Source organism: Salegentibacter chungangensis, from assembly GCF_042678405.1.
GTDB lineage: Bacteria > Bacteroidota > Bacteroidia > Flavobacteriales > Flavobacteriaceae > Salegentibacter_A > Salegentibacter_A chungangensis.
Genome location: NZ_JBHTLI010000002.1, coordinates 173,014 through 288,356 on the forward strand (window position 1 = coordinate 173,014; position 115,343 = coordinate 288,356).

A 115,343-nucleotide genomic window follows, 5' to 3' on the forward strand; every position below is an offset into this window, starting at 1 on the left:
TCCTTTTTCACCTGTTCAGCGCTATCTCCTTCGTGTTCAATCCTGGATTTAATAAGCACCTGGTCCGGCACCACCTTAACTATGCCTTCTCCGGTAACGGTAACCACGGGGGAAGGCTTTGCATCCTGGGCCTGTATGGCTGCAGCACTCAGGAAGATCAATGCAAAAAGTAATTTTTTCATAGGTATTAGTTTTAAGTTCAGATATTGCTGAAATCAATAAAGATACCAAACTATATCTTGCCCAGTTTTTGCAGGACAAACAGCACTATAATCGGGATCGCAAGAAGGATCACCATTAAAAGCTCTGTCTGGAATAAGGACGGTGCCAGCAATAAAGTTAAAATATAGCCACCTACAGCCCCTCCAAAATGAGCATCGTGACCAATATTCCCTACTCGTCGCTTCATCCCGTAAATGGTATACAGTAAATAGCCTATTCCGAAGATATAAGCAGGAACCGGAATTATAAAGAACAGACCAAGCATCATATCCGGCCGTAAAAGAATTGCCGAGTACAACACGCCCATTACAGCCCCACTGGCTCCAACCGCGGTATATTCATATTCATTTCTGTGAAAGAAAAAAGAGAGTAAATTTCCTAAAATAAGACTGGCAATATAAACCAGGATGAATCCGGTGGTTCCCAGACCGTAAATCACCACATTCGCAAAGAAATAAAGGGTAAGCATATTCACGAAAAGATGCGTGTGGTCTACGTGTAAAAATCCAGATGAGAAGATCTGGTATTTCGCTCCCCTTTTAATATCACCAACATTAAATTTATACTTTTGAAAAAATGCTATATCATTAAATCCTTTAAACGACACGATCACATTTATGGCGATTACAATAATTGTCACCAGCCCTAATTCTCCCATAGATACATAAGTTTAGTTTCAAATATACCATATATTTGCTGAAAGTTTTTTTATGCAAGGATTAGTTTTTTGGTTGGCCTATCCCCTGTTATGGCTGATTTCCATCCTCCCTTTCCGGCTTTTTTATATAGTTTCTGATATTACTTACGTGCTGGTATACCATATAATTGGTTACAGAAAAAAAACAGTGACCGATAATCTGAAACTCGTATTTCCTGAAAAACCCGATGCCGAGATCAGGGCCATTCGAAAAAAGTTCTACGCCCATATGTGTGATATGTTCCTGGAAATGATAAAAAGTATGAGCATTTCAGGAAAGGAACTGAAACGCCGCTTTGTATTCACCAATCCTGAAGAACTCCACCGTTTAGAAAAAAAACATAAAGGTATTATCCTTATGTGCGGCCATTATGCCAGTTACGAATGGATGATAGCCCTGCAGTTATATGATGTTACCTATAAGGCTTTTGGGATCTACAAAAGGATCAGGAACAGGTATTTTGATAAACTCGTAAAAAATATACGAGGAAAATTTAACGGAGAGCTCATCCCCACCGCGGAAGCAACGCGCAAAATTGAAATCAACGAAAAAAATGGCGTCCTGGGGATCTACGCAATGATCTCTGATCAGTCTCCAAAATGGAACAGGGCCAAGTACTGGGCAGATTTTATGGATATAAAAGTTCCTGTCTTTACCGGTTCTGAAAAAATGGCAAGAGAGTTCGATATGGCCGTAACCTACCTAAACGTTGAAAAAACAGGCAGAGGCTATTACGAAGCGACACTTATAAATATTACCGATAAACCGGCGAACGAAGACCCCTATTATATCACAAAGAGCTTTATCGAATTGCTGGAAAAACAGATCAATAAAGCTCCTGAATATTATTTGTGGACCCATAAAAGATGGAAACACCGCCATGAGGCCCTTCCCAAAAACGGGGTGATAATAGATTAAGCGATAATCCCCTTAATCTCTTCTATCATCTTTTGAGCAAGCTCATCAGCTTCTTTTTGCGATTTTGCTTCAGTATAAATCCTGATGATCGGTTCCGTATTGGATTTTCTAAGATGAACCCAGTTTTCGGGAAAATCGATCTTCACCCCGTCTACGGTTGAGATCTCTTCATTTTTATGTTTTTCTTCAACGGCCTTTAAAATACCATCCACATCAATCTCCGGGGTTAACTGAATTTTGTTCTTACTCATATAGTAAGCTGGGTATTCCTGCCTTAATTCGGAAACACTTTTCTTTACTTCAGCTAAATGAGTCAAGAACAAAGCTACCCCCACCAGACTGTCACGCCCATAATGAGCTTCTGGATAAATGATACCGCCGTTCCCTTCTCCGCCAATCACAGCCTTCGAATCTTTCATCAACTTAACCACATTCACTTCTCCAACAGCACTGGCATTATATTCCCCATTATGCTTTTTGGTCACATCACTTAAAGCACGGGAAGAAGACAGGTTACTTACCGTATTACCGGGTGTCTTTCCAAGCACGTAATCTGCACAGGCTACCAGGGTATACTCCTCTCCGAACATTTCTCCATTTTCATCTATAAAAGCAAGACGGTCAACATCAGGATCTACAACAACTCCAAGATCGGCCTTCTCCTTTTTTACAAGTCCGCATATATCGGTAAGATGCTCTTTTAGCGGTTCAGGGTTGTGTGGAAAGTGTCCGTTAGGCTCACAATACAACTCAACCACCTCAACTCCGAGCTTTTTCAGAAGCTTCGGAATGGCTATCCCTCCTGTAGAGTTCACGCCATCCACCACAACCTTAAACCCGGCCATTTTAATTGCTTCTGCATCTACCAGCTTAAGCTTAAGAACTTCTTCAATATGGCGGTCTATATAATCGTTCTTTACAATGGTTTCACCAAGGTCATCAACTTCGGCGAAATCGAAGCCTTCTTTTTCAGCGATATCAAGGATCTTAGCACCTTCTTTCCCGTCAAGAAACTCGCCTTTATTATTAAGAAGTTTCAGCGCATTCCATTGTTTTGGGTTATGGCTCGCCGTCAGAATTATCCCGCCATCGGCCTTTTCAAGTGGCACGGCAACTTCAACGGTTGGAGTAGTAGAAAGACCAAGGTCAATTACATCTATCCCCAATCCAGTTAGGGTGTTCATTGTTAATTCCTGGATCATTTTACCTGAAATTCTTGCGTCTCTTCCAACAACAACTTTTAATCTTTTGTTTTCAGAACTGCTTTTAAGCCAGGTACCATAAGCAGCAGCAAATTTTACTGTATCTATAGGGGTCAGGTTTTCTGCCGGTGCTCCTCCAATGGTTCCGCGAATACCTGAAATTGATTTTATTAAACTCATTTTTCTTTGATTTTTAATTGAGGCCCGGATATTTTTTAGGGCAGCCCGACAAATATACAAGGCCGTTATACTAAATGCCAAAACTTAACAGAATTTAAACAGGCTCATTAATTAAATCCGTAACTTTCTATTATGAATTATCTGGCCCATATATACCTCTCGGGTGAGGACGATGAACTCAAGATCGGTAATTTCATAGCAGATTCTGTGAAAGGCAAAGAGTATCTTGATTTTCCGGAACGCATTGCGCAGGGAATCGTTCTTCACAGGGCTATAGACGACTTTACAGATTCTCATCCGGTATTTAAAAAAAGTACAGGGCGATTATTCAACAAGTATGGGCATTACAGCAGAGTGATCGTAGATATTCTTTACGACCATTTTCTGGCAGCTAATTGGGATAAATATTCAGAAACGCCTCTCGAAGTATATAGTGAAGAATTTTACGATCTACTCAATGAAAATTCTGAAATACTCCCTGAAAGGGTTCAGTATTTTTTGCCTTTTATGGTAAGGGATAACTGGCTTTTAAGTTATGCAAGCATTGAAGGCATTGGAAGAATTCTGAATCAAATGAGCCGAAGAACGGAATTCAAATCCAGAATGAATTTGGCTACTGAAGACCTTAAATTATACTACTCCGAATTCGAAGATGACTTTTTTAGATTCTTCGGTGAGCTCCAGGACTTTTGTGAACAGGAAATCGGGAAACTGTAAAAATAATCGACAAAATATTTAAACTTAATCTTCGCCTGTTAAAGGAAACCAAATAACTGTGTATTTAATCTACAAAGATTTTGTGAAATCATCACTTCTTACCCAAGGTGAAAAATAAAAAAAGGCCCGGCTTTTAGAAGCCGGGCCTTTTTTTACAGCATTTATAGAGTGATTACAGAAAGTACCAATATCCATTGTTACTTAATCTAACCTGTTTCCATCTGCTTAGGTTTTCCGAAAAATAATACCACCTGTCATTCGACCTTAACACGGTTAAACCTTCTATAGTATAGTATTCTCCGTTAATGTAGTTAGGCTCTGTAGTCCCCCCATCTCCGGAGTACATACTGTTGATACCGGCAACATCACCGTTGGACAGTTTACTTCTCTGAATTTGATATAGACTCCCGTCAGCTCTGGTAATAGTAGGCTGACCGTTGCTCGAGAACGAATAAGGCCCATACATCATTATGGAATTGAAGTCCAGATTCGAAGTAAACTCATTACCATCAAGACCGTTTTCTGCGTAAGTATCGAAGTTATGCTCTCGACCACTCTGAATATTCTCATAATGAACGGTAATATGGCTGTCACGATCTACCCTGCTCTGTTCGTGCCAGAGCCCAACTGCGTGACCAATCTCGTGAATTGTATTCCCTGTTGTACAGGCGCTGGCGAGGGTTACAGGCTGCTTACTACCAGTCATCCCAACATAAGAAGAACATCCGGATCCCGGGGTGAAATATATGTAGTTAGACTGACTTGTTCTTTGAACGAATTTTAAAGAAGTTTTGGACTCCCAGTGGGCAATGGCATCCTCAACTCGGTATTTATCGGGCAAGTTACTGTCTATGGCATAATATACTGTATTATTGGGCCACATCCCTGATGTACGCCCTACACTTCTTTGCTCAGGAGGGGTCTCCCCTTCCTCGAATACCATTTGTACCGGCTCTGAGGTCACCATATCCTTATCAAATATGATATCTCCCTGATAGACATATTTTCCTTTTACATCTTCTACAGGTATTCGTTTACCTGCATAATATACCTCGGAAACACTCCCAAACTTTGTAGGGAATGCTGCCTCCACATTCATTTTCTCTTCTTTTGTTCCTGATTTTAACTGTTCTGTTTCTTCGGTTTGATTAATAGAGTCTTTACTACAAGACAAAACAGCTAAAGCCGGCAGTAAAAACATTAAATTTCTTTTTCTCATAAGTAGGGTTAATTTCTTTTAATGAAAAATTTGTTAATTGTTTTTAATTCAATGGTTCAGATTTTTGCAAAGTATATGCCACAATAAGAGACCTTGAAACCTCACAAATCATTAATAGTCAGTTTCCTACAAACACCAGAGATTAATTCATCCCTGATATTTCCGGGGGCCGCACAGCGATTCAATTTTAACTCCTAATTAACACAGGTTGAGTTCCTTAGATTTTATTAAGTTTAAATCTCTTTTTTTAAGATCCCGACTTCTAAAAGCTAACTTATATAAATACCTGCCTTAGAAAAACATATGGTTAATTTTAACAAAAAAAAGCTGTTTGGAAAAATCCAAACAGCCTCTTTTATTCTCACCGTGGTTTAAGATACCAGGCAAAGAATAAAAACTAACCCAATAAATTAGTCACCCCCCGGTTAATTAATTCCATTGGGTTAATCTTAAAATCAATTTTGACAAAATGTCCCTGAAACTTTAATGTAATATGGTAAACTATAATTCAGCGAACCAAATACGATTTCAGCTTCTGGCGAAGCGTCCGGGTCAGCATTAACCACCTGACAGTGAACTTCTCCATCTAATGTTTGAGCAACCTCAACTTTTATTTGATCAGGATCTGCCGCTTCAACTATAACCACCGGATTACCGTCAATTAAACTGATTGTAATGGCTCCATCATAACCCGAAACAGTAAATAAATCGGAATTACTGGTTATTTCAAGAAAATCCTGTCCTCCGTTCGTACCATCAAGATAAACAGTATCACATCCGGCATCCGGAGCGTCAAGAGTACAGTCTGAAGTTTCTCCACAATTTGGATCAGGATCATTAACACAGCCTTCATTTTCATTGATATCTGCAATTCCATCATCATCTGTATCTTCACAACCATCAGCATTTACATTAACACCTTCTGCTGTATCTTCACAAAGGTCGTTGTTATCATATACTCCGTCTCCATCTGAATCTGGACAGCCCACTTCATTTACATCAGTATCTGCCGGAGTGTTAGGACACTCATCAATATCATCAGTAACACCATCATTATCGGCATCTGTATCTCCTCCGTTACCATTACCACCGTCATCTCCACAATTGATGAATACGTGTTCATATTCTACTGAAGTACCGTCATCGCCAAGTAACATATCTACCTCGTTCCAGCTTAATGAACCACTCATCATATGATCTCCGGCTGTACCGTAGCTTCCGGGCCAGTCTGCAAGAGTCAGTTCATAATATAAGTATGGCGTATCTGCTCCTTCTCCATCCTGTGGTCCCGGAACAGCTATACATAATGGATCGGCATACCAGTCTCCGGAGTCATCATCTTCGGTGTTTCCGGTTGCAGGCATCAATCCCTCATAGATCAAAGTACCTCCGTTATCAGGATCACCATACCAAACATTCAGGTTGTAGTTAGCCGTATAGTGTCTTCCGCTGTCACTGCAGTAGTTCGCAAAGAAGCAAAGCTCGTAAAGCACTTCCGGAATGATATCGAAGAACTGGTATCCATAAAGGTTTACTTCCCTGTCATCAAAACAGATCACCTCTACATCTACATACTTCTTGGTTCCCGCACGCAGGTCCCAGGTCATATCTAAAGGATCTTCAACAAATTGTGCATATTCACTGCCTTCTTTTGGTGCTGCCCAGATCACGCTTCCCGGAGAACCGTTATCGTCATCCCAGACCAAAAAGTCGGTGAGGGTCACTGCTACTGAGGTTTCTCCTGAAGGTATCGGGATCTCAAGCGCTTCATCATAAGCCGTAAAAAGCCCGTCATCATCAGACAAAATTTCAACAACCACATCTACCGGAGTATTCGATGCCCCGTAGGTAAGGGAGATCTGTGCATAGGCCGGTGCATTCTCTGAACAGGCAGGCGCATCCTGTCTTACCTGGGCCCTGTTCAGCATATCGTTTAAAACAGGTCCAAAGGTCAGCACCGCTACCTCATCAGACACAGGATTGTCTACCATCTGGGTCTCATCCTTACTACAGGAAGTCAGCAATAAGGCAAATACAGCCGTAAAGGCTAAATAATACTTCAAAGTTTTCATAATTAGTTTTTTAGGGTTAATATTTCGAATGGTTAAAAATTTATTTTTGGTACGGCCACTTTCTCAAGAGCCGTCAAATTTTAAAAGAAGAGCTATTCGGGATTTGCCCGAATAGCTCCCTTTAATTAATCATCATCACTACCGCACACCTCTGCATGTACAATTAAGTAGAAGTCACCGCTTTCGGTTCTGTCAAAATTGTATTCTTTTCCAGAAGCAGGGTCATCATCGGTATTACCGTATTGTCCCGGCGCCGATTTTGTTGGCTCATATTCACTGTAATAAATGTGAGATTCATCTATCGAAACGCCATTTGCAAGATCAATAACCACCTTAACATTATCATCAGTAACAGTTACGGTAACAGTTCCCGCAAGGAATCCATTAGTTATATCTTCCTGTCCGGCTCCGGCATAGAAGTCTTCAGTGAAAGTTCCGTTAGAACCGTCGAAGTAATCTGCCCAACCCCAGCGGTTATTATTGAAACCAAGGTCATTGATAAAGGATATACTTCCGAATCTAAATGCCGTTTCGCATCCTTGTAATGGCGGAGCATCCTGATCACAGGCATCACCAATTCCATCATTATCCCTGTCTTCCTGATAAGGATTAGAAATATTAGGACAGTTATCACAAACATCTCCTACTCCATCATCATCTCCGTCAGACTGGTTTTCATTAGAATCCATAGGGCAATTATCACAGGCGTCTCCGTGGCTATCTCCATCGCTATTGGTTTGATCATTAGCATCTTCAGGACAGTTATCACAAACATCTCCGTAAGCATCATCATCCTGATTGGCCTGATCCTGGTTATCTACCATAGGGCAGTTATCACAGGCATCACCAAGCTCATCACCATCACTATTAGTCTGATCTTCATTGTCTACTTCAGGACAGTTATCACAGGCATCACCCCAACGATCACCGTCACTGTTCTCCTGATTAGGATTATATATCGTAGGACAGTTATCCGTAGGATCATCCTGACCATCACAATCAGGATCAAGTACCGGATCACACTCTTCTACATCACAGTTGAAGAAGATATGCCAGTAATCTATGTTACTATCCCCATCGAAAAACTCCTGAACCTGATTCCAGCTAAGATCTGCTGTAATAGGATCTGCAGGATCTGCAGTTCCGTAGTTTCCTGGCCAGTCCTGTAAAGTAGCTGTTACTCTTATATAAGGTTCATCTGCTCCCTCGCCAAAATGAGGCGCAGGAATAGCCAAACATAATGGGTCTGCATACCAGTCACCGGAATCATCATCTTCAGTGTTTCCTGTAGTTGGCATCTCTCCTGCATGTATTGGAATAGTATTTCCATCGCCTATATAGGTGATATCCAATGAATAATTTGCAACATAGTCTCTGCCTGACTCCACACAATAGTTGGCAAACACACAGAATTCGTAGAGTTTCACAGGAATCACATCAAAGAACTGGTAGCCATACTCATTGACCTCACGATCATCGAAACATAGCACCTCCACATCTACATAGTTCTTACTTCCTGCTCTAAGGTCGAAAGTCATTGCCAAAGGTGATTCTACAAATTGCGCATATTCACTACCGCTTTTTGGTGCCAGCCAGATGACCTCTCCGGGTGCACCGTCAACTTCATTCCACACCTTAAAATCATTTAAGGTAACAGAAACCGAGGTTTCTCCGGCCGGAATAGGAATCTCCAGTTCATCGGCATATTCTGTAAATAAGCCGTTTTCGTCAGAAAGGATTCCAACCACCACATCTACAGCTGTATTATCAGCTCCGTATACCAGAGAAATTTCAGCAAATGCCGGTGCATCTTCAGTACAATCAGGCACATCCTGCCTCATTGCATTTCGGTTCAACATATCATTCAAAACAGGTCCAAAAGTAAGCGTAGCTTTCTCTGTAGCCTGTGTTCCGGGATCTGTTGTTTCATCTTTACTACAAGAAGTAAGCAGCAGAGAGAATATGGCTATAAAAGCCAGGTAATATTTAATTGATTTCATAATGTTATTTTTATTGATAAAGTGAAGGACCGATTTAAGGTTTGCCTAAAATCGGCCCTATGCCTTTAATAAGTTAAGATTGAGAATTCTCCACAAGCTACAGGTTGTCCTGCCTCGTAGTTTCCATTTACAGTCTTTCCGTGAAGAACAACTGTACGATCGGCGAAGTTAGCATTGGCCGCTTGCTGCGCAGTCAAAGCAAATGTTCTTTGATAGGTCAGTATTCCATCTGCATCTGCAGTTGGGAAACCTCCGCCTTCCAGTTCAAGAGGCCAGAATACACCACCATAATCATCACAACTTGCATTTTGATGAATATGCTGAGGATGCATCTTATTCGCTTCTAGATTCGCTGCAAGAACGGTAGTTTTCAGTTCGGTACCTTTCAGCATCAGGTACGCAAAACCTACTGCATAAGTATCATCCAGAGATTTAATACAAGCTTTGTAGTGTTTGGCTTCTACTGTAGGATCATTAAATGGCGGAGGCCCATCATCACCACATCCAAACTGGAAGTGATAGTAATCCAGATTATCTCCGTTATAGAAGGTTTTAATCTCATCGTCCGTAATCACACCGCTTAAGATCACTCTGTCAGGACCATCGTATTGACCTTCAGCATCCAGCAGGAAGATCTCTACATAATATTCATCCTGTCCTTCACGATCTGGTAAAGCAAAGCATAAAGGATCGGCATAGTATTCTCCGTTTTCCATCTGCAACTCACTTACAAGGTCCTCATAGATCTGGTCTCCTACTTCACCATCAGCGTACTCCCATACACTTACGCTGTAAGATGCAGGATAGTGTCTTCCGCTTGGCGGACAATAATTTCCGAACATACAGAATTCAATAAGCGGAACAGGAGTTATGGTAAAGAACTGATATCCATACAGGTTTGCATCCCTATTATCAAAACATATTACCTCTACATCTGTATAGGTCTTTGTTCCTGCACGCAGTTCCCATGTTTTATCCAATGGTTCATCTACAAACTGGGCATATTCGCTCCCTTCTTTAGGTGCCACCCAGATCACATTACCAGGTGAACCATTATCATCATCCCACACCACAAAATCTGTAAGGGACACTGAAACTGTGGTTTCTCCCGAAGCAACTGGTATTTCTAAAGCCTCATCATAGGCTGTAAAGAGACCGTTTTCATCAGATAGTATGTCCACAACTATATCTACCGGCGTATTTGAGTCTCCATAAACAAAGGAGATTTGCGCGTGAGCAGGAGCAGCTTCAGAACAGTCCGGTACAGACTGCTGTCTTAGAGCATTACGATTAAGCACGTCATTTAGAACAGGGCCTAAAGTTAGTACCGCAACCTGATCGGATACAGGTTCCTCCGCAATAGAGGTCTCATCCTTACTACAGGAAGTAAATAGCATAGTAGCTATTACTAACGCAGAAAGGGACTTTTTAAGTTTTTTCATAATTAGAAAATTTAGGTTAATACTTAGAATGGTTAATAAAAATTATAAATAGCTCCCGTCCTTTAGTTCAAAGGCAGAGATATCATGCTCAACAATAGGTATTGAAAGATTTGGGGGAACATCAGTAAATAAGAAGGAAGTGGGGTGACTCTCTTATTTCCTTATAAAAATAGAAAGTTTATCAGCTATTACGTTATGGGGGGAAACCCGTATATAATGAGTTTAACTTATTTCTCAGGACGGGTTTAGGTCAATAAGATTGTGATTGATTGCATAAATGATACTCTCCAGAATAGTATCTGAATTGGTCCTTTTTATGATATTAGACCGGTGCTTTTCGATTGTTTTTGGAGATATAAATAGGGTGGATGAGATCTCCTTGGTCTTATAGCCTTTGCAAAGGAGCTCAATGATCTCTTTTTCACGTTTGGTAAAACTAAAATCACAGAGTTTGCTGTTCTCCCTGAAGCATCTTTCCACACTTTCAGAATTAGAACCAATATTTGGAGTGACCAGGGTTTCCTCTCCTGAAAAGTCGATGATCATAATAAACTGATCGCCCTGATTCTTGTTCAGTTTTGAGAAACTGATCTTAGCATTCCGTTCCTTATCATTTTTAAGCAGTAATGATGTACGGGTACTGGCCTTCATATGTTTTCCCCGGGCAAAATTCCGCAAACTGGCTTTCACCTTGATCTTATTTTCACAATTCACAAAATCCGTAAGCTTTAGTCCCTCAGACTTTTTAACCCTGAAAGTTTGCTTAAAAGCATCATTTATGGCAATAACATCATCCTGTTTGAGCAACAGTACGGGCTTTGGAATTAAGTTAAAAAGACCCATAAATGAATCTTTCCAGTAATTTGAAAGCGAGAAATTGGAATAAACCTTCTTAACAAGAATTCCGCAAAGACTTTTGGCAGATATTATATTATAATAAAACTCATCTACTACATTCTTAAAAGACTTTTCCAGTTCAGGTTTTTGATCCTCATCAGCATACATAATCAGCCAGCATCTGTTGAGAAAGTGTGTAGATTTAAAATTGCTTAGATTCTTAAGGTTCCTTGGGGTCCTCATAGAAGTCTGGTCCAGCAATATAATATCGGGTAGTAAATTCAATGCCACATTATATCCGGTATGGATGGAATTGGCAATATTGATTTCAAAATGAAGGCTTAACCCCTCTTTCAATGTCTTGATTAGCTCAGGCTTGGTGCTAATCACCAGCAATTGTTTTTTCTCTGCAATCATTCCGCACGTTTTTTATCCTCTCAGGATCAATAATTAATAAACCTCACAATACAAAGGGGCGCAATTACCAGTTACAGATCTGTAACCGGGATTCCGGGGGGAATAAAATCGAAATGATTTGGGGGAATTAATGTTATACCAAATATAAGGGATATTCTGTATACCTGGTAATTTATTTCAGTAATATTATCCTGACATCCAAGAGATTAAACCAAGGTCAAGAGGGTGATTTTTTAGTCAAAAATGCCTGCTCCATTTTCCGCCTTATAATTTCGTAATTCCTTTGGCCTGCTTAAAACATATAGTCTTAATATTTTAAAATCCAGGATTGACAAATGCTCTTATTTTAAAGCATAATTAACACTTGCAGGAATAAGCTTCCTTTTTAGTTAGCAACACTTTAAGTAACTTTGCCACCTTGACAAAAAATATGACCAAAACCGAAGAAAATATAGAAGTACTGGGCGCAAGAGTCCACAACTTAAAAAATATAGACGTAAATATCCCGCGCGAAAGACTGGTTGTAATTACCGGTCTTTCGGGATCAGGAAAATCCTCTCTTGCTTTCGATACCATTTATGCGGAAGGCCAAAGGCGCTATATTGAAACTTTTTCGGCATACGCAAGGCAGTTCCTGGGAGGATTGGAACGTCCCGATGTTGATAAGATAGATGGGCTTTCTCCCGTAATCGCCATAGAGCAAAAGACCACCAGTAAAAATCCGCGAAGTACGGTAGGGACTATCACCGAGATCTATGACTTCCTGCGTTTACTGTTCGCCAGGGCCGGAGAAGCATATAGCTACAATACCGGTGAAAAGATGGTGAGTTATACCGATAGTCAGATCAAAGATCTCATCATAGAAGATTTTAAAGGGAAAAAGGTGAGTGTTTTAGCGCCTGTGGTCAGGTCCAGGAAAGGGCATTACAGGGAACTTTTTGAACAGGTGGCAAAGCAAGGCTTTGTAAAGGTAAGGACCGATGGTGAAGTAAGGGACATCATAAAAGGGATGAAACTTGACCGCTACAAGACCCACGAGATCGAGATCGTAATAGACCGGCTGAAAATTGACGAAAACACCGATGCTCAAAAGCGTCTTGATGAAAGTATCAAGACCGCTATGTATCACGGGGATGATGTCTTAATGATAATGGAACAGGAAACAGGGAATATCAGGTATTTCAGCAGGAATCTGATGTGCCCAACCACGGGAATCTCCTACCCTAACCCAGAACCCAACACCTTTTCTTTCAATTCTCCCAAAGGGGCCTGCCCCAAATGCAACGGGATAGGGACTATTCACCAGGTGAATGTAGACAAGATAATTCCAGATTATTCAAAATCCATAAAGAACGGCGGCCTTGCACCACAGGGACCTCAAAAGAAGAACTGGATCTTCTCCCAGCTGGAATTGATCGCCGAACGTTTCGATTTTAAGCTGAGTGATCCTATTTCTGAAATCCCTAAGGAGGGCCTTGAAATGATCCTTCACGGCGGAAAGGAAAAGTTCTCTAAAGAATCAAAATCGCTTGGAATCACCAGGGACTATAAAATAGACTTTGAAGGGGTGGCTACATTCATTGAAACCACCTACAGAAATAACGACTCCACATCCCTGCGCCGCTGGGCAAAGGAATATATGGATAAGATAGAGTGCCCGGCCTGCGATGGCAGCCGGCTTAAAAAGGAGTCCTTATACTTCAGGATCAATAATAAGAATATAGCTGAACTGGCCGGGAAAGACATCAGTGATCTGGCCGACTGGTTTTCAGACCTTGAATCGCATCTTAGCGAAAAGCAAAACAAGATCGCTTCAGAAGTAGTGAAAGAGATCAAAACCCGAATCCAGTTTCTGGTAGATGTGGGACTAACTTATCTTTCGCTTAACCGTAGTTCAAAATCCCTTTCAGGAGGAGAGGCCCAGCGAATCAGGCTGGCCACCCAGATAGGGTCACAACTGGTAGGTGTGCTTTATATACTGGACGAGCCCAGCATCGGGCTCCACCAGCGGGACAACGAAAAGCTCATTAACTCCCTCATTTCACTCAGGGATATAGGAAATACGGTGATCGTGGTGGAACACGACCGTGATATGATAGAACGTGCCGACCACGTCATCGACATTGGTCCTAAGGCTGGTCGTCACGGAGGGGAGATCATTAGTGAAGGGCCGCCAAATGAACTTCTGAAACACGATACGCTTACAGCCAATTATATTAACGGGACCAAGCAGATAGAAATTCCGAAGAAACGAAGAGAAGGAAACGGGAAATTCATTGAACTTAAAGGGGCTACAGGAAACAACCTCAAGGATGTTTCCGTGAAAATTCCGTTGGGGAAAATGATAGCGGTCACAGGAGTCTCCGGAAGCGGGAAATCGACCCTTATTAACGAGACCCTCTACCCTATTATGAACGCTCATTACTTTAATGGCGTGAAGGCTCCAAAACCATATAAAAGCATCAAGGGGCTTGATAATATAGACAAGGTGATAGACATCAATCAATCGCCAATAGGAAGGACTCCGCGTTCCAATCCTGCCACTTACACGGGGGTGTTTTCTGAGATCAGAAGTCTTTTCGCCAAAACTCCGGAAGCCCTGATAAGAGGCTATAAACCCGGGCGTTTCAGTTTCAATGTGAAAGGAGGAAGATGTGAGACCTGTCGCGGCGGCGGACTTCGAGTGATTGAAATGAACTTCCTGCCTGATGTTTATGTAGAGTGTGAAACCTGTCAGGGAAAAAGGTTCAACAGAGAAACTCTGGAAATAAGGTATAAAGGGAAATCTATCTCTGATGTTCTGGAAATGACCATCAATGAGGCCACTTCTTTCTTTGAGCCTATTCCCAAGATCTACAGAAAATTAAAAACTATTCAGGATGTAGGACTGGGATATATCACTCTGGGACAACAAAGTACCACCCTTTCCGGAGGTGAAGCCCAAAGAATTAAACTGGCAACAGAGCTTTCTAAGCGTGATACCGGGAATACTTTTTATATATTGGACGAGCCAACCACGGGTCTTCATTTTGAAGATATCAGGGTTTTGATGGAAGTCCTTAATAAACTTACCAATAAAGGAAACACCGTCCTGATCATTGAACACAATATGGATGTGATCAAAATGGCCGATTATATTATTGACATAGGAAAAGAAGGTGGTAAGCACGGAGGTGAGGTGATCGCCAAAGGTACGCCCGAGCAGGTAGCAAAAAGCAGAAAAAGCTACACCGCAAAATTCCTGAAGAAAGAACTGCAATAACAAAGACACTTTAAAAATAAAAATGAGAACAACTCAAAGAAACAAGACCTGGAATGAGATAAAAACAAACGACTCCTGGGCTATCTTCAAGATAATGGGAGAATTTGTGAATGGTTATGAAAAGTTGAGCCAGATAGGGCCCTGTGTATCCATTTTTGGATCTGCCAGAACCAAACCCGATCAGAAATACTATAAACTTGCCGAGCGGGTTTCCAAAAAGATCGTAGAGAACGGTTACGGGGTGATCACCGGTGGCGGACCGGGTATTATGGAAGCCGGTAATAAAGGAGCGCATCTTGGTGGCGGAACTTCCGTGGGGCTTAATATCGAACTTCCTTTCGAGCAGCACGACAACCCCTATATCGATAACGATAAGAGTCTTGATTTTGACTATTTCTTTGTGAGAAAGGTAATGTTCGTAAAATATTCCCAGGGATTTGTGGTAATGCCGGGAGGTTTTGGAACCCTGGATGAGCTTTTTGAAGCGATCACTCTTATCCAGACCAATAAGATCGACAAATTCCCGATCATCCTGGTAGGAAGCGAATTCTGGGGCGGCCTGGTAGACTGGATCAAACAAACCCTTCTGGACAGCTTTCAAAATATAAGCGCTGCAGATATAGACCTGGTACAGGTTGTTGATACTGAAGACGAAGTTATTGAGATCCTGAACGAATTCTACGATGAGTATAACCTGAGTCCAAACTTCTAGTAATTCCCCGAGGGGTTTTGACCGAAGTTTGAGTATATTTAATCTTAATATTTATAAGTTAACACCTCTGAATTCCTTGAAAGGCTTCCTTCTTTATTTTATACTGCTTGCAGGAATAAGCTGCGGTTTTGCACAAAACCAGATTGACATCAATGCCGAACTTGATGTGCAAAACCACAGTTTTTATATTCAGCAGCAAATAAAGTATACCAATACCAGTGACCAGGCTTTAAACGAGATCTATCTGAACGACTGGGCAAATGCTTTTAAACATAAGGTTACGCCATTGGCCAGGAGATTTGCTGAGGAGTATGTGAGGCGTTTTCATTTTGCCCGGGAAGAAGAGCGTGGCAGCACCCTTATTTTTTCTATTGCAGGTAATAGAGGGAATTTCCTAAACTGGGACAGGCCGGCGGGATATCCCGATATCCTGAAAATAGAATTGGACTCTCCTCTTAAACCAGGAGAAACCTACACCCTTCAGCTTAATTACAAGGTAAAGGTCCCAAGCGATAAATTCACCCGTTTTGGGGTTGACAATGAAAAGAACTTTAAACTAAGGTACTGGTATTTAACCCCTGTTGTTTATAATGAAGGCTGGCAATTCTACAGTCATAAAAACCTGGGCAACCAATACAACTCTCCTTATGATATTAAGATCAGTCTCAAAATTCCCGAAAATTATCACATAGGCACAGCCCTGAATCAAACCGAAATAGTAAGTGAGGAAAAGCAAAAAACGCTGAAACTGGAAGGCAGCAACAGGGTAGACTCAAAAATCTATATCACCAATACCCAGCTTTTTGATGATATTGTTACCGAAGGACATCAAATAGTAACCAACGTTGAGGATGACGGGCTGCAAACCGGAATTAAAGGGCTCATCGTTCAGCGGATAATGCGTTTCCTGGAACAGCGTCTAGGCGAGTATCCTCATAAAAAACTTTTTGTGACCCGGGAAGATTATTTAAACAGTCCCGTATACGGCTTAAATCAGCTTCCGAATTTCATACGTCCGTTTCCCGATGGTTTTCAGTATGACATCAAGCAAATGAAGACCATCACCTCCTATTTTCTAAAAAACACACTCTTGGTGAATCCGCGGGATGAGCAATGGGTGAATGATGCCATTATGATCTCCTTAATGATGGATTATGTGGACACCTATTACCCTAAAATGAAACTCATAGGCAACCTAAGTGATATTATTGGGGTAAGGTGGTTTCACGCCGCAGATCTCGAATTTAACGATCAGTACCAGTTCCTTTATATGAATATGGCCAGGATGAATCTTGACCAGCCGCTTACTATGGCCCAGGACTCTCTGGTGAAATTCAACAGGAATATAGCTAACAGCTACAAGGCCGGGGTGGGAATTAAATACCTTGAAGATTATCTTACCACAGATGCCGTCAAAGAGTCGGTTTCTGAATTCTATAAGAACTACCATCTAAAGGTCACCCCGGACGATACTTTTGAAGAGATTTTAAAGAAGAATACCACTAAAGATATCTCCTGGTTCTTTGAAGATTACGTGGGCAGCAATCAAAAGATAGATTTTCGGATAAAAAATGTAGAAAAGACCGAAGATTCATTAAGGGTGACCGTTTTAAATAAAAAAGACAACCGGATGCCTGTCTCCCTTTACGGTCTTAATGATGGTAACATCACTTATAAGGTCTGGGTAGATAATTTCGAAAAGGAAAAGACGGTAAGTTTACCCCGGGGCAATATTGAACGAGTGGCACTTAATTATGAGAAAAAGATCCCTGAGTTCAATCAAAGAGACAATTACAAAAGAGTGTCCACTTTTCTTAATAAGCCCTTGCAATTCAGGCTTTTTCAGGACATAGAAGACCCGCGCTACACACAGATCTTCTTTATGCCCGAGTTTGAATACAACCTCTATGACGGGGTAGCCATAGGGCCTAAAGTTTATAACAAGACCATCCTGGCGAAGAATTTTCAGTTCGAGATATCTCCTAAATTTGGATTCACCAGTAAGACCGTGGTAGGTTCGGCTTCTGTAATGAACACACATCAGTTTGAGAACGAAAAACTTTATGCCATCAGGTATGGAGTTGGAGGTACCCGCTTCTCTTATGGTTACGACCTATTCTACAATAAATACTCTCCCTTTTTGATATTTGCTTACCGCAATAAATATTTAAGGGATAATGAGCACCAGAGCTTAATGATAAGGAACGTAAGTGTTCAAAGAGATCTGGATCCCGAAAATCCTGTAGACGAGCCAAACTATAATGTATTCAATGTAAAGTACAGGTACAGTAACCCGCATATGTCCCATCACACTTCCGCGACCTTCGATTATCAGCTGGCAGAGAAATTCAGCAAGATCTCCTTAAGCCTTGAATACCGAAAGCTTTTCAGAAGTAACAGGCAGATCAACCTAAGGTTCTTTGCAGGTACTTTTCTTTACAATGATGACCGTGGAGACGATTATTTCAGTTTTGCGCTGGACCGCCCTACAGATTACCTCTTCGATTATAATTACTACGGAAGAAGCCAGGGAAGCGGACTTTTCAGCCAACAGTTCATTATGGCTGAGGGCGGCTTCAAATCTAAGCTACAGCCCGCTTTTGCCAACCAGTGGCTTGGTAGCGTGAATGCCAGCACCAATTTATGGAAGTGGATATTTGTTTATGGAGATATGGGATTGGTCAAGAATAAGCATCAGGATGCCAAATTCCTTTATGACTCCGGAGTAAGAGTTAGCCTAGTTTCAGACTATTTTGAAGTCTTCTTCCCGGTTTACTCTAATTTAGGATGGGAAGTGGGCCAACCCAATTATGATCAAAAAATAAGGTTTATAGTGGCTTTAGATCTTAACACTCTTATCAAGCTGTTTACCAGAAGATGGTATTAAAATCTGCTTAATCCTGCCAGATTTTTCTTTTCACATTTTTTTATAACGAATTACATTATTCACAAAACAGTCGCGTTATTTCAGATAAAATTTTACAATTCTCTTTAAACTGAAATTTGCATTAGATATTTATCAATATATCTTAAAATTAATGAATTGTATATAATCATAGTTTTCGTTACCTTTGATTCCATACAAAACAAAGTTCATGCAAAGCGAAACACAGACTAAAGATTCAATTTCTTTTGAAGATTTTAAATCGCAGGTTTTAGAAGATTACAAGATCGCCGTTACCAGCCGGGAATGTAGTTTACTGGGACGGCGCGAAGTTCTTACCGGGAAGGCCAAATTCGGAATATTTGGTGATGGGAAAGAAGTTCCGCAGCTTGCAATGGCAAAGGCCTTCAAGAAGGGGGATTTCAGATCGGGTTACTATCGCGATCAGACCTTTATGATGGCCATCAATGAACTTAGCATTTCACAATTTTTTGCCGGCCTTTATGCCGACACCAATATAGAGCACGAACCAATGTCTGGCGGAAGACAAATGGGAGGGCATTTTACCACCCACAGTCTTAACGAAGACGGAACCTGGAAGAACCTGATGCAGCAGAAGAATTCCAGTGCCGACATCTCTCCTACCGCCGGCCAGATGCCAAGACTTCTGGGGCTTGCCCAGGCTTCAAAGATCTACCGAAATGTTGAAGGAATAGATGCCGAAAAATTTTCAGACAAAGGGAACGAGGTTGCCTGGGGAACCATAGGTAACGCCAGTACCAGCGAAGGACATTTCTGGGAGACCGTAAATGCCGCCGGGGTGCTGCAGGTGCCAATGGTGCTTAGCGTTTGGGATGATGAATACGGAATTTCGGTACACGCCAAATATCAGACCACAAAAGAAAATATTTCAGAGATCCTTAAAGGATTTCAGCGTGATGAAGACAACAAAGGTTACGAGATCATAGTCGTTAACGGCTGGGATTATGTAGCCCTTGTGGAAGCTTATGAAAAGGCAGCCGCAATTGCCAGAAATGAGCATTGCCCGGTTCTAATTCACGTAAAAGAACTTACCCAGCCACAGGGACACTCCACTTCAGGTTCTCACGAACGCTATAAGAGTGAAGATCGCCTTGCCTGGGAAAAGGAGTATGACTGTAATGCAAAATTAAGGGAGTGGATACTTCAGAACGATTTCAGTACTGCTGAAGAACTTGATGCTATAGAAAAAGACATCAAAAAAGAAGTTCGGGAAGGTAAAAAAGAAGCCTGGAATTCTTACCTGGAGCCAACGCGCAACAAACAGAAGGAACTTCTTAAGGTACTTACAAAGGTGGCTAAATCCAGTTCTAACAAGAACTTTCTGGTACCACTTGTCAACGAACTTAAAGGGAATAAGGAACCGCTTAAAAAAGACCTTGTTTCTATCGCAAGAAGAAGTCTTCGTTACCTGATTGGGGAAGAAAGCAGTGAAAAGACCGAATTTATAAACTGGCTTGAAGAATATTCTGAAACCACCCAGGAAGAATACAGCAGTCATCTTTACAGTACTAAATTTCCTGAAACGGAAGAGGTAAAACCTGTTTATGATGAAGAAAGCAAAGAGGTGGATGCAAGAGTTATCCTGCGTGACAACTTTGATACCATCTTCAGCAACTACCCTGAAACCCTCATCTTTGGAGAGGATTCGGGAGAGATTGGCGATGTGAACCAGGGCCTTGAAGGACTTCAGAAGAAGCACGGAAAACTTCGGGTTGCCGATGTTGGTATCCGCGAAGCGACTATCCTCGGGCAGGGAATCGGGATGGCGATGAGAGGCCTGCGTCCTATCGCAGAGATCCAGTACCTGGATTATGTGATGTATGCGCTTCAAACGATGAGTGATGACCTTTCAACACTTCAGTACAGGACCAAAGGAAAGCAGAAAGCTCCTCTTATTGTAAGAACAAGAGGACACCGGCTGGAAGGTATCTGGCACAGCGGATCGCAACTTGGAGGCCTTCTCAACCTGTTACGCGGGATGTATGTGCTTGTTCCGAGAAATATGACCAAAGCGGCAGGATTCTATAACACCCTGCTTGAACAGGATGTTCCTGCACTTGTAATAGAGTGTCTTAACGGCTACCGTCTTAAAGAAAGAATGCCGAAGAATCTTGGGGAATTCAGAACCCCAATTGGAGTTGTGGAAACCGTAAAGGAAGGAGCAGATATCACCCTTGTTTCTTATGGTTCTACCCTTAGGATCGTTGAGCAAACCGCTCAGGAGCTTCAGGAGGTGGGAATAGATGCCGAAGTGATAGATGTACAGTCCCTGTTACCATTTGACCTGAACCACGATATTGTAAAAAGCGTGGAAAAGACCAACCGTTTGCTGGTAATAGATGAAGATGTACCGGGAGGCGCTTCTTCCTATATTCTTCAGCATATCCTGGAAGAACAGAATGCTTACAGATACTTGGATAGCAAACCGCAAACCTTGACGGCTAAAGAACACAGACCGGCTTACGGAACCGATGGAGATTATTTCTCTAAACCATCAGCCGAGGATATTTTTGAAAAGGTTTATGCAATTATGCACGAATCCAATCCTTCAGAATATCCGAAATTAAGATAAAACCCGTATTTTAATTAGTTAGATAAAAAAAGCCACGAAATTAATTCGTGGCTTTTTTGATTGGATGCAGTTAGTTACAACCATTCGAAGTGAGACATCTGAAAGCCTCTGAAACAATCGTCAACACAATTTTCGGGCACATATCCGCATTCGGAAATAACACCCTGCTGAGTCGTGTTGAAATAGATCGTATTCTCTGTCTCATTTACCACGAGGTATTCTGCGAGACATAACTCGTATAATTCATCTACGCTAAGAGGTTCGGCTCCCGCCTCGTGAGAGCCTATTTCATCGTTGGTTTCGGTATAGGTCTCTGTAATTTCTTCGTTATGCTCACCGTCCTCAGTTTTCTGTAAAAAAGCTTCATAGTAACGTTCAGCCACAATCCCGTCCTTTACAGTGATGGTGGTCCTGGAGCCGGCTCCGGTCCAGGAAATGAACTCAAGTGTGTAAGAGTATGAGTTCCCGTTCACCTCTTTCATCTCCGCCCACATTTCCTTGCTTTCATTATAGTTTATGCCGCTATTGCCTTCGATCTTTCCGGATTTCTCCTGAGCAATACTGCAGGAAAGTAAAAAAGAAGGAATAAGGATCAGGTATGCAATTACATTCTTCATAATTAAGATTATTTCGCATCTATTAATAAGACACGAAAAAAGCCAAAGGTTGCGTGGAAATAAAAAACCACGAATCTTCTACTTCTCAAAGTAGTGAATTCGTGGTTTCAGATAAACAGGATTTTTCCCCTTTCTTAAGGGATCCATTTCTTTTCGAAGTTAGGCTTTCGTTTTTCGAGAAAGGCATTTCTTCCTTCCTTGGCTTCATCGGTCATATATGCCAGCCTGGTCGCTTCGCCTGCAAACACCTGTTGCCCTACCATTCCGTCGTCGGTAAGGTTCATTGCGAATTTCAGCATTTTTATGGAGGTTGGGGACTTGGCAAGGATCTCCTGGGCCCACTCGTAAGCGGTATCCTCAAGCTCATCGTGAGGAATCACGGCATTGACCATTCCCATCTCGTAAGCTTCCTGGGCTGAATAATTTCTTCCGAGGAAAAAGATCTCACGAGCCTTCTTCTGCCCTACCATCTTGGCAAGGTAAGCCGAACCATAACCTGCATCAAAACTGGTCACATCGGCATCGGTCTGTTTAAAGATGGCATTCTCCTTACTGGCAAGGGTCAGGTCACAAACCACGTGAAGGCTGTGCCCTCCTCCTACGGCCCAACCGGGAACCACGCAGATCACGGCCTTCGGCATAAACCTGATAAGACGCTGCACTTCGAGGATGTTCAAACGGTGATATCCGTCTTCTCCCACATATCCCTGGTGCCCCCTGGCTTTCTGGTCTCCTCCACTGCAAAAAGCCCATTTTCCGTCTTTGGAAGATGGTCCTTCAGCCGATAGCAAGACAACTCCGATAGAAGTATCTTCGTGCGCATCGTGAAAAGCATCCAGCAATTCGCTCGTGGTCTTTGGCCTGAACGCATTTCTTACATCGGGCCTGTTAAAAGCGATTCGGGCAACCCCGTTCGCTTTTTTATAGGTGATATCGTCGTATTCTTTTACTGTTTTCCAGTCGATCTTACTCATAATATTCAATTTACTGTAAAAATAAACTTTTTAAGGATTTAGAGACGCCTGTTACTTCCCTGTTTCCTTCAGGTAAAGCCCTTCCTTGGTAATATCTATAAGCCGTTGCTTATAAAGGTTCCCTGCGGCACGCTTAAAGCTCTTCTTGCTCATCTGGAAGAGCTGCTGAATTTTTTCCGGGGCCGACTTATCGGTCACTTCCAGAAACCCGCCGTGCCTCTTCAGTTCGTCAAGAATGGTTTGGGCGTTTGGCTCGATACTCCTGTACCCCGGACGCTGCAGGGTAACATCGATCTTCCCGTCCGGCCTTGTCTTTTTGATAAAACCTTTAATATGGTCCCCAACATTGAGCGGCTGAAAGACATCGTCGTTATAGATAAGTCCCAAATGCAGCTCATTAATGATCACATTATATCCCAGGTCAGACTTGTTGCTAATGATCAGGTCTACCTCCTGAAAAGGCTCTACCGTTAATTCTGAATTATCCAAAAAGGCGTGAACCTTACTGGAAGCCACCAGCCTGTTGGTGTCCAGGTCAAGATAACAGAAGATCAGGTACCAGTGTCCTTTTTTCATCGGGTAAGCTTGTTCCTTGAATGGCACAAAAAGGTGCTTCTCCAGCCCCCAGTCAAGGAAGGCTCCAAATTCGGTAACCTCAACACATTTCAGAAAACCAAATTCATCAAGCTTCACCAAAGGGTGTAAAGTTGTAGCCACGGGACGTTCCTCGTGATCCAGGTATACAAAGACCTCAATCTCATCTCCAATCTCAAAGGTCTCCGGAATGTATTTATTTGGAAGCAACACCTCGTTGCCTTCTTCATCACGTAAAAAAAGACCGGGATCAGTCTCCCTGTCTATAATAAGGCTATGATATTCGCCAATAGTCAGCATAATTCTAATTTAGAGATGCAAAGATACTTTATATTTTTCGGCCTTCACTAAAAACAAAAAAATCCGTCTCTCCCGGATGGAAGAAACGGATTCAGTTATGCGGGTAAAAAAGTCTCTATTTAAAAACACTTTCTTTTTTAAAGTATTTGGTAAGCAGGTAATAGACAACAGCCCGGTATTTATGCCGGTTCGATTTTCCATATTTCTCAAGTACGGCATTCAGCCCCTCATCCAGCTTGCCATTATCGGGTAGCCCGAGTTTATTGATCAAAAAACTGTTCTTCACCCGGTCAAGCTCTTCCTGGTCTGAAGCTGCAACGGTTTCAGCATCGCTAATAAAGACGCTGGGGCCGCAATACTCGGTTATTTTTCTAAGCAGATCCACATCGGGTTCTTCTCCGATCTTCTCCTTGACATCCTGAATATAGGTTCCTACTTTTTCATCAGTCTTACTCATAATATTTAGGTTTTAGTGGTTAATAACAGAACCAATTTACCCAAATACCATAAAATTGACGAATTTAAAATCTTAAGATTTCATAAAATTGAAGTATTCCAAAAGCACTTCGTCATTCACCTTACGCGGCGTGAAAATCTCAAGTACCTTAGGCCTTTCTGAAGGACCGAAGAAATCGCTTAGGCCTTCCTTTATTTCCTCTTCTGAAGTTGCTGAAGCATACTCAAGATCATACAGCTCGCATAATGGTTTTGCCTTCAGGTTATGTACCGTCTCGAAGTAGGTTTCAAAATTCTCTGAATTCTTGTTTCCGGGCAGGATCCTGAAAATCCCTCCTCCACTGTTGTTAAGTATGATGATCCTGAAACTGGAAGGAATGTAATTGTTCCAAAGTGCATTGCTGTCGTAGAAAAAGCTAAGGTCCCCGGAGATCATCAGCGTGGGCTCATTGTTAACGCAGGCTGCTCCCACTGCGGTGGAAATACTGCCGTCTATCCCGCTGGTGCCACGGTTACAAAAGATGTGCAGGCTTTCCTTCCATTTGAATAACTGAGCATATCTTATGGTAGAACTGTTGCCGAGATGCATAATGTAGTTCTCCGGCACTTCAGGCACGATAAGCTGCATCGCTTTAAGATCGGAATAAGGAATCTCATCCATATATTCCTCGTGACGCGCCTGTCGCTTCTTCCTGATATTTTTCCAATAGGAACCGTAATCACTTTCCGTTGCTTCGGTTAAAGGAAAAAAGCTTTCGAAGAAGGAATTCACGTTGGTCTCAAAATGCTTGTTCAGAGAGAAAAATGTATTGTAAGCCTTTTTAGGGTCTATATGCCAGTGTTGTTTCGGATTATAATTACGCAGGAAAGCCTTGATCTTCTTGGAGACGATCATCCCGCCGAAAGTGAGCAGAATGTCCGGCTGAAGAGCTTTAAACAGCTCCTCCCTGTTCTGATCTTTTTCTATGGGGCCAATAATGGTATCTATCCTTGTAAAGAAATCGGGCTGATGCAGGTTTGAGGTGGTTTCGGTAAAAACGATCACCGAAGGATCTTTGGCCAGCTTGTCGAGGAACCTCTGTTCCACCGCATTGGGCTGGGCCACCCCCACGATCACCATTTTCCGTTTAGCCTTGTTCCAGAGCCCGGCATAGGCTTCCAGCTGTTCTTGTGAATACCTGCGTTCCCTTAACTCAGGCAGGATCTGCAACGGATCTACTTCAATATTCTCTTCGGTATCATAAAGCGGCTCATAGAAAGGAACGTTTATATGAACAGGTCCCTTTCCTTCAATTGCATTATTCAAGGCAAGATTGATCTCCCGCTCATTATGACGCTGAGATTCAAATTGTTTTTGCTGAAGTTTTTTATCGGTAGCGGCGCTTTCCATCACCAGCTCAGAATGCAGGTTCGCCGAATACAGAATATGGTTCTCAAATACGTTCTTTTGCCTGATGGTCTGCCCGTCGCCAATATCGATTCGCTCTACAGGCCTGTCGGCTGAGATCACCACCAGAGGGATGTCGCTGTAGAAAGCTTCTGAAATAGCCGGGTAGTAGTTCAGCAAAGCCGAACCCGAAGTACATACCAGGGCTACCGGCTGCTGCAGCTGCTGAGCCATTCCCAAAGCATAAAAAGCAGCACAACGCTCATCTACGATACTGTAGGCTTTAATTTCGGGATGATGGGTAAAACCAATGGTTAGAGGAGCATTTCTGGATCCGGGAGAAATTACCACGTGATGTATGTTCTTGGCGACACAAAGCGCCACTATAGATCTGGCAACAGGTATTTTAGAGTACTTCACAAATGTGTTTTTAAATACAGTTTCGTCAGTCTCCTAATTTCACTGACGTTAGACTAAGACTTATAATCCAACCCAAAATTACAATTTTCTGATGGAGTCCGGCCAGGCCTTTATTCTTATTTCACAAGAACCGATTTTATGGTATAGGATTTATTTACGGTTTCTTCCCACTCGTCTGAAGGATCGGAACCTTTGGTGATCCCGCCGCCTATGTAAAGATTGGCTTTCCCTTTTTCCAGCTTCATACAACGCAGGTTCACATACAGGGAACTCTTTCTGGAAATACTGCCGTAAGCCTGGTTTTCCTGGTTTCTTCGATTAGAGCTTCTTTTGGTCTCTTTTTTCATATTTAGCTCTCCCAGGAATCCGGAGTAATATTCCCGGTCATAATGCTCGTTCTCAAGAATAAAATCTTCGGCAAGTTCCTTAGGCAAGCCACATACCGCCGGCGTGGGGTGCAGCGCATTAATGAGCTCCTTTAACCCGGCATTCCCGGCCAGATATCCGCTAATGTCTGTTCTTATATGTAAAAGGTTACCCGCTCTTGAGGTATAAGGGCCTTTAGCAGTGATCTCCCCTGTGGCGATGTCCTTTAAATTCTCCAGGATAAAATCGGTTACCAGCTGCTGTTCTTCTTTTTCCTTCTGCCCCCAGTCCACTTCCAACTCTCCTTTGAACTTCTGCGTCCCGGCCAGGGCCATAGTCTTAAATTTGGTTCGCTCCACGTTCAGTAAAGTTTCGGGAGTAGCGCCAAGCCACAAGCCGGTCTTAGGGTGAAACCAGAGATAAACAAAGGCATTTTCATATTTTTTAAGCAGCCTGGTAAAGATCTCTATGGCCGTAAGCTGGGTATCGGTCTTTTCCCTCCTCGCGAGCACTACCTTTTGTAATTTGCCTTTTTCGATCTCTTCTATTGCTTTCTGAATAAGTTCCTCGTGATCCTTCCTGTCGGCATCTCCCAGAAATTCCGGGGGAAAATGATTAATGATATCTTCCCTGACCCTTAATTCTGTCCCGGGTTCCGGATATTCGGTTTCCATAAATTCGGCTTCCTTTTCAGGAATAATGAAACTGGTCAGGTTCTTTTCGAAGGGAGCAAAAACAAACCCGCTTTCCGAATAATCTATGGTATTATGAATTCCGTTATCCATCTGAAGCAAAGCCTTGGTATGACCGTTATTTTCCGAAGGGCTTCTGTAAGCAACACACGGCAGCTGCTGCTCCAGGTGATCTTCAAGTTTTACAAAAAATTCATCAAAGTGTATCATCTACTTCTTTTTTGGGAGGGCAATAGTGGTCAACTTAACAATAGAGATAAGATTATCATCTTCATCAGTGATCCTGATATTCCATAGCTGGGTGGTTCTCCCTTTATGGAGATAGGTAGCCTTTGCATAAACATAGCCTTCCCTGATGCTTCTCACGTGATTTGCGGAAATTTCTATCCCGCGCACAAAAAACTCATCGGTATCCAGAAAGACATAGCTGGCCATACTCCCCACGCTTTCGGCAAGGGCTACGCTGGCCCCTCCGTGGAGCACGCCATCTGGCTGATGCACCTTTGGGGTTACCGGCATTTTTGCAACCAGGTAATCCTCTCCCGCATCGGTAAACTCGATCTCAAGAGTTTCCATCAGCGTATTTTTGCAGACTTTAGTGCTTAGTTCCAGAAGTTCTTCTTTGGTCATAGCAATAAGATTGGTTTATTTGTAAAAGTACAAAACCACTTCAGAAAAATGAGTACCGAAAAGCAGCTTTCTTACCAGATCACCAACACTTATAGTGTATTGAATGAATTTACCTCTCAAACCAAAAATGTTTGGGTGGTCTGCCACGGGATCGGTTATTTAAGCCGGTATTTTCTGAAGTATTTTAAACAGCTGGACAAGGATGATAACTATATCATCGCGCCCCAGGCCCAATCTAAGTATTACCTGAACGGAAAATACAAACACGTTGGCGCTTCCTGGCTAACCAGGGAAAACACGGAAACTGAAATAGAGAATGTGCTGAATTACCTTGATGCTGTTTATGAAGCTGAAAACCTCAAAGAAGCTCCAAACCTTATAATTTTAGGCTATTCCCAGGGAGTCTCGGTCGCTGCCCGTTGGGTGGCGAGGCGCAGGATCAATTGCTCAAGGCTAATTATGCTCTCAGGAAAAGTACCACAGGAACTTACCAAAGAAGACTTTAGTTTCCTTAAGGACACCAAATTCTCATTTGTGTACGGCAAGGAAGATGAATATCTTAAAAATGGGATCGTAGAGATCGAGGAAGAGAGACTGCATAATATCTTTTCTGAAAACTTCGGGATCATCAGGTTTAATGGTGGTCACGAGGTGAAGCCCTCCATAATTTCTGAATTTGTGTAAATTCACTCCTTAAAGCGGAACAAAACCACCTCCTGCAAGGAAAGCAATTAGCTTATGAAAGAAAACTCCTCCCCTGTCAAAACAAAACCCAGTTCAATTTTAAGAAGTATAGGTCCCGGATTCCTTCTGGCGGGGGCAGCAATAGGAGTTTCGCACCTGGTACAGGCTACCCGCGCCGGCGCCGACTATGGATTCTTGCTCTGGTGGGTTCTGATCCTGGCCTGCGTGACCAAGTATCCTTTCCTGGAATTTGGGCCAAGATTCGCTGCAGGAACAGGCAGGCATCTCATTAGCGGATATAAAAAACTGGGAAAATTCCCGTTCTGGACTTTTGTTTTTATCACCGTTGGAAGTATGTTCATCATTCAGGCTGCGGTGACCGTAGTTACTGCCGGAATAGCAGAGCGCCTTTTTGGCCTTGGCCTGTCGTCTTTTTACTGGAGCCTTATCATCCTCACGGCCTGTATCGGTTTGCTTTTAATAGGTAAGTACCCGGCACTCGATAAAAGTATGAAGATCATTATTAGCTTCCTGGGAGTGGCTACGCTAATCGCGGTAAGCTTTGCCTTTGGTGGCGAACGATTTGAAAATGCTCTTGAAAACACTCCTCCCGATGTCTGGAATAAAGCCGGGATCGCCTTTATCATTTCCTTTATGGGCTGGATGCCTATCCCACTTGATGCCTCGGTATGGCATTCTATATGGACCCGGGAAAAAGCCCTGAGCACTAACCGTAAGACCAGTATCAGGGAAGCCTTTGCCGATTTCAATATTGGTTACCTGGCGGCAGCCTTTATAGGAGTATTGTTCTTCAGTATGGGTGCCTTAATAATGTTTGGCAGCGGAGTTGGGTTTTCCGGGAACGGGGTGGAGTTTTCCGGACAGCTTATAGATTTATACGGAAAAACACTTGGCAGCTGGAGCAAGCCTCTTGTAGCAGTTGCAGCCTTTGTGACTATGTTCAGCACCACCCTTGCGGTAACCGATGCTTTCCCAAGAGTGATCTCTGAAATTTTTTCAAGCTTAAAACAGGAACAAAAAGAGAGCTCGAAATGGAAGAATTACAGGTTAAGTGTTTTAATTATTCCCAGCCTTTCCTTATTCATTCTTTTTTTCTTTTCGGCCTCATTCACGGTATTAATAGATTTCGCCACTGCCCTGTCCTTTTTATCGGCTCCCTTTCTGGCCTGGTTCAATTATAAACTGGTAACGGGAAAGCAAATGCCCGAAGCCGAAAGACCGGGGAAAAATTACCGCATCTTTAGTATGCTTTGTTTCTTTATCCTGATCCTCTTCAACCTTGTTTACCTGTATACCCTGTTTTCTTAAGAATATCTGTTGTAAAGGTTTTGTTTAACTTTCATCTATAATAGAGGCCTTAAAAGCTCTTTTTCTTCATCAAAATTAACTGAATGTAAAGAGAAGTTTCCCAATATTATGGCCAGCTGCCGGACTAAAACTTTTTGATAAACATTACTTAATTTTCACTTTAACTACTTATTAAAGGAATTCGTCATTTTTGGATAGCTTTATTTAGGTAAAGCCATTTCATAAAATTTTAGTTTTTGTCGACTTTATTTTATGTTTGAGCCTTTCCCGCAGGAAAGGCTTTTTTTCCCAATTATTTTCATTTAAGCATAATCTGCAAATAACATTAAATTAACATTAGAAGCTGTTATTTGCACTGACAAAAACTAATAGGTAATGAAAATGAAATGGCATTTATTATCAGCTTTCTTGCTGATATCGATTTTAAGTGTGAACGCACAGGAGATTACCGAGAACACATTCGGTAAAGGCCTTGTAAATGTGGTTGCAAAAGACAGTTCTTACAGTTTGAACTTTGCTGCAAGATTTCAATCCCTTTTTACAAGCAATTGGGACTCCCCTGATAATTCAGCTTTAGAAAACGGAACTTCTAACTTTTTGGTAAGAAGAGCCCGTTTAAAATTTAAAGGTTTTGCCTACTCTCCAAAATTGAGATATAAAATGGAACTTGGGCTTTCCAACCGAGATATTTCAGGAGCTTCAGAGTATACCCACGATGCTCCGCGTTATATTCTGGATGCGGTTATCAAATGGAATTTCTATGAAAATTTCGACCTGTGGGTAGGTCAGACTAAACTTCCGGGTAACCGTGAACGTATAATCTCTTCCGGAAATATGCAAACCGTAGATCGTTCCCTGGTAAACAGTGTATTTAATGTAGACCGTGAGATGGGAGTTCAGTTACACCACTATTTTGACCTTGGGAACAACGTGATCTTAAAAGAGGCGGTTGCTCTTTCACAGGGTGAAGGAAGAAATGTTACCAGAGGAAACAAAGGAGGCTATCATTTCACAGGAAGAGCTGAGCTTTTCCCATTCGGAGATTTCGATGCTTATTCAGGAGCCGATTTTGCCAGAGAGGAAACTCCCAAGCTTGCCATTGGTGCAGCATACAGCCATAACGGGAATGCCGTAAGAACAGAATCTGTGGACGGAGATTATATGGAAACCGAAACCGGTTTTTACGAAACAGACATCAAAACCTTCTTCCTTGATGCGATGATGAAGTACCGGGGAGTAACACTAATGGCCGAATATGCCGATAGGAGTGCAGACAACCCAATAGCTGTTGATGAGAACGGTCTGCCAACCGGAGATGTGGTACAGGTAGGAGACGGTTTTAACGCCCAGGCTGCTTATTTATTCAAAAATAATTTTGAAGTTGTTGGTAGATATACTACTATTAAGCTGGATGAAGACATTACCGGTGTTGGTGTTGAAAACCAGTACACTTTAGGTCTTTCAAAATATTTGGTTAAACATAAACTTAAGGTTCAGACAGACCTTAGTCTAAACGACTATGCAGACAACCTGGACAACGAGGTGATGTACAGATTACAAGTTGATATTCATTTTTAAACATAGAAAACAATGAAAAAAGTATTATTTATTACCGCCCTTGCTTTCTCAATGATTGCCTGTGGAAACAAAAAAGGACAAAAGGGTGACGAATCCGGAAGCATTTCTGTAGACGGTTCCAGTACAGTTTACCCTATTACCGAAGCTGTTGCTGAAGAATTCAGATCAGAGAAACCAAAAGTAAATGTAACCATAGGAGTTTCAGGAACCGGTGGTGGATTCCAGAAGTTCACCCGCGGAGAAACCGATATCTCAGATGCTTCCAGAGAGATTAAAGACAAGGAGGCTGCGGTTGCAAAAGAGAACGGAATCAATTTTGTAGAGCTTGAAGTTGCATATGACGGACTTGCGGTTGTAATAAATCCTGAAAATGACTGGGCAAAGTCATTTACCGTGGAAGAACTAAAAAAGATCTGGGAGCCTGCAGCACAAGGCAAGATCACAAAATGGAGCCAGGTAAATCCGGAATGGCCGGATGAAGAAATTCACCTTTTTGGACCTGGTGTAGCTTCGGGAACATTCGACTACTTTACTGAAGCTATTGTAGGAGAAAGCGGAGCCAGCCGTGGAGACTTTACTGCCAGTGAAGATGACAATGTACTGGTACAGGGAGTTGCAGGTGATAAGTATGGTCTTGGATTTTTTGGACTGGCTTATTACGAGGCAAATTCAGACAAACTTGCTTTAGCCGCTGTAGATGGCGGGAATGGTCCTATCACTCCGTCAGCCGAGACGGTTAATAACGGAACATACGCTCCTCTTTCAAGACCATTATTCATTTATGTAAGCAGTAAAGCAATTCAGAATCCTACCGTGGTGGAATTCGTGAACTTTTATCTTGATGAGGCCGGAAGTCTTGCTAAAGACGTGGGATACTTCCCGCTTACCGAAGACGAATATGCCGAGCAAAAGGCTAAATTCGAAAGCTTTGTTAAGGAAAATAAAGTTGAGGATAACAAATCAAAATAACTTTTCATTCTAAAAGAGCATTAGGTTCATAAAAACCTAATGCTCTTTTTTAATTGTTCATTTAATGCGAAAACTAAAAGAATTAGTAATTGAGCGACTCTTGCTGGCAAGCTCCTTAATTACTATTGCCGTTACCATAGGTATCATTTTAGTTTTGTCTATTGAAGCTGTAAATTTTTTCAGCGAGGTTTCCATTTTTGACTTCCTTACCGATACTCAATGGACTCCTTTATTCACCGACAAACATTTTGGTATCTTGGCTCTTTTATCGGGTACTTTGCTTACTTCGGTTATTGCAATTGCTTTTGCGGTACCGGTAGGATTATCCATAAGTATCTATTTAAGCGAATATGCGCCCAAGAGCTTCAGAAGGACCATCAAGCCATTACTAGAATTATTAGCAGCCGTACCTACTGTGGTTTACGGTTTTTTTGCGTTAATGGTGGTAACGCCCTTCTTACAGTCCATTTTTCCAGAAATTTCAAGTTTCAACTCCCTTTCAGCCGGTATCGTAATGGGGATAATGATTATTCCTTACATATCTTCCTTAAGTGAAGATGCCCTGCACGCGGTACCAAACTCTTTAAGGGAAGCAGCTTACGGAATGGGATCTACCAAACTTCAGAATTCTTTAAAAGTAATGGTTCCTGCAGCTTCATCAGGAATCGTGGTTTCCATAATCCTGGCTATTTCAAGGGCGATTGGAGAAACGATGATCGTGGCCATAGCAGCGGGACAACAACCGAGATTTACATTTGACCCTACCGTTCCGGTAGAGACCATAACGGCTTATATCGTACAGGTAAGCCTGGGAGATGTACAGCACGATTCCCTGGAATATAAGACTATTTTTGCGGCGGGGATCACCCTGTTCATATTTACATTCCTTTTGAACACCTTGAGTTACAGAATCAGAAAAAAATTCCAGGAGAAATATGAATAATATCAGAAAAAACAGACTCAAAGATCAGGCCTTCAAATACTGGGGAGTTACCTGTACCCTTTTAGGACTGGTACTATTGGCTATTTTTATCGGGAATATCCTGATAGATGGAGTTATGAGGATAGACTGGGATTTTATAACCAATCTGCCGTCAAGAAAAGCCGAAAAATCAGGAATCTTCACTGCTCTAATGGGAAGTATCTGGGTACTGGTTTTAACCACTATCATCGCCCTTCCTGTTGGGATTGCAGCTGCGATCTATCTCGAAGAGTACAATAAGAAGAACAAGCTTTCTACGATACTTGAAGTAAATATTTCCAATCTTGCCGGGGTACCATCGGTTATCTATGGTCTTTTGGGGCTTGAAGTATTTGTACGTATTATGGAAATGGGATCGAGTGTACTGGCAGGTAGTTTTACCCTTGCCCTGCTGATCCTGCCAATTGTGATCGTTTCTACCCGAGAAGCTTTGAAAGCTGTTCCAAAATCGGTTAGAGATGCCTCTTTTGCGATGGGAGCCTCTAAATGGCAAACCGTGTACCACCAGTTATTACCGGCCTCTTTTGGAGGTATTTTAACAGGGGTGATCCTTGCCCTTTCCAGAGCCGTTGGGGAAACCGCTCCGCTAATTGTTATCGGAGCTTTGGCCTATGTGCCTTTTGCGCCCACTTCTACTATGGATGAGTTCTCGGTATTGCCTATACAGATCTTTAACTGGATCACCAGGCCACAGCACGGTTTCGTGGAAAATGCTGCGGCAGCCATCATTATATTATTGTTGATTACCTTTGTAATGAACGGAATTGCTGTTTACTTCAGAAATAAATGGCAGAAAAAGTTTAAATAGCACAAGTGTTATACTATGATCAAAAAGAAAAAAAAGAAGGAAAGCGTTATAGACAGCAGCCTTCAACGAAAATATAAACTTCAGGCCAAGAATGTAAAAGTATGGTATGGCGATTTTCTCGCCATTAAAGGGGTTAGTATGGATATTAAACCCAACAAGGTTACCGCTTTTATTGGCCCTTCAGGATGTGGTAAATCTACGTTCCTGAGGTTGTTCAACCGAATGAATGACTATGTTGACAGCTTCAGAATGGAAGGTGAGATCAATATTGACGGAGAGAATATTTACGATAAGGATATAAACGTAGAATTACTGAGAAAGCAGGTGGGAATGGTATTTCAAAAACCTAACCCTTTCCCTAAATCTATCTACGAAAATGTTGCGTACGGTCTGAAAATACAGGGAATCAAAGACAAGAGCTTTCTAAAGGAGCGTGTTGAAGAGTCTTTGAAGCAGGTTGGACTATGGAATGAAGTTGAAGACGATCTTAACAAATCGGCTCTTGCTCTCTCCGGAGGTCAGCAGCAAAGGCTTTGTATAGCCCGCGCCCTGGCTGTGGAACCCTCCATTATTTTAATGGATGAACCTACTTCTGCCCTGGACCCTATCTCAACTGCCAAGATAGAAGACCTTATCTATCAGTTAAAAGAAAAGTATACTATCGTGATCGTTACCCACAATATGCAGCAGGCAAGTCGAGTAAGTGACAGTACTGCCTTCTTCTATATGGGAGATCTCATAGAGTTTGACAAGACTAATAAACTATTTACCCACCCGGAAAAAGAACAAACCGAGAATTATATCACCGGTCGTTTCGGATAAACCTTCAACTATGATAAATTTAGATGAACACAGGGATTTGTTAAAACAGCACGGAATGGAGATGTTCGATCTCTGCCGTAAACAGCTAAAAAAATCCAGGGAAGCATTTCTTAATCACGATAATGACCTTGCTGAAGAAGTTCTTCACGCCGAAAACCGGGTCAATAGTCTTGACCTAAGGATTGACAGAGACTGCGAACGTTTTATTGCCTTACATAATCCGGTTGCAGTAGACCTCAGGTTTGTATTGGCGTTAAGAAAGATCAATTTCGATCTTGAAAGGGTTGGTGATCACGCTTATGGAATTTCTAAATATATCGTGGAAGTAGACACCCCTGTAGATCACAAATTACTGGATAACCTGCGTTTCCAGGAAATGTACGATTCTGCCCTTTCTATGCTGGATGATATTCAGGTGGCCTTTAAAAATGAAGACGCCTCAAAAGCAAGAAAGGTATTCAAGAAAGATAAGCTACTTAATAAGATCAACCTGAACTCTTTCAACGTGATCTCTGAAGAGGTAAAGAAAAATCCTGAATTGATCGATCAGTACCTTTTACTATTCTCTGTAATTAAAAAGATAGAGCGCGTGGGGGATTTGATCACCAATATTGCTGAAGAGATCATTTTCTATATGGAAGCTGAAGTATTGAAACACAGCAGAAAGAAAGGTCCTAAGAAATAGGTAAAGGAATCTTTATTTCATACAAAAAGCCTGGCTGTTCAGCCAGGCTTTTTTTTGATGTTTTGACATCAAAAAAAGCGCAGTAAATACCGCGCTTTTTTGCAATTATATGGATTCAAAGATTACTTCACTTCTTCGAAGTCTACATCTTCTACATCATCTCCACTTTTGGTGTCTCCACCTTCAGCAGCTCCACCCTGAGCTCCGGTTGCACCTTGCTGTGCTCCTGCTCCGCCCTGAGCTTCCTGTTGTGCTTTATACATCTCTTCTGAAGCTGTTTTCCAGGCTTCATTGATCTTGTCTAAAGCAGGCTGAATGGTTTCAACTTCCTTAGTTTCGTAAGCCTTCTTAAGCTCTTCCAATGCATCTTCGATTGGCTTTTTCTTCTCATCAGAAAGTTTATCACCAAATTCTTTCAATTGCTTTTCAGTCTGGAAGATCATTGCATCAGCTTCGTTAAGCTTATCAACTTTCTCTTTCGCTTGCTTATCAGATTCAGCATTTGCTTCAGCCTCTTTCTTCATTTTTTCGATTTCCTCTTCTGTCAATCCTGAAGAAGCTTCGATACGAATATCCTGAGACTTACCGGTTGCTTTATCTGTAGCGCTTACTTTAATGATACCGTTGGCATCAATATCGAAAGTCACTTCAATTTGAGGAGTTCCTCTTGGCGCTGGTGGAATTCCGTCTAAGTGGAATCTACCAATTGTCTTGTTGTCTGCCGCCATTGGACGCTCTCCCTGAAGTACGTGGATCTCAACCGATGGCTGATTATCTGCTGCAGTAGAGAAAGTTTGTGACTTCTTGGTTGGGATCGTGGTATTGGCCTCGATAAGTTTAGTGTTCACTCCTCCCATAGTTTCAATACCTAAAGAAAGTGGAGTAACATCAAGAAGCAATACATCTTTCACGTCTCCTGTAAGTACACCACCCTGGATAGCTGCACCAATCGCCACAACCTCATCCGGGTTCACTCCTTTAGAAGGTTTCTTTCCGAAGAACGCTTCTACTTCTTCCTGGATCTTAGGAATACGGGTTGAACCACCAACAAGGATTACCTCATCGATATCGCTTTTGGATAGCCCTGCATCTTTTAATGCTTTTTGAACCGGGTCCATAGATCTCTTCACAAGATCGTGAGCCAATTGCTCAAATTTAGATCTGGTAAGGGTCTCTACAAGGTGTTTAGGTCCGCTTGCAGTAGCGGTTACATATGGCAAGTTTACTTCGGTTTGAGAAGAAGAAGAAAGCTCGATCTTCGCTTTCTCTGCAGCTTCTTTTAAACGCTGAAGTGCCATAGGATCTTTTCTAAGATCAATATCTTCTGCTTTTTGGAAGGTATCTGCAAGGTAATCTATGATCACCTCATCAAAGTCGTCACCACCAAGGTGAGTATCACCGTTAGTAGACAATACTTCAAATACACCGTCTCCCAGTTCAAGGATAGAGATATCAAATGTACCACCACCAAGGTCATACACAGCGATCTTCTGATCCTGAGATTTTTTGTCCAGTCCGTAAGCAAGTGCTGCTGCGGTTGGCTCGTTAATGATACGGCTTACCTTAAGTCCTGCGATCTCACCGGCTTCTTTTGTAGCCTGACGCTGAGAGTCATTAAAGTATGCAGGAACGGTAATCACCGCTTCGGTTACATCCTGTCCAAGATAATCTTCTGCGGTCTTCTTCATCTTCTGAAGTACCATAGCAGAAAGTTCCTGCGGAGTATACTTTCTTCCGTCTACATCTACACGAGGAGTATCGTTATCTCCTTTTACCACTTTATAAGGTACTCTTCCTGCTTCTTTTTCAGACTCAGAATATTTGTTCCCCATAAAACGCTTGATAGACGAAATGGTCTTTTGAGGATTGGTCACCGCCTGACGCTTGGCCGGATCCCCAACTTTTATCTCGCCGCCTTCAACAAATGCAATTACAGAAGGCGTAGTTCTTTTTCCTTCGGCGTTAGGTATCACCGTTGGTTCGTTACCTTCCATTACGGCAACGCACGAGTTGGTAGTACCTAAGTCAATTCCAATTATTTTACTCATAACTTTATACGTTGATTTTTGTGTTATTTTTTCAATGTTTCACCCGTTTAAAGTCAATCATTGTGCCATCAGAAAAGTTATGACAGGTTGTCATAATGCCTGAAGCTCTCCCCTGCAAAGCTTTAACAATAAATTACCACCACCAAATCGTCACTTTCCTTAACTTATATGTGTTAATTTTTAAACTGATTTGAGATGATTAAGAAAGGATTACTGGCCACCGTTGTTGCCAAAGAAGGAAAGGAAAAAGAAGTGGAAACTTTTTTAGAAAATGCCGTGGAAATGGCTAAAAAAGAGGATAAGACCATACACTGGTTCGCCTTTAAAATGGATGCTGAAACCTTCGGAATATTTGACACCTTTGAAGGAGAAGAGGGTCAGAAAGCCCATCTTAACGGAGAGATCGCAAAAAAATTAATGGAGAGTGCCAAAGATCTTTTGCGCGCCACGCCAAATATTTCTAAGATAGACATTCTGGCTGCCAAATAAACCAAATTGGCTTCCATTACAGACGAATGGCTCTCCCACTATTTCTCATCTTTTCATTGCTATCCAAACTTTCTTCCACCTGCATACGGAATTGTTTATTATTTTTTCATTTTTTTCTCTGCAGCGCTAACAAATCATTATTTTTGCCCTCAAATAGTACTCTGAAATGCGAAAAATAGAATGTATCAGTGTTTTTGATATGTTGAAAGTTGGAGTTGGACCTTCCAGCTCCCACACTCTTGGACCCTGGCGCGCCGCCCAGCGTTGGATTGGCGAACTAAAGGCTAAAGGCACTTTTGACCAGGTAGAGAGTATCCATATAGATCTTTACGGCTCTTTATCTCTTACCGGTAAAGGTCACGCGACAGATATCGCCACACTGCTCGGCCTTTGCGGGCACGATCCGGTGACTATGGATATCAGCCTTATAGAATCTGAAATTCAAAACATCAGAGATAATAAGGTCTTACCTCTTAATGCTGAAAAAAATATCAGCTTCAGTATGGATACCGATGTAAAGTTCAACCGCAAATTCCTCGAATTTCATCCTAACGGAATGACCTTCAGGGCTAAACTTTCCAACGGTAAAAAAACCGCTTCTTCTTTCTATTCCATAGGCGGCGGATTTGTTGTGAAGAAGGAAAGAAAGAATGCCAAAAAGAAGATGCAGACTTTTGAGGATTTTCCCTTTCCAATCGAAAAGGCCACCGAACTTTTGGCATATTGCAAAGCCGAAAACAAGACTATTTCAGAAATCGTACTGGAAAATGAAAAATCACTTCGCAGTGAAGCCGATATCGATGCAGGCCTGAAACAGATCTGGCAGGTAATGCTGGAATCTATGTTCACCGGCTGCCACACCGAAGGGACTCTTCCCGGAGGGCTTAATGTGAAACGCCGTGCCTTCGAGATGCACCAGCGCCTTATTGGGGAAGAAAAATATAATTCTCCGGAAGAATGGATCACAGCCATAAGAAATACCGAGGTGAAGTTCCGCCAGATCCTGAAATGGGTGAGCTGCTTTGCACTTAGCGTGAATGAGGTGAATGCTTCCCTTGGCCGCGTGGTTACGGCTCCTACCAACGGGAGTGCGGGAACTGTTCCGGCTGTGATGATGTATTATATGGTGATAGAAAATCACGATGCGACCTTTGAGGACCTGAAGCGTTTTATGCTTGTGGCAGGTGAAATTGGCAGTCTCTTTAAAAAAGGAGCTACCATCTCTGCCGCTATGGGCGGTTGTCAGGCCGAAATCGGGGTGTCTTCAGCTATGGCTGCCGGTGGCCTTACCGAACTGCTTGGAGGTACTCCCGAACAGGTGCTTATGGCCAGTGAGATCGCAATGGAGCACCACCTTGGCCTTACCTGCGATCCCATTGCCGGACTTGTGCAGGTGCCCTGTATAGAAAGGAATGCGATGGGAGCCATAAAAGCCATTAACGCTGCTGAAATTGCACTGGAAAGCGATGCCACCAGAGCTAAGGTCCCTTTAGATAAGGTTATCGAGACCATGTGGGATACCGCAAAGGATATGAACTCCAAGTATAAGGAAACTTCAGAAGGCGGACTCGCAGTGAAGGTGAGCCTGAGCGATTGTTAGAAATATTGCTTTTATTTGCTCTATAAACCGGGGCAATGCCAGAAACAGATCTACTTTTCAAACTGAAGAACCTCTTCCGTAATTACGGAATGTTGCTGGCCTGTTATTTTATATTCTTTCTCTTCCTGGGATTCCTGAACGCGATTTTCCCGGAATTCGATTTTGATAAATATGAGCAAAGCGGGCTCTTCAAACTGATGGATGAAAACCCGTTGAAATTTGCTTTAATGGCTGTGGTCTTCGCCCCTATTGTAGAAGAAGGGGTTTTTAGAAGTCTTATTCGTCCTTCCCATAACGAATTGATCTTTTTTCTCTGCTGTCTCCTGGCTTTATCAGGAATGTACATTTTACCCACCCAGGGCCACTGGCTCCTGAAATTTGCAGTTATACTCCTTGGCTCCGTTATAATATTTATTTTCCTGAAATCCTTTTTGCCGGAAGAACTTATCGCGAAGCTGAGACACTTCTTATACAGGCACACTACAACGGTCTGGTTGCTTACCTCCTTCCTGTTCGGGCTTGTACACATAGGAAATTATGTGGAAGCATTCGAGATCAACCTGCTCTTAATACTTCTTATATTCCCGCGAATTTTGGCAGGTTATTTCTTCGGAAAGCTAAAGCTGGAAAATCATAGCCTCCTATGGCCTATCCTGATGCACGCTCTTAACAATGGCATTATTATGCTTTTTATGCTTCCCCGGTTTCTGTAACCTTATTTAACAAAGCCTTATAAAGGCTTAACTTCTTGTTTTTGTAAATTCAGGATCACCAAAAAAATTGAATTATGAAAGCAGTACAAGTACAGGAAAAAGGAGGCGACTTTGTTGTGGTAGACATCGAAAAACCTTCTCCAAAAGAAAATGAAGTTCTAATTAAGATCGAAGCCTGCGGAATTTGTCACAGTGACGATTTCGTGAAGCAGGGAGCCTTCCCGGGTATCGAATACCCACGTGTTCCAGGCCACGAAGTGGTGGGGATTGTTGAAGAGGTTGGTTCCCGGGTAAATAAATGGAAAAAAGGTCAGCGTGTGGGTGTAGGCTGGCACGGCGGGCATTGCTTTGAATGCGAACCCTGCCGCCGCGGAGATTTTATCAGTTGTGAGAATGCCAAGATAAGCGGGATCTCCTATGACGGTGGTTACGCCGAATTTATGACCGCCCCACAGGAAGCTATCGCCACTGTTCCCGAAGATCTTTCTTCAGCCGATGCAGCCCCGTTACTATGTGCAGGGATCACCGTTTTTAATGCCTTAAGAAATTCAGGAATAACAGCCGGAGACACCGTAGCCGTTCAGGGAATAGGTGGTCTTGGTCACCTTGCCATTCAGTATGCCGCAAAAATGGGAATGCGTACCGTTGCCATTTCCACCAGTGACGATAAAAAAGACCTGGCCAAAGAACTTGGGGCACATCATTTTATAAATGCAAAAAATTCAGATGCTGCTGAAGAGCTTCAAAAGCTGGGTGGAGTAAAACTAATTCTTGCCACTGCCCCTAACAGCGATGCCATAACTTCCGTGGTAGACGGATTAGGAGTTGATGGGAAGTTACTGATGGTGGCCGCCACGGGCGAGCCTATTGAAGTTTCTCCTTTGCAACTGCTTATGGGAAGAAAATCGGCTGCAGGATGGCCAAGCGGTACCGCGATGGATTCTGAAGACACCCTTAATTTCAGTGCGATGACGGGAACCAAGCCAATGATAGAAGAATATCCGTTGGATAAGGTGAATGAAGCCTTTGACCGGATGATGAACAACAAAGCCCGTTTCAGGGTGGTTCTGAAACCATAAGGAATAAAAAATGGGGAGCAAATTGCTCCCCTTTCTATTTCTGTATTTCAGATTATTCACAGCCTGTAAGCTCCCGGGTATCCACCAGGTAGATCAGCTTCCAGTCCTTATCTTCTTTATATAACTGGAACGAATTCACGCCGCAGTGACTTATTTTTTCGTTTACATAAAGTGTATACGGGGTAAGCACATTCGCCATCTTTCCGTTCACCAGAATTTCATAATCATGTAGTTCCTCTTTAAAAGATATCGTATCAGGGATCTTAGCAAGGGATTCCAGGAATTTCCCATAAGTCTCGGTAATGAGTTTGGTCTCCCCTTCCTTATTGGTGAAAATTGACTGTAGTTTGATGCCCGGATCGGCTAAATTCCGTAGGGCCAAAGTGTCCTGCGCGTGAAGGGCTACGAAGAAATCATCGACCAGTTTTTTTGCGCTCTTCTCTTCTTCTGAAGACTGCGCGTAAGTAGCCGTAGCCGCTAAAATGATGAATAGGGTAAACAGTTTTTTCATAAATGTTCATATTTTGATTGTGGCCGACTAATTTACTACTTTTACTCAAATTTAAAATTCGACCGATGTCTGTTGCAAAAAAGGAATACAAAAGGATTACCACCAAATCTTTGGTAGATATGAAAGCCAATGGAGAAAAGATCGCGATGCTCACCGCATACGACTACTCTATGGCAAAAATTGTTGACGGGGCCGGAATAGATGTGATCCTGGTTGGGGATTCGGCAAGTAACGTAATGGCAGGTCACGAGACCACTTTGCCTATCACCCTGGACCAAATGATATATCACGCGACAAGTGTGGTTAGGGCAATAGACCGTTCCCTGGTCGTGGTGGACCTTCCTTTCGGAAGCTACCAGAGTGACCCGAAAGAAGCTTTGAGATCTGCTATTAGAATTATGAAAGAAAGCGGCGCCCACGCCGTAAAACTTGAAGGTGGAAAAGAGATAAAAGAATCTACTAAAAGAATTCTTCACGCCGGGATACCGGTAATGGGACATCTTGGCCTTACCCCGCAGTCCATCTATAAATTCGGAACCTATACGGTAAGAGCGAAGGAAGAAGAGGAAGCCGAAAAGCTGAAATCTGATGCCAAGCTACTGCAGAAATTAGGCTGCTTTGCGATCGTGCTTGAAAAAGTACCTGCAAAACTAGCCAAGGAAGTAGCCGAAAGTCTTACCATTCCCGTAATTGGGATAGGTGCCGGAAACGGAGTAGACGGGCAGGTTCTGGTGATCCACGATATGCTGGGAATGACCCACGAATTCAACCCTAGGTTCTTAAGACGCTACGCCGATCTTCACTCTGAGATGACCAAGGCTTTCCAGAACTACAGAGATGATGTTAAAAGCCAGGACTTCCCTTCCGAAAATGAACAGTATTAAGTAAATTATACTTCAGAATCCAAACCAGGAAAGCGGGATGAAATTCCGCTTTTTCTGTATTTGTTAAAACCCGAACCTTGAGTAACGAAAAGACTTTCTCGAACAAATCCAATCTTCAGGTCCTTCACGAAGATAACCACCTCATCATAGTGAACAAGCGGCCCGGAGATATCGTACAGGGTGACAAGACCGGTGACAAACCGCTCAGCGAGGTGGTGAAATCCTATCTCAAGGAAAAGTATAACAAACCCGGGAATGTATACCTTGGCGTCGTACACCGGCTTGACAGGCCTACCAGTGGGATCGTGGTTTTCGCAAAAACTTCAAAAGCCCTGCCCCGTCTTAATAAGCTCTTTCAGAAAAAAGAAGCTCAGAAGACCTACTGGGCGATCGTAAAGAATGAACCTCCAAAAACTCAGGATACGCTAATTCACTTTCTGAAAAGAAATCCGAAGCAGAATAAATCCTATGCCCATATCAAGGAAGTTCCTGATAGCAAAAAAGCGATCCTTGATTACAAAGTGATCAAAAAGCTGAACAATTATTACCTGCTGGAGGTGAATTTACATACCGGCAGGCACCACCAGATCAGGAGCCAGCTTTCAGCAATAGGCTGTCCCATTAAAGGCGACCTTAAATATGGATTTGACCGAAGTAATAAAGACGCCAGTATACACTTGCACGCAAGAGAACTTTGGTTTATACATCCGGTAAAAAAAGAACCTGTTCACGTGATCGCTCCGCCACCGGACGAGGTTTTGTGGAATGCTGCCCTCTAGTTTTCAAATTTGAAAAGTTTCTATCCTTTTTTAGCTGATATAAGAAAAAACATTATGCTGCATATCAGTTTTAGTGTCTTGCCCGGCTTAGATTTTTCCCGTTCACCTTTTCGGCAATGATATCGGCCACGGGTCTGTTTTCGATCTTGCTTTCCAGCCAGGAGATGATATCAAGATATAAGAAAGCCCTGCGCTCATACGGATGATCTTCATATTGTTTTAAGGTGGCGTGCAGCTTTTTAAATTCAGACTTTATCTCCAGTGGAGAAACATCGGGTAAATGCCTTAAGAATTTGATCATTTCCTTTTGCACTTCGTGCAGATCGTTCATCCTGATAAGGAATTTGTAAGTAGACTTGATGAGTCGCTCCAGGTGATAATCCAGTCCGGCCTCGTAATGTGCCACCAGGTTCAGGATCCTTGAAAAACACATCAGGTCTTCCCGCATCTCAAGAGACTTATTATTGATGATCTTCTTAAGGAATTCTATACATTTCTTATTATTCCCGTCCCCAAAATACAGCGAAGCGATCTTGTAATAGAATACCATAATGTGGTGTTCGTCTATCCTCGACTTGTACTTTTTGATCTTCTTCTGTATCTTTTCCACCAGCGGCTCCCCGTTCGCAAAGTCTCCCTTCATAAATCTTAAATTCAGCTTATTAGAATAGAGGTATAAAAAGGCCAGGGATTTTATATTATCGTCATCAGGAATCTTGGGGTCCTTCAGGGTACTTTCAAAATTCTTCAGCGTCTGCTCGAAAAGCTCCGTATGATTAAGATAGAACAAGGATTCCAACAGATAATGATTCCCTTTGATATAAGAGACCGGGTGCACCGATACCAAATGCCGGTTTTCATTGAAAAGGTCTATCCATTTCATAGAATACTTATAACAGGACAGGAAGTCCTGGGTAATGAAACTGTACCAGAGACTGGCTTTATAAAGCCAAAGCTTTTCCCGGAATCCCAGCTCGTTGAATTTATATTCTGGCAGGCTTTCCCTGAAATAGTTCCTTATGGAGTTTGCCTCCTCCTCTGTCCTGGCATATCCCATTTTCAGGAAAATACCGTATAACTGAAGGGAAAGATTGGAGAGTTTGCTGGAGATCACACTAAGTTTAGTGAGTTCTTCAGTCTCTTTTATAAGCGTTTCAGCCCGGTTATTGATACTGCGGGTGATGTACTGAGATTCTATGATCTTCTCCAGTTCCAGGATCTCATAAGCAATCGTCTTTTCTTCATACTGCAGTGCTAAAGCCTTTATTTTATCGAGCAACTTCAGGCTTTGTTTATACAGGCCTTTTCTGTAGAGAATATATGCGAAATCAAGCTGCTCCCTTATTTGCACGGGAACGCCCTGGTGAGCGGGGTTCAACCTGAGGCTGATAAGGATTTGCTTGTATAGATGTGCCTTTACATTAGAAAGTTGCTGTTTGGTAATATTGGTATTCTTAAGAATGAATTGTTCATCATACTTTTTCTGCTTCGAGATGACCTTGAAAAGGTTCAGGAATTTACTGTCTGTGTTTACCCCAATCCTTCCAACATACAAGGAGAACTGTCTCTTTTCGGAAGGGGAAAGTGACTTTATAAGAGAAAATAGGTTATCGGTTAAATCATTGGTCATTGTAACAGACTTATTTATAAATAACTGTTTTACAGTGTTTTACATTTCTTTTTCAGCATTCAATTATCGTAAGACACCGCATCTTACTTTCTGTAAGGCTTAGTAATTACAATACTTTAGTTAAAGATAAAGTAAAATAAATCTCTTATGAGCACAGACAAGGTAGAAATTTTTGACACGACATTACGAGACGGAGAACAGGTACCGGGCTGCAAGCTTGACACCCGGCAAAAATTAAAAATTGCTGCCCGACTGGATGCACTGGGAGTAGATGTGATCGAAGCCGGATTCCCGGTATCGAGCCCCGGTGATTTCAGATCGGTTTCCGAAATATCGCAACTGGTTAAAAATGCCGCAGTTTGCGGCCTCACCCGAGCTGTGAAAAAAGATATAGAAGTTGCCGCTGAAGCGCTTAAATATGCTAAAAAACCGAGAATACATACCGGGATTGGCACTTCAGATCCTCATATTAAACATAAGTTCAACTCCACCCGTGAAGAGATCATTAAAAGAGCTGTAGATGCAGTCTCCTATGCCAGAAAATTTGTGGGAGACGTGGAGTTCTATGCTGAAGATGCGGGAAGAACAGACAATGAGTTCCTTGCACGAGTCTGCACCGAAGTCGTCAAGGCCGGGGCAACGGTATTGAATATTCCGGACACCACCGGCTATTGCCTTCCGGATGAATATGGAGAAAAAATAAAGTATTTAAAGGATAATGTGAAGGATATCGACAAAGTGCGAATCTCCTGCCATTGTCATAACGACCTTGGAATGGCCACTGCCAATGCCATTGCAGGGGTGGTGAACGGAGCAAGACAAATAGAATGCACCATTAACGGAATTGGAGAACGTGCCGGGAATACTGCTTTGGAAGAAGTGGTGATGATCTTAAGGCAGCACCCGAGACTTCAGTTAAATACCGACATCAACCCTCAGTTACTTTTCGATACCAGCGCGATGGTTTCCCGCGAAATGGGAATGCTGGTACAGCCAAACAAAGCCATTGTGGGAGCGAATGCTTTTGCGCACAGTTCCGGTATCCACCAGGACGGGGTGATCAAAAACCGTGAAACCTACGAGATCATAGATCCTGCAGATGTGGGCGTGACAGAGTCGGCTATCGTCTTAACCGCAAGAAGCGGAAGAGCAGCCCTTGCGTATAAGGCGAAGAAAATGGGATATGAATTGACAAAACTTCAGCTTGATACCGTTTATGCCGAATTCCTGAATTATGCCGATGCCAGAAGATGTGTTGAAGACAACGACATCCACGAAATAATGGAATTATCACAAAGAAAAATAAGAGCTACGGCTTAATTGTATATGAAAAAGACCTTATTTGATAAAATATGGGACGCGCACGTCGTGGAATCGATTCCCGACGGGCCCGATATCCTGTATATCGATAAACATCTTATTCACGAGGTAACCAGTCCGCAGGCCTTTAATGAGCTGAAGGAAAGGGATATTCCGGTTTTCAGGCCGGAGCAGATCGTTGCCACAGCCGATCACAATACCCCCACCCAGGACCAGCATTTACCGGTGAAAGACCTGCTTTCGCGTAAACAGCTGAAGGAGCTCACCCAAAATTGCGAAGAGAACAATATCACGCTTTTCGGGTTGGGCCATCCCTATAATGGGATCGTGCACGTGATGGCTCCGGAACTGGGTATAACCCAACCGGGAATGACCATTGTTTGCGGTGACAGCCATACCTCCACCCACGGAGCTTTCGGAACTATCGCTTTCGGGATAGGCACCAGCCAGGTATCCCAGGTTTTCGCGAGCCAGTGCTTATTGGTGGAAAAGCCTAAGAAGCTTAGGGTGAACGTAAACGGTAAGCTGAAAAAAGGAGTACTTCCCAAGGATGTGATCCTTTATATCATCAGCAAACTGGGTACCAATTCGGGCACAGGCTATTTTTGCGAATATGCGGGAAATGTTTTTGAAGAGATGTCTATGGAAGGCCGGATGACGGTCTGCAATATGAGCATTGAAATGGGCGCTCGTGGCGGACTTATAGCTCCCGATGAAACTACTGCCGAATATGTAAAAGGCAGAGAATTTGCTCCGCAGGGAGAGGAATTTGACAGGCTGAAATCCTATTGGGAAACCTTAAAGACCGATGAGGATGCCGAATTTGATCAGGAGTATTCTTTTGATGCCGAAGACATCGAACCAATGATCACCTATGGTACCAACCCCGGAATGGGGATCAAGATCACGGGATCTATCCCTGCCGAAGGTGGAAAAAGCGATGCCAAGGCACTTGCTTATATGGGCTTCAAGCCCGGGGAAAGTTTGCTTGAGAAACCTATCAACTGGATCTTTATAGGCAGCTGTACCAATTCAAGGATCGAAGACTTCCGCGAAGCGGCAAATTATATCAGGGGTAAGAAAAAAGCCGATAATGTGAATGCGCTTATCGTCCCCGGCTCAAGGCAGGTGGCAGCCCAGATCAAAGCCGAAGGCCTGCAAAGCATCTTTGAAGAAGCTGGATTCACCCTTCGCCAACCCGGATGTTCCGCCTGTCTGGCAATGAATGATGACAAGATCCCGGCGGGAGAATATTGTGTATCTACCAGCAACAGGAATTTTGAAGGAAGACAGGGCCAGGGATCAAGGACTATCCTGGCAAGCCCTTTAACCGCTGCAGCCACGGCCGTAGCAGGAAAATTAACCGATTTTACAAAAAGTCTCAATTAAAATGGAAAAATTCAAGACCCTAACAGATAGAGCAGTCCCTTTAGATGCGGAGAATGTGGATACCGACCAGATCATCCCTGCCCGCTTCCTGAAGGCCACAGACAAGGCAGGTTTCGGGGAGAATCTTTTCCGGGACTGGCGCTTTGATAAGAATGATAATCCGGATCCGGAATTCGTTTTAAACAAGGAAGAATATAAAGGCTCCATTCTGGTTGCCGGGAATAACTTTGGTTGTGGTTCCAGCAGGGAACACGCGGCCTGGGCCATCAAAGCCTACGGGTTCAAAGTTGTGGTATCCAGTTATTTCGCCGATATCTTTAAAGGAAATGCGCTTAATAACGGCCTGCTTCCGGTACAGGTAAGCCCTGAATTCCTTGAAAAACTATTTACAGAGATCAACAAAGATCCTTCGGTAAATATAAAAGTAGACCTGGAATCTCAAAAAATTGAAGTCCCTGGTAAAGGGATTTCCGAAGATTTCGAAATAGATCCCTACAAGAAAACCTGCCTGATCAACGGGTTCGACGATATCGACTTCCTGGTAAGCAAACTGGACGTGATCAAAAAATTTGAAGAAAAAAGAGCCGGAACCACACAGCCGGCAGTAGAAATGCAATAAAAAAATGGGGTCTTCAGAGACCCTCCCTAAAACATAAGAAGATGAAGTTAAAAATAGCAATATTACCCGGAGACGGGATAGGTCCCGAGATCACACAGCAATCGGTGAAGGTGTTAAAAGCAGTAGCAGACAGATTTGACCACCAATTCGAATTTGAAGAAGCCTTAGTAGGAGCGGCTGCGATAGATTTATTAGAAAACCCGCTACCTGATGCTACGCTGGAATTATGTGAAAAATCCGATGCTGTGTTATTCGGGGCGATTGGAGATCCCAAGTACGACAATAATCCGGAAGCAAAAGTGCGCCCGGAACAGGGACTGTTGAAGCTGCGAAAAGAACTTGGCCTTTTTGCCAATATCAGGCCCGTGAAAGCATTCGACAAATTAATAGATCAATCGCCTTTACGCCCAGAAAGGATACAGGGTGCAGATATGGTGATCTACAGAGAGCTAACCGGAGGTATTTATTTTGGTGATAAAAGCACCGCCGAAGACGGGCAGAGTGCGACCGATGTTTGTACCTATTCAGTAGAAGAGATCGAAAGAATGGCTCATCTGGCCTTTAAAGCAGCGCAGCAAAGATCAAAGAAATTAACTTTGGTAGATAAGGCCAATGTGCTTGAGACTTCAAGGCTTTGGAGAAAAACGGTAACAGCCCTGGCTGAAAAATATCCCGATGTAAAACTGGATTTCCTGTATGTTGATAATGCCGCGATGCAGATGATCCTGGATCCCAAACAGTTTGATGTGATCCTTACCGAAAATATGTTCGGCGATATTTTGTCTGATGAAGCCAGCGTTATTGGCGGAAGCATCGGCCTTCTGGCTTCGGCCTCTGTAGGTGATAAAAATGCCCTGTTCGAGCCTATTCACGGGTCATATCCGCAGGCGGCCCATAAGGGAATTGCGAATCCGTTAGCTTCGGTCCTCTCGGCAGCAATGCTTTTGGATCATTTTGACCTGACCGAAGAAGCCGAGGCGATTCGCCACGCGGTGGAAGTAAGCATTCAGCTGAATGTCTGCACACAGGACATCAATAAAGACAACCATTATTCTACCGAAAAAGTAGGCGATTTCCTTGAAAGCCTCATCAGCGAAGTAGATAATATCAATATAAATAATGAGAACCTGAACTTAGGACAGATGACCATTATTTAAACTTTCTTCATTTATGTTTTGGCCTCCCGACTTACTGTGTGGTTTGCGGGAGGTTTTTTTGTTTTAGCTTTTCTGAATTTTATTCCTGATCTCCTCCAAAGCCAGGTTATCCTTGCTGCCCGTATGAGTATGCTTTTTGGATCCTGAAGGACTATAGGTGTCATTCTGCACCTGCTCCCCTATTTCCTTATAGGCATCCCTGAAGGATCTGCCCTGCATCACCAGGTCATTGATACTGTCTACAGTAAAAAGGTATTTGTACTTTTCATCATTAAGATCTACATCTTTCACATTGATGGAAGCGATAGAATGAATAAATATGTCCAGGATCTCCTTAATATTCTCCACCGCATAAATGCTGTTCTCCTTGATCAGCTGAAAATCCCTGTGATATCCGCTTGGCAGGTTATTGGTGATCAGGATCATCTCATTTGATATCGCCTGAAGTTTATTGCATTTCCCCCTGATGAGTTCAAAAACATCAGGATTCTTCTTATGCGGCATAATGCTCGAGCCCGTTGTAAGTTCATCGGGAAAGCTGATAAAATCAAAATTCTGGCTCATATACAGGCAAACATCCATCGCGAACCTGGAGAGCGTATTCGCCAGCGAAGCTATATTGGAAGTCACCGTTCTTTCGCATTTCCCGCGGCTCATCTGGGCGGCTACCACATTATACTTCATCGTGGAAAAGCCCAGCTCTCCGGTCGTGAACTCTCTGTCTATGGGAAAGGAGGAGCCATATCCCGCAGCAGAGCCAAGTGGGTTCTGGTCTACGATCTTTAGCCCGGCATCAAGCAAATAAAGATCATCGATCAGCAATTCGGCATAAGCGGAAAACCAGAGACCGAATGAGGACGGCATCGCCACCTGTAAATGCGTATACCCCGGAAGTAATTTTTCCTTATGTTCCTCTGCAAGCTTTAAAAGCACCCCGATCAGGTCTTCGGTCTTGTTATGAATCTCCTTCAGGTTTTCCTTGAAATACAGCTGCATCGCCACCAGCACCTGGTCGTTCCTGGAACGGGCAGTATGTATCTTCTTACCGGTCTCCCCCAGAGCCCTGGTGAGTTCATATTCGATCTTGGAATGAACGTCTTCAAATTCCTCTTCAATTTGAAACTGCCCATTTTCCAGCTGCTCCTGCAGTTTAGCCAGTTCCTTTAAAACAGCATCCATTTCCTGCTGATCCATTATTCCCACTTTCCCCAGCATCCTTGCGTGCGCCTTGGAAGCAGTAAGGTCATATTCGGCCAGGTACATGTCCAGTTCCCTGTCATTTCCCACGGTGAATTTTTCTATCTTTTTGTCTATTGAAATACCTTTATCCCAGAGTTTCATCCTAATATGTTTTTCTTCAGGCCTGTTATGCCCTGAATCGTTTAATTAAGTGCTTTTTCAAGCAGTTTGATATATTTTTCAATTCCTTCTTCAATCTCCTTTACATAAATGAATTCATCAGCCGAATGTGACCTTTTGGAATCCCCGGGCCCAAGTTTGAGCGAAGGGCATTTCAGCATCGCCTGGTCTGACAAGGTTGGCGAGCCGTAGGTTTTCATCCCCAGTTCCATTCCTGCTATTACCAGTTCGTGGTCTTTTGGAATTGAAGATGAATTGAGTCTTAAGGAACGTGCCTTAATCTCATCTACCGGGGCTTTTTTCTGAAGAATTTCATCGATTTCGGCATTGCTGTATTTGTCATTTACCCGCACATCTATCACAAGGTCTACCTTTGCAGGCACCACATTATGCTGGGTTCCGGCATTGATCTGGGTAACCGTTAACTTCACCTCTCCCAAGGTTTCAGATTTCTTTTCAAATCGAAATTTCTCCAACCATTCCAGGACCTTTGCGGTTTTATAGATGGCATTGTCATTATTTGGATGTGCCGCATGTGACGGAGTGCCCTTAACCACAGCGTCAAAAACAATAAGTCCTTTTTCGGCAATGGCAAGATCCATTAAAGTAGGTTCCCCAACAATGGCCACATCAATTTTAGGCATTACCGGCAACAGGCTCGTAATTCCGTTCTTCCCGTTGGTCTCTTCTTCCGCCGAACCTGCAAAGATCAGGTTATACTTCAGATCTTCAGCTTCATAGAACCAGGTGAAGGTGGCCAGCAGGGATACCAGGCATCCCCCGGCATCATTACTGCCCAGCCCATACAACCTGCCATCTTCAACGGTAGCCTCATAAGGCTTCCGGCTATAGCCGTCGTTAGGCTCTACCGTATCGTGATGTGAATTCAGCAACAACGTGGGTTTCGCCTTATCGTAATGTTTGTTGGTAGCCCAGACATTGTTCAAGTGCCTGTAAAAAGGAATATCCTTCTCCCTGAACCAGTTTTCCAGCAAACTCGCTGTCTTGTCCTCCATTCCTGAAAAAGATTCGGTCTCAATGAGTTTCTTCAACAGCTCCAGGGCTTCATTTTGTAATTCTGAGATCTGCATTATTTAATGATTTTTGTGTGAAGTGTATTTCTGTTCAACAAACCGGAATCTCCAAGGTATATTCGTTCCACCCCCTTTTCCAGTGCTTCAAAACAGTTCTGCAGTTTTGGAAGCATTCCCTCGCTAATGATCTTTTTCTCCAGCAGCTCCTGATATTTTGCTCCGTCAATATTCTCAATCACCGAACTATCATCTTCGGGATCCTGAAGAACTCCTTTTTTCTCAAAGCAGTAATAGAGTTCGGGCTCAAATTTAGCGCTCAGGGCCCGGGCGATCTCCGAAGCCACCGAATCGGCATTGGTATTAAACAACTGCCCGTCCTCACTATAGGAAATTGCAGAAAACACGGGAACCAGCTCATCTTCAAGAAGCCCTGAAATAAAAGCCTCATCAACTTTCACAATATCGCCCACATAGCCATAATCCACTTCCCTGACGGGGCGTTTTTTAGAAACTATGCTCTTACCGTCGGCGCCGCAAAGTCCAATGGCATTGCAGTTAAGGGCCTGTAACTTCGCTACAATATTTTTATTGATCAGCCCGCCATATACCATTGTGATCACCTGCATTGCATTAGCATCGGTTATCCTGCGGCCGTCCAGCATTTTAGTCTCGTATCCAAGTTTCCCGGACATCTCTGTGGCCATCTTTCCGCCCCCGTGAACAAGGACCTTAGGTCCCTGCATCAAGGCGAAATCCTTCAGAAAAGGCAAAAGCTTTGCTTCATTTTCTATAAGCTTACCTCCTATTTTAACGATCTTTACTACCTGTTTTTTCATTCTTCTGTGTCACCTTGAGCGAAGCCGGGATATGGCTGAACCCCAACCTGATCAATACCCTTTAGTTTTCTAATATTCTCTTTAAGACCGCCTGTGCAGCGAAGGTCCTGTTTCCTGCCTGGCGAATCACCACCGAATTTTCACCATCCAGCACCTCATCGGCGATCACCACATTCCTTCTCACCGGAAGGCAATGCATCACTTTCGCATTGTTGGAAGGCTTCAGCTTTTCATTGGTCAGCGTCCATTCCCTGTCAGTTTTCAAAACTTTTCCATATTGCTCGTAACTGCTCCAGTTCTTTACATACACAAAATCGGCATTCTTCAATGCTTCTTCCTGGTTATGAATAACCGGTGTATCTCCCGTGATTTTTGGATTCAGATCATAGCCCTCCGGATTGGCAATTACCAGCTCAACCTCCATTTTACGCATCACCTCCACAAAAGAATTAGGCACTGACTGTGGCAGGGCCTTTGGATGAGGAGCCCAGGTCAGGACCACTTTCGGCCTTTTACTGGTCTTCAGTTCTGAAATGGTAATAGCATCGGTGAGCGCCTGCAAAGGATGGCCCGTTGCACTTTCAAGATTGATCACCGGCACCGAAGCGTACTTCTTAAAACTGTTCAGTACGATCTCCGATTCGTCGGTCTCCTTATCCTCCAATGCCGGAAATGCCCTCACTGCAATAACATCGCAGTACTGGGAAAGCACCGCAGCAGCTTCCTTAATATGTTCCGCTTTATTTGAATCCATAACGGCTCCGTCTTCAAATTCCAGGGCCCAGCCGTCCTTATCGGCATTCATCACCAGCACTTCCATCCCCAGCAACTTCGCAGCCTTTTCGGTGCTCAGCCGGGTACGCAGACTCGGATTAAAAAACAGCATCCCAAGAGTTTTGGATTTTCCGGCAGCAGAAGCCGTGTTTTCCTTTTTCAGCTGAAGGGCTTCCTGGATAAGTTCCTCTAAATTTTCAATATCAGATAAGGTCGTGTAATGTTTCATTCTTTCAATTTCTTACAGCTTTAAGCTGAATCTTCTTTATTCGTATTTCTTCAGAGCTGTTTTCAATTCCCTGAAAAAAGCATCAAATTGTTCTTTTTTAATGTTCAGCGGAGGCAGGATCCTCAACAGCTTTTTGTTGCTCGCCGCCCCTGTGAAGATCTGGTGCCGGAATAAAAGGTCCTTTCGAAGTCCGGCGATCTCGAAATCGAATTCAAGGCCTATCATCAGCCCCCGGCCCTTTAGTTTTCTTATTTGGGGGATCTCAGCCACCTTTTCTTCCACATAATCAAAAAGCTCCCTGGCATTCTTCAAAAGCTGCTCCTTTTCAATGACATCCAGAACCGATATTCCTGCCACACAGGCCAGGTGGTTTCCGCCAAAGGTGGTTCCCAGCATTCCGTTTTTTGGCTCAATTGCCTTGTCGATAAGGATACCTCCCATCGGAAACCCGTTTCCCATTCCTTTTGCAACAGAAATGATATCGGGCCTTATCCCGTGTTTCTGGAACGCGAAAAAGTCTCCCGTTCTTCCGTAACCGGCCTGCACTTCATCGGCAATGAGCACGGTCTTATATTTCTTACAGAGTTCTGCGGCTCTTTCGTAGAACTCTGAAGTTGCTTCGTCCAGGCCTCCAACCCCCTGGATCACCTCAAAGATCACCGCGGCAACATCTTCTTTTTTAAGTTCTGCTTCAAGAGCTTCGGCATCTTCAAAGGCAACTTTGGTCGTTTTGTGTCCTTTATTAAAAGGTGATTTGATGGTCTCATTATCTGTGACCGCCACTACTCCGGAAGTCCTTCCGTGGAAAGCATTCTCGAAGTAGATCACACGGTCTTTGCCGGTATGAAACGAAGCGAGCTTTAATGCATTTTCATTAGCCTCGGCACCGGAATTGCATAAGAACAGGCTATAAGCCTCTACCCCGGAAAGCTTTTCCAGTTTTTGTGCAAGTTCGGTCTGCAACGGATTCTTAACCGAGTTGGAATAGAAACCTATGTTTTTCACCTGGTGGCTTAGTGCATTTACATATGCGGGGTGTGAATGCCCAATGGAGATCACAGCGTGCCCGCCATAAAGGTCCAGGTATTTATTGCCTTCCTTATCAAAAACATAAGCGCCTTCGCCTTTTACCGGGGTGATATCGTAAAGCGGATATACATCGAATAAATCCATAGTTATTGTTCAGAGATATTGTTGATTTTTTTAAATGAGGCTTGTATCCCTTTTATAAGGGAAGAACTAAGCCCGTTATGCTCCATTTCGTTAAGCCCTTCAATGGTGCAGCCTCTTGGAGTGGTCACCTTATCGATCTCCTGTTCGGGATGCCTTCCCGATTCTATTAAGAGGCTGGCAGCACCAAGGCAGGTCTGCATAGAGAGCTCCTGAGCGTCTTTCGCATCAAAACCAAGCTGTACCGCTCCCTGGCTGGTTGCGCGTATAAGACGCATCCAGAAGGCTACTCCGCTTGCGCAGATCACCGTGGCGGCCTGCATTTTATTTTCAGGGATAATGATGCTTGTTCCCAGCCTGTTGAAAATAGCCTCAGCAATAGCGATCCTTTTTTGACCCTTTTCATTGCTGCAAAGGCAGGTCATAGATTTTCCCACCGCAATAGCCGTATTGGGCATTGAGCGGATGATAAAATGTTCCTCGCCAACGATCTTTTCGATCCTTGGGATCTTAAACCCGGTCACCGTAGAGATCAGCACGTGCTTTTCGGTAAGTTCCTCTTTTATCTCTTCCAGGATCTTTTCCAATTGGGTAGGCTGCACTGCGAAGATCAGGATATCAGAATTCCTGACGGCCTCCAGATTATTGGAAGTAACGGTCACTTTCGAATATTCTTCATATTCCCTGATAGCCTCCGTCTTCCTTTTAGTAAGAAAAAGACTTGTATGTGCATTGCTAAAGATAAGCCCCTTTGCGATGGAAAGGCCAAGATTACCCGTACCCAGAATTGCTATTTTCATAATTGTTCTATTTAACCAAAAGTTACTTTAATTCCACTACTTCACAGATCAGAAGTAATTAGCCTTTAGATCCAGTCCGGTTTTCTCGTTAAGCCCGAACATCAGGTTCATATTCTGAACCGCCTGGCCGGAAGCACCTTTCAGCAGGTTATCGATAATGCTGGTGATAAGCAGTTTATTTCCGAACTTCTGCAGTTTCAAAAGGCATTTATTGGTGTTCACCACCTGCTTCAAATGAAGATCCTCATCTGTAACAAAGGTGAATGCCGCATCTTTATAAGCCTCTTTATAGATCAGCTTGGCATCATCAAGGCTGCCTGAAAAACCGGTGTAAGCCGTGGCGTGAATTCCTCTCGAGAAATTACCCCTGTTCGGGATGAAATTGATCTCTGAGTCGTGATCAGGCTGAAGCTTTTTTACGCTCTCCCCGATCTCGTTCAAATGCTGATGCTCAAAAGACTTATAGGACGAAAAGTTATTATCTCTCCAGGTAAAATGAGTGGTTTCCGAAAGCGAAGTACCCGCCCCGGTAGCACCCGTTACCGCATTGATATGAAGATCATCCTTCAGCAGGTTTTCTTTGGCCAGCGGAAGGATGGCCAGGCTGATGGCCGTGGCAAAACAACCGGGATTCGCTATAAAACCGGCCTCCTTTACTTTTTCCCTATTGAATTCCGGCAAACCATACACAAAGGAATGATCGCCAGATGCCATCCTGAAATCGGTGCTCAGATCGATGATCTTCGTTTTATCGGAAAACTGATTTTCGGCAAGGAACTTTTTCGAATTTCCGTGTCCCAGGCAAAGAAAGACCACATCGGCCTCTTTGTTCAACTCTCCGCTGAACTCCAGTTCGGTCTCTCCTAAAAGATCCTGGTGCACCTGCGCCACAGGTCTTCCCGGCTGGGATGTGCTGTACACAAAATTCAGGCTCACCTCGGGGTGCCTGAGTAAGATCCTGATAAGCTCTCCCGCGGTATACCCGGCTCCTCCTATAATTCCGGCTTCTATCATTGTTCCTGTTTTACGTGTTCATAGATCTTCCCTGAATTAGAAAGGATCTTTATAAAGCCCTTGGCATCGTCTGCTGTCCAGGCCTTGTTCTCTTCGCCATATTTTCCGAAACCGGAATTCATAAGGTCGAAATCAGATTTAATTCCGTCCAGACTAAACCTGTATGGATGAAGGCTTACAAATACATCTCCGGTTACCTGCTCCTGGGAGCTTTGCAGGAAGGCCTCAAAATCCCTCATTACCGGGTCCAGGTACTGGCCTTCGTGTAAATGGGTCCCATACCAGTTGGCAACGTAATCCTTGTGCTGAAGCTGCCATTTACTAAGGGTATGCTTCTCCAGCAGATGATGGGCTTTAATGCTGATGAGCGCAGCTGCTGCCTCAAAACCAACTCTTCCCTTTATCCCGATTATGGTATCCCCCACGTGAATATCCCTTCCAATGGCATACTTACCGGCAATACTTTCCAGTTTCTCTATATTCTTTTCAGGGATGTCCTGCTCCCCGTTTACAGCGGTAAGCTCACCTTTGGTAAAAGACAGGCTTATCTGTTTAGGTTCCGTTTCCACTAACTGAGACGGGTAAGCTTCTTCCGGTAAAGGTTTTTCGGAAGTGAGGGTCTCGGCACCTCCAACGCTGGTACCCCACAAACCCTTATTCACCGAATATTTCGCCTTCTCCCAGTTCAGCTCCACACCATTAGCCTTAAGATAATCAATTTCTTCCTGTCGGCTAAGCTGCTTATCCCTTATTGGCGTGATTATCCTGATTTCAGGGGCAATTATCTGGAAGATCATATCGAATCTCACCTGATCATTTCCGGCACCCGTGCTTCCGTGAGCAATATATCCTGCCCCGATCTCTTTGGCATAATTCACGATCTCTATGGCCTGCACGATCCTTTCGGCACTTACCGAAAGCGGGTAGGTATCATTTTTTAAGACATTGCCAAAAATGAGGTATTTCACCACCTTCTGATAAAAAGAGGAAACCGCATCGATATTCTTATAGGTGGCTGCCCCGATCTTCTGGGCATTAGCTCCTATTTTTTCTATTTCCTCATTAGAAAAGCCACCCGTATTCACACTTACCGCGTGCACCTCGAAATTTTCCTCTTTAGACAGATATTTGGCGCAATAAGAAGTATCAAGGCCTCCGCTATATGCTATAACTACTTTTTTCATTTTCAATTCTATTTTGAAAGTCATCCTGAACCTGTCTACCGACAGGCAGGCTTGGTTCAGGATCTTTTAGAAGCTGAAACAAGTTCAGCTTGACGTCAACTTTTAATTACTCTTTATCTGATTTTTCCTTTTTATAAAACAGGGTCTGCTTTATATGTTTCAACCTTTTGAAAGCCTTATCATTGAATTTGCTTTTAGGTTTTTCCTTCTTCTTAGCTTCGGTCTTTTTCTCAGGGTCGTACATCATTCCCGTACAAAGGCACATCTTATGATCTGTCCTGGTAAGCACATCGTAGTTCTTACAGGTCTGGCAGCCTTTCCAGAAACTTTCATCATCGGTAAGTTCAGAGAAGGTCACCGGCTGGTATCCCAGCTCATAGTTGATCTTCATCACGGCCAGGCCGGTGGTGATCCCGAAGATCTTGGCATTGGGATATTTTGTTCTCGAATGCTTAAAGATCACCTGTTTGATGTCTTTGGCAAGCCCCTGGTTCCTGTAATCGGGGTGCACAATAAGACCGGAGTTAGCTACATACTTCTCGTGGCTCCAGGTCTCGATATAACAAAATCCTGCAAACTTATCTCCGTCCAGGGCGATCACAGCGTTGCCTTTCTCCATCTTCCCGATAATATACTCGGGAGTCCTCCTGGCAATACCGGTACCACGTACCTTGGCCGACTCTTCGATAGTGTTACAAATTAGCTCCGCGTAGGAAGCATGTGATTTATTAGCAATGATAATCTTCATCTGCTAAAAAGTTAAGGTTGAAAAAATATTTTGATTCTGATTTTCTGAAGGGGGAACCGGACTCACCTAAGTTCCATAGATATATAGACGCACTTACGTGCGGCGGAAAAAGCGGCGCATAGGGGAGATATCAGAAAAGATCCTGATATATAATTTAAATTGTATGCTGCTGATGTGTTTCAAAATGGGTAAAAAATCAAATAATATTAAAAAAAGGGTAGGCTGAAGCGGTCGCTGAAATTAGCGGCGAATATTCCGCCTGAAGCGGAAAAGAGGTAATATTATTTGTCTTGTAGAAATCACGGGGTAAATGTACATTATATTTTGAATTGACAAAACAAATCAGATCAAAAATTGAAACAAATTCGGTTTGTCATTCAAATACTCTCCGTAAAAATTCTTCTTTTTCATACGCTCCACAAGAGGCTGAAAATCAGCAGGGTCGCTCAATTCTATCCCAACAACCGCAGGCCCGTTCGCCCTGTGGTGTTTCTTGGAATATTCAAAATGGGTGATATCATCATTAGGCCCCAGCACCTTTGCAACAAATTCTCTCAGGGCTCCGGCTCTTTGTGGGAAACTGACTATAAAATAATGTTTAAGGCCGGAGTACAGCAAGGCTCGTTCCTTGATCTCTGCGGTACGGGTAATATCGTTATTACTTCCGCTTACCATACAAACCACGTTCTTGCCTTTTATCTCTTCTGCAAACAGATCCAGCGCACATATTGCCATAGCTCCTGCCGGCTCGACCACAATGGCATCCTGGTTATAAAGATCCAGAATGGTCTGGCAGATCTTCCCTTCGGGAACGGTTACCATTTTATCAAGGTTCTCCCGGCAAATGGCGAAATTCCTCGAGCCCACCTTCTGTACGGCAGCACCATCAACAAAACGCTCGATCTCTTCCAGTTCTACCACCTTCCCCTTTTCCAGGGAAGAGGTCATAGAGGCTGCGCCTTCAGGCTCTACCCCTATTATTTTGGTATTCGGGCTAAGTTGTTTAAAGACTGAAGAAATACCTGCCAAAAGGCCTCCGCCTCCCAAAGGGGCGAATACATAATCTATGGGTTCATCGGCCTGCTCCAGGATCTCCAGGGCAATGGTCGCCTGGCCTTCTATCACTTTTTCATCATCGAACGGATGTATAAAGACGAGTCCGAATTTCTCTCCGTGCTTCATTGCATTCTTATAGGAGTCATCAAAAGTATCTCCTTTCAGTACCACCTCAACCCATTCGCCACCAAACATCCTGGTCTGTTCCACTTTCTGGCGGGGGGTGGTCCCGGGCATATATATCACGCCCTTTGCCTGCAGTTTATTGCAGGCAAATGCTACACCCTGGGCGTGATTTCCGGCGCTGGCACAAATCACCCCTTTCCTGAGCTGTTCTTCAGGGAGGCTCGAGATCTTATTAAAAGCCCCGCGTATCTTGTAAGAGCGAACCTGCTGCAGGTCTTCCCTTTTCAACATGACGCGCGAGTCGAACCTTTTACTGTAGGTAAAAGAATCCGAAAGCGGGGTGTTCACCACCACCTTCGAGATTCTCTCCACAGCTTGTCTTACAGCTTCCAGTTCGGGTTTATATATCTCTTTATCTGCCAGCAAAGTCTCCATTATTCGTATATTTTTTTCATTGCGGTCATCGCCTTCCTAAGCGTGCCTCCTACCTTTTCAACGGGATGGTTCCTGATACCATCGTTCACTGCTATCAGTTCCTGATTATCCACCCCTGTATATTTTCCGTTGAACGAAACTCCTGCCACTTCAGGCTCCAGGTTGTTCACATAATCCTTGATAAGCGGTTTCGCCGAATGATCGAACAGGTAGCACCCGTACTCTGCAGTATCTGAAATGATCCTGTTCATCTCAAAGAGCTTCTTTCTCGCAATGGTATTGGCGATAAGCGGGGTCTCGTGCAGCGACTCATAATAAGCCGACTCCGGAATGATGCCTGCTTCCACCATAGTTTCAAAAGCGAGTTCCACCCCGGCCTTTACAAAAGATACCAGCAACAGGCCTTTATCAAAATACTCCTGTTCCTTGATCTCTTCTGAAGTGGCGTCGGTCTTTTCGAAAGCCGTGTTCTCGGTAGCGGCACGCCATTCCAGTAATTCCTTATCGTCATTCTCCCAGTCTTTCATCATCCGGCTGCTGAAGGCCCCGGAGATAATATCATCCATATGTTTCTGAAACAGCGGACGCATCTGCTCCTTTAGTTCTTCAGAAATTTCATTGGCCCTTATTTTTGCCGGATTTGAGAGCCTGTCCATCATATTGGTGATCCCTCCATGCTTTAAAGCTTCGGTAATGGTTTCCCAGCCATACTGAATTAGTTTGGCGGCATAGGAAGGCTCTACCCCGTCGGCCACCATCTTGTCGAAAGTAAGGATAGACCCTGTTTGCAGCACCCCGCAAAGGATGGTCTGCTCTCCCATAAGGTCAGATTTCACTTCGGCTACAAAAGAAGATTCCAGGACCCCGGCACGGTGGCCGCCCGTGGCATAGGCATATGCTTTGGCCCATTCAAAACCAATCCCCTGGGGATCATTTTCAGGATGAACAGCTATAAGCGTCGGCACCCCAAAGCCACGCTTGTATTCTTCCCGAACTTCAGACCCGGGGCATTTAGGCGCCACCATAATCACCGTAATATCATCTCTTACCTGCATTCCTTCTTCCACGATATTGAAACCGTGCGAATAGGAAAGCACCGCATCTTTTTTGATATAAGGCAAGATCGCCCTGATCACCGGCGTATGCTGCTTATCTGGTGTAAGATTGATCACCAGGTCGGCCTGGGGGATCAGTTCTTCATAAGTCCCTACCTCAAAATTATTTTCGGTCGCGTTCTTATAGGATTGTCTCTTTTCTTTTATGGCTCCTTCCCGCAAGGCGTAGGAAATGTCCAGGCCGCTGTCTCTCATATTGAGTCCCTGGTTAAGGCCCTGGGCCCCGCAGCCTACTATAACTATTTTTTTGTCTTTCAAGGCAGCCACCCCATCACTGAATTCATCGAGCGCCATAAACCGGCAGGTACCCAGCTGGGCCAATTGTTCACGTAAAGAAAGGCTGTTAAAATAGTTCGTCATGATATTGAGTTTGTAGTATTAAATTTTTCTAATATTCCTGAAATCGGCATTTCGTTCTTGGTAACCGCAATGGTCCCCGATCTTACGAACTGCATTAGCCCGTAAGGCTTCAAGGTTTCGTAAAGCTGATCTACCTCCTGGCGTTTGCCTGTCTTCTCGATCACGAAAAAACTCTTGGTCACCGTCACGATCCTGGCATTGGTCTCCTTGATAAAATCCTGGATGTTATGATCGTCCAGAAATTCTTCCGATTTTATCTTGTACAGGGCCGTTTCCTGGTAGATGGTTTCCTCATCGGTATGATAGAATGCCTTGATCACCTCGATCTGTTTCTCGATCTGGCCCACGATCTTTTTGATCTGCTCTTCGCTTACATTCACAATAATGATAAAGCGCATCACCTCGTTCACCTCGCTGGGTGAAGCCGTAATACTCTCAATATTGATATGCCTTTTCAAAAAGATCGCGGCGATACGGCTTAACAACCCAAGGTTGTTCTCCGTGTAGATCGATACTGTATAATTCTTCTTTTCCATTACTCTAATAATACTTCTGAAACCGATGCTCCCGTTGGGATCATTGGGAACACGTTTTCTTCCTGTTCAACTTTAACCTCAAGGAAAAAAGCTTCCTCAGATTCCATCATCTCTTTTACCGCATCCTCTAATCCGGCTCTTTCGGTCACCCTTTTGGTCTTTATATGATAGCCCTTGGCGATCGTTATAAAGTCCGGGTTCACCATCTCTGTGGAAGCGTAGCGCTTATCAAAGAACAACTGCTGCCACTGTCTTACCATTCCCAGGAAACCGTTGTTGAGCACCACGATCTTTACGGGAACCCTGGTCTGGAAGATGGTTCCCAGTTCCTGGATGGTCATCTGGTAACCTCCGTCCCCTATTATGGCCACCACCTCGCGCTGAGGACAGGCCATTTTTGCGCCAATGGCTGCCGGAAGGGCAAAGCCCATTGTTCCCAATCCTCCCGAAGTCACATTGCTCCTGGTGGAGTTGAATTTCGCATAGCGGCAGGCCTTCATCTGGTGCTGACCCACATCTGAAACGATCACGGCATCTCCATTAGAAAAATCGTTGATCTGCTCGATCACTTCAGCCATCCCCAGTTCAGGCTTTTCCTTATCGAGATTTCCTTTTATCACTTTTTCATATTCGGTCTTATAAAGGTCCTTGAACCTCTGGTGCCATTCGGTATGTTTTTTAGGTTTCAGGAATTCCAGCAATAGCTTCAGGGTCTGCTTCACATCTCCCAAAACCGGGTAATCGGCCTTTACATTCTTATTGACTTCCGCCGGGTCGATCTCAAAATGGATCACTTCGGCCTGTTTGGCATAATGCTCAAGATTTCCGGTCACCCGGTCATCGAACCTCATCCCGATGGCAATAAGCACATCGCACTCGTTGGTGAGCATATTGGGCGCATAATTCCCGTGCATTCCAACCATTCCCACATTCAGCGGATGCTCTGTAGGCATCGCCGAAAGGCCTAAAATGGTCCAGGCTGCCGGAATTCCGGCTTTTTCCACCACTTGTTTCAATAGTTCTTCGGCGCCCCCAAGGATCACTCCCTGCCCAAAAACTATCATTGGTTTCTTAGCTTTATTGATAACTTCGGCAGCCCTTTCCACCTGTAACAAATTGGTTTCGGGAGCAGGTTTATAACTGCGTATTCCCGAGCATTTCTTATAACTGAATTCCAGCGATGCGAACTGGGCATCTTTGGTGATATCTATCAATACCGGGCCCGGTCTTCCGGACTTCGCGATATAAAATGCCTTTGCCAGGACCTCGGGAATTTCAGAAGCTTTTGTGATCTGGTAATTCCACTTGGTAATAGGCGTGGAAATACCCACAATATCGGTTTCCTGGAAGGCATCGCTTCCCAGAAGGTGCGAGCCTACCTGTCCCGTAATGCATACCATTGGCGTAGAATCTATCTGCGCATCGGCAATTCCCGTAACCAGGTTGGTAGCCCCGGGGCCTGAAGTGGCCATAGCCACCCCTACTTTCCCCGAAACCCGGGCATAGCCCTGGGCAGCGTGCGTGGCTCCCTGTTCGTGCCTGGTGAGGACGTGGTGAATCTTTTCCCGATACTTATACAATTCATCGTAAACAGGCATAATGGCCCCGCCGGGATACCCGTAAATGGTTTCCACGCCTTCCTCCAGCAAACACTTGATCACCGCTTCGGCTCCCGAAACTGTGGTGGTGGCTGGTGTGGTCACCTTTTCAAAACAAGCAGTTTTTACTTCCATAATTCACCGTATTAAAATTCATCGGTCACACAGCCCCTGGAAGCTGATGACACTGTTCTTGCGTATTTATAGAGCACCCCTCTTTTGAATTTAAGCTCGGGTACGTTCCAGTTCTTCTTTCTTTCCTGTATTTCTTCGTCACTAAGTGCCGCTTCTATGGTATTGTCTTCGGCATTGATGGTAATCTCATCTCCGTCTTTCAGAAAAGCCAGCAATCCGCCTTCCTGGGCTTCGGGGGTAATATGGCCCACCACGAAGCCGTGGGTTCCCCCGGAAAATCTTCCGTCAGTGATCAGCGCCACATCCTTGCCGAGTCCTGCTCCCATAATCGCGGAAGTAGGCTTGAGCATTTCAGGCATCCCGGGACCGCCTTTAGGGCCTTCGTAGCGGATCACCACCACATCGCCTTTTTTCACTTTCCCTGAAGAGATACCGTCATTGGCCTCATATTCACTGTTAAAGACCTTCGCTTTCCCGGTAAACTGCAGTCCTTCCTTCCCGGTGATCTTAGCCACCGAACCTTCTTCTGCAATATTCCCGAACAACACCCTGATGTGTCCCGTCTTTTTGATAGGATTGTCAAGAGGTCTTATCACATCCTGTCCTTCTTCCAGATCTGGTACATTTTCAAGATTTTCTGCCAAAGTTTTCCCGGTGACCGTAAGGCAGTCCCCGTGAAGCATATCCTGCTTCAGCATATATTTTAAGACCGCAGGGATCCCTCCTATCCTGTGCACGTCTTCCATTGCGTATTTCCCGCTTGGCTTAAGATTGGCCAGAAACGGAGTCCCGTCACAGATCTTCTCGAAATCGGCAAGGCTGAATTCCACCTCGGCTGCCCTGGCTATTGCCAGGAAATGCAGCACGGCATTCGTAGATCCGCCAAGCACCGTAAGCAACCTGATGGCATTCTCTAAAGATTTCCTGTTAACGATATCCCTTGGTTTGATATCCTTTTCTATAAGTTTTCTCATCGCCTTCCCGGCTTCGATACTTTCTGTCTTCTTCTCTTCTCCTACTGCCGGATTGGAAGAATTGTAAGGCAAAGACATTCCCAGCGCCTCAATAGCCGAAGCCATCGTGTTCGCGGTATACATCCCCCCGCAGGCTCCCGCCCCGGGACAGGCCTTTTCTATCACGCTTTCGTATTCTTCCTGATCTATGTCTCCCGCGGTTTTTGCGCCCCAGGCCTCAAAGGCCGAAACCACGTCGAGCTTCTTCCCCTTATGGCATCCGGAAGCTATGGTGCCTCCGTAAACCAGGATGGCGGGACGGTTGATCCTTAACATCGCCATTAGCGCCCCGGGCATATTCTTATCACACCCCACCACCGTCACCAAAGCGTCATAGGACATCGCATTCACCACCGTCTCCATAGAATCGGCAATGATATCGCGGGAAGGCAGGGAATAACGCATTCCCGGTGTTCCCATAGAGATCCCGTCGCTCACGCCTATGGTATTGAAGATGAGGCCAACCAGCTCATTGCCGTTAGCGCCTTCCTTTACCAGTTTGGCAAGATCGTTAAGGTGCATATTACAGGGATTGCCCTCGTAACCTGTACTGGCGATCCCCACAAATGGTTTTTTAAAGTCTTCTTTTGTAAGCCCTATAGCGTGCAACATCGCCTGAGATGCGGGTTGCGAATCGCTTTGGGTTAATATGCTGCTGTACTTATTGTTCATTGGGTGTAGCTTCCTTTTTGAAAGATTAAAATTAGGAGGCTTAATACTGAACAAAGTCCGCAGGGCAGCGCTTAAATTACTGTCAAACAGCAACTTAAACACATAACACATTGATTTACAATCGTTTAAAAGCTTTTAGGTTACGATTGCTGAGGATTTTACAAGCCGCTTAAGCCGGAATCAGGATTCCATAAAATGAGGCCGTTGAAAAGGAAGTAAATTCGGAATGCCTTAATTTAAGCAGCATTCCGTTTGCTTTTTCTTGATATAAAAAGCCGAAACTGCAGATTCGTGAAATTTAAAATTTACAGAAGAGTGATGCTTTAGGATAGGAAATATTGCACCAGGCAAAGGCCTAAGCCCCTATGCGGAGTCGAGGAAAAATATGAGCAAGCCGCTCCCGACTATGCCCGGGTCGACAAAAAGAAGGTCTTATTTTTTCTTCTTCAGTGAATACAAGTCTTTACGCCTGTCTTTCATTGTGCGTACACTCCCGAAGTTATGAAGTTCCTTAAGCAGGTCCAGGTCTACGTCTACCAGCAGGGTACTTTCAGTGTTAGGGGTGGCTTCGGCCTTGATCCCGTTCACCGGGAAAGCAAAGTCTGAAGGCGTTAACACCGCACTCTGGGCGTACTGGATGTCCATATTGTTCACTTTAGGCAGGTTCCCCACCGAGCCGGCAATGGCCACATAACATTCGTTCTCCACGGCTCTCGCCTGGGCACAGATCTTCACCCGGGAATAGCCGTTCTGGGTATCGGTCATAAAAGGCACGAAAAGGATGTTCATTCCCTCTTCGGCCAAAAGCCTGGATACTTCAGGAAATTCGACATCATAACACACCAGTACCCCTATCTTCCCGCAGTCGGTATCAAAGGTTTCCAGTTTTGAACCGCCCTTCATCCCCCAGGCAGCCTCTTCGGCCGGGGTGATATGGAGTTTCTCGTAACGCTCATAGCTCCCGTCCCTTCGGCATAAATAACCCACATTATACATATGCTCGCCGATAGCCTGCGGCATACTTCCGGTAATGATGTTGATGTTGTAGGTAATAGCAAAATCCCTGAAGGTCTGCAGTAACTGGTCCGTATAAGAGGAAAGTCCGCGGATGGCCTCAGGTTCGGTAAGGTTATTGAACTGCGCCATTAAGGGAGCGTTGAAGAGCTCGGGGAACAGGATAAAATCGCTCTGGTAATCGCTCACGGCATCCACAAAGAACTCGATCTGTGAGACCAGCGCATCGTAATCGCTGAAAGACCGCATCTGCCACTGCACCAACCCAAGCCGCACCACCGTCTTCTTGGTGTCTATGAGCTTCTGCTCCTTGACGTAGTAGATGTTGTTCCACTCCATCAGCACGGCATACTCCTTACTTTCAAAATCGCCGTGCAGGTAACCTTTTATCACCTTCTTTACGTGAAAATCGTTGGAAAGCTGGAAAGACAGCACCGGGTCGTGTATCTCCTGCAGTTTTACTTTTTCTATGTATTTCTTCGGGGTGAGTTCTGCGGCATATTTCGCATAATTCGGGATACGGCCGCCAAAGACAATGGCCTTAAGATTCAGCTGTTCGCAGAGTTCCTTCCGGGCTTCATAAAGCCGCCTTCCAAGGCGCATTCCGCGGTATTCAGGGTGAATGAACACATCTATGCCGTAAAGCACATCGCCGTTCTTGGTATGCGTGGAAAAGTTCTCCCCGCCAATGATCTCGTCGTAGGTATGGTTATCGTCAAACTTGCCGTAATCCACGATAATGGAAAGCGCACAACCGGCGATCTTATTGTCTATGATGATGCAGAACTGGCCTTCGGGGAACTTGTTCACCAGCGTCCTTATCTCCTCCTTGCTCCAGTATTCATCGGGCATCTTATGATAACTCTTGATCATAGAGACCTTGAGTTCCTGGTAGTCCTGCACCTTTAAATTCCGTAATTCTATTTTAGCCGAATCTATCACTTTCCCTGAGTTTTAACCTTGCGAAGATACAGAGGAATCTGCGTATTCTGAAAACAATTAATTTTATTTAACTGAAGTGATCCTGGGAATTATACCTCGAGGATCTTGTGCTTCACGGCAAAGAGCACCAGCCCAATACGGTTCTTTACCTGCAGTTTATTGAAGAGGCTTTCCCGGTAGCCGTCTATGGTTTTAGGGCTCAGGTTCATTTGCCCGGCGATCTCCTTATAGGTCATTTCGGTACAGGCCAGTTCCAGGAATTCCAGTTCGCGGTCGGTGATATTCTTAACGTTCTTCTCGGCCGGGCCGTGGTTCATCGCGTGGGCAGTGGCTTCGGTAAAGTAGTAGCCGTTCTGCATCACTTCTTCCAGGGCCAGGAGAAACTCGTCGGGTTCGATATCCTTAAGCAGGTAGCCGCGGCAACCCAGGTTGAGCATTTTGATGATGGTCTCCTCATCGTGCTCCATCGTAAGCGCCAGCACTTTCTGGGCAGGATGGTTTTCCTTTAACCAGGCCATCACTTCCAGCCCGTTCATTACGGGCATCCGTATATCCAGCAACACAATATCGGGTTTGATCTTGTTGCCTTTAATATATTTCACCAGTTCCTCTCCGTTTTTCATCACTTCGAGAACCTCATAATTCTGAAAGGAATCCACAAGCCTCTTTAAAGACATTGCGAAAAGATTGTGGTCATCAACGATTATTATCGTCCTGCTCATTTTTGGTGGTTTTGGTTGGATAACGTAAAGATAAGGAAGTTCCTTCACCCGGAGCAGAATCGAGGCTGAATTCGGCATTTATGAGCTCTGCCCTGTTCTTCATATTCAGAAGGCCGGAACTTTTCTGAACCTCTTCAGGGTCAAAGCCGGTACCGTTATCGGTCACCACTATCTTCAGTTCTCCGGGAAGATAGTCCATCCTAAGGCTCAGCAGTTCAGCTTTGGAATGCTTGACCACGTTAGAAAAGAATTCCTGCAGGATCCTGAAGAGGATAATGGCATCCTGTTTAGGCAGCTCATGTTCTTCCCCGGTGATCTCGAGCCTGGTGCCTATCACATTCAGTCTTTCAAAGCGGGCAAATTCATTTTTCACCGAAGCCTTTAAGCCTGCATATTCCACCACATCGCTGTTCAGGGACTTTGAAAGCGCCCTTACTTCCTGCAGAGAACTGGCCACGATCTCCTTTACTTCCTTCACCGATTCGTTATTGGGGTCGTCTGAAGTCCTGGCGAGGATGTTCAGCTGCATATTGGCCACCGAAAGCAGCTGGCCGATATTATCGTGCAGCTCCCAGCCCACGTTCTTAAGCGTCTGGTCCTGGATCTCCAGCCTGGAGCGCACCAGCTCCTCTTCATAACGCTTACGGGCCTCATATTGGTCTATTAACAGCTTATTCTTGCGCCTCTGGTAGGTGATAAAGAAAATAATGGTGAAGGCGGTAAGCATCAGGATCACCACCACAAAATAGACGATAAGCAGAATATCTTCTTCAGCAAGCATCAGGACTTAGTTAGTGCATACAAGTATAAGCATTTCTGCTCAATTTTTTCCTGAAGTTCGCGGCCCAAAAAACATCTGCTCAGGCGTACCGGGATATGATTCCTTCTCTGAAGTCAAACAAGAAGCTTTACCCGGCTAACTAAATATATTGTTTCTCCCGTTTTTTCCTGATCTCTATAATAAAACCCAGGGTGTAGAACCCGTACATCACGAAATTCAGCAAAGCAAGTACCGTCAAGTAGATGTCCACAAATTCAGGACTTGTTTTCATTACCGCGAAATTATTATAAAGGAACATAGGAGTGAAAGCAAGGTAATTTAACAGAGTTCCGGAGGCGATATAGAAAGAAATATCTTTATAAAAGCTAAGGATCTTATCACTTTTCAATAATTGATAAAAATAGAAGCCAATACTCACCGACAGTAAAAGTGTACCCAACAGGAAGGTATAAGCGGAATAACCCGTAAAAAATTTTCCGGAAACAATGAGGTTAATCCAGGCTGAGAGCAGGTAAAAAACACATACCCCCCTTAAAACCTTTTTTATTTTAGAACCGGACAGTTGAGATATGAAAAACAGGCTGAAGAATAGAAAAACAAAAATATTATAGGAGTTATAAAGCCAGTAATTTCTCTGCCAGACCGTATTCTCTATAAAACCGAAGATCGTATAATCACTATAATAGGCTAACCTAACATAGGCACCTGACAGATCTATGAAAAAGGTGATCCATAAAAAATAAACAAAACGACGTGTCCAGCGGCCCGTTTCCCGCACATTGAGCAAATAAATTAATCCCGCTAAGGCCGCACAGAATTCCCAAAGCCAGGCTCTGAAGATCGAGCCTATAAAATTTTCTAACACAACTATGATTTTAATACGTTGTTGGAGGCACTCCTCCTTCTCCGTTATTCAACGGATCTATATCATAATTGTTAATCTGGGTGGTCTGGGTCGAGTCGGCTGCAGAGGCTTCTTCTAAGGTAGGTGCCAGGAAAACGGTACTGTAGCCCTTTTTACCGCCTTCTCCTTTGCCATAGTCAGGTCCCTCCCCCGGTTTATAAGATCCAAAATAGATACGCACCCCGGGCTTGCTGCCTGCCGGAGATTCTTCTTTAATATAATCTATAAACTCCTGAAGTACATCCAGGCTGAACCAGAACTCCCTGGTATCCTGAAATCCCCGGGCATTCCTTATTTCCTGTGCGCGGGTTCCCACCCACTGGTCCTGAAGTTTTCTGGCGTCATCCACCTCAATACATTGATCTGGTCTTGGCATAATTAAGTTATTTGGTTGGTTTATTGTTGGTTAGGCTAAACTTAGAAATATTTATAGGAATTTTCCTATAGAAAATTAAAAAAGGGGGAAAAATCCCCCCTAAAGAATTCTTATCTGATGTGAACGCAGAAGCTCCGTTTGCTTTTATAACTGACCCGGTAAGGAAACAAGTTTATTTCAAGGCGTCCCTTAGCCTGTCACCTTCCCCTGCATAAGGTAAATTATGATAAAACCGGCAGCAAATATCGTATACATAAAGAAGTTGGAGCCATCCAGAACATAGCCGTATAATTCCCTAAAATCATCATTTTGCGAAATATATTTCTGGAATATAAAGATTGGGGTAGCACTCAATCTGGAAATTAAAAGACCTATTGAAATATAAAGCGCTAATTCTGTTTTAAAGTTAAGTATCCTTTCGGAACCAATAATTTCAAGATAATACAGGCCAATGCTTACGCAATTTAAAAATGTGCCGGAAATAAATACAAAAGAAGAGGTTGTATTAAAAAAAAGTATTCCCTAAGCCAAAGCTCACCAGGCTACTAAGCGAATAAAGGCCAATCAAAATGTAAATAAAACTTCTTCTTTTAGAAGATTTAATTTGCAGTGCAAAATAGATCGAATAGATTCCTACTACAATTATTTGACATACATTATAAATCCATATATGGGAAGCAAAAGGAGTCTCTTTCACGAATTCCAGATACTTAAAATCGTATACGTGTCCATAGAGCCCCCAACTGAGCGCAGTGATATCATATACAAAAATAAAGACAAGCAGGTACACCAGGAGCTTTACGTCTTTTCCCGGGGACCTGCTTTTAAACAGGTAGAATAAACCCGAAAGGGCCGCAATGATCTCAAAGATATAGGTGATATAGAGCTCCTGCTCAATGAAAATTTCCCACAAACCTAAAGCGTATTTTTGGCATTATCCAGGACTGGCTTTTGCATCTTCCCTCCCTTGTTGTTCTTCTTCCTAAGTTCCAGGTATTTTATAATAAACCCGGCAGCGAACATCGTATACATAAAGAAATTGGAGCCATCCAGAACATAGTTGTAGACCTCCCGAAATTCAGGGTTTTCGGCAATGAATTTCTGAAATAAGAAAATAGGGGTTGCACATAATTGCCTTACTAATAGTCCAATGGAAATATATAAAGCCAGTTCGGTCTTAAACCTTAAGATCCTTTCGGTTCCGACAAGCTCCAGGTAATAAAGCCCGATAGACAGACTTATTATAAATGTCCCGAAAATATATCCGAAAGGAGAAGTAGTTTTAAAAAAGGCATCCCCGATACCGAAACTTACCACACTACTTAACATGTATAGACCAATTAAGATATAAATAAACTTTCTTCTTCTTAGGGAGGCAAGCTGAAGTGCAAAATAGTTTGAGAAAAGAGCAACAGAAATTATATTACCCGCATTTGCGATCCAAAAATGTGATGCAAAAGGAGAGTCGTTCACGAACTCCAGGTACTTAAAATCGTATACGTGTCCATAAAGTCCCCAGCTAAGGGCGGTAATATCATAAACAAAAATAAAGACAAGCAGGTACACCAGGAGCTTTACATCTCTTCCCGGGGACCTGCTTTTAAAAAGGTAGAATAAACCGGCCAGGGCTGCTAAAATCTCAAAGATATACGAGATATAGAGCTGGTTGCTTATAAATATTTCCCACAAAATTAAATGCTGTTATAATTGGTTGGAGGCCATTTGGTACTACCATCATTATAGGCTTCCAGGGAATAATCGTTAGAATTCACCATTTCGGTACTCCCGTCATCATTTGTTTGCTCTTCTTCTTTTGTTGGCGCAAGAAACACGGTGGTAAGGCCTTTGGTTGGATTAGGCCCGCCACCCTGGGCGTACTTCCCGTAATAAACGCGTATGCCCGGTTTCTCTTCTGCCGGGATATGCTCTTTTACATACTTGATGTACTTCTCAAGTTCTTCAATGCTGAACCAGGTTTCATAAGCATCTTTAAGGCCTTTACCCTTTATTGCATTGCCGGGCCCTTTGAGCCAGTTCTTCAACAGGTCTGTTGCATCTTTTGGTGGAATTCTTTTTCCCATAATATTGGTTTTTTACAAACCCACTGGGTTTGCTTGGTTAGTATGCTTAAAAATAGAAAATTAAATCAATTTAATCTCCCGGCGGGCTCAAAAAGGGGAATAATCCCCTTGTGGAGAGCCCGTTCCTCAGCTACATTTGACATAGTCATTTTAGTTTACTAAAGTGTTTTGGGGCAAAAAAGTGTCGTTCAAATGTGAGGAGTATTATCTGGTAGGGCATTTAATACTTTAAATAGCACTGGAAACGGCACTTTTTTATTTGCCCGTTCTTATCCCTAACAGGCATTACTTTATAACATCTTACCGATTTCGTTTCATTTCTAAAAGCCTGTGGATAAACCCGAAGGCAAAAACAGAGTACATAAAAAAATTGCCGGTCTTAAATAATAGCAGAAAGGGGAAAAATCCCCTTGTAGCGGGGCTGTTTCTCCCCTACATTTGACATAGTCATTTTAGTTAGCTAAAGTGTTTTGGGGCAAAAAAGTGTCGGTCGAATGTGAGGAGTATTATCTGGTAGGGCATTTAATACTTCAAATAGCACTGGAAACCGCACTTTTTTATTTGCCTCATTTTCTTCTCAGGCAATCGCTTCCATATTAAATTTAACAGCATCTCCCTGTATCTTCTGGGCGATGGCATTCACCGCATATTCACTTAACTGCAGGATCCTGGGATAACCGCCCGTGGTCTGGCAATCCCGCATCAGTACGATAAGTTTTCCTCCCGGGGTAAGCTGCACGGTTCCCGGCAGCACCGGGCCCGTAATAATAGGCTCCAGCTCATTGGCAAAGGTCTCCTGCAGCTGTATGGCCATCCGGTTATTATTTCGAGAGATGCTGAAATAGGACTCCCTGAGCACCAGCTTCTGGGTTTCCGAAAGCACCTTGAACTCCGGCCCGGGATACACCTCGATCTCTTCTGTAGCCAGGTAATCGGCTGAAAATTTCAGGGAAGAATGGGTTTCATACTTCTCCTTTTGGGTTTCCCGGTAGCTCAGCGTCATTCCTTTTTCCAGCCGGTAATGATCTGTAAGCCCCTCGTACCAGCTGCGGCTCTCCAGTACTTTCGGGCTCCTGAAGCCCTGCTTTACCGCAAGGTAACAGCGGCAGCCCAGCTCCCGTTTGCCAAAGGCCAGGATATCCCCGGCTTCAATTTTTATCACTTCGTTATTCTCCACCGGCTTCCCGTTCACCTCGGGAGACAGGTTGGCCCCGCTAATGGCGATCTTTGCCGGGGCGCCGAATTTCAGTTTGGGCCCCATCTGGGTGATCTCCAGCACGGCGGCATCAGCCTGGTTCTGGAGGATGAGATTGGCTGTTTTAGCAGCGTATTTATCCATCGCCCCGCTTACCGGAACTCCATACTCCCGAAACCCGGTCCTGCCGGAATCCTGGATGGTTGAAAATAACCCGGGATGTAACACCTCAACTTCAGCCATTATATCTTTCACTTTTTAATTCGAAATTTCCGTTCGCCACCTCCCTGGAGATCTTCCCGAATTCCTCTTTGGAAACCTCGTAGAATTTCAGCTTGTCCCCGGCCAAAATTTCACAGGGCGGCTTTTTATTTTTGTCGAAAAAAGGCACGGGACAATTGCCCAAAATCTGCCAGCCCCCGGGGCTGGATTTCGGGTAAATTCCGGTCTGGTTTTCCCCTATTCCCACGGCTCCTTTTTTCACCTCTTTTCGGGGTACATCTTTACGGGAGATCTGCAGCTTTTCATCAAGCCCTCCCAGGTATAAAAACCCGGGTAAAAAACCTGTAAAATAGACCGTGTAAACCGGGGCGGTATGCAGCCCGATGACCTCGGAAACCGAGAGGTTTTTCTCTTTGGAGATAAGCTCCAGGTCCAGCCCGAATTCCTTATCGTAACATACAGGAATATGAAAAAGACGGGTGTCCTGTTTTTTTACTATCTTGGCTTCCCCGAACAGCTGTTTTACCGCTGAAATCTCACCATAGACATCTTCTATAGGATACTCGTAAATGATTAATAACGAGTTATATGTATTGATTATCTCAAGTTTTAGTTCAAGATAATATTCCTCGAGCTTATTTTTGTAAAAAAGCAGTTTTTCAAGCAGGTCTTCGCTTATCTCCGGTTCAAATTGCACAAGAATTGCCCGCTCCCCCATCGCTCTTATTTCCGGAAATTCTTTGCTCATGTGTTTTTGATCTTTATGTTGTTTTCTGAAAATTTCTGGTGCAGATAGTTCAAAATCTCAATGGAATCCGGCGTGTCACTATGCAGGCAAAACGTGTCTGCTTTACAGGGAATTTCTGCCCCGTTCTCACAGCGTATTTTTTCTTCTGAAAACATCCTGAAAAGATGCTCAAATACCTCCTCTTTTTTGGTGATCACGGCCCCGGTTTCTGACCGCGAAACCAGGCTGTAATTTTCGTTATAATTCCGGTCTGCAAAACCTTCATAAACCACCCGCATTTTACCTTCAGCCATTTCCGAAATTATGGATCCTGGAGGCGCGTAAAGTGCAAAATCATCTTCGAATTCCAGCAGGGCATCGAGCACGGTCTTCGCGATATTTTCATTGGCAGCGGCATCGTTATAAAGTGCCCCGTGAGGTTTTACGTGGCTGAGCTTTGCCCCTTCGGCTTCGGTAATCTGCTTCAGGCTTAACACCTGCGCGATAATGGAAAGCCTCAGGTCTTCATCTGAAATCCCCAGGGAGCTCCTTCCGAAGTTCTCCTTATCGGGATACGAAGGGTGTGCCCCTATCTCCACATTATATTCCATCGCCAGGTCTACGGTATGCTGCATACTCTCCAGGGTACCCGCGTGGCCGCCACAGGCGATATTACAGGCCGAAATTAGTGGCATAAGGCCGGCATCGTACTCGCCGCCTTCGCCCAGGTCGCAATTTATATGTATCTCTCTCATAGCTTACAGGTTCTGAAGTACGGTGATCACAGATTTAAGTCCCAGGAACACCGCCAGAGCGATCACCAGAAGCCCAAGGATGTTCTGCCGCACAGAATTCCTGTGTTCTCCCAGCACCGATCGTTTATTGACTATCCAAAATAAGAAAATTGCGATGACGGGCAAGAGAATACCATTGGCAATTTGCGCAAACTGAATGATCTCTATGGGTTTTATCTGCAGTGAAGAGAAGATCACCCCCAGCACCAGTACCGTTGCCCATACCGCTTTAAAGCGCTTAGAGCCCATCCCGCCCTTCCAGCCGAAGCAGCCTTTTACCACATAGGCCGCAGCCAAAGGAGCGGTAATGGAGGAAGTAATACCCGCGGCAAGCAGGCCAATGGCCATAAACCAGGTGGCAAACTTCCCGAACAGCGGCTCAAGGCCCACGGCAAGATCGGCCGCATTCTCGACATTGGTAAGGCCCGCGCCGGCAGCGCAGATCACTATGGCCATAGAAACGGCGCCGCCAAGAAAGATGGAAACCCGCAATTCTTTTTGAGCCACCGGCAATTCTGCGGCGTCCTTCCACTTTTCGCTTACCAGCGAGGCGTGCAGGAACAAATTATAAGGCACCACGGTGGTTCCCACCAGCGCAATGACCGTCAGGGTACCTTCAGCAAAATGACCGGGGATAAAGCCTTTTAAAATACCCAGAATATCGGGTTTGGTGATCACTGCGGTGACCAGGAAGGCAATGCTCATCAGCAACACCAGGGCAATAAAGACCTTTTCCAGGGCCTTATAACTCCCTAAGAACAAGAGGATAAAAGCGATCCCGCCAATAAGAGCACTCCAGAGGTTCAGGGAAAAAGCGCCTGCCTGCAGGTTTCCTTTTCCGAAGACCGCTTCCAGGCCCAGCACCGCACCGGTGATATTCCCGGCTTCATAGGCGGCATTCCCGATCACGATAGCCGAGAAGATAAGCGCTATGGCCAAGATCTTGAAGGTCCTGCCTTTTATCTCTTCCCTGATGATCTCGCTTAGGCCTTTTTGAGAGATCAGGCCCAGCCTTGCCGACATCTCCTGGAGGATCACACAGGCCAGGATAGATAAGATAAGGGCCCATAAGAGCCCGTACTGGAATCTCACCCCCGCAAGGGTGCACACGGTTACCGTTCCCGGCCCGATGAAGGCGGCAGAAACGAGTACTCCGGGACCAAGATTCTTTATAAAATTTTTCACTTAAGCCTTTTGGATTCCTGAAGCGCATACAGGGCAAAGCTGCCCAGCCAGTGACCTCCTTCATAGGAATCGCCCACAAGGTTCGGGAAAGAATAGGCCACGTGCTTATCGGCCAAAGTCTTAAGATGCCCGAATTCCTCGGGATAATCGGCAGCAAGGCCATAAAACACCCAGGCACGGCTGAAGTTCAGCCCGTCAAGATGAACAAGCTTCCCGTCGGTCCTGTCTGACACTTCGGCAACGTTCATCATAAAATCCTCATCCTTGAGTTGTGGCAGGAAATCGTCTATCCATAGGCTAAAGGCGTTCTTAGGAAGCACCTTTCGCATAAGGTCCACTTCCTCGAGGCAGGGCGAAAGAAAATCATAACCGCTGGGTTCCCAGCCAATGGGGCAGCCATCGTCTTTCAGGTAGAAATTCCGAGCCCGGTTCGAGATCATCTGGTCCAGCTCCTCATTCTTGGTCGCCTGCGCATAGTCGTAAGCCAGGCTAAGACCAAAAGCGGTATTGGTATGCTCTCCCACCCTGATAGGGTAATTAAGCTTAGGCAGGAATTCGAGATACCTGTTCACAATGAGATCGGTAAGCGGCTGCAGGTTCTGGTCGAGCTCCTTAGCCAGCGGATCGTCCCAGGTCTTCAGGGCTTCAGAAAGCTTCAGGAGCCAGGCCCAGCCATAAGTTCTTTCATAAGAGTCGCTCTCTTCCCTTTGGAAATATTCCAGTTCTCCCCGGATATTTTCGGCAGAAAGCGAATTCTTAAGTATTTCCCTTATCTGTTCGGCTTTTTCAAGCTTCGGAAAAGTCTTTAACAGATTCACTAAAGCCCAGTGCCCGTGCACCGACGAATGCCAGTCAAAACACCCGTAAAAAGCGGGGTGAAGTTCGTGCGGCTCGCCCAGCGCCTCTTTATTTTCAAGGGTTTGCCCCAGCTTATTGGGGTATTCGGTTTGCAGACAGGCCAGGGGAAGCTCCGCCAGTTTGTTGGCCTGTTCCAGGCTTAACTCAACGGTTTCTTCTCCCATAATTCTCTTGGTAATGTCTTTTTGAAGGGTATCGGCAGTAGTTTCGGCGGGTTTGCCGGTAGCTTCGGGGTCTTCATTTTTACAGCTTAAAATAAGTAAGGGTAACAGAAGGAGCAGATATTTTTTCATTGGTATTAGATTGTAAAGGCTAAAGATAACCTTAAAAGAAAAAAATAATGTTTCAATCTTGTTAATTTCCGGATCGAGACACTTTCCCTCAAATTTATTAAAAAAACCGAAGCTTTAAGACATATGGTTTTAGCCCAACCAGCCTTCCCTGTCCAGGCTGCGGTATTGTATGGCTTCACTGATATGCCGGCTGCATATATTTTCTGCCGAATCAAGATCGGCTATGGTTCGGGACACCTTCAGGATACGATCGTAAGCCCGGGCAGAAAGACTGAGCCTTTCCATCGCGGTCTTTAAAAGCTGTTTGGAAGACTCATCAAGATCGCAGAATTCCCTGATGTGTTTCACGCTCATCTGCGCATTGTAATGCACCTTATCAGAATCCCTGAAACGCGCCGTTTGTATCTCCCTGGCTTTTGTGACCCGTTCCCTGATCTTCACACTGGGCTCGCCGTTTCTCTCTTCACTGAGCTTTTCAAAAGGCACCGGGGTCACCTCAATATGGATATCGATACGGTCCAGCAAAGGCCCGCTGATGCGGCTAAGATAGCGCTGCATCTCTGCCGGGGAAGAGGTCACCGGCGCATCGGGATCGTTAAAATAGCCACCCGGACTGGGATTCATACTCGCCACCAGCATAAAACTGGAGGGATAGGTCACCGTGAATTTGGCGCGGGAGATGGTCACCTCCCGGTCTTCAAGGGGCTGCCGCATCACTTCAAGCACGCTCCGCTTAAATTCCGGAAGCTCGTCCAAAAAAAGCACGCCGTTGTGAGAAAGCGAGATCTCCCCGGGTTGCGGATAGGCGCCACCGCCAACCAGGGCAACATCTGAAATGGTGTGGTGCGGGCTCCGGAAAGGCCGCTGGGACATAAGCCCTACACTCTCCTTTAGCCTGCCCACCACGCTGTGGATCTTGGTGGTCTCGAGAGCCTCGTGCAGGGTCATTGGCGGGAGGATGCTGGGCAGCCTTTTGGCAAGCATCGTTTTCCCGGCTCCGGGAGGGCCTATCAGGATGATATTATGCCCCCCGGCCGCAGCGATCTCCATACAGCGCTTTATGGACTCCTGCCCTTTCACATCAGCGAAATCGTGATCCTGCTGTTCCAGGTTGTTGTAAAATTCCTCCCGGGTATTGATAATGGTCTTCTCAAGGGAAGCATTATCATTAAAGAAACCGATCACCTCGATGATATTCCCGATCCCATACACCTCAAGCCCGCTGACGATAGCAGCTTCTTTAGCATTTTGTGCAGGCAGAATAAAGCCCTTAAAACCTTCCTTTTTCGCCTGTATGGCAATAGGCAAGGCGCCTTTTATGGGCTGTAGGCTTCCGTCCAGCGAAAGCTCTCCCATAATAAGGTAATCTGAAATATTCTCAGCTTTGATTTGTCCGGAGGCGGCAAGTATTCCCAGGGCAAAAGTAAGATCGTAGGCAGAGCCCTCCTTCCGCATATCGGCGGGAGCCATATTCACAATGATCTTCTTTCCGGGAAAATTATATCCGTTATTCTGAAGTGCTGCGGCAATCCTGAAACTGCTCTCTTTCACCGCATTATCGGGCAGGCCTACAAGATGATAGCCTATACCCCGGGCCACATTGACCTCTACCGTAATCGTGGTAGCTTCTACCCCAAATACGGCACTCCCGTAAACCTTTACCAACATTTAAAGAATTATTTCCCTAAATGTAGCAAATAAAACTTTCTGTTTATCAGGGAGTTAGTACGTTTTTTCTGTAATGTTCGATGAGCGCGTCAATAGGTCTTCTTACAATGTTACCGATCTCAATTCCGTAAGGCTGTGCCACGGCGCGAATAATGTCTTCGCTGAAGTAGGCGATTGTCCCGATAAAGTGAACCGGCACAGTTTGGGCCTGCTTATAGCAAAGCACTCTTGAATGAAGAAAATCGTCTATACCTTCGTATACAAGTTTGTAAAAGTACCCGTTACGCTCGTTACTGAAGATGAATTCAGCAAAAGAGGCTAAATAGGTATTTGGATTTTCTTTGCGGTAAAGGTTTTTCTTTATCTCATCGGAATCCAGTTTGAATTTCTCCTCGAACTTTGAAACAAGTTCCGGGGGCATTCTTTTGTAGTAATAATCGCGGATAAGTCTTTTTCCGAAGTAATTCCCGCTGGCTTCATCCATAAGGATATAACCAAGAGAATGAACGGCCTGGTGGATCTCTTTCCCGTCAAAATAACAGCTGTTAGAACCGGTTCCCAAAATACAAACTATCCCGGGCTCTGTAGTTGCGGCATAAACAGCAGCCACCATATCTTCCAGCACCAGTACTTCTTCTACATTGGTAAAGAAATTACCTATTATATCCTCAAGAAGTTTCCGGGGAGTCTCGGTACCACAGCCGGCACCGTAAAAATGAACTCTCTCTACTTTATCTTTAACTTCCCTTAGGTCGTTGTTTTCTTCGATTCGCTGTTCCAGAACAAGCTCAGGAAATACCGCGGGATTCAGTCCTTTGGTACGTGTTTTGAAAATTTGTTCTCCTTTGGCGTCCAATAAAATCCAATCACATTTTGTTGAGCCACCGTCCGCTATTAATATCATTTGTGAGGTATAGTTAAAATACAAGAAGCCTGAAAAAAACAGCCTTCAGATTAATAATTTGATAAAACCATTAATCCTGCAGCACTTATTCTCTTCAGGCTTTTATATTGCATATTATAATGAAGCAACGTGTGCTGCCAGTTCTATCAGTTTAGCAGAATAACCATATTCGTTATCATACCAGGCCACTAATTTAAAGAAATTATCGTTCAAAGCAATCCCTGCTTCGGCATCAAAATTACAGGTATGTGCATCTGATACGTAATCCTGAGACACCACCATCTCATCGGTATAAGAGATCACTCCTTTATAGGCTCCTTCAGAAGCTTTCTTAAAGGCCGCCTTGATGTCTTCATAAGAAGTTGACTTCTCGGTTCTTACGGTAAGATCCACCACAGAAACATCGGCTGTAGGAACTCTAAAAGCCATTCCGGTAAGCTTCCCTTCGAGGGCCGGAATTACTTTGGTTACGGCAACAGCAGCTCCTGTTGAAGTTGGAATAATATTATTAATTGCGCTTCTTCCCAGCCTGTAATTCTTCTTGGAAGGAGAATCTACGGTGAACTGAGTTGAAGTACTCGCGTGAACTGTGGTCATAAGTCCTTCCACAATTCCGAATTCGTCTTCGATCACTTTTGCAAGCGGCGCAAGACAGTTGGTGGTACAGGATGCATTGGAAACGATATTGTCTTCCGGCTTGGCATCTTTATGGTTAACCCCCATCACGAACATAGGCACGTCTTTAGACGGTGCAGAGATCACTACTTTCTTAGCTCCTGCTTTAAGGTGCTTTCCTGCAGTGTCTTTGTCCTTGAAGATCCCTGTACATTCCAACACCACGTCTGCTCCAACAGCATCCCACTTAAGGTCTTCAGGATTCTTTTCGGCAGTTACGCGGATGGTATTTCCGTTCACCACAAGATTCCCGTCTTTTACCTCTACCTTACCGGCAAACTTTCCGTGTACAGAGTCATATTTCAACATATAAGCCAGGTGATCTACATCGAGTAAATCATTAATCGCTACTACTTCTACATTATCGTTCTGAGCCGCAATTCTGAAGGCGATACGCCCGATACGACCAAAACCGTTAATTCCAATTTTTGTACTCATCTTTCTAAATTTTAAATTTACACTGAAGTGATGTCTGCCACCCTTCTTAATTCTTTATCTATTTTAGCTTCTCCTTTAATCGCTTCCTCCAGCGGTACGAACACGACCTTTTGATGGTGAATTCCCACCATAGCGCCGCGCTTACCGTCCAGCAAGCCTTCTACAGCTCCAACGCCAAGTTTGCTTGCCAGCACCCTGTCGGCACAACTCGGAGAGCCCCCTCTTTGAATATGGCCGAGTACCGAAACCCTGATCTCATAGTCATCGAGATTCTCTTCGATAAATTCGGCGAGTTCAAAAATATTCTTTCCGCTTTTTTCCCCTTCGGCAACCACAATGATACTTGAGGTCTTACCCGATTTTTTACTTCTCTTAAGGGAATCGATCAAACGATCGGCCCCTGTTTCTTCCTCGGGGATAAGGATCTCTTCGGCTCCGGCTCCAATACCGCTGTTTAAAGCGATATCTCCGGCATCACGCCCCATCACCTCAATTAAGAACAATCGGTTGTGGGAACTTGCCGTGTCACGTATCTTATCTATGGCCTCTACCACGGTATTGAGTGCGGTATCGTAACCTAGTGTGAAATCGGTGCCGTTTATATCATTATCTATGGTAGCAGGAATCCCTATGATAGGAATATCGAATTCCTGGCTCAAATAAAGGCCTCCGGTAAAAGTACCGTCCCCGCCAATGACTATAAGCGCATCCACACCTTTCTCCTTCAGCTTCTCGTAAGCTTTGGCGCGACCTTCTTTGGTCTTGAACTCCATAGATCGGGTGGATTTTAAGAATGTTCCACCCTTGTTAATTATATTTCTTACTGAACGGGCATCAAGATCTTCAAAGTCTCCTTCTATAAGTCCCTGATATCCTCTGTAAACTCCAACACAGCTAACACTGTAATAAGAGCACGACCTCACTACCGCCCTTATCGCGGCATTCATCCCGGGGGCATCCCCACCGGAGGTCAACACTGCTATTTTACTGATTTTTTTCGCCATCAGCTCAAAACTATTTGAATTAAACAAGATAACCTAATTTTACAAGAAACTAAAACGTTTTCGGTTGATAACTAACAAAAACAGGCGCTTTGAAGCGCCTGTTTTTAAGAATTTATGAAAATCTTTACTTATTTATCAATATTTCGTATTCCCAGGCATCAAACTCCCGTTCCTGATCTTTTTTCAGTGTTAACGCATCACCACTCATATAATCGGTAAACTCACCCTGTGCCTCAAGCCTGAACTTTACCGGCTTATCTGTTAAATTTGCTATAAAAATCACTTCCTCGCCATCTTTCTGTCTTTTGAAGGAAAGGATCTTCTCTTCCGCCGAATTCTTCAAGGCTTCATAAGTGGCTGCATTTTTACCGCCCTGCAGGGCCGCGTTCTCATTTTTAAGCTGCCCCAGTTTTTCCATAATTGGCCAAACTTTGCCTTTGGTATGTGGAATCGTATCCTTTTCGAAGAATTTCAGCCGCTTGTGCAAATCGTATTCCTGCCCGCTATAGATAAGCGGCATTCCGGGAATGGTATAGGTAAGAGCCAGGAAGGTCTCTGAGGCATCCCCCATTCTTTCCTTCACCGTACCGTTCCAGGAGTTCTCGTCGTGATTGGTCACGAAATTCATCAGAAAATCGTCTTCCTGGTAGGTAGTGTCGATCTTCTTCATATAAGCATCCCAGTCTTTCGCGGTCTTCTTTCCCTGGGCGATATCGTTCATAATATGATGACCTTCCCAGTTATATCCCATATCAAAAGCTTCTTCAAACAGGTCTTTATCTTCAGACTCTGCCAACATAAAAACCGGCTTGGTCTCCTCGATCTCTTTTACGATCTGTTCCCAGAATTCGGTTGGGACCTCCCCGGCAACATCGGCTCTGAAACCATCAATATCGTGGTTCTCTACCCAATACTTCATCTCTCCCTTCATTGCTGACCAAAGCTCCTTATTGTCATAGTTAAGGTCGGCAACATCTGTCCAGCCCCAGGATTCCCCGGTTTCAGGATTCAGCGGATCTACGATCTCTCCTTTTTCGTTCTGGGTATAATATTCAGGATGCTCGGTGATCCACTCGTGGTCCCAGCCGGTATGATTGGCAACCCAGTCCAGGATCACGTAAATCCCGTTCTCGTGGGCTGTATCCACCAGCTCCTGAAAATCCTCTTCGGTCCCATATTCCTTATTTACTGCTGAATAGTCGGCTATGGCATAATAACTGCCAAGATACTTTTTACGCTCTTCAGGATCCTCGATATCTTCAACCGAAAGATCTCCGGTTGCCTTCCTGTTCTTCATAGAAATAGGATAAATGGGCATCACCCAGATGATCTTCACCCCAAGTTCCTTAAGCTGCGGAATATCTTTTGTAAAGGCATCGAAAGTTCCTTCGGGCGAGTACTGACGGATATTGGCTTCGTAGATCACCGCGCTTTCCATCACTTGGTCATTTATTGGAGCCAAAGAATCCTGCTCGGTAAGAGTGGAAGTTTCTTTGCTTTTTTTCGACTCCTTCTTACAGGCTGCCAGCATAAAGACCGCCAGCAGGATCAGCATTATTTTTTTCATAGTTTAAGTTGTTTATTGGTATTATTCGGTTTTTGTGCTAAATATATAAGCGCCTTCTGCAGGAAGCTGAAGACTGTCCTTCCAGGTGAAATTCTCCCCGGTAATGATGTTGACAAGGCTTTGGTCTTTCAGTCCTAATTCTGCGAACCGCTCAAGATCTAAAGTATAAGGCTCTTCATTTTTGTTCAGGATCACCACCACAGTTTCCTTTTCACCTTTTCTTGCCAGCAAATAGGTTTTATCCTGCGGGGCAAAATGAATGGTCTTTCCCTGATGAATAGCTTCACTGTCTTTCCGGTAGTTCAATAAGGTTTTGAGAAATTCCTGCATTTCGGCCTTTTCTTCAGGAAGTCCCTCGCCGGTAAAGGCATTTACCTCATCCCCTTCCCAGCCGCCGGGGAAATCGGTCCTGATAAGCCCGTGGTCACCCGGTTTTTCAGTATCATCCATCAGGATCTCGGTCCCGTAATAAAGTTGCGGGGTTCTTGGCAAAGCAAGCAAATAAGCCAGGGCCATTTTTGTTTTGGTTACATCTTCCTTCAACTGCGTGAAGATCCTGCTCATATCGTGATTATCAGGAAAGATCAGAAGATCTTCAGGCCTTGGATATACAAAATCGTTTGCCAGTCCTTCATAGATCTTGATAAGACCTGTGTCCCATTTTTCTTCCTCATTCAGAGCCTGCACGATCTTTCCCTGCATCGCAAAATCCATTGCAGACCTTAGATTGGACTCATAGCCGTCTTTATTATTTACCCCATCCTGCCAGTATCTGATCAATAAGGGGTTGTTGCTCCACTCTTCCCCAACGATATTGAAATTGGGGTATTCTTTCATAATGGCACCTGCCCAGTCGCTCATAAACTCCTTATCGGGATAAGGGTAAGTATCCTGGCGAATCCCGCCGAGATTCAGGGTTTCTATCCACCAGATGCTGTTCTGGATCAGGTATCTGGCCATAAAAGGGTTGCGCTGATTTAGATCGGGCATAGAATCCACAAACCAGCCGTCACTCATTCTCTTGCTGTCTGCTTTTGAAGCATACATATCCTGGTTGGTGGTCCTGCGGTGATTAGAATAGATCGCTTTCTTCCCATTCTCGTATCGCTCCTGGTAATTTATCCAGTCGTCAAAAGGCAGGTCTTCCATCCACCAGTGTTCTATTCCCGAGTGGTTTGCCACCTGGTCCATAATCAGCTTTATCTCACGCTCACCGGCCTTATCGGCCAGCTCCTTATACTCGGCTAAAGTCCCGAACCGCGGATCTACCTTGTAAAAATCGGTCATCGCATACCCGTGGTAAGAGCCCGATTCCATATCGTTTATCAGTAAAGGGGAAGACCAGAGCGCGGTAAAGCCCATTTCTTCTATATAATCCAGGTGATCTATGATCCCGCGAATATCGCCACCGTGTCTTGCATAATCGTCCTTTCTGTCTATGGCCTTTTCATTTAAAGACGTTTCTATGTCATTGGAAGGATCACCATTAGCGAAACGATCGGGCGTTATCAGGTAAATCGCATCAGAACTATTAAAACCAACATATTCTTCAGCAGGTTTTGAACGCTGCTTCAGCTCATACTCATAGGTTTCTTTAGAACCATCTTCATAATTAAACACGAGTTCGAATTTTCCCGGTTCGGCATTTTCCGAAATATTAAGGTCTACAAACAGGTAATTTGGGCTATCGGCCTTGTACACACTGTCTATGCTTACTCCCTTATAATCGATTTCAGGAGTTGCCTTACCCGCGTTTTCTCCATAAACCAGAAGCTGTAATTCTGTATTCTTAAAGCCGGTCCACCAGTTAGGCGGTTCTACTCTTTCTATCTGGGCAGTGAGATTAGCGCAAAGGAACAGCCCTATTAAAAAAGTAAGTTTTTTCATTTTTTAGATTTTCGAGGTTTTACTATGCCATAAGTTCGGGCAGGACCAGGAACACCTGATCTGCCCGGGATTGGACTAATCCAATATCTTTAAACTTTCAGGGGTTTGTCCGGACTAACTTCAACAAGCTCTCCATTTAGCAAAATTTCCAGGGGCCCTTCTCCTTCCAGTAAAAAGCTGGTCTCATTTTCGGAAACCTCAATCTTCAAGATCTGGTTCCTGAAATTCACCTTGAAAGAATAAGCCTTCCACTGTGCAGGGATCCTCGGGTTGAATGAGAGCTTGTCATCTTCAATTCTCATTCCTCCAAATCCTTCCACGATACTCATCCAGGTTCCTGCCATACTGGTAATATGGCAACCCTGCTCCACCTCCTTGTTATAGTCATCAAGATCGAGCCTTGAGGTACGAAGATAGAATTCATAGGCCTGCTCCATTCTTCCAAGGACAGCAGCCTGAATACTGTGCACACAAGGCGAAAGCGAGGATTCGTGAACCGTTAACGGCTCATAGAAATTGAAGTGTTTCTCAAGCTCTTCCCTGCTGAAATGGTCTTCAAAGAAATAGAAACCCTGAAGCACATCGGCCTGTTTTATATAACAGGAACGCAATATCCTGTCCCAGCTCCACTTCTGATTGATAGGCCGCTGAGCTCTGTCAAGCTCTGTAACCGGGATGATCTCTTTATCCAGGAAGCCATCCTGCTGCAGGTAGACCCCGTGCTCCTCAGAATATGGGAAGTACATATTTTCAGCAACTTCCTTCCAGTCCATAAGTTCGGCATCATTAAGCCCGGTAAGACCAATGATGCGGTCATAATCTTCCTTAAAGCCGTCCTTCACCTTATCTATCATCTCCATACAGTACTCGATACACCATTTAGCCAGGTAATTGGTATACCAGTTGTTCTGCACGTTGTTTTCATATTCGTTAGGCCCGGTCACCCCAAGGATCACATATTTACCTTTGGGTTTACTGAAGTTGGCGCGTTGTTGCCAGAACCTGGCGATAGCGATCATCACTTCCAGGCCTTTTTCAGGAATATAATCGAAGTCTCCGGTATAGCGCACATAGTTATGGATGGCGAAAACCATCGCCCCGTTACGGTGTATCTCTTCAAAAGTGATCTCCCACTCGTTATGGCTTTCTTCCCCATTCATTGTAACCATAGGATAGAGCGCCGCACCATTGGAAAAACCGAGTTTCTCTGCATTCTCCTGCGCCTTTTCCAGGTGGTTGTAACGGTAGCTCAAAAGGTTCCTTGCCACCTGCTGGTCTTTGGTCGCCATATAAAAAGGAATACAGTAAGCTTCGGTATCCCAGTAGGTGCTTCCCCCGTATTTCTCGCCGGTGAATCCTTTAGGCCCGATATTCAGTCTCTCATCTTTCCCAAGATAGGTCTGGTTAAGCTGAAAGATATTGAACCTGATGCCCTGCTGAGCCTTTACATCTCCGGAAATACTGATGTCTGCCATTTCCCAGATCTTTGCCCAGGCCTCTTTCTGCTCGGCCTTCAGCTTATCAAATCCTGAACTTACAGCCTTATGAAGCACTTTATTAGCCGCCGAAATAAGGTCGCTGCGCTTGTGATTCATATCGGTCACATAACCGGCATATTTACGCAGGTTCAGCTTCTGTCCTTTTTCGGCTTTCAGGTTATAAGAAAAAGTAAGTTTATCTTCGGTTGAAGTTTGGCTAAAATCAATATCCTTTTTCTCTCCGTTTATAAAAACCTCATTTTGCATATAGGTTCCTACGTGAAATTCGGTCTTTAAGGTCTTTGAGAGCACAAAACCGCGATCGGCCTCTGACGTCACTTCAAGGGTTTTCCAAAAACGCTCATCCCAGTTGGCATCGGTATTAGTGATACCTCCGTCAACATAGGGTTCAAAGATCACCTCGGCATCTGAGTTAAGCAGCTCAATTTCAAAGTCTATCGCTCCAAGCTCATCTTCAACTATAGAAAGGAACCTTGTCGCTTTCACTTCAATTTCAATATCATTTAGAAGAATGGCCACGAAACTTCTCCGGTGGTAACCCTCCTTCATATTCAGTTCGCGCCTGAAATCCTTCACCTTTTTACACTTGTAAAGGTCAAGTACTTCTCCGTTCACCACCACATTTAAACCTATCCAGTTTGGCGCATTAAGCACCTTTGCAAAATATTCCGGGTAGCCATTCTTCCACCAGCCCACTTTGGTCTTATCGGGATAATAAACTCCTCCAATATAGCTTCCCTGAAAACTGGGGCCGGAATACTGTTCCTCAAAATTGGCTCTTTGCCCCATTGCTCCGTTCCCAATACTGAAAAGACTTTCTGACGATTTTACCCGATCTACATCAAATCCTTCTTCAATTATGGACCAAGCATCCGGTTGTATATAATCCTGATTCATTTTCTTCTAATTTCTAAGTATTTTTTCTATAAATTCTATACTGATCTCGGTAAAATCGGGGAATACATAATCTGCTTCGTGCAGGTTATTCCTGCTCCCGATCCCGATACTTAACATATTGGCCCTGTTGGCCGCCCGGACCCCCGCCACGGAATCTTCAAAAACTATACAATTAGCGGCACTGGCTCTAAGCTTATCGGCTGCCACCAGGAAAACTTCAGGATCCGGTTTGGCCTTGCTTACGTCGTTACCGTCAACAATAGCTTCAAAGCGATCGTAAAGTCCTATTTTCTTCAGGATCACCGGAGCATTCTTGCTGGCCGATCCCAATGCAAAAGGTACATTGTTTTCGGTTAAATGATCAAGTACTTTGGTGACCCCGGGAAGGATCTCCTCCTGATCCATCTTTTCCACATACGAGAGATAATTCTCATTTTTCAAGGCCATTTGCTTTTGAAATTCGGCTTCGGTTAGTTCCACCTCACCCCATTTCAATATCTTATTTAGGGAATGCACGCGGCTTACCCCTTTTAATTCTTCATTCTGTTCCTCGGTGATATCGAATCCCAGATCGTTGGCCAGTTTTCTCCAGGCCAGAAAATGGAATTTGGCGGTGTCTACTATCACCCCGTCAAGATCGAATATCACTACTCTGTTATTCTTCATTTTTTATGTTTTAACTTCTACAGGTTCATCCACATCATCTATCCTTAAGGTCAGTAATGCAGCAATAAGAAATGACACTCCACTTGTTATTAAGGCATAGACAGGATTACCGTCGTACAAATATTTTACCATAGGTCCGCCAATTAGGGCATTTATGATCTGGGGGATCACAATAAAGAAATTAAAGATCCCCATATACACTCCCATTTTTTTAGGCGGAATAGATCCTGCAAGTATCGCGTATGGCATCGCAAGGATACTGGCCCAACCAATACCAATAGCGACCATTGAAAGCAACAGCCAGTATTCGTTTGGCATTGTATAGATGGAAATAAGCCCAAGTCCACCGGTAAGCAGGGACACGAAATGTGTTTTCTTACGGCCCAGTTTTAAGGCTATTGCAGGAAGAAAAAATGCAAAAACTGCTGACACGGCATTGTAGACCCCAAAAAGGATCCCCACCCAGTCCCCGGCGTCCTGATAGGTCTCGCTGCTATTGTCTGTAAGCGGTAAACCATAAATATGGTGAGCTATTGCAGGTGTGGAAAAGACCCACATCCCAAAGAGACCGAACCAGGAAAAGAACTGCACCCAGCTTAGCTGCCGCATAGTATGGGGCATCTTTTTAAAATCGGAAAAGATGTCCATAAGGCTGGACTTTTCATCATCTTCAACTTCCTCTTTATGATCGTCCATCCTCTTCAACTCCTCAGGACTGTACTCCTTGGTGGTCAAAACAGTGACCAGGATACTCCCTACGAGGATCACGGCACCGGTAACAAAAGAGATCAGCAGGTTAAGCGGCACTTCTCCCACAACGGTACGGTTGCTTACTCCAAACCAGTTGGCCAGGACGTAAGGCATCCAGGAACCAATTACAGCTCCCAGCCCTATTAAAACTGTTTGAACGCTAAAACCAAGAGTACGCTGGTCTGAAGGTAAGGTGTCGGCAACCAGCGCCCGAAAAGGTTCCATAGCCACATTAAAGGAAGCATCCATAATAAAGAGCATTCCGGCTCCTACCCAAAGAGAAGGCAGGATGGCTATAAACATATCGGCATTGGGCATTAACACTAAACCCATTGCAGCCAGAACAGCCCCGGCCAGGAAAAAAGGACGCCTGCGCCCTAATCTTGTCCAGGTCTTATCACTGTAATATCCTATAATTGGCTGAACCACGAGACCAGTAAGAGGAGCCACTAACCAGAACCACGATAGTTCGTGAACGTCAGCTCCAAAAATCTGTAAAATTCTGCTTGCGTTGGCATTTTGGAGTGCAAACCCCATTTGAATTCCGAAGAACCCGAAACTCATGTTCCAGATCTCCCAGAAACTTAATCTGCGTTTTTGCATATCGTAAGTTTTTTTCAGCTACGATAAGCACTAAGACTTATCAAAACTTATTAAAGGTAGGAAGTAAAAATATAAGTTCTGATAATCTAACTGGCAGTAAAGATATGTATTTTTTTGAGAGTGAAAAGTTAAATCAGGATCTGGTGGAATTCCTTTTTATCAATTCGGTCTCTACGATAGTGGTGCTATAGGGCGCTTCTTTATCTTCATCGCTTTCCAGTCTTTCAATAAGCATCCTGGCCGCTTCCCCTCCCATCTTACTACCGTGCTGGCTAACTGTGGTAAGACTCGGAATAAACCTCCTGGACAGTTCCCCGTTTGTAAAGCCTATTACCGAAACATCTTTCGGCACCTTCATCCCGTGTTCGTTCAGGGCTTTTATAGCCGCAACCGCGAAGTGTTCATTTACGGCGAATAAAGCGTCCACCTTATTATGATTCAAAAACTCCTCGATCTCCTTTTCGCTGTGTTCCACATCTTCGATCTTCAGAATAAGATCTTCATCCACCTTTATATTGTTCTCTTCAAGTGCATTAAGATAACCTTCGGTCCTGAGCTTCCCAACGCTTACATAATCTACCGTAGAAATGATCCCTATCTTTTTACAGCCGGTATCAATTAGATGCTGTACCGCTTTCTTAGCCCCAATCCCGTCATCTATAATCACTTTATCACAATTAATATCGTCTATAACCCTGTCAAAAAGTACCAAAGGCATTCCCTGGTTGATCACCTCTTTCAGGTGATGATAATCCTGCTTTTGCATCGTTTCTTTTGCCAAAGACAGTATAAACCCGTCGGTACTCCCGTTCGCGAGCATCTCCAGGTTCAAAACCTCCTTATCAAAACTGTTGTTGCTAAGACAAACGATCACGTTATAACCTTTTTCGTTGGCCACCTGTTCTACTCCGCTAATTACCGTTGTAAAAAAGTGGTGCACGATCTCGGGAATAATGATCCCTATGGTCTTGGTTTTCCTGTTCTTCAGGCTTAATGCAATGTTGTTGGGCTTATAATTATAGAGTTTGGCGAAGGCTTTTATCTTCTGCCGGGTATCCTCTCCTATTTCAGTGCTGTCCTTAAGTGCCTTGGAAACAGTTGATACTGAAACATCTAATTCTCGTGCTATTTGCTTTAGGGTAAGTTTTGGTTTCATTCGGAAATATAAAATTCATAATAACGCAGGGAGCGAATTTTGGTTTCGTAAAAATATTACAAAATAAGCGGTAAACCATTAATATTTAAAAGTTTTCAACACGAAAACGTTTTCGGAAGGTCTGTACGGGAAAACCCCCATTGTTGCCACCATATTTTACATAATTTTAACCTCAGGAAGTAAAAATATAAGGTCAATTTTTAATTAAATCCAATAGAAAAATTTATGAGAACATTATTTAAAAGCGCATTGTTCATGCTGTTTATGCTGCCAATGAGCTTTTTTGCCCAAAACACCGTAAGCGGTAACGTAAGCGAAAGTGCTACCGGTTTGCCGGTTCCAGGTGCAAACGTTATCGTGAAAGGTACATCGAACGGTACCACAACAGATTTTGATGGTAATTACACCATCGAAAACGTTTCCGAAGGTGACATTCTGGTCTTTTCCTTCCTTGGTTTCGCCACCAGGGAAATCTCCTATGAGCAACAGTCTACTATAGACGTGGTTCTGGAAGAAGACCAGGCTACCCTGGAAGAGGTGGTGCTTATTGGTTATGGTGCCACCACCGAACAGGATGCAACAGGATCGGTCAAGAAAATTTCGGCCGGCGAGTTCAACCAGGGAGCCGTGGTATCTCCTGAACAACTTATTGCAGGTAAATCTGCCGGGGTAAGGATCACCCCAGGAGGCGGAGCGCCGGGAGAAGGATCTGAGATAAGGATCCGTGGCGGGTCTTCCCTGTCAGCTAATAACTCTCCCCTTATTGTGGTAGACGGGGTACCGTTAGACCAGCGAGGAGTGCAGGGAGTAAGAAACCAGCTTAACTCCATCAACCCGAACGAGATTGAGGATTTTGTGGTACTTAAAGATGCTGCCGCTACTTCTATTTATGGGTCAAGAGCCTCTAACGGGGTTATCCTTATTACCACTAAAAAAGGTAAAAAGAATTCAGACCTGAGTCTTACTTACGACCTGAAGGCTTCAGTAGGAAATATCGTAGACAAGGTAGATGTGCTTTCAGCAGACCAGTTCAGAAATCTCATCGAAGAAACTCCGGGAACCGATGCTTCCTTATTAGGAGATGCGAATACCGACTGGCAGGACCAGATCTACCAGACTTCGGTGGGAGCTATTCATAACTTCACCGCAACGCAGGGATTCGATAATTTCTACTACAGGGTCAACTTCAACAACACCTCCCAGACAGGAGTTGTAAAAACCGACACTTATGAGCGTAATGCATTAAACCTTGCATTAAACCTCGACCTTTTGGATAATCATCTTAAATTGGGATTAACCTCTAAAGGTATCCTGGACGAGAACAGGTTCGCAGATGACGGGGCTATAGGTGCTGCCATAGCCTTTGACCCTACTCAACCGGTATACGAGCCGGACAACAATTTTGGAGGCTACTTCGAATTCAAGACCTCTCCGAGACAGGAAATGGTACAGGCTACCAGAAACCCTCTTGCCCTTTTAGAGCAGAAGAACGGACGTGGTCTTACCAGAAGAAATATCACCAACCTTAATGCTGAATATAAGTTTCACTTCCTTCCGGAGTTGAAATTCAATATGAATGCAGGTTTCGACTATGCCGAAAATGAAGGCTACAACAAAAGGCCAAGATATTCTGCCGCGAACAACCAGGATATTCCTTTTGAAGAGATCTATTCAGGGTTCAACAGAAACACCTTACTGGACTTCTATTTTAACTATAAGAACGAAGTTGAAGCAATAGATACAGATGTAGACCTTACCGCTGGACATTCCTACCAGGAATTCTATATTGAGAATCGTCGCCAGCAGACCATTTCCAACGAGGTTTCAGTATTCCCAACGGTTATTGACAGAAATGCCCTTGAGTCTTACTTCGCAAGAGCGAGTTTTGACATTGCGGATAAGTACCTGATCTCTGCCAGCATTCGTCGTGACGGATCTTCAAGATTTGGCGGGGACAACAAATGGAGTAACTTCCCTTCTGCCTCTGTAGGCTGGAAAGTTCACAACGAAAACTTCCTTAGAGGTTCTAACGTACTTTCTAAACTAAAGCTAAGAGCAGGTTACGGGGTTACCGGTAACCAGGAGATTGGTTCAAATTACGGGTATTTAGGGATCTACACTCCAAGTATTGCCCGTGCAAGCTACCAGTTCGGAAACCAGTTCTACTCTACTTTAAGACCTGAAGAGTTTGATGAGAACCTTAAATGGGAAGAACTTCAAACCTATAACGCGGGTATCGACTTTGGTTTCTTCAACAACAGGCTTAGTGGTAATGTAGATGCTTATTACAGACAAACACGAGATCTTCTTGCTGAGGTTCCTGTTCCTGCAGGTGCTAACCTTTCAGACCTTTTGGTTACCAATGTTGGGGAAACGGTGAGCCGTGGTATTGAAATTGGACTTAGCGGGGTTCTTGCCCAGTCTGAAGACTTCAACTGGGACCTGAACTACAACATTACTTTCCAGGACCTTGAGATCACCAGACTTTCTCTTGGAGACAACCCTAATTTCTTTATTCCTCAGGGAGGAATAAGCGGAGGTGTTGGTAACAACATCCAGATCTGGAAAGAAGGTTATGATCCTTCCACATTCTTCGTGTTCCGCCAGGTATATGATAATAACGGTAACCCGATTGAAGGAGCTTACGTAGATGTGAATGGTGACAACGAGATCACCGAAGCAGATAAGCAGCCTTACAAGAAGGCTTCTCCAGACTACTTTATGGGGCTTACCAATACAATGAGCTATAAGAATTTCGATTTCAGCTTCACCTTCAGAGGAAGCTTCGGAAACTATATGTATAACAACACGCAGTCAAGCAACGGTTTTGTTGCTGCAGGAACTAATACTCCTCAGGACTACTATGCTAATATGAATGCGAACGTACTGGAAACCAATTTCGAAAAGAGCCAGTACTTCTCTGATTATTACATCCAGGCAGCTGACTTTGTAAAGCTTGACAATATTTCCATAGGCTATCTTATCCCGGGAGAAAAAGTTGATTTCAGGGCTTCTTTAACGGCTACCAACGTACTGACCATTACAGATTATGAAGGACTGGATCCTGAGATCTCGAATGGTATCGACAATAACTTTTACCCACGAGCCAGGACTTTTGTGTTGGGCTTGAACCTTAAATTTTAATAAAAACAAAACAATTATATAGTTATGCAGAAGACACTAAGATCAATTCTACTGGTTTTCTTTGGCCTGACCTTTCTCTGGTCCTGTGAAAGTGACCTGGAATTGCAGCCTGAAGATAACAGGAAAACGGCGGAGAACGCCTTTAAGGATCCCGATGCCTACAAACAGTTTTTAGCGAAACTCTATGCCGGGCTGGCCGTAAGTGGCCAGGAAGGACCTGCCGGAAATCCCGATCTTGAAGGTCTGGATGAAGGATTTTCCCAGTACATAAGACTTTACTTTAAGATGCAGGAACTAACCACAGACGAAGCCGTAATAGGTTGGGATGATGGGACCATTAAAGACCTGCACGCGCAAAACTGGACCGCCGGTAACGAATTCATCCGTACGATGTACTCCAGGATTATGTACCAGATCGCGCTTACCAACGAGTTCATCCGCCAGACTTCGGATGAAAAGCTGGATTCAAGAGGAGTAGATGGTGAACTTAGAGGCAATATCGAGAACTTTAGGGCTGAAGCACGCTTCCTGAGAGCACTTAGCTACTACCACGCTCTTGACCTTTTTGGAAACCCTCCTTTCGTTACCGACGAAGACCCGATCGGAGCTTTCCTTCCTGAGCAAATTAAGCGTCCTGCCCTATTCGATTATATAGAAGGAGAACTTCTTGATATTGAAGATGAAATTGCAGCTGTAGGTTCTAACGAATACGGAAGAGCTGACCAGGGAGCTGTATGGATGCTGTTATCCAAGCTTTATCTTAACGCTGAAGTTTATACAGGAACCGCTCACAATGCAGAGGTTATTGAATACACCAATAAGGTGATCAACTCGGGATACCAGTTAGCAGATTCTTACAAGAAACTGTTCCTGGCAGACAATAACACCAACGGAGCTCAAAACGAGATCATCTTCCCGATTACTTTCAACGGGAAAGAAACTCAGTCTTACGGAGGCCTTACCTTTATAATTCACGCGGCCATTGGAGGCGATATGAAAGCCGCCGATTTTGGAGTAAGCAGCGGTTGGGCCGGTTTAAGGACCACTTCTGCCCTGGTAAACAAATTCCAGTATCAGGAGACCGAAGACGAGGTGATCTTTGAAGATAACAGAGGTTTGTTCTTTACCGAAGGTCAGTCTTTGGAAATAGACAATATCTCCAGCTTTAACGATGGCTACGCCGTAGCGAAATACCGAAATGTAGATGTGAACGGAGAGCCGGGATCTGATGAGACCGGGGAATTTGTGGATACCGATTTCCCAATGTTCCGTCTTGCCGACGCCTACCTTATGTATGCCGAAGCTTTTGTTCGCGGTGGCGGCGGAAGCCAGGCCAATGCAGTTGCTTATGTAAATGAACTGCGTGAGCGTGCCTTTGGAGACAGCAGCGAGAACATCTCTGCCGGAGAGCTTGACCTGGACTTCATCATAAATGAAAGAGCACGTGAACTTTATTGGGAAGCACACCGAAGAACCGACCTGATAAGATTCAACAGATTTTCAGAAAACGGCGTGTGGCCCTGGAAAGGGAATGTCCCTCAGGGAACCACAACCCAGGAATTCAGAAACCTGATGCCGATTCCGGCTTCAGACCTGGGTGTAAACACAAACTTGACTCAAAACGACGGATATTAATATTATAAACGAATTTAAAATGAAAAGATTTTCAATTTTATTATTGGCTCTAGTAGCTGTAATCGGGCTTAGCAGCTGTACCCACGATGACGATGTGGTTTTTGTGGCACAACCCGATCCCGAAGGAGTGAACTTCACAAACTCTACAGCTTCATCTTATATACTTGCTGCTGCTACAAGTTCTAATGTAGCAGAAAGATTTGTGTGGAACGAGGTAGATTTCGACGCTCCCACCACTGTAACTTATGAACTTCAGGCTTCAGCTTCTAAAGGTTTTAACGACCTCTCGGTTATAGGCGAAACTTCAGGAAACAATCTTGAAGTAACTGTAAGCGATCTTATGGGACTTGCTGCAGACGCCGGACTTGATAACGACCCGGAAACCGATGATCCGAATATGGGACAGGTTTACTTCAGGGTACATGCTTATGCCGGAGACGGTGCAGGAAATGCTCTTGAGCATACTTCAGAGGTTATGCCTATTACCGTAGTTCTTCCGGAAGCCGAAGAAGAAGGCGAAGCTGCCCTGCCAATGATCTATGTGGTAGGTAATTTCCAGGCCGCAGGTGGTTACGGAAGCGACTGGACTCCAGCCGACGGCGCTCCATTAGCTGCTGAAGGTGCCGGAGAAACCGAATATGCTGGTTTTGTATACATAAACGCTGATGCTCCTGAATTCAAGTTCCTACCAACCAATGAAGGCTGGGACGGAGATTACGGGGATACCGGAGAAAAGAACGGAGCCTTTAACGGCACCATCGAGCAGGAAGACGAAGTAAATGCAGGAACCCCTGACGGAACCGGAGGATACTATCTTGTGGAAGTAGATACCGATGCACTTACATACGATCTTACCGAAACCAACTGGGGTGTAATTGGAAACGCTACCCCTACCGGATGGGATGCTGATACAGATATGACTTATGATGCAGAGTCTAAGACCTGGAGCGTAACTCTTGACCTTACCGCTCAGGAGGCTCCGGATAATGGTATCAAATTCAGAGCTAACGATGCCTGGGACCTTAATTTAGGAGATACCGGAGCCGACGGAACTATGGAGTTTGGAGGCGAGAACATTGGTGTACCTGAAAGCGGTAATTACACAATTACCCTGGATTTAAGCAATCCAAGACAATATACTTACACTTTGACCAAGAACTAGGTAAAGCTTCAAAAAGGGCTATTGAGAAATAGCCCTTTTTTTTGCTCTTTATTTAATTCCTGATAAAAGACTTAACTCAATATGAAAACAAACAAATTTTATCTGTTATTCCTTTTAGGACTGGCTTTAAGCTTTGGATCCTGTTCTAAAGAGGATGACCCGCAAACCGAACCTAAGGAAGAAGGTTCTGTAGAACCTCCTGTAGAAGAACCGGTTGCCATAAATCTGGACAACTACAACAGTGGCCAAAAAGTGATGATGCAGGCCTTTTACTGGGATGTGGAACCCCGCTTTGAATGGTGGAACAACCTGACTGAAAAAGTAGGCGGCTGGGCTGATGCCGGGATCAACCGCATCTGGCTGCCCGTTGCGACCAAGGGACAGTCAGGCGGATATTCAATGGGATATGATGTTTCCGATTATTTCGATTTTGGGGAATATGAGCAGCACGGCACTGTAAAAACCAGGTTTGGAAGCCGTGAAGAACTGGAAACTTTAATTTCTACCGCTCACGAGAATGAAGTGGAAGTTATTGCAGACATCGTGATAAATCACAACTCAGGCGGCGGCGAGGAGTACAACCCTTACCGGGAAGAAATGACCTATACCCTTTTTGATGAGGAGCACGGAAATGCCTCCGGAATGTTCAATCGTAATTATGAATATTTCTACCCTAACAGCGAAAGCAATTATTACGACAATAGCCTCTTCTACCCCGAAACCAACCTGGACCATCACAGAGCCTATGTTCAGGACTGGCTTTGGAAAAAGGATAATTCAGTTGCCAAATATTATAAGAATGTAATGGGCTTCGATGGCTGGAGGTTTGATTATGTGAAAGGTTTTGAGCCCTGGGTAGTCAAAGAGTGGTTGAACGAAGTTGGCGGATTTGCCGTAGCCGAACTTTGGGAAGGTAATGCCACGGTACTGGAAGATTATGTTGAAAAAACCGGAAGTGGCGCATTCGATTTTGCCACCTTTTATAAGCTTGATGAAGCTTTTGACAGGCACAACGACCTTACTTATCTTCAAAAAGATATGCTTTGGAAGACTTACCCTGAAAAAGCGGTGACTTTCACGGCAAATCACGATACCGAAAAAGACGATAATGATGAAAATAATATCTCCGGAGGGAACAAAATGAAGGCTTATGCTTTCATCTTAACACACCCGGGATACCCTACTATTTTCTATTCCGATTATGAACACCCGGCTTTTCAGGAAGAAATCAAGCAGCTCATAAAAATTCATAACTCACTGGCCACGGGAGATACCGAAGTGTTGTATGTAGATGAGGATGAATATATTATGAAAAGAACAGGGAATAGTGAAAACCCCGGATTAATTCTTTATATTAGCACCGCGAAAAATACAAAACGTCGCACATTAAGTTCAGACTGGAAAAATGTTACACTGTATGATTACAGTGATAACTCAACTTATAGCCCTACCTCCGATGAAAACGGGACGGTGACACTTGAAGCTCCGGCAAACGGATATTCAATATGGTCCATTACAAAATAGGTTTTATTTTGAATTTTCATAGGTGTTAATTCAAAGAAGGCTGATTGAATATTCAATCAGCCTCTTTTTTTTTCTTCCAAATTACACAATACAATTCCAAACAGAATTTTATGTTTTTCAAAAAAATGTCAACTTTCTGATGTTGATAAATTTTTAAACAACTGAAAAACAGTAAATTAACAATTTATATTTGATAACTTTTTAAAATGAAGATGTAAATTGTGTAACAAGTTTACATATATTTACCTACTTTCAACTAAGAAGTTACTAATCCCAAAATTCTAAATTGTATGCGTGTTAAAGCCACTCCTACCGCACCCAAAACATACTCCCAGGAAGAAGCCTTTCAGGCCTCTTTGAAATACTTCAAGGGAGATGATCTTGCTGCCCGCGTCTGGGTAAATAAATATGCCCTCAAAGATTCTGATGGCAATATTTACGAACTTACACCCAACGATATGCACCGCAGGATAGCCAAAGAAATTGCCCGTGTAGAGCAACGCTATCCAAACCCGATGAGCGAAGACGAGGTTTTCGAACTTATTCGCGACTTTAAATATATCGTGCCACAGGGTAGCCCGATGGCAGGAATTGGGAACCCTTATCAGGTAGGTTCTCTTTCTAACTGCTTTGTAATAGGAAACAAAGGAGATTCAGATTCCTATGGCGGAATTATGAAAATAGATCAGGAGCAGGTACAACTTATGAAACGTCGTGGCGGTGTTGGTCACGATCTCTCACACATCCGCCCAAAAGGCTCTGCCGTTAAGAATTCGGCCCTTACTTCTACCGGAATTGTTCCTTTTATGGAACGCTATTCCAACTCTACCAGAGAGGTGGCCCAGGACGGAAGACGTGGCGCTTTAATGCTTTCGGTATCTATTAACCACCCCGATTCAGAAGATTTCATAGACGCTAAAATGGAGCAGGGAAAAGTTACCGGCGCGAACGTATCGGTTCGTATAGACGATAACTTTATGAAGGCGGTAAAGAACAATACTACTTACGAACAGAAATACCCGATCTTCAGCGAAAACCCGAAATTCTCTAAAGAGATCGAAGCTGAGAAATTATGGAAAAAGATCGTTCACAACGCCTGGCAATCGGCGGAACCGGGAATCCTTTTCTGGGATACCATTACAAGAGAATCGGTGCCGGACTGCTATGCCGATCTTGGATACAAAACGGTTTCCACCAATCCTTGTGGAGAAATCCCGCTTTGTCCTTATGATTCGTGCAGGCTTTTGGCCATTAACCTTTTCTCTTATGTAGAGGAGCCTTTCACGAAAAAAGCGAAGTTCAATTTCGACCTTTTCAAAAAACATATCGCCGCTGCACAGCGAATTATGGACGATATCATCGACCTGGAGCTGGAAAAGATAGACGCAATTCTTGCCAAGATAGATGCAGATCCTGAAGGAGACGAAATTAAAGGAGTGGAGCGTAACCTGTGGCTGAACATCAAGAAAAAAGCCGAAGAAGGAAGAAGAACGGGGATAGGCATCACTGCTGAAGGTGATATGCTTGCGGCTTTAGGAATTAGATACGGTAGCGATGAAGGAGTGGATTTTTCTGTAGAGATCCACAAGACCATCGCTCTTGAAGCATACCGCGCATCGGTTTATGCTGCCAAGGAACGCGGAGCCTTCGGAATCTTTGACTCGGAACGTGAAAAAGACAATCCGTTCATTTTAAGACTAAAAGAAGCTGACGAAAAGCTCTATTATGATATGCTGGAGTATGGCCGCAGAAACATTGCCCTGCTTACCATCGCTCCTACCGGAACAACGAGTTTAATGACCCAGACCACTTCAGGAATAGAACCTGTATTCCTTCCGGTATACAAAAGAAGAAGAAAGGTAAATCCTAACGATAAGGACTCGAGAGTAGACTTTGTAGACGAAGTGGGAGATTCCTGGGAAGAATATGTGGTATTTCACCACCGTTTCAAGGAATGGATGAAAGTGAACGGCCACGACACCGATAAGAATTACTCTCAGGAGGAACTTGATGAACTTGTAAAAGCTTCACCTTACTACCAGGCAACTTCTAACGATGTAGACTGGCTGAGCAAGGTGCGTATGCAGGGAGCCGTGCAAAAATGGGTAGACCACTCCATTAGTGTAACCATCAACCTTCCGAACGATGTTTCTGAAGACCTTGTTGGACAGCTTTATCTTGAAGCCTGGCAGGCCGGATGTAAAGGAGTGACTGTTTACCGTGACGGTTCGCGTTCCGGAGTGCTTATCTCTAACGAAGAGAAGAAGGAAGAGGAATCCACCGATTCTAACTCTCCTTTCCCAACCACGCGACCTCAGGTGCTGCAAGCCGATGTAGTTCGTTTCCAGAACAACAAGGATAAATGGATCGCCTTTATCGGGCTTATAGACGGAAGACCTTATGAGATCTTCACAGGTCTTGCCGATGATGAAGACGGGATCCTCTTACCACGCTGGGTGAATGAAGGACTTATCATCAAGAACAGAAATGAAGACGGAACTTCACGCTACGACTTCCAGTACCAGAACAAAAGAGGATACAAGACCACTATTGAAGGATTGTCCTATAAATTTAATCCTGAATACTGGAATTATGCAAAACTGATCTCCAGTACACTGCGCCACGGAATGTCTATAGACAATGTGGTGGACCTGATCAACAGTCTGCAGCTGGACAGCGAATCTATAAACACCTGGAAAAATGGTGTGGCTAGAGCGCTTAAGCGTTTTATTGAAGATGGTACCGTTGCAAAGAAACAGAAATGCAGCAACTGTAATTCGTCTAACCTTATTTATCAGGAAGGATGCCTTACCTGCCAGGATTGCGGATCTTCAAAATGCGGATAGTGATCTGAATTTGAAATAAAAAAGCCTCCTTTTCGGGAGGCTTTTTTATTTATTTACTCTGAAGCTTTTTTCAGATATCGGTTATTATATTTGGAATTACAAGTCTTTTACAGGTCTAAACGTCACAGATCTCTATTCCCGTTTTTAAGGCTTCGATTTTGTTCTCCTTGGTAGGAATAAACTCCTGGGCCACATAACCATCGAATCCTGTTTCGGAAATGGCTTTCATTATCGCCGAGTAATTAAGCTCCTGGGTTTCGTCGATCTCATTTCTCCCGGGAACGCCTCCGGTATGATAATGACTTATAAATTGATGGTTATCGCGGATAGTTCTTATAATATCCCCTTCCATAATCTGCATATGATAGATATCGTAAAGCAGTTTAAAATTAGGCCTGTTCAGTTTTTTGGCAAGAGCTACTCCCCAGTCGGTATGATCGGCCATATAATCCTTATGATCTACTTTGCTGTTAAGCAATTCCATAACCAGATTCACATTACCTTCCCTGGCAAAGTCAAGCAAAGGCGCAAGACCGGTTGCACAATTTTTCAGGCCAGTCTCATCATTCATCCCATTGCGGTTTCCCGAAAAACAGATCACATTCTTCACTCCCCGAGCCGAAGCATCTGCTATCAGTTTTCTATAATGTTCCTGCAGGGACTTATGATTCTTTTTATCATTGAAACCTTCTTCAATTTTAATGAAATCTGCGGTAGCCATAGAGCAGACTAATCCGTGCTTTTCCACGGTGTCCCACTCTTCCGGTTTAAGAAGGTCTATTGCCGAGATCCCCAGGTTCCTGCACTTGGCCGCGAAAACCTCTAAAGGAATATCCTGGTATGGCCAACGGCATACCGAATGTTTGATATTTCCCTTGGTGTGATAGATCGTCCTTTCATCGATCATATTAATAGCTGCAAAAGAAGACATTACGCCACCTATACTTAAAACCGCAGACCCAAGGGTAAGCGATTTCAACACATCTCTCCTATTGTAATTTTTCTCCATCTTGACAGATTTTTTGTTCGGTTGATTGCAGATGTAATTTTTATAATTATATGTTAAAATCCAAATCCTAAATCATAAAATTTTATGATTTCTTTAAGAAATAAAGTAGGGTTTTGGCTACACAGGAAATATCTCTCTGACAACCAGGGATTTGAAATAAAAAAACCTGCTTAAAAGGCTTAAGCAGGTTTTTATTTTCAGCCAGAATGGAAAAATGCAGGGCTTTCTCCCAATTTCTAAATCTGAAATTTTTGTTAAACATAAACGATCGAAGTCATCTTCTCTCGCAGACCAATTATTGTTTCACACTAAATGTATAAGTGGTCTTGTTATAGTAATTCTCTCCGGGCTCCAGCAAGCTTGAAGGGAAATTCCTGAAATTCGGCGAATCAGGAAATATCTGCGCTTCAATACAAACCGAAGGATATGCATTGCTTATTTCTGTTTGGTACTCCAGCTCTTCAGGCAGTTCTTCCGGAGCATAGACCACCAGAGCAGGCTGATTGGTCTGCACCTTCATCTTAATTCCCGTAAGCGGCGCGAACAGTTGTGCGGCAACTTCACCTTCAGCAGATGCAAGTACAAAAGTGTCATCCAGTGGGCGGTTGCCAATGAGCTTGCTTTCCTCAAAATTTTTAGGCAGTCCTTTCAGTTTCCTAAGATTTCCAGTGGGTAAAGACTGCTCATTTACTTCCAGGATCTGTTTGGCATTTATCTGAAGAAAGTGATCGCTAACACTGCCGCTTCCGTTCAGATTAAAATAGGCGTGATTGGTCAGGTTCACGATAGTTTTCTTATCGGTAGTAGCCGAATACTCTATCTTCAGTTCGTTATTTTCGGTAAGCGTATACTTTACCTTTGCCTTTAAGTTTCCGGGATATCCTTCTTCCCCGTCTTTACTAAAGTAGGTAAGGATCACATAGGGATCTGGGCCTGAAGCCTCTTCCTCCACTTCCCATAGCTTATACTGAAAACCTTCATCCCCGCCGTGCAGATGAACTCCGTGTTTTTGGTGAAGTTGATATTCCTCATCATCTATCACAAAACTGCCGTTAGAGATTCTTCCCGCATAGCGTCCAACCGAGGCACCAAAGCATTTATTATACTCTTTATATTCAGAATTAAGGAATTCTTCAGACCTTGGAGAAACGATAAGGTTTACCTTTTGCCCGGTCTTATCCTTAATCCTGAAACTAAGGATAGCCGCCCCGTAGTTAAGGATCTCAAGCCGGGTCTGGTTTTTATTTGAAAGCCTTATAATCTTAAGGTCTTCGGGATTCACTTTATTCAATAGCTTTTATTTTATGCATTCTTAGCCTTGATCCAGGCTTGTATTTTATCTTCGAGCACTGTTAATGGCAAGGGGCCATCAAGCAGAATAACATCGTGAAATTCACGAATATCAAACTTATCTCCAAGCTCTTCCTTGGCTATTTCCCGCAATTCCAGGATCTTGTTCATCCCAACTTTATAGGCAGTGGCCTGGCCTGGCATAACTATATGTCTTTCCACCATTTTAACACAGTCACTTTCAGGGTTTGGAGTGTTCTCCTTGTAATAATCTATCCCCTGTTCGCGGGTCCATTTTTTAGCATGGATCCCCGTATCTACCACCAGCCTGCAGGAACGCCATAATTCCATAGCAAGTCTTCCAAAATCGGAATAAGGATCTTTATAAAAACCTATCTCTTTTGGAACCAGTTCGCTGTAAAGCCCCCAGCCTTCTGTATAAGCAGTATATCTTCCAAATTTTCTGAAACTTGGAACGTCTTCAAGCTCCTGGGCTATAGCCAGCTGCATGTGATGCCCGGGAATTCCCTCGTGGTAAGCCAAAGCTTCCATCTGGTAAGTAGGCATCGCACTCATATCATAAAGGTTGGCATAGTAAGTACCGGGTCGCGAACCGTCAATAGCGGGACGCTGGTAAAATGCTTTTCCTGCACTCTTCTCACGAAAAGGCTCTACAGCTTTCACAACGATCTCTGCCTCCGGAAGTGTCAGAAAAAGCTCATCCAGTCTGCCTCTCATATTATCGATTATAGACCGGGCTTCAGCAAGATACTTCTCACGGCCTTCTTCGGTATTTTCATAATAGAATTGCTCATCGGTTCTCATAAACTCGAAGAAGTCCTGAAGGGAACCTTCAAAACCAACTTCTTTCATTATCTCTTCCATCTCCCCGTGAATACGCGCCACTTCCTTAAGTCCCAGTTGGTGAATCTCTTCTGCGGTCATATTTGTGGTGGTATATCTTTCCAGCGCGTTTTTATAGAAGGCTTCCCCCTTAGGAAATTTCCAGGCTCCGGCTTCATTTGTAGCCCTTTTCTGTTGATTTTCCAGAAAAGAGATCAGGTTTTCGTAGGCTGGTTTTACATTATCGACCAGCGCCTGTTCGGCCTGCGAGACAAGTTCCTTTTCCTCCTCCCCTGAAAGCTCCAGTTTTTCGATCTTCTCTTTAAAATCTTCCAGCAATGCACTGCTCTCATTAGATTTTACAAAAGGTCTTCCTTTTAGGATATTCCTGGAATCATCCAGAACCATATTATAAACGAACTTCGGGGGCATAATCCCGTTCTGTTCCCTGATCCTGAGGCCTTCGGTAATATCATTGAAAGCCTTTTCCATCCCTTTAAGTCTGGAGATATAAGCCTTCGCATCTGCCACCGAATCTATTCTGTGCATATTGATCATAAACGCCGGAAGCTGGGAATGATATCCGAACATCTGGTTCATCGGGTAATTATAGAAACGGTAATCGTAGTCTTCCACTTCATTTTCCAGCTGACGCTTATAAAGTTTATAGCTTAAAAAAGTTTCTTCATTCAAAGCTTCTGTATCCACCTCTTTAAGGTATTCCAGCCGTTTTTTAGCCTGATTCAGGTCTTCGGTATACTTCTGAGTGGTAAAATCGTCCCATTTCCCATAATCGGTCTTATCCCCCAGTTGAGTCTGAAGCATAGGCGATTCGTCTACTTCCTTCTGAAATTCCTTTTCAAAATACTTATTAAGTTCAGTTGAAGCTTTCTCCTTTTCTTCAGGGGTATATGCCTTATCCTCTTCCTTGCAGGAAATGGTTCCAAGAAATGCAAGAAGGATCGTTCCTGTTTTAAGTCTGGTCAACATAAGTACTTATTTTTTAATTACTGAAAATTTTATTGCCGAATCCCCGTAAACTGTATGGGTTTGCCTTTGAAAATCTTCCTCTTCGGCCTCGAAAATGTTCGGAACAAAGGTCTGAGGGTTCCTGTCTATTAACGGAAACCACGTACTCTGTATCTGGATCTGTAATTTATGACCTTTTTTAAAGGTATGGTTTACATCCTGCAATTTGATGTTGACCGACGTTTTCTTATTAGGTTCAAAGGGCTCAGGCTTTTCAAACCCGTTTCTAAACCTTCCACGCATCACCTCACTACGCACCATCATATGATAATTGCTCATATGTAAATGCGGCTGAGTTTCTTCATAATTTTCGGCATCCGGCGGATAAACATCAATGATCTTTACCACCCAATCGGCAGCGGTTCCCGTGGTTGCCACCTCCAGCAAAGCTTCAATAGGTCCCGCAAGGCTCATATCTTCTTCCAGCACTTCGGTCTCAAATACCAGCACATCCGGTCTTCTTCCCGCAAAACGCTGATCGCCCGTCATATATTCTCTTGGAGTAAATACGGTTTTTATCTCATTATTATAAGAAACAGGTTTTTCCGGATCACTGATAAAAGTCTCCTGATTATCGGTAGGTGCTTCGGTAAGCTTCTGATGATCGCCAAGATAAAGAGTCTTTGGTTCAGCTGCCTTTGGAGGCCATTCACTGAAAGAATCCCATTTTCTAAGACCCGTATCGTAGATATGTGCTTCAGGCAGCCCGGTCTCTCCGTTTGCCTCCCCCTTCAGAAATTGGTTAAAGAATTTAGTCTCCACATCTCTCTGAAAATGAGTTGAAATACTGTCTCCAAAATAGACATTCCCCACAGCCTGTCTTCCGGTTTCCCTTGCCCAGTCTCCGTGACTCCAGGGCCCGAAAACCAATGTGTTATAATTATCACTTGTCTCTTCTATACTCTTGTAAATATTGAATGGCCCGTAAAGGTCTTCTGCATCAAACAAACCGCCTACGATCATCACCGCCGGCTTAATATCCTTCATATGCTGTACTATCCCTCTCGATTGCCAGAATTCGTCATAATTAGGATGCTCTTTCAGTTGCTGCCAGAATTCGTTGTCTTCCTTATAATATTCATCAAGATTGCTCAATGGCCCGGCATCCAGAAAGAACTGGTACTGATCTTCGGTTCCCAGGTCGGGAAACTCATACCAGGACTCTGTAGTTGGTGCATCTTTCTGGTATCCGAATAATGCGGTCACTCTCCAATAGCTTAAAAGATAAGCCCCGTTATGATGAAAATCGTCAAAAAAGAAATCGCCTATACTCGCCTGCGGAGATGCCGCCTTTAGTGCAGGGTGACCACTTAGCAACGAATAAGTAGAATAAAAACCGGGATAAGAAATCCCCCAGGTACCTACCCTTCCATTATTATTTTCAACATTATTCACAAGCCACTCGATGGTATCGTAGGTATCGCTGGCCTCATCTATCTCATCTCCTTTTTTATTCGGAATAAAGGCACGCATATTATCATATTTCCCTTCACTCATCCACCTTCCGCGAACATCCTGATATACTATGATATTGCCTTGTTTCATCAGGAATTCATTAGGACCTATCTTAGACCGGAACTGATCCTTACCATATGGCCTGGAACTATAAGGTGTTCTTTGCATAAGGATCGGATATTCCTTAGAGGTATCCTTGGGAGTATATATGGTGGTATGCAGTTTAACCCCATCGCGCATCGGGATATCCACCTCCTGCTTGGTATAGTGCTCTGAAACCTCAAACTCTAAAGTATCCTGGGCGTGAACCGGAATATTGATCAGCCAGGCAAAAACAATAAGTAAAGAAAATCTGTATAATTTCATTCAATAGGAATTTTAATAAAGTCCCTAAAGATAGAAATTCGGCTCTTAAACCTAAAGATTTTTTACTTTTTCGCCAGTTGCTCCTTTTTTCTAAGACCGGTTTCCAGCCAGTTATGATATTCTGACGCATCTGGGGTATAACCTGCAGGCTTGGCAAGCAGGTTCAACTCGGGGTCCAGCAACACATAGAAGGGTTGCGAATTATTCCTGAAATTAAGCGTCTGGAAAGTTGCCCATTTATCGCCAATAGTCTCTATTTTCTTAATGCTTCCGTTAGGCCGTACAAAATTGAATTGTTCGCTTTCAGGTAATTCCTCACGGTCATCAACATACAGAGAAATAAGGATATAGTCATTTTTCAGGGTCTCATAAACATCTGGTTCGCTCCACACCTGTTCCTCCATCTTACGACAGTTCACACAGGCCCAGCCAGTAAAATCGAGCATTATGGGTTTGCCCTGCTCCCGCGCCGCTTCCAGACCATCCTGCAAATTCTTATAGGCCTTTAAGCCAAGCGGTGCTTCGGTATCCTTTTCATAAACACTATAGAACATAGGCGGTGGGAATCCGCTTAATAGTTTAAGGTTTGAATAACTGGTATTTGTTAATCCCGGTAACAGGTAAAGTACAAAGAGGAAGCTAAAAACCCCGACTCCAAATCTACCTTTGCTTATTTTTTGTTTAGGCCCGTCGTGAGGGAATCTTATAAATCCGAAAAGATAGGCCGCCAACCCAAGACCGGCCAATATCCAGATCCCTAAAAAGATCTCACGTTTTAAAAGCCCCCAATGCTCCACCAGATCGGCATTCGATAAGAACTTAAAGGCAAGCGCCAGTTCAACGAAACCAAGAGTGACCTTAACCGTATTGAGCCAGCCCCCACTTTTTGGCAGGGAATTAAGCCAGTTTGGAAATAGTGCGAACAGAGCAAAAGGCAAAGCCAATGCAAGACCGAAACCTCCCATTCCAAAAGAAAGCTGCATCGCACCCCCGTCACTCGTCAAGGAACCTCCCAGCAAAGACCCCAGTATTGGGCCGGTACAGGAAAAGGAAACCAGAGCTAAGGTTAGTGCCATAAAGAACACCCCGATCACTCCACCTATACTGGAGGCTTTATCATCCATCTTATTGCTCCACGAACTCGGAAGAGTGATCTCAAAATATCCGAAGAAAGAAAAGGCGAAAATGATAAAGATGATAAAGAATATAATATTCAGGGCCACATTGGTGGAAATATTGTTAAGGATCTCAGGGTTTACAGAGTCCAGTAAATGGAACGGCAAACTGAGTAAAAGGTAAATCGCAAAAATGAAGAACCCATAAAGTATGGCATTAAGCAGTCCTCTTTTACGGTTCCTGGCTCCCTTTGTAAAAAAGGAAACGGTTAAAGGTATCATTGGGAAAACGCAGGGCGTAAGCAGAGCGATAAGTCCACCGATAAAGCCTAAAAGAAAAATACTGAGAAAAGAACTTTCTTCTTCATTTTCAATCTTAAAATTATCTGCGCCTTTAATGTCAAGTTTCAGTTCCTGAGTGAGCGTTTTATCTTTCTCGCTTATCTCAAGACCTGTAAAACCTTCGGTAACCTTATTGTTGTCCAGAGAAATAGTGAATTTCTCGGTTTCAGGCGGAAGGCATTTCTCATCATCACAAACCGAATAGTAAATCTCGGCGGTGATCTCCAGGTCCTCAGGATTGATCACCTTTATTTTTTGGGTAAACACTGCCTCTTCTTCAAAATAAATGATATTGGCCTCAAACACCTGATCATATACCGGTTCCACATCAGGTTCTACGGTTTCCCCTATTAATTCATAGGTTGACGGGGAAGTGTTATAGGTAAAGGAGGTGGGAATTGGAGCAATTTCCATCTCTGCTTCCTGCTGGGAATATAAATGCCAGCCATCTTCCAGGTCTGCTTTAAAAATCAGATTATAGATACTGTCATTCTCCTGTTCGAATTCGGCTTCCCAACTTACGGGATCGGCATATTGCGACCCGGAAACTTCATTAAAAACTTGCGCATTGGTGCTTAGGAAAGACAGAAATATGGCCAGGCCTAAAAGATATTTCATTGGTTGCAGGTAATTTTTAAGATTTTTTGATCGGGAGCGCTAATGGCAAACCTGTCGTCGGCTCTTTGATTAACCACCCAAACTATTTTTTCTCCGGAACACAGCAGCCAGCTGTTTTCCTTCTCTGGCAAAGATAATTTTTTGTCCTTAAAGAAGTCGCTCAGCTTTTTCTTTCCTTTCATACCGAAAGGGTAAAAGTAATCGCCTTGTTTCCACTTTCTCAAGATTAAAGGAAATTCAAGTTTCTCTTTATTAACATATATACAGGAGGGCCCGGTTTCTTCAATTTCGCTCACTTCGCTTATATGAAAAGTACCCGCCGGCAGCATCGCAAAATCCTCTCCTTCCTCTATCCTGAATGTCGAATTATTATTCTCCGGAATGATCTCGGTAAGGATCAGGCTTTCCCTGTCCTTTATTAACCGGTGCGTCCCCGAAAAGACCATCTTCCCGGACTGTGCTTCCATCAAATTAAAGACATCGTCCCATTCTGTAAAACCAAAAGATTTCAGCAGCTGATACAGCACCGATTTTGGATGCGGAATTTTCTTCAGGAAATTAATGTCCAGCGAATAACCATACTTATCCTTCCGGACAATCTTGGGATAAATAAGACTAATATAATCCTCGACAAGGTCCTGATTCTCCTTTAAGTGAGACTGGGTTTGGGCAAAACTCTGCAGCAGCTGCGGGTTCAGGTCTTCCAGTGCAGGAACAATATCGTGGCGTATCTTATTCCTCATATACTTTGTGGAAGCATTACTGCTGTCCTCCCGCCAGTCAATATTTTCGCGTTTTGCATATTCTTCGATCTCCTTCCTGGTAAATTCCAGCAAGGGTCTGATGATCTTATTGTTCTCCACTTTTATTCCGCTCAGACCTTCAAGACCGGTCCCGCGTACAAGGTTGATAAGAAAAGTCTCCAGATTATCGTTCGCGTGATGAGCGGTAAGCACATAATCGAACTTAAAAAGATTTCTGAGTTCATCAAACCAGTCGTACCTGAGCTCACGCGCAGCCATCTGGATGGAGATGCCTTTGTCTTCAGCATATTTTTCGGTATCAAAATTCTGCGAATACATTGCAACATCCAGGTCTTCAGCCAGATCTTCCACAAATTGCTGATCTTTATCGCTTTCTTCACCTCTCAGGTTAAAATTACAGTGGGCAATGGAAAAATCGAGCCTGGCCTTTTCACAAAGCCTGGCCAGGACCACGCTGTCCACTCCCCCGCTTACAGCCAGCAAGAGCCTGCTCTGTATAAAGTAGGGGAACCTGGTTTTTATGAGATTTTTAAAGCTTTTTTCCATAGAAGACCAAAGATACGAAAGCAGGCTTAAATTAGAAGCCCAGAAAACTCTTATAATAAGCTGGATTTCGGCCTTAACTCAATACCTGTTTCATAGCCTTAGCCTTTAACAGACACTCCTCGTATTCCTTTTCAGGAATAGATTGCGCTGTTATAGCCCCGCCTACTGAAAAAGAAACGTATTTGTCCCTGGAATTGTAGAGAATGCTTCTTATTACCACGTTGAAGTCGAAATCTCCGTCTGGCGTAAAATATCCAACAGCGCCGCTGTAAAGCCCTCGTTTGCTTTCCTCCAGCTCTTCGATGATCTTCATAGCCGAGATCTTAGGCGCCCCGGTCATACTGCCCATCGGGAAAGTAGAACGCAGCACTTCAACGGGTGGGATCGCATCTTCCAGTGTCGCCGTGACAGTAGAGATCATCTGGTGCACCTGCTCAAAACTATAGACTTTGCAAAGTTCATCTACGCGTACACTTCCCCTTTTCGCGATCTTAGACAGGTCATTTCTAACCAGGTCCACGATCATCACATTTTCTGACTGCTCTTTAGGGTCGTTCGCCAGAGCTTCGGCAATGGCCTGGTCTTCTTCTTTATCCGCCGACCTTCTTGCGGTTCCCTTTATTGGCTGGGACATTATCTTTTCTCCGGTCTTTTTCATATAGCGTTCCGGAGAAGCTGAAAGCAGATAATGACCCTCCAGTTTCAGGAAGGTGGCAAATGGCGGCACCGAGATCTTGTTGAGTTCCTTAAAAACCTCAAAAGCATCAATATCACGGTTCTCGGCATAAAATTCCTGGCAAAAGTTGGCTTCGTAGATATCGCCCCGCTGAATATGTGCAAGCATTGCCCTGACTTTCTCAAGGTAAGCTTCTTTCGGGATACGAGCTAAAATCGGGGATTTTCCTTCCTCTTTATTTTCAATAATTTCCGGGACACTTAGCTGATGGATCTCTTCAAGATCTGCATCAATCTCATCATCGACCATCCTAAGATACTGCACTTCCAGCTGATCTCCCTTCAGTAAAAATAGTTTCTGAGGCTGAAAGAAATAAAGTTCGGGAAAATGCAAGCCGTCAAAATTAGCCGAGGTAAGAACTTCTACATCGTTCTTCAGGTCATAGGAAAGATAGCCGAAGATCCAGTCCTGAGTGGTTTCCTGGTATTCCTGCAACTGGTCAAAAGCATTATGGTAGTCGGTCTTAACTGCTGTGAAGGCCTGCAGGGCTAAAACCGCATCATAAGCACTGCTTTCCGGGCGGTGTTGATTACTGTCCAGCCAGGCAATTTCGTCGAACTGCCGGCTCCATTCCAACAAGTGTTCCTTAAATTCTTCGGGCTTTTCTAAAGAAAATATCTTTGTGGTACGCACTTAACTTTCAATTTGGTGTGCAAAGGTAGTCAAGACGTCCTCAATTCCCATATCCAGTACCTCGTTTAGTACCTTCCCGTCCTCAAAATTATCTCTGAAAGAAGGGAAACTGAAGCTTTCTATTACCTTCCCGCCAAAACGCGGCAGGATATTCTTGGTATACTCCAAAGAAGAGGCAGCACCACGGGCACCCGGAGAAGTGCTTATCAACAAGATCTGTTTACCTTCAAGAAAGTTCCGGTCCAGGCGCGACAGCCAGTCGATCACATTCTTAAAGAAAGCCGAAACCGTTCTGTTATGCTCATTCACGGCAATGATCAGGGCATCGTTTTCTTTAATAAGGTTTTTCACGATCTGAACATTTAAAGGAATCCCTTTTTCCTTTTCGTGATCGGCGCTGTACATCGGAAATTCATAATCGGTTAACTTGAGCATTTTAATATTATGCCCGTTAATGCGATTTACTATATGTTCAAGTAATTGTTGGTTGATGGAAGTACTGCTGTTGGAGCCGGCAAAGGCAAGGATGTTTTTCATCTTCAGATCTGGTTTTTCCAAAAATACCTAAAATTTCCAAGCCTGCAGAAATGTTATTCTTTTATAAAGCCTGCTAAAGGGAAGCTTCAAGAATTGTATCTTTAATTCCTGAATCTAAAAACCACCAGGCTTGAAAATATACAGCATCAGTAATGATCACCTCAGCATCTCGGTTCAGGATGAAGGAGCCGAATTATGCAGCTTTAAAGACAAAACCAACGGCAGGGAATATTTATGGCAGGCAAATCCTGAGATCTGGGCCAGTCACGCTCCAAACCTTTTTCCGGTTATAGGCGTTCTTAAGGACGGAAAATATTTTTATGAAGGCAGGGCTTATGAAATGCCCAAACACGGGTTCGTACGCTACAACAAGAATATCAGCCTAAAAGAAAAAACCGGCTCAAAACTCAGTTTTGAATTAAAATATTCTGAAGAAAGCCTGAAGATCTATCCTTTTAAATTCAACTTCGAGATCAGCTTCGAATTGAAAGAAAACAGCCTGAAGATCTCTCATAAAGTGACCAATCTTGATGATAAGACTATGTATTTTTCGCTTGGAGGACATCCTGCATTCAATGCTCCTTTAAACGAAGGAGAATCCTATGAAGATTATTACCTGGAATTCGATCAGAAAATGGATCTCAGAACTTACGTCCTTAGCGATGCCGGACTCGTTAGTGAGCAAACCGAAGGAATCCTGGATAATGAAGATAAAATAAGACTACACAACCAGCTATTTGAAAAAGATGCTCTAATCTTCAAGAACATTCCTTCGAAAAAAGTATTCCTTAAAAGCAAAAAAACAGGCCCGGTCCTGAAGTTCGAATATCAGGACTTCAAAAACCTGGGATTATGGGCCAAACCCGGCGCACCCTATGTATGCATAGAACCCTGGCTGGGGATCGCCGATGTGGAAGGAACCGATCAAAACCTAAAGACAAAAGAAGGCATTATTGAATTGGAAAGCGGAGAGGATTTTGAGGCAGCTTACACTATTTCCATTCTTTAATTTTTTGTCAAAATTCTCTGTTTTAGCTCATTTTTAACTTAATAGCTCCGAAATATTCTCATTTTTACGAAAATTATTCAAATGGGAAACAGGAAATCCAGGAGAAGATATAAGAAGAAAAGATATACCTGGCCAATAATCATCATCACATTGGTTATAGCTGCCAGGGTTGCCCTTCCATACGTACTGGAGAATTATGTTAGCAAAACACTCAACAATATTCCCGGGTATTCTGCCAGTGTTGAAGATGTAGATGTGAGGCTATGGCGCGGGGCCTATAAGATCGAAGGCCTGATCCTGAGAAAGGAAGATTCACGTTCAGATAAACCAATGCTGAATTTCCCGACTTCTGATATCTCGATCCAGTGGGACGCGCTTCTGGACGGAAGGATAGTAAGTGTCATTAAACTGCATAATCCTGAATTCAATTATATTTTTATTGAAGACAAAAAGGAACCACAGGAGGCAGATGTGGAGGACTGGACGAAAGCGCTTACCAGTCTTGTCCCCATAGACATTAACAAGCTAACCGTCCATAATGGAAAAGCGAATTTCGTCGAGCTTTCTTCCGATCCTAAAATAAGTATGTTCCTGGAGCAAATAAGCCTGGAGGCCACGAACCTCAGCAATGTGGTGAACAGGGAAAAGAAATTACCTTCCCGCCTGGATCTTACCGCAGTTTCTATGGGTGGAGGTGATGTTAGCCTGCGTGGAAACCTGAACATCCTGAAAGAGATCCCCGATATGGATATGGAGTTCGCCCTGAAAAAAGCCAATGTCACCGCCATAAATGACCTGAGCCGAAGGTATGCAGGAGTGGATTTTGAAAGC

At 43.9% G+C, this 115,343-nt stretch carries 95 protein-coding genes (2 of these 95 only partly in view); 31 read left to right on the forward strand and 64 right to left on the reverse strand.

All coding sequences use genetic code 11. From position 1 onward, the window contains the following. Positions 1-182: the 5' end (the start) of an SIMPL domain-containing protein gene (locus tag ACFQ3Q_RS11445; RefSeq protein ID WP_380745946.1), read on the reverse strand. It extends 505 nt beyond the left edge of the window; the window shows 182 of its 687 coding nt (coding positions 1-182); it begins with the start codon at positions 180-182; its stop codon lies beyond the left edge, outside the window. Positions 183-232: 50 nt separating this feature from the next. Beyond that, positions 233-880 (reverse strand): rhomboid family intramembrane serine protease, encoded by a 648-nt coding sequence (locus tag ACFQ3Q_RS11450; RefSeq protein WP_380745948.1) that lies wholly within the window; start codon positions 878-880, stop codon positions 233-235. Positions 881-932: 52 nt separating this feature from the next. On the opposite strand from ACFQ3Q_RS11450, the gene ACFQ3Q_RS11455 reads away from it, so the two are divergent. Beyond that, a complete protein-coding gene (locus ACFQ3Q_RS11455; RefSeq protein ID WP_380745950.1) occupies positions 933-1,838 on the forward strand; it encodes a lysophospholipid acyltransferase family protein in 906 nt (301 codons plus the stop codon). Here the strand turns inward: ACFQ3Q_RS11455 and glmM are convergent. Then, the gene (gene glmM / locus ACFQ3Q_RS11460; protein WP_380745952.1) at positions 1,835-3,220 is read right to left on the reverse strand and encodes a phosphoglucosamine mutase; all 1,386 of its coding nucleotides are present in this window, start codon (positions 3,218-3,220) and stop codon (positions 1,835-1,837) included. The genes ACFQ3Q_RS11455 and glmM overlap by 4 nt on opposite strands. Positions 3,221-3,352: 132 nt before the next feature. Between glmM and ACFQ3Q_RS11465 the strand changes: the two genes are divergently transcribed. Beyond that, entirely contained in the window at positions 3,353-3,937 is a 585-nt protein-coding gene (locus ACFQ3Q_RS11465) for an acyl carrier protein phosphodiesterase (RefSeq protein ID WP_380745954.1), read from the forward strand. A gap of 172 nt (positions 3,938-4,109) precedes the next feature. On the opposite strand, the gene ACFQ3Q_RS11470 is transcribed toward ACFQ3Q_RS11465, so the two are convergent. The 5 genes from ACFQ3Q_RS11470 to ACFQ3Q_RS11490 form a co-directional block, all read right to left on the reverse strand. Then, a complete protein-coding gene (locus tag ACFQ3Q_RS11470) occupies positions 4,110-5,156 on the reverse strand; it encodes a M12 family metallopeptidase (protein WP_380745956.1) in 1,047 nt (348 codons plus the stop codon). A gap of 455 nt (positions 5,157-5,611) precedes the next feature. After that, on the reverse strand, positions 5,612-7,228 hold the full coding sequence (locus tag ACFQ3Q_RS11475; protein ID WP_380745958.1) for a hypothetical protein: 1,617 nt from the start codon (positions 7,226-7,228) through the stop codon (positions 5,612-5,614). A gap of 125 nt (positions 7,229-7,353) precedes the next feature. Continuing rightward, positions 7,354-9,228, reverse strand: a complete 1,875-nt coding sequence (locus ACFQ3Q_RS11480; RefSeq protein ID WP_380745960.1) for a thrombospondin type 3 repeat-containing protein — start codon at positions 9,226-9,228, stop codon at positions 7,354-7,356. A gap of 65 nt (positions 9,229-9,293) precedes the next feature. Next, complete coding sequence (locus ACFQ3Q_RS11485; RefSeq protein ID WP_380745962.1) at positions 9,294-10,670, reverse strand: hypothetical protein; 1,377 nt, start codon at positions 10,668-10,670, stop codon at positions 9,294-9,296. A 234-nt stretch (positions 10,671-10,904) separates the two neighbouring features. Further along, complete coding sequence (locus tag ACFQ3Q_RS11490; protein WP_380745964.1) at positions 10,905-11,924, reverse strand: response regulator transcription factor; 1,020 nt, start codon at positions 11,922-11,924, stop codon at positions 10,905-10,907. A gap of 430 nt (positions 11,925-12,354) precedes the next feature. On the opposite strand from ACFQ3Q_RS11490, the gene uvrA reads away from it, so the two are divergent. From uvrA to ACFQ3Q_RS11510, 4 genes are all read left to right on the forward strand, one after another. Beyond that, complete coding sequence (uvrA, locus tag ACFQ3Q_RS11495) at positions 12,355-15,186, forward strand: excinuclease ABC subunit UvrA (RefSeq protein WP_380745966.1); 2,832 nt, start codon at positions 12,355-12,357, stop codon at positions 15,184-15,186. A gap of 22 nt (positions 15,187-15,208) precedes the next feature. Then, positions 15,209-15,898, forward strand: a complete 690-nt coding sequence (locus tag ACFQ3Q_RS11500; RefSeq protein WP_380745968.1) for an LOG family protein — start codon at positions 15,209-15,211, stop codon at positions 15,896-15,898. Between the two features lie 76 nt (positions 15,899-15,974). Continuing rightward, positions 15,975-18,785: a metalloprotease gene (locus ACFQ3Q_RS11505; protein ID WP_380745970.1), complete on the forward strand. Its 2,811-nt coding sequence runs from the start codon at positions 15,975-15,977 to the stop codon at positions 18,783-18,785. A gap of 208 nt (positions 18,786-18,993) precedes the next feature. Further along, entirely contained in the window at positions 18,994-21,396 is a 2,403-nt protein-coding gene (locus ACFQ3Q_RS11510) for an alpha-ketoacid dehydrogenase subunit alpha/beta (RefSeq protein WP_380745972.1), read from the forward strand. A gap of 74 nt (positions 21,397-21,470) precedes the next feature. Here the strand turns inward: ACFQ3Q_RS11510 and ACFQ3Q_RS11515 are convergent, their stop codons facing one another. The 7 genes from ACFQ3Q_RS11515 to ACFQ3Q_RS11545 all read right to left on the reverse strand — a co-directional run bounded on the left by ACFQ3Q_RS11515 (position 21,471) and on the right by ACFQ3Q_RS11545 (position 27,832). Beyond that, on the reverse strand, positions 21,471-22,013 hold the full coding sequence (locus ACFQ3Q_RS11515) for a hypothetical protein (RefSeq protein WP_380745974.1): 543 nt from the start codon (positions 22,011-22,013) through the stop codon (positions 21,471-21,473). Positions 22,014-22,147: 134 nt separating this feature from the next. Next, a complete protein-coding gene (locus ACFQ3Q_RS11520; protein WP_380745976.1) occupies positions 22,148-22,987 on the reverse strand; it encodes a 1,4-dihydroxy-2-naphthoyl-CoA synthase in 840 nt (279 codons plus the stop codon). A gap of 51 nt (positions 22,988-23,038) precedes the next feature. Then, a complete protein-coding gene (locus tag ACFQ3Q_RS11525; protein ID WP_380745978.1) occupies positions 23,039-23,881 on the reverse strand; it encodes a CvfB family protein in 843 nt (280 codons plus the stop codon). Positions 23,882-23,996: 115 nt separating this feature from the next. Next, positions 23,997-24,338: a DUF2853 family protein gene (locus ACFQ3Q_RS11530; RefSeq protein WP_380745980.1), complete on the reverse strand. Its 342-nt coding sequence runs from the start codon at positions 24,336-24,338 to the stop codon at positions 23,997-23,999. Between the two features lie 72 nt (positions 24,339-24,410). Continuing rightward, complete coding sequence (gene menD / locus ACFQ3Q_RS11535; protein WP_380745982.1) at positions 24,411-26,144, reverse strand: 2-succinyl-5-enolpyruvyl-6-hydroxy-3-cyclohexene-1-carboxylic-acid synthase; 1,734 nt, start codon at positions 26,142-26,144, stop codon at positions 24,411-24,413. 116 nt (positions 26,145-26,260) lie between these two features. Continuing rightward, a complete protein-coding gene (locus ACFQ3Q_RS11540; protein ID WP_380745984.1) occupies positions 26,261-27,412 on the reverse strand; it encodes a chorismate-binding protein in 1,152 nt (383 codons plus the stop codon). Then, positions 27,413-27,832, reverse strand: a complete 420-nt coding sequence (locus ACFQ3Q_RS11545) for a PaaI family thioesterase (protein WP_380745986.1) — start codon at positions 27,830-27,832, stop codon at positions 27,413-27,415. It lies immediately after the preceding gene. A gap of 48 nt (positions 27,833-27,880) precedes the next feature. Between ACFQ3Q_RS11545 and ACFQ3Q_RS11550 the strand changes: the two genes are divergently transcribed. The 8 genes from ACFQ3Q_RS11550 to phoU all read left to right on the forward strand — a co-directional run bounded on the left by ACFQ3Q_RS11550 (position 27,881) and on the right by phoU (position 35,689). Then, positions 27,881-28,516 (forward strand): alpha/beta hydrolase, encoded by a 636-nt coding sequence (locus tag ACFQ3Q_RS11550; RefSeq protein ID WP_380745988.1) that lies wholly within the window; start codon positions 27,881-27,883, stop codon positions 28,514-28,516. Between the two features lie 54 nt (positions 28,517-28,570). Further along, a complete protein-coding gene (locus ACFQ3Q_RS11555; protein ID WP_380745990.1) occupies positions 28,571-29,845 on the forward strand; it encodes an Nramp family divalent metal transporter in 1,275 nt (424 codons plus the stop codon). Positions 29,846-30,226: 381 nt separating this feature from the next. After that, positions 30,227-31,423, forward strand: a complete 1,197-nt coding sequence (locus tag ACFQ3Q_RS11560) for a porin (protein ID WP_380745992.1) — start codon at positions 30,227-30,229, stop codon at positions 31,421-31,423. 12 nt (positions 31,424-31,435) lie between these two features. Beyond that, positions 31,436-32,392 (forward strand): PstS family phosphate ABC transporter substrate-binding protein, encoded by a 957-nt coding sequence (locus ACFQ3Q_RS11565; RefSeq protein WP_380745994.1) that lies wholly within the window; start codon positions 31,436-31,438, stop codon positions 32,390-32,392. Between the two features lie 64 nt (positions 32,393-32,456). Next, on the forward strand, positions 32,457-33,335 hold the full coding sequence (gene pstC / locus ACFQ3Q_RS11570; RefSeq protein ID WP_380745996.1) for a phosphate ABC transporter permease subunit PstC: 879 nt from the start codon (positions 32,457-32,459) through the stop codon (positions 33,333-33,335). Then, complete coding sequence (pstA, locus tag ACFQ3Q_RS11575; protein WP_380745998.1) at positions 33,328-34,182, forward strand: phosphate ABC transporter permease PstA; 855 nt, start codon at positions 33,328-33,330, stop codon at positions 34,180-34,182. The genes pstC and pstA overlap by 8 nt, the downstream gene beginning before the upstream one ends. Positions 34,183-34,197: 15 nt before the next feature. Further along, positions 34,198-35,004: a phosphate ABC transporter ATP-binding protein PstB gene (gene pstB / locus ACFQ3Q_RS11580; RefSeq protein WP_380746000.1), complete on the forward strand. Its 807-nt coding sequence runs from the start codon at positions 34,198-34,200 to the stop codon at positions 35,002-35,004. 10 nt (positions 35,005-35,014) lie between these two features. Further along, a complete protein-coding gene (gene phoU / locus ACFQ3Q_RS11585; protein WP_380746002.1) occupies positions 35,015-35,689 on the forward strand; it encodes a phosphate signaling complex protein PhoU in 675 nt (224 codons plus the stop codon). Between the two features lie 122 nt (positions 35,690-35,811). Here the strand turns inward: phoU and dnaK are convergent, their stop codons facing one another. Next, entirely contained in the window at positions 35,812-37,764 is a 1,953-nt protein-coding gene (gene dnaK / locus ACFQ3Q_RS11590) for a molecular chaperone DnaK (protein ID WP_380746341.1), read from the reverse strand. Between the two features lie 168 nt (positions 37,765-37,932). Between dnaK and ACFQ3Q_RS11595 the strand changes: the two genes are divergently transcribed. The 4 genes from ACFQ3Q_RS11595 to ACFQ3Q_RS11610 all read left to right on the forward strand — a co-directional run bounded on the left by ACFQ3Q_RS11595 (position 37,933) and on the right by ACFQ3Q_RS11610 (position 41,618). Next, complete coding sequence (locus ACFQ3Q_RS11595; RefSeq protein WP_380746004.1) at positions 37,933-38,226, forward strand: putative quinol monooxygenase; 294 nt, start codon at positions 37,933-37,935, stop codon at positions 38,224-38,226. Between the two features lie 166 nt (positions 38,227-38,392). After that, positions 38,393-39,826, forward strand: a complete 1,434-nt coding sequence (locus tag ACFQ3Q_RS11600) for an L-serine ammonia-lyase (protein WP_380746006.1) — start codon at positions 38,393-38,395, stop codon at positions 39,824-39,826. 35 nt (positions 39,827-39,861) lie between these two features. Continuing rightward, entirely contained in the window at positions 39,862-40,539 is a 678-nt protein-coding gene (locus ACFQ3Q_RS11605) for a CPBP family intramembrane glutamic endopeptidase (RefSeq protein WP_380746008.1), read from the forward strand. Between the two features lie 74 nt (positions 40,540-40,613). Continuing rightward, positions 40,614-41,618 (forward strand): alcohol dehydrogenase, encoded by a 1,005-nt coding sequence (locus ACFQ3Q_RS11610; RefSeq protein WP_380746010.1) that lies wholly within the window; start codon positions 40,614-40,616, stop codon positions 41,616-41,618. A gap of 52 nt (positions 41,619-41,670) precedes the next feature. On the opposite strand, the gene ACFQ3Q_RS11615 is transcribed toward ACFQ3Q_RS11610, so the two are convergent. Next, positions 41,671-42,129, reverse strand: a complete 459-nt coding sequence (locus tag ACFQ3Q_RS11615) for a nuclear transport factor 2 family protein (RefSeq protein WP_380746012.1) — start codon at positions 42,127-42,129, stop codon at positions 41,671-41,673. 65 nt (positions 42,130-42,194) lie between these two features. Between ACFQ3Q_RS11615 and panB the strand changes: the two genes are divergently transcribed. Continuing rightward, a complete protein-coding gene (gene panB / locus ACFQ3Q_RS11620; RefSeq protein ID WP_380746014.1) occupies positions 42,195-43,013 on the forward strand; it encodes a 3-methyl-2-oxobutanoate hydroxymethyltransferase in 819 nt (272 codons plus the stop codon). A 77-nt stretch (positions 43,014-43,090) separates the two neighbouring features. Then, positions 43,091-43,792, forward strand: a complete 702-nt coding sequence (locus tag ACFQ3Q_RS11625) for an RluA family pseudouridine synthase (RefSeq protein ID WP_380746015.1) — start codon at positions 43,091-43,093, stop codon at positions 43,790-43,792. 70 nt (positions 43,793-43,862) lie between these two features. Here the strand turns inward: ACFQ3Q_RS11625 and ACFQ3Q_RS11630 are convergent, their stop codons facing one another. After that, positions 43,863-45,422 (reverse strand): hypothetical protein, encoded by a 1,560-nt coding sequence (locus tag ACFQ3Q_RS11630; RefSeq protein ID WP_380746017.1) that lies wholly within the window; start codon positions 45,420-45,422, stop codon positions 43,863-43,865. 147 nt (positions 45,423-45,569) lie between these two features. Between ACFQ3Q_RS11630 and ACFQ3Q_RS11635 the strand changes: the two genes are divergently transcribed. The 4 genes from ACFQ3Q_RS11635 to leuB are packed head-to-tail and all read left to right on the forward strand — an operon-like array spanning position 45,570 to position 49,907. Next, positions 45,570-46,742 carry a 2-isopropylmalate synthase gene (locus tag ACFQ3Q_RS11635; RefSeq protein ID WP_380746019.1) on the forward strand — a complete coding sequence of 391 codons (1,173 nt, stop codon included), beginning with the start codon at positions 45,570-45,572 and terminating at the stop codon, positions 46,740-46,742. Between the two features lie 6 nt (positions 46,743-46,748). Continuing rightward, on the forward strand, positions 46,749-48,131 hold the full coding sequence (gene leuC / locus ACFQ3Q_RS11640; RefSeq protein ID WP_380746021.1) for a 3-isopropylmalate dehydratase large subunit: 1,383 nt from the start codon (positions 46,749-46,751) through the stop codon (positions 48,129-48,131). 1 nt (position 48,132) lies between these two features. Beyond that, the gene (leuD, locus tag ACFQ3Q_RS11645; RefSeq protein ID WP_380746023.1) at positions 48,133-48,750 is read left to right on the forward strand and encodes a 3-isopropylmalate dehydratase small subunit; all 618 of its coding nucleotides are present in this window, start codon (positions 48,133-48,135) and stop codon (positions 48,748-48,750) included. A gap of 41 nt (positions 48,751-48,791) precedes the next feature. Continuing rightward, positions 48,792-49,907 carry a 3-isopropylmalate dehydrogenase gene (gene leuB / locus ACFQ3Q_RS11650; RefSeq protein ID WP_380746025.1) on the forward strand — a complete coding sequence of 372 codons (1,116 nt, stop codon included), beginning with the start codon at positions 48,792-48,794 and terminating at the stop codon, positions 49,905-49,907. A gap of 63 nt (positions 49,908-49,970) precedes the next feature. Here the strand turns inward: leuB and argH are convergent, their stop codons facing one another. The 38 genes from argH to ACFQ3Q_RS11840 form a co-directional block, all read right to left on the reverse strand. Further along, entirely contained in the window at positions 49,971-51,248 is a 1,278-nt protein-coding gene (gene argH, locus ACFQ3Q_RS11655) for an argininosuccinate lyase (RefSeq protein WP_380746027.1), read from the reverse strand. Between the two features lie 41 nt (positions 51,249-51,289). Further along, complete coding sequence (locus tag ACFQ3Q_RS11660) at positions 51,290-52,357, reverse strand: M20 family metallo-hydrolase (RefSeq protein ID WP_380746029.1); 1,068 nt, start codon at positions 52,355-52,357, stop codon at positions 51,290-51,292. Continuing rightward, the gene (argB, locus tag ACFQ3Q_RS11665; protein WP_380746031.1) at positions 52,357-53,136 is read right to left on the reverse strand and encodes an acetylglutamate kinase; all 780 of its coding nucleotides are present in this window, start codon (positions 53,134-53,136) and stop codon (positions 52,357-52,359) included. The genes ACFQ3Q_RS11660 and argB overlap by 1 nt, the downstream gene beginning before the upstream one ends. Positions 53,137-53,197: 61 nt before the next feature. Next, a complete protein-coding gene (locus ACFQ3Q_RS11670; protein WP_380746033.1) occupies positions 53,198-54,139 on the reverse strand; it encodes an N-acetylornithine carbamoyltransferase in 942 nt (313 codons plus the stop codon). Positions 54,140-54,175: 36 nt separating this feature from the next. Then, on the reverse strand, positions 54,176-55,312 hold the full coding sequence (locus ACFQ3Q_RS11675; RefSeq protein WP_380746035.1) for an aspartate aminotransferase family protein: 1,137 nt from the start codon (positions 55,310-55,312) through the stop codon (positions 54,176-54,178). 2 nt (positions 55,313-55,314) lie between these two features. Then, positions 55,315-56,109: a pyrroline-5-carboxylate reductase gene (proC, locus tag ACFQ3Q_RS11680; RefSeq protein ID WP_380746037.1), complete on the reverse strand. Its 795-nt coding sequence runs from the start codon at positions 56,107-56,109 to the stop codon at positions 55,315-55,317. Positions 56,110-56,157: 48 nt separating this feature from the next. Further along, positions 56,158-57,123, reverse strand: coding sequence for an N-acetyl-gamma-glutamyl-phosphate reductase (argC, locus tag ACFQ3Q_RS11685; RefSeq protein ID WP_380746039.1), 966 nt, complete (start codon positions 57,121-57,123; stop codon positions 56,158-56,160). Then, positions 57,120-58,307, reverse strand: a complete 1,188-nt coding sequence (locus ACFQ3Q_RS11690) for an argininosuccinate synthase (protein WP_380746041.1) — start codon at positions 58,305-58,307, stop codon at positions 57,120-57,122. The genes argC and ACFQ3Q_RS11690 overlap by 4 nt, the downstream gene beginning before the upstream one ends. A gap of 106 nt (positions 58,308-58,413) precedes the next feature. After that, positions 58,414-59,055: a GNAT family N-acetyltransferase gene (locus ACFQ3Q_RS11695; RefSeq protein WP_380746043.1), complete on the reverse strand. Its 642-nt coding sequence runs from the start codon at positions 59,053-59,055 to the stop codon at positions 58,414-58,416. 342 nt (positions 59,056-59,397) lie between these two features. Beyond that, positions 59,398-60,672: a threonine ammonia-lyase IlvA gene (gene ilvA / locus ACFQ3Q_RS11700; RefSeq protein ID WP_380746045.1), complete on the reverse strand. Its 1,275-nt coding sequence runs from the start codon at positions 60,670-60,672 to the stop codon at positions 59,398-59,400. Then, positions 60,672-62,147: a ketol-acid reductoisomerase gene (gene ilvC / locus ACFQ3Q_RS11705; RefSeq protein WP_380746047.1), complete on the reverse strand. Its 1,476-nt coding sequence runs from the start codon at positions 62,145-62,147 to the stop codon at positions 60,672-60,674. Before ilvC ends, ilvA begins: the two co-directional genes overlap by 1 nt. Then, complete coding sequence (gene ilvN / locus ACFQ3Q_RS11710) at positions 62,144-62,683, reverse strand: acetolactate synthase small subunit (protein ID WP_380746049.1); 540 nt, start codon at positions 62,681-62,683, stop codon at positions 62,144-62,146. The genes ilvC and ilvN overlap by 4 nt, the downstream gene beginning before the upstream one ends. Further along, on the reverse strand, positions 62,683-64,416 hold the full coding sequence (gene ilvB, locus ACFQ3Q_RS11715; protein ID WP_380746051.1) for a biosynthetic-type acetolactate synthase large subunit: 1,734 nt from the start codon (positions 64,414-64,416) through the stop codon (positions 62,683-62,685). The genes ilvN and ilvB overlap by 1 nt, the downstream gene beginning before the upstream one ends. Positions 64,417-64,427: 11 nt before the next feature. Continuing rightward, positions 64,428-66,101, reverse strand: a complete 1,674-nt coding sequence (gene ilvD, locus ACFQ3Q_RS11720; RefSeq protein ID WP_380746053.1) for a dihydroxy-acid dehydratase — start codon at positions 66,099-66,101, stop codon at positions 64,428-64,430. 432 nt (positions 66,102-66,533) lie between these two features. After that, the gene (locus ACFQ3Q_RS11725) at positions 66,534-68,057 is read right to left on the reverse strand and encodes a carbon-nitrogen hydrolase family protein (protein ID WP_380746055.1); all 1,524 of its coding nucleotides are present in this window, start codon (positions 68,055-68,057) and stop codon (positions 66,534-66,536) included. A gap of 89 nt (positions 68,058-68,146) precedes the next feature. Further along, positions 68,147-68,779 carry a response regulator gene (locus tag ACFQ3Q_RS11730; protein ID WP_380746057.1) on the reverse strand — a complete coding sequence of 211 codons (633 nt, stop codon included), beginning with the start codon at positions 68,777-68,779 and terminating at the stop codon, positions 68,147-68,149. Then, the gene (locus ACFQ3Q_RS11735; protein WP_380746059.1) at positions 68,754-69,560 is read right to left on the reverse strand and encodes a sensor histidine kinase; all 807 of its coding nucleotides are present in this window, start codon (positions 69,558-69,560) and stop codon (positions 68,754-68,756) included. Before ACFQ3Q_RS11735 ends, ACFQ3Q_RS11730 begins: the two co-directional genes overlap by 26 nt. Before the next feature lie 139 nt (positions 69,561-69,699). Beyond that, entirely contained in the window at positions 69,700-70,425 is a 726-nt protein-coding gene (locus ACFQ3Q_RS11740) for a hypothetical protein (protein ID WP_380746061.1), read from the reverse strand. A 10-nt stretch (positions 70,426-70,435) separates the two neighbouring features. After that, on the reverse strand, positions 70,436-70,840 hold the full coding sequence (locus ACFQ3Q_RS11745; RefSeq protein WP_380746063.1) for a hypothetical protein: 405 nt from the start codon (positions 70,838-70,840) through the stop codon (positions 70,436-70,438). A gap of 189 nt (positions 70,841-71,029) precedes the next feature. Continuing rightward, positions 71,030-71,194: a hypothetical protein gene (locus ACFQ3Q_RS11750; RefSeq protein ID WP_380746065.1), complete on the reverse strand. Its 165-nt coding sequence runs from the start codon at positions 71,192-71,194 to the stop codon at positions 71,030-71,032. A 151-nt stretch (positions 71,195-71,345) separates the two neighbouring features. Next, on the reverse strand, positions 71,346-71,753 hold the full coding sequence (locus tag ACFQ3Q_RS11755) for a hypothetical protein (protein ID WP_380746067.1): 408 nt from the start codon (positions 71,751-71,753) through the stop codon (positions 71,346-71,348). Positions 71,754-71,755: 2 nt separating this feature from the next. Next, entirely contained in the window at positions 71,756-72,529 is a 774-nt protein-coding gene (locus tag ACFQ3Q_RS11760) for a hypothetical protein (protein WP_380746069.1), read from the reverse strand. Between the two features lie 2 nt (positions 72,530-72,531). Further along, the gene (locus tag ACFQ3Q_RS11765) at positions 72,532-72,921 is read right to left on the reverse strand and encodes a hypothetical protein (protein ID WP_380746071.1); all 390 of its coding nucleotides are present in this window, start codon (positions 72,919-72,921) and stop codon (positions 72,532-72,534) included. A 577-nt stretch (positions 72,922-73,498) separates the two neighbouring features. Further along, positions 73,499-74,371 carry a 5-oxoprolinase subunit C family protein gene (locus ACFQ3Q_RS11770; protein WP_380746073.1) on the reverse strand — a complete coding sequence of 291 codons (873 nt, stop codon included), beginning with the start codon at positions 74,369-74,371 and terminating at the stop codon, positions 73,499-73,501. Beyond that, entirely contained in the window at positions 74,352-75,086 is a 735-nt protein-coding gene (gene pxpB, locus ACFQ3Q_RS11775) for a 5-oxoprolinase subunit PxpB (RefSeq protein WP_380746075.1), read from the reverse strand. The genes ACFQ3Q_RS11770 and pxpB overlap by 20 nt, the downstream gene beginning before the upstream one ends. Further along, the gene (pxpA, locus tag ACFQ3Q_RS11780; RefSeq protein WP_380746077.1) at positions 75,083-75,820 is read right to left on the reverse strand and encodes a 5-oxoprolinase subunit PxpA; all 738 of its coding nucleotides are present in this window, start codon (positions 75,818-75,820) and stop codon (positions 75,083-75,085) included. Before pxpA ends, pxpB begins: the two co-directional genes overlap by 4 nt. A gap of 3 nt (positions 75,821-75,823) precedes the next feature. Continuing rightward, complete coding sequence (locus ACFQ3Q_RS11785; RefSeq protein ID WP_380746079.1) at positions 75,824-77,044, reverse strand: Nramp family divalent metal transporter; 1,221 nt, start codon at positions 77,042-77,044, stop codon at positions 75,824-75,826. After that, the gene (locus tag ACFQ3Q_RS11790) at positions 77,041-78,195 is read right to left on the reverse strand and encodes a DUF2891 domain-containing protein (RefSeq protein ID WP_380746081.1); all 1,155 of its coding nucleotides are present in this window, start codon (positions 78,193-78,195) and stop codon (positions 77,041-77,043) included. The genes ACFQ3Q_RS11785 and ACFQ3Q_RS11790 overlap by 4 nt, the downstream gene beginning before the upstream one ends. 129 nt (positions 78,196-78,324) lie before the next feature. Continuing rightward, a complete protein-coding gene (locus tag ACFQ3Q_RS11795) occupies positions 78,325-79,863 on the reverse strand; it encodes a YifB family Mg chelatase-like AAA ATPase (protein WP_380746083.1) in 1,539 nt (512 codons plus the stop codon). A gap of 46 nt (positions 79,864-79,909) precedes the next feature. Then, on the reverse strand, positions 79,910-80,767 hold the full coding sequence (locus ACFQ3Q_RS11800; RefSeq protein ID WP_380746085.1) for an N-acetylglucosamine kinase: 858 nt from the start codon (positions 80,765-80,767) through the stop codon (positions 79,910-79,912). A 114-nt stretch (positions 80,768-80,881) separates the two neighbouring features. Beyond that, complete coding sequence (gene gap, locus ACFQ3Q_RS11805) at positions 80,882-81,880, reverse strand: type I glyceraldehyde-3-phosphate dehydrogenase (protein ID WP_380746087.1); 999 nt, start codon at positions 81,878-81,880, stop codon at positions 80,882-80,884. 17 nt (positions 81,881-81,897) lie between these two features. Next, entirely contained in the window at positions 81,898-82,884 is a 987-nt protein-coding gene (gene pfkA, locus ACFQ3Q_RS11810) for a 6-phosphofructokinase (protein ID WP_380746089.1), read from the reverse strand. Between the two features lie 124 nt (positions 82,885-83,008). Beyond that, positions 83,009-84,451 carry an alpha-amylase family glycosyl hydrolase gene (locus ACFQ3Q_RS11815; protein WP_380746091.1) on the reverse strand — a complete coding sequence of 481 codons (1,443 nt, stop codon included), beginning with the start codon at positions 84,449-84,451 and terminating at the stop codon, positions 83,009-83,011. 21 nt (positions 84,452-84,472) lie between these two features. Beyond that, complete coding sequence (locus ACFQ3Q_RS11820; RefSeq protein WP_380746093.1) at positions 84,473-86,338, reverse strand: glycoside hydrolase family 13 protein; 1,866 nt, start codon at positions 86,336-86,338, stop codon at positions 84,473-84,475. An 89-nt stretch (positions 86,339-86,427) separates the two neighbouring features. After that, entirely contained in the window at positions 86,428-88,734 is a 2,307-nt protein-coding gene (locus ACFQ3Q_RS11825) for a glycoside hydrolase family 65 protein (RefSeq protein WP_380746095.1), read from the reverse strand. Positions 88,735-88,740: 6 nt separating this feature from the next. After that, on the reverse strand, positions 88,741-89,400 hold the full coding sequence (pgmB, locus tag ACFQ3Q_RS11830; protein ID WP_380746097.1) for a beta-phosphoglucomutase: 660 nt from the start codon (positions 89,398-89,400) through the stop codon (positions 88,741-88,743). Positions 89,401-89,403: 3 nt separating this feature from the next. Further along, complete coding sequence (locus ACFQ3Q_RS11835) at positions 89,404-90,753, reverse strand: MFS transporter (protein ID WP_380746099.1); 1,350 nt, start codon at positions 90,751-90,753, stop codon at positions 89,404-89,406. Positions 90,754-90,886: 133 nt separating this feature from the next. Further along, positions 90,887-91,909, reverse strand: a complete 1,023-nt coding sequence (locus ACFQ3Q_RS11840; RefSeq protein ID WP_380746101.1) for a LacI family DNA-binding transcriptional regulator — start codon at positions 91,907-91,909, stop codon at positions 90,887-90,889. Between the two features lie 225 nt (positions 91,910-92,134). Here ACFQ3Q_RS11840 and ACFQ3Q_RS11845 point away from each other — a divergent pair, with 225 nt between their 5' ends. The 5 genes from ACFQ3Q_RS11845 to ACFQ3Q_RS11865 all read left to right on the forward strand — a co-directional run bounded on the left by ACFQ3Q_RS11845 (position 92,135) and on the right by ACFQ3Q_RS11865 (position 102,220). Continuing rightward, a complete protein-coding gene (locus tag ACFQ3Q_RS11845) occupies positions 92,135-95,053 on the forward strand; it encodes a SusC/RagA family TonB-linked outer membrane protein (RefSeq protein ID WP_380746103.1) in 2,919 nt (972 codons plus the stop codon). Between the two features lie 24 nt (positions 95,054-95,077). Next, positions 95,078-96,688: a RagB/SusD family nutrient uptake outer membrane protein gene (locus ACFQ3Q_RS11850; RefSeq protein ID WP_380746105.1), complete on the forward strand. Its 1,611-nt coding sequence runs from the start codon at positions 95,078-95,080 to the stop codon at positions 96,686-96,688. A gap of 19 nt (positions 96,689-96,707) precedes the next feature. Beyond that, positions 96,708-97,850, forward strand: a complete 1,143-nt coding sequence (locus ACFQ3Q_RS11855) for a SusE domain-containing protein (protein ID WP_380746107.1) — start codon at positions 96,708-96,710, stop codon at positions 97,848-97,850. 81 nt (positions 97,851-97,931) lie between these two features. Continuing rightward, positions 97,932-99,374, forward strand: coding sequence for an alpha-amylase (locus ACFQ3Q_RS11860; RefSeq protein ID WP_380746109.1), 1,443 nt, complete (start codon positions 97,932-97,934; stop codon positions 99,372-99,374). Positions 99,375-99,664: 290 nt separating this feature from the next. Then, positions 99,665-102,220: an adenosylcobalamin-dependent ribonucleoside-diphosphate reductase gene (locus tag ACFQ3Q_RS11865; protein ID WP_380746111.1), complete on the forward strand. Its 2,556-nt coding sequence runs from the start codon at positions 99,665-99,667 to the stop codon at positions 102,218-102,220. Positions 102,221-102,335: 115 nt separating this feature from the next. On the opposite strand, the gene ACFQ3Q_RS11870 is transcribed toward ACFQ3Q_RS11865, so the two are convergent. The 8 genes from ACFQ3Q_RS11870 to ACFQ3Q_RS11905 form a co-directional block, all read right to left on the reverse strand. Further along, positions 102,336-103,229, reverse strand: a complete 894-nt coding sequence (locus ACFQ3Q_RS11870; protein ID WP_380746113.1) for a hydroxypyruvate isomerase family protein — start codon at positions 103,227-103,229, stop codon at positions 102,336-102,338. A gap of 295 nt (positions 103,230-103,524) precedes the next feature. Then, on the reverse strand, positions 103,525-104,511 hold the full coding sequence (locus ACFQ3Q_RS11875; RefSeq protein WP_380746343.1) for an aldose epimerase family protein: 987 nt from the start codon (positions 104,509-104,511) through the stop codon (positions 103,525-103,527). 20 nt (positions 104,512-104,531) lie between these two features. Continuing rightward, the gene (locus tag ACFQ3Q_RS11880; protein ID WP_380746115.1) at positions 104,532-106,352 is read right to left on the reverse strand and encodes a DUF885 domain-containing protein; all 1,821 of its coding nucleotides are present in this window, start codon (positions 106,350-106,352) and stop codon (positions 104,532-104,534) included. Between the two features lie 6 nt (positions 106,353-106,358). Further along, positions 106,359-108,212, reverse strand: a complete 1,854-nt coding sequence (locus tag ACFQ3Q_RS11885; RefSeq protein WP_380746117.1) for a CocE/NonD family hydrolase — start codon at positions 108,210-108,212, stop codon at positions 106,359-106,361. Positions 108,213-108,274: 62 nt separating this feature from the next. Continuing rightward, positions 108,275-110,287 carry a protein-disulfide reductase DsbD family protein gene (locus tag ACFQ3Q_RS11890; RefSeq protein ID WP_380746119.1) on the reverse strand — a complete coding sequence of 671 codons (2,013 nt, stop codon included), beginning with the start codon at positions 110,285-110,287 and terminating at the stop codon, positions 108,275-108,277. Then, complete coding sequence (tilS, locus tag ACFQ3Q_RS11895; RefSeq protein ID WP_380746121.1) at positions 110,284-111,597, reverse strand: tRNA lysidine(34) synthetase TilS; 1,314 nt, start codon at positions 111,595-111,597, stop codon at positions 110,284-110,286. Before tilS ends, ACFQ3Q_RS11890 begins: the two co-directional genes overlap by 4 nt. Before the next feature lie 73 nt (positions 111,598-111,670). Continuing rightward, the gene (gene pabB, locus ACFQ3Q_RS11900) at positions 111,671-112,966 is read right to left on the reverse strand and encodes an aminodeoxychorismate synthase component I (RefSeq protein WP_380746123.1); all 1,296 of its coding nucleotides are present in this window, start codon (positions 112,964-112,966) and stop codon (positions 111,671-111,673) included. After that, positions 112,967-113,503 carry an NADPH-dependent FMN reductase gene (locus tag ACFQ3Q_RS11905; RefSeq protein WP_380746125.1) on the reverse strand — a complete coding sequence of 179 codons (537 nt, stop codon included), beginning with the start codon at positions 113,501-113,503 and terminating at the stop codon, positions 112,967-112,969. It abuts the gene before it with no gap. Positions 113,504-113,633: 130 nt separating this feature from the next. Between ACFQ3Q_RS11905 and ACFQ3Q_RS11910 the strand changes: the two genes are divergently transcribed. Continuing rightward, the gene (locus ACFQ3Q_RS11910; RefSeq protein WP_380746127.1) at positions 113,634-114,512 is read left to right on the forward strand and encodes an aldose 1-epimerase family protein; all 879 of its coding nucleotides are present in this window, start codon (positions 113,634-113,636) and stop codon (positions 114,510-114,512) included. Between the two features lie 81 nt (positions 114,513-114,593). Next, positions 114,594-115,343, forward strand: the 5' portion of a protein-coding gene (locus tag ACFQ3Q_RS11915) for a DUF748 domain-containing protein (RefSeq protein ID WP_380746129.1). Its footprint extends 336 nt past the window's final position; only the first 750 of its 1,086 coding nucleotides appear in the window; its start codon is at positions 114,594-114,596; its stop codon lies beyond the right edge, outside the window.

Coding starts and splice junctions, on each gene's coding strand:
- ACFQ3Q_RS11745 (WP_380746063.1), bottom strand. CDS start 70,840: ATGCCAAGACCAGATCAATGTATTGAGGTGGATGACGCCAGAAAACTT.
- ilvC (WP_380746047.1), bottom strand. CDS start 62,147: ATGACGAACTATTTTAACAGCCTTTCTTTACGTGAACAATTGGCCCAG.
- ACFQ3Q_RS11730 (WP_380746057.1), bottom strand. CDS start 68,779: ATGAGCAGGACGATAATAATCGTTGATGACCACAATCTTTTCGCAATG.
- ACFQ3Q_RS11695 (WP_380746043.1), bottom strand. CDS start 59,055: ATGAAGATTATCATTGCTAATAAATCACATGCTTCCTACGCGGAGCTA.
- ACFQ3Q_RS11850 (WP_380746105.1), top strand. CDS start 95,078: ATGCAGAAGACACTAAGATCAATTCTACTGGTTTTCTTTGGCCTGACC.
- ACFQ3Q_RS11480 (WP_380745960.1), bottom strand. CDS start 9,228: ATGAAATCAATTAAATATTACCTGGCTTTTATAGCCATATTCTCTCTG.
- ACFQ3Q_RS11605 (WP_380746008.1), top strand. CDS start 39,862: ATGCCAGAAACAGATCTACTTTTCAAACTGAAGAACCTCTTCCGTAAT.
- ACFQ3Q_RS11675 (WP_380746035.1), bottom strand. CDS start 55,312: ATGGATTTATTCGATGTATATCCGCTTTACGATATCACCCCGGTAAAA.
- ACFQ3Q_RS11465 (WP_380745954.1), top strand. CDS start 3,353: ATGAATTATCTGGCCCATATATACCTCTCGGGTGAGGACGATGAACTC.
- pstB (WP_380746000.1), top strand. CDS start 34,198: ATGATCAAAAAGAAAAAAAAGAAGGAAAGCGTTATAGACAGCAGCCTT.
- ACFQ3Q_RS11530 (WP_380745980.1), bottom strand. CDS start 24,338: ATGAGTAAGACTGATGAAAAAGTAGGAACCTATATTCAGGATGTCAAG.
- ACFQ3Q_RS11840 (WP_380746101.1), bottom strand. CDS start 91,909: ATGAAACCAAAACTTACCCTAAAGCAAATAGCACGAGAATTAGATGTT.
- ACFQ3Q_RS11500 (WP_380745968.1), top strand. CDS start 15,209: ATGAGAACAACTCAAAGAAACAAGACCTGGAATGAGATAAAAACAAAC.
- pgmB (WP_380746097.1), bottom strand. CDS start 89,400: ATGAAGAATAACAGAGTAGTGATATTCGATCTTGACGGGGTGATAGTA.
- ACFQ3Q_RS11800 (WP_380746085.1), bottom strand. CDS start 80,767: ATGATATTAATAGCGGACGGTGGCTCAACAAAATGTGATTGGATTTTA.
- glmM (WP_380745952.1), bottom strand. CDS start 3,220: ATGAGTTTAATAAAATCAATTTCAGGTATTCGCGGAACCATTGGAGGA.
- ACFQ3Q_RS11670 (WP_380746033.1), bottom strand. CDS start 54,139: ATGAAACATTACACGACCTTATCTGATATTGAAAATTTAGAGGAACTT.
- ACFQ3Q_RS11735 (WP_380746059.1), bottom strand. CDS start 69,560: ATGCTTGCTGAAGAAGATATTCTGCTTATCGTCTATTTTGTGGTGGTG.
- ACFQ3Q_RS11890 (WP_380746119.1), bottom strand. CDS start 110,287: ATGAAATATCTTTTAGGCCTGGCCATATTTCTGTCTTTCCTAAGCACC.
- ACFQ3Q_RS11660 (WP_380746029.1), bottom strand. CDS start 52,357: ATGCAGATCTCAGAATTACAAAATGAAGCCCTGGAGCTGTTGAAGAAA.
- pstA (WP_380745998.1), top strand. CDS start 33,328: ATGAATAATATCAGAAAAAACAGACTCAAAGATCAGGCCTTCAAATAC.
- ACFQ3Q_RS11855 (WP_380746107.1), top strand. CDS start 96,708: ATGAAAAGATTTTCAATTTTATTATTGGCTCTAGTAGCTGTAATCGGG.
- ACFQ3Q_RS11905 (WP_380746125.1), bottom strand. CDS start 113,503: ATGAAAAACATCCTTGCCTTTGCCGGCTCCAACAGCAGTACTTCCATC.
- ACFQ3Q_RS11470 (WP_380745956.1), bottom strand. CDS start 5,156: ATGAGAAAAAGAAATTTAATGTTTTTACTGCCGGCTTTAGCTGTTTTG.
- tilS (WP_380746121.1), bottom strand. CDS start 111,597: ATGGAAAAAAGCTTTAAAAATCTCATAAAAACCAGGTTCCCCTACTTT.
- proC (WP_380746037.1), bottom strand. CDS start 56,109: ATGAAAATAGCAATTCTGGGTACGGGTAATCTTGGCCTTTCCATCGCA.
- ACFQ3Q_RS11540 (WP_380745984.1), bottom strand. CDS start 27,412: ATGATACACTTTGATGAATTTTTTGTAAAACTTGAAGATCACCTGGAG.
- leuB (WP_380746025.1), top strand. CDS start 48,792: ATGAAGTTAAAAATAGCAATATTACCCGGAGACGGGATAGGTCCCGAG.
- ACFQ3Q_RS11550 (WP_380745988.1), top strand. CDS start 27,881: ATGAGTACCGAAAAGCAGCTTTCTTACCAGATCACCAACACTTATAGT.
- gap (WP_380746087.1), bottom strand. CDS start 81,880: ATGAGTACAAAAATTGGAATTAACGGTTTTGGTCGTATCGGGCGTATC.
- ilvB (WP_380746051.1), bottom strand. CDS start 64,416: ATGGAAGTAAAAACTGCTTGTTTTGAAAAGGTGACCACACCAGCCACC.
- pxpB (WP_380746075.1), bottom strand. CDS start 75,086: ATGAGCAAAGAATTTCCGGAAATAAGAGCGATGGGGGAGCGGGCAATT.
- ACFQ3Q_RS11765 (WP_380746071.1), bottom strand. CDS start 72,921: ATGGGAAAAAGAATTCCACCAAAAGATGCAACAGACCTGTTGAAGAAC.
- leuD (WP_380746023.1), top strand. CDS start 48,133: ATGGAAAAATTCAAGACCCTAACAGATAGAGCAGTCCCTTTAGATGCG.
- ACFQ3Q_RS11860 (WP_380746109.1), top strand. CDS start 97,932: ATGAAAACAAACAAATTTTATCTGTTATTCCTTTTAGGACTGGCTTTA.
- pfkA (WP_380746089.1), bottom strand. CDS start 82,884: ATGGCGAAAAAAATCAGTAAAATAGCAGTGTTGACCTCCGGTGGGGAT.
- ACFQ3Q_RS11565 (WP_380745994.1), top strand. CDS start 31,436: ATGAAAAAAGTATTATTTATTACCGCCCTTGCTTTCTCAATGATTGCC.
- ACFQ3Q_RS11795 (WP_380746083.1), bottom strand. CDS start 79,863: ATGTTGGTAAAGGTTTACGGGAGTGCCGTATTTGGGGTAGAAGCTACC.
- pstC (WP_380745996.1), top strand. CDS start 32,457: ATGCGAAAACTAAAAGAATTAGTAATTGAGCGACTCTTGCTGGCAAGC.
- argC (WP_380746039.1), bottom strand. CDS start 57,123: ATGATAGAAGCCGGAATTATAGGAGGAGCCGGGTATACCGCGGGAGAG.
- ACFQ3Q_RS11865 (WP_380746111.1), top strand. CDS start 99,665: ATGCGTGTTAAAGCCACTCCTACCGCACCCAAAACATACTCCCAGGAA.
- ACFQ3Q_RS11450 (WP_380745948.1), bottom strand. CDS start 880: ATGGGAGAATTAGGGCTGGTGACAATTATTGTAATCGCCATAAATGTG.
- leuC (WP_380746021.1), top strand. CDS start 46,749: ATGAAAAAGACCTTATTTGATAAAATATGGGACGCGCACGTCGTGGAA.
- ACFQ3Q_RS11555 (WP_380745990.1), top strand. CDS start 28,571: ATGAAAGAAAACTCCTCCCCTGTCAAAACAAAACCCAGTTCAATTTTA.
- ACFQ3Q_RS11520 (WP_380745976.1), bottom strand. CDS start 22,987: ATGAGTAAGATCGACTGGAAAACAGTAAAAGAATACGACGATATCACC.
- argH (WP_380746027.1), bottom strand. CDS start 51,248: ATGAAACTCTGGGATAAAGGTATTTCAATAGACAAAAAGATAGAAAAA.
- ACFQ3Q_RS11870 (WP_380746113.1), bottom strand. CDS start 103,229: ATGGAGAAAAATTACAATAGGAGAGATGTGTTGAAATCGCTTACCCTT.
- ilvA (WP_380746045.1), bottom strand. CDS start 60,672: ATGGAGACTTTGCTGGCAGATAAAGAGATATATAAACCCGAACTGGAA.
- ilvD (WP_380746053.1), bottom strand. CDS start 66,101: ATGAACAATAAGTACAGCAGCATATTAACCCAAAGCGATTCGCAACCC.
- ilvN (WP_380746049.1), bottom strand. CDS start 62,683: ATGGAAAAGAAGAATTATACAGTATCGATCTACACGGAGAACAACCTT.
- ACFQ3Q_RS11560 (WP_380745992.1), top strand. CDS start 30,227: ATGAAATGGCATTTATTATCAGCTTTCTTGCTGATATCGATTTTAAGT.
- uvrA (WP_380745966.1), top strand. CDS start 12,355: ATGACCAAAACCGAAGAAAATATAGAAGTACTGGGCGCAAGAGTCCAC.
- ACFQ3Q_RS11515 (WP_380745974.1), bottom strand. CDS start 22,013: ATGAAGAATGTAATTGCATACCTGATCCTTATTCCTTCTTTTTTACTT.
- ACFQ3Q_RS11885 (WP_380746117.1), bottom strand. CDS start 108,212: ATGAAATTATACAGATTTTCTTTACTTATTGTTTTTGCCTGGCTGATC.
- ACFQ3Q_RS11525 (WP_380745978.1), bottom strand. CDS start 23,881: ATGCTGACTATTGGCGAATATCATAGCCTTATTATAGACAGGGAGACT.
- ACFQ3Q_RS11845 (WP_380746103.1), top strand. CDS start 92,135: ATGAGAACATTATTTAAAAGCGCATTGTTCATGCTGTTTATGCTGCCA.
- ACFQ3Q_RS11635 (WP_380746019.1), top strand. CDS start 45,570: ATGAGCACAGACAAGGTAGAAATTTTTGACACGACATTACGAGACGGA.
- ACFQ3Q_RS11490 (WP_380745964.1), bottom strand. CDS start 11,924: ATGATTGCAGAGAAAAAACAATTGCTGGTGATTAGCACCAAGCCTGAG.
- ACFQ3Q_RS11545 (WP_380745986.1), bottom strand. CDS start 27,832: ATGACCAAAGAAGAACTTCTGGAACTAAGCACTAAAGTCTGCAAAAAT.
- ACFQ3Q_RS11595 (WP_380746004.1), top strand. CDS start 37,933: ATGATTAAGAAAGGATTACTGGCCACCGTTGTTGCCAAAGAAGGAAAG.
- ACFQ3Q_RS11690 (WP_380746041.1), bottom strand. CDS start 58,307: ATGAAAAAAGTAGTTATAGCATATAGCGGAGGCCTTGATACTTCTTAT.
- ACFQ3Q_RS11455 (WP_380745950.1), top strand. CDS start 933: ATGCAAGGATTAGTTTTTTGGTTGGCCTATCCCCTGTTATGGCTGATT.
- ACFQ3Q_RS11630 (WP_380746017.1), bottom strand. CDS start 45,422: ATGACCAATGATTTAACCGATAACCTATTTTCTCTTATAAAGTCACTT.
- ACFQ3Q_RS11835 (WP_380746099.1), bottom strand. CDS start 90,753: ATGCAAAAACGCAGATTAAGTTTCTGGGAGATCTGGAACATGAGTTTC.
- panB (WP_380746014.1), top strand. CDS start 42,195: ATGTCTGTTGCAAAAAAGGAATACAAAAGGATTACCACCAAATCTTTG.
- ACFQ3Q_RS11820 (WP_380746093.1), bottom strand. CDS start 86,338: ATGAAAAAACTTACTTTTTTAATAGGGCTGTTCCTTTGCGCTAATCTC.
- pxpA (WP_380746077.1), bottom strand. CDS start 75,820: ATGAGAGAGATACATATAAATTGCGACCTGGGCGAAGGCGGCGAGTAC.
- ACFQ3Q_RS11485 (WP_380745962.1), bottom strand. CDS start 10,670: ATGAAAAAACTTAAAAAGTCCCTTTCTGCGTTAGTAATAGCTACTATG.
- argB (WP_380746031.1), bottom strand. CDS start 53,136: ATGAAAAAACAGGTAGTAAAGATCGTTAAAATAGGAGGTAAGCTTATA.
- ACFQ3Q_RS11615 (WP_380746012.1), bottom strand. CDS start 42,129: ATGAAAAAACTGTTTACCCTATTCATCATTTTAGCGGCTACGGCTACT.
- ACFQ3Q_RS11475 (WP_380745958.1), bottom strand. CDS start 7,228: ATGAAAACTTTGAAGTATTATTTAGCCTTTACGGCTGTATTTGCCTTA.
- ACFQ3Q_RS11825 (WP_380746095.1), bottom strand. CDS start 88,734: ATGAATCAGGATTATATACAACCGGATGCTTGGTCCATAATTGAAGAA.
- ACFQ3Q_RS11610 (WP_380746010.1), top strand. CDS start 40,614: ATGAAAGCAGTACAAGTACAGGAAAAAGGAGGCGACTTTGTTGTGGTA.
- ACFQ3Q_RS11880 (WP_380746115.1), bottom strand. CDS start 106,352: ATGTTGACCAGACTTAAAACAGGAACGATCCTTCTTGCATTTCTTGGA.
- ACFQ3Q_RS11600 (WP_380746006.1), top strand. CDS start 38,393: ATGCGAAAAATAGAATGTATCAGTGTTTTTGATATGTTGAAAGTTGGA.
- ACFQ3Q_RS11510 (WP_380745972.1), top strand. CDS start 18,994: ATGCAAAGCGAAACACAGACTAAAGATTCAATTTCTTTTGAAGATTTT.
- phoU (WP_380746002.1), top strand. CDS start 35,015: ATGATAAATTTAGATGAACACAGGGATTTGTTAAAACAGCACGGAATG.
- ACFQ3Q_RS11815 (WP_380746091.1), bottom strand. CDS start 84,451: ATGAAAAAAATAATGCTGATCCTGCTGGCGGTCTTTATGCTGGCAGCC.
- ACFQ3Q_RS11790 (WP_380746081.1), bottom strand. CDS start 78,195: ATGAAAAAATATCTGCTCCTTCTGTTACCCTTACTTATTTTAAGCTGT.